The sequence below is a fragment of the Pseudomonadota bacterium genome (assembly GCA_039193195.1).
Lineage (GTDB): Bacteria > Pseudomonadota > Gammaproteobacteria > Steroidobacterales > JBCBZW01 > JBCBZW01.
On record JBCCWS010000001.1, the window covers coordinates 287,515 to 402,857 of the forward strand.

Annotated in this window: 92 protein-coding genes, 2 tRNA genes and 1 pseudogene (2 of these 95 only partly in view); 59 read left to right on the plus strand and 36 right to left on the minus strand. The window is 64.2% G+C overall.

Translation table 11 applies throughout. From position 1 onward, the window contains the following. From rluD to AAGA68_01245, 4 genes are all read left to right on the plus strand, one after another. Positions 1–185, plus strand: partial view of a 23S rRNA pseudouridine(1911/1915/1917) synthase RluD gene (rluD, locus tag AAGA68_01230; protein MEM9383656.1) — the 3' end only. 784 nt of this gene lie to the left of the window's left edge; 185 of the gene's 969 nt are visible here — the last part of the coding sequence; the start codon falls outside the window, past its left edge; it ends in the stop codon at positions 183–185. Continuing rightward, entirely contained in the window at positions 182–958 is a 777-nt protein-coding gene (gene pgeF / locus AAGA68_01235) for a peptidoglycan editing factor PgeF (protein ID MEM9383657.1), read from the plus strand. Before rluD ends, pgeF begins: the two co-directional genes overlap by 4 nt. Positions 959–1,103: 145 nt before the next feature. Continuing rightward, positions 1,104–3,695, plus strand: a complete 2,592-nt coding sequence (gene clpB / locus AAGA68_01240; GenBank protein MEM9383658.1) for an ATP-dependent chaperone ClpB — start codon at positions 1,104–1,106, stop codon at positions 3,693–3,695. A 211-nt stretch (positions 3,696–3,906) separates the two neighbouring features. Further along, a complete protein-coding gene (locus tag AAGA68_01245; protein MEM9383659.1) occupies positions 3,907–5,352 on the plus strand; it encodes a protein kinase in 1,446 nt (481 codons plus the stop codon). A 27-nt stretch (positions 5,353–5,379) separates the two neighbouring features. Here AAGA68_01245 and AAGA68_01250 read toward each other — a convergent pair whose 3' ends face one another. Further along, on the minus strand, positions 5,380–6,174 hold the full coding sequence (locus tag AAGA68_01250) for a hydroxyacylglutathione hydrolase (protein ID MEM9383660.1): 795 nt from the start codon (positions 6,172–6,174) through the stop codon (positions 5,380–5,382). A 42-nt stretch (positions 6,175–6,216) separates the two neighbouring features. On the opposite strand from AAGA68_01250, the gene AAGA68_01255 reads away from it, so the two are divergent. The 3 genes from AAGA68_01255 (at position 6,217) to aspS (ending at position 9,250) form a co-directional block, all read left to right on the plus strand. Next, on the plus strand, positions 6,217–6,597 hold the full coding sequence (locus tag AAGA68_01255; protein MEM9383661.1) for a zinc ribbon domain-containing protein: 381 nt from the start codon (positions 6,217–6,219) through the stop codon (positions 6,595–6,597). Between the two features lie 7 nt (positions 6,598–6,604). Beyond that, entirely contained in the window at positions 6,605–7,321 is a 717-nt protein-coding gene (locus tag AAGA68_01260) for a DUF502 domain-containing protein (protein ID MEM9383662.1), read from the plus strand. Between the two features lie 132 nt (positions 7,322–7,453). Continuing rightward, a complete protein-coding gene (aspS, locus tag AAGA68_01265; GenBank protein ID MEM9383663.1) occupies positions 7,454–9,250 on the plus strand; it encodes an aspartate--tRNA ligase in 1,797 nt (598 codons plus the stop codon). 14 nt (positions 9,251–9,264) lie between these two features. Here aspS and ilvN read toward each other — a convergent pair whose 3' ends face one another. Next, on the minus strand, positions 9,265–9,816 hold the full coding sequence (ilvN, locus tag AAGA68_01270; protein ID MEM9383664.1) for an acetolactate synthase small subunit: 552 nt from the start codon (positions 9,814–9,816) through the stop codon (positions 9,265–9,267). A 48-nt stretch (positions 9,817–9,864) separates the two neighbouring features. On the opposite strand from ilvN, the gene ilvB reads away from it, so the two are divergent. The 4 genes from ilvB to AAGA68_01290 all read left to right on the plus strand — a co-directional run bounded on the left by ilvB (position 9,865) and on the right by AAGA68_01290 (position 15,783). Further along, positions 9,865–11,727 carry a biosynthetic-type acetolactate synthase large subunit gene (gene ilvB / locus AAGA68_01275; protein MEM9383665.1) on the plus strand — a complete coding sequence of 621 codons (1,863 nt, stop codon included), beginning with the start codon at positions 9,865–9,867 and terminating at the stop codon, positions 11,725–11,727. A gap of 118 nt (positions 11,728–11,845) precedes the next feature. Beyond that, entirely contained in the window at positions 11,846–12,832 is a 987-nt protein-coding gene (gene ilvC, locus AAGA68_01280; GenBank protein MEM9383666.1) for a ketol-acid reductoisomerase, read from the plus strand. Further along, a complete protein-coding gene (locus AAGA68_01285) occupies positions 12,829–14,052 on the plus strand; it encodes a DegT/DnrJ/EryC1/StrS family aminotransferase (protein ID MEM9383667.1) in 1,224 nt (407 codons plus the stop codon). Before ilvC ends, AAGA68_01285 begins: the two co-directional genes overlap by 4 nt. 66 nt (positions 14,053–14,118) lie before the next feature. Then, a complete protein-coding gene (locus AAGA68_01290) occupies positions 14,119–15,783 on the plus strand; it encodes a SulP family inorganic anion transporter (protein ID MEM9383668.1) in 1,665 nt (554 codons plus the stop codon). A gap of 5 nt (positions 15,784–15,788) precedes the next feature. Here the strand turns inward: AAGA68_01290 and mutS are convergent, their stop codons facing one another. Next, positions 15,789–18,374, minus strand: coding sequence for a DNA mismatch repair protein MutS (gene mutS / locus AAGA68_01295; protein MEM9383669.1), 2,586 nt, complete (start codon positions 18,372–18,374; stop codon positions 15,789–15,791). 100 nt (positions 18,375–18,474) lie between these two features. On the opposite strand from mutS, the gene AAGA68_01300 reads away from it, so the two are divergent. The 10 genes from AAGA68_01300 to AAGA68_01345 all read left to right on the plus strand — a co-directional run bounded on the left by AAGA68_01300 (position 18,475) and on the right by AAGA68_01345 (position 28,237). Beyond that, positions 18,475–19,614, plus strand: coding sequence for a glycosyltransferase (locus tag AAGA68_01300; protein MEM9383670.1), 1,140 nt, complete (start codon positions 18,475–18,477; stop codon positions 19,612–19,614). 98 nt (positions 19,615–19,712) lie between these two features. Next, a complete protein-coding gene (locus AAGA68_01305; GenBank protein MEM9383671.1) occupies positions 19,713–20,189 on the plus strand; it encodes a glycine zipper 2TM domain-containing protein in 477 nt (158 codons plus the stop codon). A 131-nt stretch (positions 20,190–20,320) separates the two neighbouring features. Continuing rightward, a complete protein-coding gene (locus AAGA68_01310) occupies positions 20,321–20,830 on the plus strand; it encodes a nicotinamide-nucleotide amidohydrolase family protein (GenBank protein ID MEM9383672.1) in 510 nt (169 codons plus the stop codon). Between the two features lie 186 nt (positions 20,831–21,016). Continuing rightward, complete coding sequence (recA, locus tag AAGA68_01315; protein MEM9383673.1) at positions 21,017–22,075, plus strand: recombinase RecA; 1,059 nt, start codon at positions 21,017–21,019, stop codon at positions 22,073–22,075. A gap of 28 nt (positions 22,076–22,103) precedes the next feature. Further along, positions 22,104–22,610, plus strand: a complete 507-nt coding sequence (locus AAGA68_01320) for a regulatory protein RecX (protein MEM9383674.1) — start codon at positions 22,104–22,106, stop codon at positions 22,608–22,610. A 221-nt stretch (positions 22,611–22,831) separates the two neighbouring features. Then, on the plus strand, positions 22,832–23,035 hold the full coding sequence (locus tag AAGA68_01325; GenBank protein MEM9383675.1) for a dodecin family protein: 204 nt from the start codon (positions 22,832–22,834) through the stop codon (positions 23,033–23,035). Positions 23,036–23,562: 527 nt separating this feature from the next. Next, positions 23,563–26,178 (plus strand): alanine--tRNA ligase, encoded by a 2,616-nt coding sequence (alaS, locus tag AAGA68_01330; GenBank protein MEM9383676.1) that lies wholly within the window; start codon positions 23,563–23,565, stop codon positions 26,176–26,178. Between the two features lie 6 nt (positions 26,179–26,184). After that, entirely contained in the window at positions 26,185–27,444 is a 1,260-nt protein-coding gene (locus AAGA68_01335; protein MEM9383677.1) for an aspartate kinase, read from the plus strand. A 268-nt stretch (positions 27,445–27,712) separates the two neighbouring features. Then, positions 27,713–27,907: a carbon storage regulator CsrA gene (csrA, locus tag AAGA68_01340; GenBank protein ID MEM9383678.1), complete on the plus strand. Its 195-nt coding sequence runs from the start codon at positions 27,713–27,715 to the stop codon at positions 27,905–27,907. A 238-nt stretch (positions 27,908–28,145) separates the two neighbouring features. Continuing rightward, positions 28,146–28,237, plus strand: a tRNA-Ser gene (locus AAGA68_01345). Between the two features lie 147 nt (positions 28,238–28,384). Here AAGA68_01345 and AAGA68_01350 read toward each other — a convergent pair. From AAGA68_01350 to AAGA68_01370, 5 genes are all read right to left on the minus strand, one after another. Next, on the minus strand, positions 28,385–28,789 hold the full coding sequence (locus AAGA68_01350; GenBank protein ID MEM9383679.1) for a DUF393 domain-containing protein: 405 nt from the start codon (positions 28,787–28,789) through the stop codon (positions 28,385–28,387). Positions 28,790–28,837: 48 nt separating this feature from the next. Further along, positions 28,838–29,734 carry a LysR family transcriptional regulator gene (locus AAGA68_01355; protein ID MEM9383680.1) on the minus strand — a complete coding sequence of 299 codons (897 nt, stop codon included), beginning with the start codon at positions 29,732–29,734 and terminating at the stop codon, positions 28,838–28,840. 171 nt (positions 29,735–29,905) lie between these two features. Then, positions 29,906–32,038, minus strand: a complete 2,133-nt coding sequence (locus tag AAGA68_01360; protein MEM9383681.1) for a PAS domain S-box protein — start codon at positions 32,036–32,038, stop codon at positions 29,906–29,908. 276 nt (positions 32,039–32,314) lie between these two features. Next, the gene (locus tag AAGA68_01365) at positions 32,315–32,914 is read right to left on the minus strand and encodes a proprotein convertase P-domain-containing protein (protein MEM9383682.1); all 600 of its coding nucleotides are present in this window, start codon (positions 32,912–32,914) and stop codon (positions 32,315–32,317) included. A gap of 336 nt (positions 32,915–33,250) precedes the next feature. Further along, positions 33,251–34,540, minus strand: a complete 1,290-nt coding sequence (locus AAGA68_01370; GenBank protein MEM9383683.1) for a hypothetical protein — start codon at positions 34,538–34,540, stop codon at positions 33,251–33,253. Between the two features lie 132 nt (positions 34,541–34,672). On the opposite strand from AAGA68_01370, the gene AAGA68_01375 reads away from it, so the two are divergent. The 5 genes from AAGA68_01375 to AAGA68_01395 all read left to right on the plus strand — a co-directional run bounded on the left by AAGA68_01375 (position 34,673) and on the right by AAGA68_01395 (position 39,524). Continuing rightward, positions 34,673–35,641 carry a cupin domain-containing protein gene (locus tag AAGA68_01375; GenBank protein MEM9383684.1) on the plus strand — a complete coding sequence of 323 codons (969 nt, stop codon included), beginning with the start codon at positions 34,673–34,675 and terminating at the stop codon, positions 35,639–35,641. Between the two features lie 86 nt (positions 35,642–35,727). Then, complete coding sequence (gene kbl / locus AAGA68_01380; GenBank protein ID MEM9383685.1) at positions 35,728–36,930, plus strand: glycine C-acetyltransferase; 1,203 nt, start codon at positions 35,728–35,730, stop codon at positions 36,928–36,930. Further along, the gene (tdh, locus tag AAGA68_01385) at positions 36,930–37,955 is read left to right on the plus strand and encodes an L-threonine 3-dehydrogenase (GenBank protein ID MEM9383686.1); all 1,026 of its coding nucleotides are present in this window, start codon (positions 36,930–36,932) and stop codon (positions 37,953–37,955) included. The genes kbl and tdh overlap by 1 nt, the downstream gene beginning before the upstream one ends. 4 nt (positions 37,956–37,959) lie before the next feature. Beyond that, on the plus strand, positions 37,960–39,378 hold the full coding sequence (gene mltF, locus AAGA68_01390; GenBank protein ID MEM9383687.1) for a membrane-bound lytic murein transglycosylase MltF: 1,419 nt from the start codon (positions 37,960–37,962) through the stop codon (positions 39,376–39,378). A 69-nt stretch (positions 39,379–39,447) separates the two neighbouring features. Further along, positions 39,448–39,524 (plus strand) — tRNA-Arg (locus tag AAGA68_01395). Here AAGA68_01395 and AAGA68_01400 read toward each other — a convergent pair. Together AAGA68_01400 and AAGA68_01405 are read right to left on the minus strand one after the other, a co-directional pair. Then, complete coding sequence (locus AAGA68_01400) at positions 39,487–39,960, minus strand: hypothetical protein (GenBank protein ID MEM9383688.1); 474 nt, start codon at positions 39,958–39,960, stop codon at positions 39,487–39,489. The two genes, AAGA68_01395 and AAGA68_01400, sit on opposite strands and share 38 nt — an antisense overlap. Positions 39,961–40,358: 398 nt before the next feature. Further along, positions 40,359–40,619 carry a hypothetical protein gene (locus AAGA68_01405; GenBank protein ID MEM9383689.1) on the minus strand — a complete coding sequence of 87 codons (261 nt, stop codon included), beginning with the start codon at positions 40,617–40,619 and terminating at the stop codon, positions 40,359–40,361. An 800-nt stretch (positions 40,620–41,419) separates the two neighbouring features. Between AAGA68_01405 and AAGA68_01410 the strand changes: the two genes are divergently transcribed. Further along, positions 41,420–42,040 (plus strand): c-type cytochrome, encoded by a 621-nt coding sequence (locus AAGA68_01410; GenBank protein MEM9383690.1) that lies wholly within the window; start codon positions 41,420–41,422, stop codon positions 42,038–42,040. Positions 42,041–42,134: 94 nt separating this feature from the next. Here AAGA68_01410 and AAGA68_01415 read toward each other — a convergent pair whose 3' ends face one another. From AAGA68_01415 to solA, 4 genes are all read right to left on the minus strand, one after another. Continuing rightward, a complete protein-coding gene (locus AAGA68_01415; protein MEM9383691.1) occupies positions 42,135–43,685 on the minus strand; it encodes a hypothetical protein in 1,551 nt (516 codons plus the stop codon). Then, the gene (locus tag AAGA68_01420) at positions 43,673–44,395 is read right to left on the minus strand and encodes a hypothetical protein (protein ID MEM9383692.1); all 723 of its coding nucleotides are present in this window, start codon (positions 44,393–44,395) and stop codon (positions 43,673–43,675) included. The genes AAGA68_01415 and AAGA68_01420 overlap by 13 nt, the downstream gene beginning before the upstream one ends. Before the next feature lie 107 nt (positions 44,396–44,502). Then, positions 44,503–45,246: a dockerin type I domain-containing protein gene (locus tag AAGA68_01425; protein ID MEM9383693.1), complete on the minus strand. Its 744-nt coding sequence runs from the start codon at positions 45,244–45,246 to the stop codon at positions 44,503–44,505. A gap of 189 nt (positions 45,247–45,435) precedes the next feature. Beyond that, the gene (gene solA, locus AAGA68_01430; protein ID MEM9383694.1) at positions 45,436–46,575 is read right to left on the minus strand and encodes an N-methyl-L-tryptophan oxidase; all 1,140 of its coding nucleotides are present in this window, start codon (positions 46,573–46,575) and stop codon (positions 45,436–45,438) included. Positions 46,576–46,791: 216 nt separating this feature from the next. On the opposite strand from solA, the gene AAGA68_01435 reads away from it, so the two are divergent. Further along, entirely contained in the window at positions 46,792–47,319 is a 528-nt protein-coding gene (locus tag AAGA68_01435; protein ID MEM9383695.1) for an SCO family protein, read from the plus strand. Positions 47,320–47,472: 153 nt separating this feature from the next. Next, positions 47,473–48,978, plus strand: a complete 1,506-nt coding sequence (locus AAGA68_01440; protein ID MEM9383696.1) for a galactose oxidase early set domain-containing protein — start codon at positions 47,473–47,475, stop codon at positions 48,976–48,978. Between the two features lie 51 nt (positions 48,979–49,029). Here the strand turns inward: AAGA68_01440 and AAGA68_01445 are convergent, their stop codons facing one another. From AAGA68_01445 to AAGA68_01460, 4 genes are all read right to left on the minus strand, one after another. Next, the gene (locus AAGA68_01445) at positions 49,030–50,145 is read right to left on the minus strand and encodes a DJ-1/PfpI family protein (GenBank protein MEM9383697.1); all 1,116 of its coding nucleotides are present in this window, start codon (positions 50,143–50,145) and stop codon (positions 49,030–49,032) included. Further along, positions 50,145–52,319 (minus strand): TonB-dependent siderophore receptor, encoded by a 2,175-nt coding sequence (locus AAGA68_01450; GenBank protein MEM9383698.1) that lies wholly within the window; start codon positions 52,317–52,319, stop codon positions 50,145–50,147. The genes AAGA68_01445 and AAGA68_01450 overlap by 1 nt, the downstream gene beginning before the upstream one ends. 98 nt (positions 52,320–52,417) lie before the next feature. After that, the gene (locus tag AAGA68_01455; protein MEM9383699.1) at positions 52,418–52,879 is read right to left on the minus strand and encodes a hypothetical protein; all 462 of its coding nucleotides are present in this window, start codon (positions 52,877–52,879) and stop codon (positions 52,418–52,420) included. Between the two features lie 95 nt (positions 52,880–52,974). After that, positions 52,975–53,865 (minus strand): PHB depolymerase family esterase, encoded by an 891-nt coding sequence (locus AAGA68_01460; GenBank protein ID MEM9383700.1) that lies wholly within the window; start codon positions 53,863–53,865, stop codon positions 52,975–52,977. A 240-nt stretch (positions 53,866–54,105) separates the two neighbouring features. On the opposite strand from AAGA68_01460, the gene AAGA68_01465 reads away from it, so the two are divergent. Both AAGA68_01465 and AAGA68_01470 read left to right on the plus strand, forming a co-directional pair. Then, positions 54,106–54,621 (plus strand): transposase, encoded by a 516-nt coding sequence (locus AAGA68_01465; protein ID MEM9383701.1) that lies wholly within the window; start codon positions 54,106–54,108, stop codon positions 54,619–54,621. A 601-nt stretch (positions 54,622–55,222) separates the two neighbouring features. Then, positions 55,223–55,636: pseudogene (locus AAGA68_01470) on the plus strand (group II intron reverse transcriptase/maturase). A 270-nt stretch (positions 55,637–55,906) separates the two neighbouring features. On the opposite strand, the gene AAGA68_01475 reads toward AAGA68_01470, so the two are convergent. After that, positions 55,907–58,426, minus strand: a complete 2,520-nt coding sequence (locus AAGA68_01475) for a serine/threonine-protein kinase (protein ID MEM9383702.1) — start codon at positions 58,424–58,426, stop codon at positions 55,907–55,909. A 74-nt stretch (positions 58,427–58,500) separates the two neighbouring features. Here AAGA68_01475 and AAGA68_01480 point away from each other — a divergent pair, with 74 nt between their 5' ends. Continuing rightward, positions 58,501–59,064, plus strand: coding sequence for an ECF-type sigma factor (locus tag AAGA68_01480; protein ID MEM9383703.1), 564 nt, complete (start codon positions 58,501–58,503; stop codon positions 59,062–59,064). A gap of 470 nt (positions 59,065–59,534) precedes the next feature. Here AAGA68_01480 and AAGA68_01485 read toward each other — a convergent pair whose 3' ends face one another. Beyond that, positions 59,535–60,785, minus strand: coding sequence for a hypothetical protein (locus tag AAGA68_01485; protein ID MEM9383704.1), 1,251 nt, complete (start codon positions 60,783–60,785; stop codon positions 59,535–59,537). A gap of 386 nt (positions 60,786–61,171) precedes the next feature. Between AAGA68_01485 and AAGA68_01490 the strand changes: the two genes are divergently transcribed. Further along, positions 61,172–61,477 (plus strand): hypothetical protein, encoded by a 306-nt coding sequence (locus tag AAGA68_01490; GenBank protein MEM9383705.1) that lies wholly within the window; start codon positions 61,172–61,174, stop codon positions 61,475–61,477. Positions 61,478–61,507: 30 nt separating this feature from the next. Here AAGA68_01490 and AAGA68_01495 read toward each other — a convergent pair whose 3' ends face one another. Then, on the minus strand, positions 61,508–63,571 hold the full coding sequence (locus AAGA68_01495; GenBank protein MEM9383706.1) for a prolyl oligopeptidase family serine peptidase: 2,064 nt from the start codon (positions 63,569–63,571) through the stop codon (positions 61,508–61,510). A 77-nt stretch (positions 63,572–63,648) separates the two neighbouring features. On the opposite strand from AAGA68_01495, the gene modA reads away from it, so the two are divergent. Then, positions 63,649–64,446, plus strand: coding sequence for a molybdate ABC transporter substrate-binding protein (modA, locus tag AAGA68_01500; protein ID MEM9383707.1), 798 nt, complete (start codon positions 63,649–63,651; stop codon positions 64,444–64,446). On the opposite strand, the gene AAGA68_01505 is transcribed toward modA, so the two are convergent. The 8 genes from AAGA68_01505 to AAGA68_01540 form a co-directional block, all read right to left on the minus strand. Then, complete coding sequence (locus AAGA68_01505; GenBank protein ID MEM9383708.1) at positions 64,436–66,058, minus strand: FAD-dependent oxidoreductase; 1,623 nt, start codon at positions 66,056–66,058, stop codon at positions 64,436–64,438. The genes modA and AAGA68_01505 overlap by 11 nt on opposite strands. Positions 66,059–66,192: 134 nt before the next feature. Further along, positions 66,193–67,227, minus strand: coding sequence for a glycosyltransferase family 9 protein (locus AAGA68_01510; GenBank protein MEM9383709.1), 1,035 nt, complete (start codon positions 67,225–67,227; stop codon positions 66,193–66,195). A gap of 50 nt (positions 67,228–67,277) precedes the next feature. Continuing rightward, positions 67,278–69,989 carry a M14 family zinc carboxypeptidase gene (locus tag AAGA68_01515; GenBank protein ID MEM9383710.1) on the minus strand — a complete coding sequence of 904 codons (2,712 nt, stop codon included), beginning with the start codon at positions 69,987–69,989 and terminating at the stop codon, positions 67,278–67,280. A gap of 151 nt (positions 69,990–70,140) precedes the next feature. Beyond that, positions 70,141–71,349, minus strand: a complete 1,209-nt coding sequence (locus AAGA68_01520; protein ID MEM9383711.1) for a geranylgeranyl diphosphate reductase — start codon at positions 71,347–71,349, stop codon at positions 70,141–70,143. A gap of 27 nt (positions 71,350–71,376) precedes the next feature. Beyond that, on the minus strand, positions 71,377–72,786 hold the full coding sequence (locus AAGA68_01525; GenBank protein MEM9383712.1) for a BCD family MFS transporter: 1,410 nt from the start codon (positions 72,784–72,786) through the stop codon (positions 71,377–71,379). 2 nt (positions 72,787–72,788) lie between these two features. Then, positions 72,789–73,718 (minus strand): chlorophyll synthase ChlG, encoded by a 930-nt coding sequence (chlG, locus tag AAGA68_01530; protein MEM9383713.1) that lies wholly within the window; start codon positions 73,716–73,718, stop codon positions 72,789–72,791. Positions 73,719–73,807: 89 nt separating this feature from the next. Beyond that, entirely contained in the window at positions 73,808–75,256 is a 1,449-nt protein-coding gene (gene ppsR / locus AAGA68_01535) for a transcriptional regulator PpsR (GenBank protein MEM9383714.1), read from the minus strand. A gap of 63 nt (positions 75,257–75,319) precedes the next feature. Beyond that, positions 75,320–76,207 carry a cobalamin B12-binding domain-containing protein gene (locus AAGA68_01540; protein ID MEM9383715.1) on the minus strand — a complete coding sequence of 296 codons (888 nt, stop codon included), beginning with the start codon at positions 76,205–76,207 and terminating at the stop codon, positions 75,320–75,322. Between the two features lie 241 nt (positions 76,208–76,448). On the opposite strand from AAGA68_01540, the gene bchF reads away from it, so the two are divergent. The 9 genes from bchF to AAGA68_01585 are packed head-to-tail and all read left to right on the plus strand — an operon-like array spanning position 76,449 to position 88,699. Next, positions 76,449–76,973, plus strand: a complete 525-nt coding sequence (bchF, locus tag AAGA68_01545) for a 2-vinyl bacteriochlorophyllide hydratase (protein ID MEM9383716.1) — start codon at positions 76,449–76,451, stop codon at positions 76,971–76,973. Between the two features lie 5 nt (positions 76,974–76,978). Continuing rightward, positions 76,979–78,256 (plus strand): ferredoxin:protochlorophyllide reductase (ATP-dependent) subunit N, encoded by a 1,278-nt coding sequence (locus tag AAGA68_01550; protein MEM9383717.1) that lies wholly within the window; start codon positions 76,979–76,981, stop codon positions 78,254–78,256. Between the two features lie 19 nt (positions 78,257–78,275). Next, the gene (gene bchB, locus AAGA68_01555) at positions 78,276–79,880 is read left to right on the plus strand and encodes a ferredoxin:protochlorophyllide reductase (ATP-dependent) subunit B (protein MEM9383718.1); all 1,605 of its coding nucleotides are present in this window, start codon (positions 78,276–78,278) and stop codon (positions 79,878–79,880) included. Further along, complete coding sequence (locus tag AAGA68_01560) at positions 79,855–83,613, plus strand: magnesium chelatase subunit H (GenBank protein MEM9383719.1); 3,759 nt, start codon at positions 79,855–79,857, stop codon at positions 83,611–83,613. Before bchB ends, AAGA68_01560 begins: the two co-directional genes overlap by 26 nt. Beyond that, complete coding sequence (bchL, locus tag AAGA68_01565; protein MEM9383720.1) at positions 83,610–84,515, plus strand: ferredoxin:protochlorophyllide reductase (ATP-dependent) iron-sulfur ATP-binding protein; 906 nt, start codon at positions 83,610–83,612, stop codon at positions 84,513–84,515. The genes AAGA68_01560 and bchL overlap by 4 nt, the downstream gene beginning before the upstream one ends. A gap of 46 nt (positions 84,516–84,561) precedes the next feature. After that, positions 84,562–85,263: a magnesium protoporphyrin IX methyltransferase gene (bchM, locus tag AAGA68_01570; protein MEM9383721.1), complete on the plus strand. Its 702-nt coding sequence runs from the start codon at positions 84,562–84,564 to the stop codon at positions 85,261–85,263. Beyond that, positions 85,260–86,708 carry a BCD family MFS transporter gene (locus AAGA68_01575; GenBank protein MEM9383722.1) on the plus strand — a complete coding sequence of 483 codons (1,449 nt, stop codon included), beginning with the start codon at positions 85,260–85,262 and terminating at the stop codon, positions 86,706–86,708. Before bchM ends, AAGA68_01575 begins: the two co-directional genes overlap by 4 nt. 39 nt (positions 86,709–86,747) lie before the next feature. Then, entirely contained in the window at positions 86,748–87,569 is an 822-nt protein-coding gene (gene puhE, locus AAGA68_01580; protein MEM9383723.1) for a putative photosynthetic complex assembly protein PuhE, read from the plus strand. Next, positions 87,566–88,699, plus strand: a complete 1,134-nt coding sequence (locus tag AAGA68_01585; GenBank protein MEM9383724.1) for a phytoene/squalene synthase family protein — start codon at positions 87,566–87,568, stop codon at positions 88,697–88,699. The genes puhE and AAGA68_01585 overlap by 4 nt, the downstream gene beginning before the upstream one ends. 43 nt (positions 88,700–88,742) lie before the next feature. Here the strand turns inward: AAGA68_01585 and AAGA68_01590 are convergent, their stop codons facing one another. Next, positions 88,743–89,795 (minus strand): carotenoid 1,2-hydratase, encoded by a 1,053-nt coding sequence (locus tag AAGA68_01590; GenBank protein MEM9383725.1) that lies wholly within the window; start codon positions 89,793–89,795, stop codon positions 88,743–88,745. A gap of 80 nt (positions 89,796–89,875) precedes the next feature. On the opposite strand from AAGA68_01590, the gene AAGA68_01595 reads away from it, so the two are divergent. The 10 genes from AAGA68_01595 to puhB all read left to right on the plus strand — a co-directional run bounded on the left by AAGA68_01595 (position 89,876) and on the right by puhB (position 99,375). Beyond that, a complete protein-coding gene (locus AAGA68_01595) occupies positions 89,876–90,742 on the plus strand; it encodes a polyprenyl synthetase family protein (protein MEM9383726.1) in 867 nt (288 codons plus the stop codon). 105 nt (positions 90,743–90,847) lie between these two features. Next, on the plus strand, positions 90,848–91,936 hold the full coding sequence (locus AAGA68_01600; protein ID MEM9383727.1) for a methyltransferase: 1,089 nt from the start codon (positions 90,848–90,850) through the stop codon (positions 91,934–91,936). A 127-nt stretch (positions 91,937–92,063) separates the two neighbouring features. After that, positions 92,064–93,023: a chlorophyll synthesis pathway protein BchC gene (gene bchC, locus AAGA68_01605; GenBank protein MEM9383728.1), complete on the plus strand. Its 960-nt coding sequence runs from the start codon at positions 92,064–92,066 to the stop codon at positions 93,021–93,023. Then, on the plus strand, positions 93,013–94,008 hold the full coding sequence (locus tag AAGA68_01610) for a chlorophyllide a reductase iron protein subunit X (protein MEM9383729.1): 996 nt from the start codon (positions 93,013–93,015) through the stop codon (positions 94,006–94,008). Before bchC ends, AAGA68_01610 begins: the two co-directional genes overlap by 11 nt. 184 nt (positions 94,009–94,192) lie before the next feature. Continuing rightward, positions 94,193–95,629: a chlorophyllide a reductase subunit Y gene (gene bchY, locus AAGA68_01615; protein ID MEM9383730.1), complete on the plus strand. Its 1,437-nt coding sequence runs from the start codon at positions 94,193–94,195 to the stop codon at positions 95,627–95,629. Between the two features lie 2 nt (positions 95,630–95,631). After that, positions 95,632–97,074, plus strand: coding sequence for a chlorophyllide a reductase subunit Z (gene bchZ, locus AAGA68_01620; protein ID MEM9383731.1), 1,443 nt, complete (start codon positions 95,632–95,634; stop codon positions 97,072–97,074). A 189-nt stretch (positions 97,075–97,263) separates the two neighbouring features. Continuing rightward, positions 97,264–97,494, plus strand: coding sequence for a light-harvesting antenna LH1, beta subunit (pufB, locus tag AAGA68_01625; GenBank protein ID MEM9383732.1), 231 nt, complete (start codon positions 97,264–97,266; stop codon positions 97,492–97,494). 11 nt (positions 97,495–97,505) lie between these two features. Continuing rightward, positions 97,506–97,706 carry a light-harvesting antenna LH1, alpha subunit gene (pufA, locus tag AAGA68_01630; protein ID MEM9383733.1) on the plus strand — a complete coding sequence of 67 codons (201 nt, stop codon included), beginning with the start codon at positions 97,506–97,508 and terminating at the stop codon, positions 97,704–97,706. 209 nt (positions 97,707–97,915) lie between these two features. After that, on the plus strand, positions 97,916–98,692 hold the full coding sequence (gene puhA / locus AAGA68_01635; GenBank protein ID MEM9383734.1) for a photosynthetic reaction center subunit H: 777 nt from the start codon (positions 97,916–97,918) through the stop codon (positions 98,690–98,692). Next, positions 98,689–99,375, plus strand: coding sequence for a photosynthetic complex putative assembly protein PuhB (gene puhB, locus AAGA68_01640; GenBank protein MEM9383735.1), 687 nt, complete (start codon positions 98,689–98,691; stop codon positions 99,373–99,375). The genes puhA and puhB overlap by 4 nt, the downstream gene beginning before the upstream one ends. Before the next feature lie 117 nt (positions 99,376–99,492). Here the strand turns inward: puhB and AAGA68_01645 are convergent, their stop codons facing one another. Continuing rightward, positions 99,493–99,945 (minus strand): pseudoazurin, encoded by a 453-nt coding sequence (locus tag AAGA68_01645; protein ID MEM9383736.1) that lies wholly within the window; start codon positions 99,943–99,945, stop codon positions 99,493–99,495. 333 nt (positions 99,946–100,278) lie between these two features. Between AAGA68_01645 and puhC the strand changes: the two genes are divergently transcribed. From puhC to pufM, 3 genes are all read left to right on the plus strand, one after another. Beyond that, positions 100,279–100,803 (plus strand): photosynthetic complex assembly protein PuhC, encoded by a 525-nt coding sequence (gene puhC, locus AAGA68_01650; protein MEM9383737.1) that lies wholly within the window; start codon positions 100,279–100,281, stop codon positions 100,801–100,803. A 355-nt stretch (positions 100,804–101,158) separates the two neighbouring features. Then, a complete protein-coding gene (gene pufL / locus AAGA68_01655; protein ID MEM9383738.1) occupies positions 101,159–101,983 on the plus strand; it encodes a photosynthetic reaction center subunit L in 825 nt (274 codons plus the stop codon). A 12-nt stretch (positions 101,984–101,995) separates the two neighbouring features. Further along, positions 101,996–102,913: a photosynthetic reaction center subunit M gene (pufM, locus tag AAGA68_01660; GenBank protein ID MEM9383739.1), complete on the plus strand. Its 918-nt coding sequence runs from the start codon at positions 101,996–101,998 to the stop codon at positions 102,911–102,913. Positions 102,914–103,001: 88 nt separating this feature from the next. Here pufM and bchO read toward each other — a convergent pair whose 3' ends face one another. From bchO to bchI, 3 genes are read right to left on the minus strand one after another with little or no spacing between them, the layout of a single operon-like run. After that, positions 103,002–103,898: an alpha/beta fold hydrolase BchO gene (bchO, locus tag AAGA68_01665; GenBank protein MEM9383740.1), complete on the minus strand. Its 897-nt coding sequence runs from the start codon at positions 103,896–103,898 to the stop codon at positions 103,002–103,004. A 41-nt stretch (positions 103,899–103,939) separates the two neighbouring features. Continuing rightward, positions 103,940–105,793, minus strand: a complete 1,854-nt coding sequence (locus tag AAGA68_01670; GenBank protein ID MEM9383741.1) for a magnesium chelatase subunit D — start codon at positions 105,791–105,793, stop codon at positions 103,940–103,942. After that, complete coding sequence (bchI, locus tag AAGA68_01675) at positions 105,790–106,827, minus strand: magnesium chelatase ATPase subunit I (GenBank protein ID MEM9383742.1); 1,038 nt, start codon at positions 106,825–106,827, stop codon at positions 105,790–105,792. The genes AAGA68_01670 and bchI overlap by 4 nt, the downstream gene beginning before the upstream one ends. 416 nt (positions 106,828–107,243) lie before the next feature. Between bchI and AAGA68_01680 the strand changes: the two genes are divergently transcribed. Continuing rightward, positions 107,244–109,592, plus strand: coding sequence for a xanthine dehydrogenase family protein molybdopterin-binding subunit (locus AAGA68_01680; protein MEM9383743.1), 2,349 nt, complete (start codon positions 107,244–107,246; stop codon positions 109,590–109,592). Positions 109,593–109,677: 85 nt separating this feature from the next. Then, complete coding sequence (locus tag AAGA68_01685) at positions 109,678–110,922, plus strand: hypothetical protein (GenBank protein ID MEM9383744.1); 1,245 nt, start codon at positions 109,678–109,680, stop codon at positions 110,920–110,922. An 18-nt stretch (positions 110,923–110,940) separates the two neighbouring features. Here AAGA68_01685 and AAGA68_01690 read toward each other — a convergent pair whose 3' ends face one another. Further along, entirely contained in the window at positions 110,941–112,245 is a 1,305-nt protein-coding gene (locus AAGA68_01690) for a dicarboxylate/amino acid:cation symporter (protein ID MEM9383745.1), read from the minus strand. A gap of 89 nt (positions 112,246–112,334) precedes the next feature. Continuing rightward, entirely contained in the window at positions 112,335–112,979 is a 645-nt protein-coding gene (locus tag AAGA68_01695; protein MEM9383746.1) for a YigZ family protein, read from the minus strand. A gap of 49 nt (positions 112,980–113,028) precedes the next feature. Between AAGA68_01695 and AAGA68_01700 the strand changes: the two genes are divergently transcribed. Continuing rightward, positions 113,029–115,343, plus strand: partial view of a glycosyl hydrolase gene (locus AAGA68_01700; protein ID MEM9383747.1) — the 5' portion only. Its footprint extends 898 nt past the window's final position; only the first 2,315 of its 3,213 coding nucleotides appear in the window; its start codon is at positions 113,029–113,031; its stop codon lies off the right edge, out of view.

Sequence of the window (115,343 nt, forward strand, 5' to 3'; positions counted from 1 at the left end):
TGCCTCCTGCTGCTCGCGCCGCCACCGTCGACGCACTTCGGGGATTTCGGCGCCAGGCACTGCACGCGGCGCGCCTCGCGTTCGCCCACCCGACATCGGGCCAACCGCTGTCTTTCGAGAGTCCTGTTCCCGCGGACATGAGCGCCCTCCTCGAGGCCCTGCGCCTGCCTAGAGATGGTGCATGAATGGCGAGGTAACAGGTCCGCTCTTGGTCCCGCACTGGCCCCTGCCCGCCGGCGTGCGTGCAGTGACCACCACGCGCTGTGGCGCCGGTGCCAGCAGCGCTCCTTGGGATCGATTCAACCTAGGTGACTACGTGGGCGATGACGCGGCGTCCGTTGCCGCCAACCGCCGTAAACTAGGCCAGTTGCTCGGTGACGTGCGACCTCGTTGGCTGTCACAGGTTCACGGCTCCACCGTGGTAGATCTCGATGTAACGGTCACTGAAGCACCCGCGCCGGTGGCGGATGCCGCCGTGACCGCTGCACGCGGGCAGGCCTGTGCCCTATTGACCGCCGACTGCCTGCCGGTGCTGCTGTGTGCTTGTTCCGGCGCCGTGGTCGGCGCCGCCCACGCCGGCTGGCGAGGCTTAGCCGGTGGCGTGCTCGAGGCGGCGGTTCACGCCATGGGAACCTCCCCTGCGCACATAACGGCTTGGCTTGGTCCGTGCATTTCGCAACGTGCCTTCGAAGTAGGGCCGGAGGTCCGCGAGGCCTTCCTCGCACAGGACGTCGAGGGGGCCGCTGCCTTCGCATCGGGCCAGGGCGATCGCTGGTTCGCCGACCTTCAGCGCCTGGCGCATCAGCGATTGGTGCGCCTCGGCCTCGCGGCGTCTGCCGTTTACCGAGCCGACGCGTGCACCTACCGTGAGGGTGGGCGCTTCTTCTCCTACCGGCGAGACGGTACCTGCGGGCGCATGGCGACGTTGATCTGGCGCGTGACGGACGCTCGAGGCTGACCGAGTCGGCGCGCCCCGTCTGCGGGTCACGCTCGCGTGCCTTGTGACACTCCGAGCGCCCTTCGGTGCGACTTGAATTGTCGGCGTCGTGCCCCGATACCTTCTGCCATTAGAAAGCCCAGAGGGAGGTGTCTCACACATGCGGATGGACAAGCTCACCGCCCGCTTCCAGGCGGCCCTGGCCGATGCCCAATCGCTTGCCGTTGGCCGCGATCACCAGTTCATCGAACCGATTCACCTGATGGGGGCCCTGCTCGACAGCGAGGGCGGCGCGATCCGCCCGTTGCTCGTCAGCGCTGGTGCGAACGTGGCCATGCTGCGCTCCAAGCTAGGTGAGGCTCTCGATCGCCTGCCTCAAGTGCAAGGCACTGGCGGTGAGGTTCACCTATCGAATGATCTCGCCAAGCTCCTCAACGTCACTGACAAGTTAGCGCAGGAGCGCAAGGACCAGTACCTCTCGAGTGAGCTGTTCGTGCTCGCCGCTAGTGAGGATAAGAGCAAGCTTGGCACGATCTTGCGCGACGCGGGTCTCGTGCGCGGAGCCCTGGAACGCGCCATCGACACGGCCCGTGGCGGGGAGTCGGTGGAGGATCCGAACGCGGAAGATACGCGCCAAGCGCTCAGTCGCTTCACGCAGGATCTCACGGAGCGGGCCGAGCAGGGCAAGTTGGATCCAGTGATCGGTCGCGACGAGGAGATTCGGCGCACGATTCAGGTGCTCCAGCGTCGCACCAAGAACAACCCCGTTCTTATCGGTGAGCCCGGCGTGGGCAAGACCGCCATCGTCGAAGGTCTAGCCCAGCGTATCGTGAACGGCGAAGTCCCTGAGGGTCTGCGCGGAAAGCGGATCCTCGCCTTGGACATGGGGTCGCTGCTCGCTGGCGCGAAGTTCCGCGGCGAGTTCGAAGAGCGTCTCAAGTCGGTACTTAACGAACTCAGTAAGCAAGAGGGGCAGGTCATCCTGTTCATCGACGAGCTGCACACGATGGTCGGTGCCGGCAAGGCCGAGGGCGCCATGGACGCCGGCAATATGCTCAAGCCCGCCCTAGCCCGCGGTGAGCTTCACTGTGTCGGCGCCACGACGCTCGATGAGTATCGCCAGTACGTGGAGAAGGATGCCGCGCTCGAGCGACGCTTTCAAAAGGTCCTCGTGGGTGAGCCGACGGTAGAGGATACGATTGCCATCTTGCGCGGTTTGCAGGAACGCTATGAAGTGCATCACAGCGTTGACATCACCGACCCGGCGGTGGTGGCCGCGGCGACCCTGTCCAACCGCTACATCGCTGATCGCCAGCTCCCCGATAAGGCCATCGACCTGATCGACGAGGCAGCCTCTCGCATCCGCATGGAGATCGATTCCAAGCCCGAATCGCTGGACAAGCTCGAACGGCGCCTCATCCAATGGAAGATCGAGCGCGAGGCGCTGCGTCGGGAGAAGGACGATGCGTCGCGCCGTCGCTTGGACGAACTCGAGGGCAGCATTGCAGAGGGCGAGCGTGAGTACGCCGATCTCGAGGAGGTTTGGCTGGCGGAGAAGGCTGCTGTACAGGGCTCGACCCATCTGAAGGAGGCCTTAGAGCAGGCTCGCCAGGAGCTCGACAACGCCCGTCGTGCCGGCGACCTCACGCGCATGTCGGAGCTGCAGTACGGGCGCATACCAGCTCTCGAGAAGCAGCTTGCCGACGCCGAGAGCACGGAGGCGAGCACCACCCTCTTGCGCAACAAGGTGACCGAGGAGGAGATCGCCGAGGTGGTCTCGCGTTGGACCGGCATTCCCGTCTCGCGCATGCTCGAGAGCGAAAGGGACAAGCTCCTGCGCATGGAGCAGGTCTTGGGTGAGCGTGTGGTTGGCCAGCACGAGGCGGTAGTGGCGGTCAGCAATGCCATCCGTCGCTCACGGGCCGGTCTGTCCGATCCCCGCCGTCCGAATGGCTCGTTCCTGTTTCTTGGGCCGACGGGCGTAGGGAAGACGGAACTGACCAAGGCCCTCGCTAGCTTCCTTTTCGACGCGGAGGAAGCGATGGTGCGCATCGACATGTCCGAGTTCATGGAGAAGCACTCCGTGGCACGACTCATCGGTGCCCCGCCCGGCTACGTAGGCTACGAGGAAGGCGGTTACCTGACCGAAGCGGTACGCCGCCGCCCCTACTCCGTCATCCTGCTCGATGAGGTGGAGAAGGCGCACCCGGACGTATTCAACGTGCTGCTCCAGGTGCTCGACGACGGCCGCCTGACGGATGGCCAGGGCCGCACAGTGGACTTTCGCAACACGGTGATCGTCATGACCTCCAACTTGGGCTCCGAGCTGATCCAAGAGCTGGCTGGCGAAGACAACTATCAGCAGATGAAGAGAGCCGTGATGGGCGTGGTCGGCCAGCACTTCCGCCCCGAGTTCCTGAACCGTGTGGACGACATCGTCGTGTTCCATCCCCTCGGCGTGGAGGAGATCAGGCGCATCGTCTCAATCCAACTGGAGTATCTGCAGGCACGCCTGGCGGAGCGCGATATGACGCTGAGTCTCAGCGATGCGGCGGTGGTGCGCCTGGCCGACGCAGGCTTCGACCCGGTGTATGGCGCACGGCCCCTGAAGCGCGCGATTCAAAGCCAGGTAGAGAATCCCCTGGCCCAAGAGATCCTCTCCGGGCGTTTGGGACCAAATGACCACGTGCATGTGGATGTCCGTGAGGATGCAGAAACTTTGGAGTTTTCGAGGGAGGCTCGGGCGGCAAGCGGCTAAGGACGGGGCATAATCATCGAATCATGTGCACCGGTTCACGCGGGGATCGGTACCATGTCGCTACACTCAGGGGTTGATAGGGTGATCCCCTTACACAGGGTTAGGTGTGGGCGCGCCCGTCAAGGCGTTCGGCCCAGCACCGCCCAACGGTACCTAGCGACCCCCTTCGTACCACTTCCCCCATCGGGAGCGAGCCAGGAGTCCTGCCTGAATGCGCATCCTGCTATTGCAGCGACAGTCGATCACCGAACGCGATGACGATACCAGTCAGGCGGCGATCGATGCGTTCCTGCCCCGTTTACAGGCAAAGGTGCCTGGGCTGGACGTGGCGCAGGCGACGCGGGTGGACGAGGCGATCCTCGCAGCTGTGGAGTCTCGTCACTACGATATCGTGATCGTGGCTCAGGACGGCGCTGGGGTGAGCGCTGATGAGGACTGGGACGCTATTCTCGCCCCGCTGGTGAATCTTCGCGCCACCGCTCCCCGCGTACCTTTGCTCTACCTTGCGTTGGAGGGTAACGAGTGGCTCGCGGCCGCGGCCATCAAGTACGGTGCCAGCGACTACCTGCCGCTCCCGCGTCTTGAGGACCATGTCTTGATCCGCGCGATAAAGGAGTGCTTGGCGGGCGGTCGTCTCCCAACCAAAAGCAAGGCAAAGCGGCGCAGCGCAGAAGAGCGCGAGCAGGCGGCCAAGGGCAACGGTCGGGGCGAGTCGGACTCAGCGACGCGCGATCCGTCCGCGCCCAAGGTGTCGGCGCCAGCGAGCGAGCCGAAACGGTTGAAGTCCGTGAAGGCCTCACCGAGCGAGCGGGATTTCACCCGCGAGGGCTTGGCCAACGCCCCGGACATCCCGGGTTACCGGATTGTGCGCCTGGTCGGCGAGGGGGGGACGGCTACCACCTACCTGGCGCTCGATGAACGACGCCAGCGCCACGTGGTGATCAAGTTCATGCCTTACGTGCAGAAGCTTGGCAACCTCGACAACGTGCGGGTGTTCAAGCGCGAGTACGAAGTCATTGCGAGCCTCAACGATCGGCGCGTGGTTAAGGTGTTCGACAGCGGCGTGCGCGAAGACGGCGCCTACCTTGTGGTCGAGTACTTCGCCGGCGGCGACCTCGGTCGTCGTATGCGCCGTGCCATGAGCACCCACGCCGCGTTGCACTATGCCCGCGGTATCGCTCAGGCCTTGAAGCTAATCCACTCGCACGGTATCTACCATCGTGATTTGAAGCCCGGCAACGTGATGCTGCGTGAGGACGGCTCCGTGGCGTTGATCGATTTTGGGCTGGCGAAGTTGCCCGCGGGCCAGACCCTGGCGCAGGCCGGTCGCGTGCTAGGTACGCCTTCATACCTCAGCCCAGAGCAGGGGACGGGGGCCAAGGTGGACGGTTCCAGCGATATCTACAGCCTGGGCTGTGTACTGTTCGAGATGCTGGCTGGTCGTCGCCCCTACCTCGCGGACTCGGCGGTGCGCGTCATCGACATGCACGTGCGCGCGCCCGTTCCGGACCTGCCCGGCGAAGTGGGATCTTTGCAGGGCCTGATCAATCGGATGATGGCCAAAGACAAGGCCGATCGCTACGCCACCGCCGACGAGGTGATCGAGGCCATCGACGAGCAGCTGCGCGACCTTCCCTTCGAGCCGACGGCCAACTAGTCAGTCGGGCCCAGCCGCGTCGCGCGCCTACCAGTCGTTGCGCAGCTCGCGAAGTCGCAGGAATACCTCGCGTGCGCTCGGGTGTTCATCCAGCTCGGGAAAGCGCTTGCGTAGCTCGGCGATAACCGTTGGCTGTTGAAGGCGGAAGAAAGTGTTGACGCGTCGTTCCTCGCCAACGGTGGTGACGTACGCCTGGGCGGGGTTGTGATTGCCCTGGGCGGCGAGTAAGTCCTGGGCGGCCTGGTTGTCTGGTTCCCGGTCCAGGGTGAAGCGCAGGTTGTGTGCCAAGTAGTCATGTCCCGGGTAGACACGGGTGTGATCGCTGAGCTGCGAGAGCAGTGTGCTGAAGGTGTCGTAGAGTTGGGCTGGGTGCCCGCCGTTGTGGCAGTTGCCGGCGCCAGCGTTGAACAGGGTGTCACCGCTGAACAGGGCTGGCGAGTCTGTGCGCGAGAGCAGGCAGATGTGGCTCATCGTATGCCCGGGCGTGTCCAGGCACTCGAGATCGACGGTGTTGCCGACGCGAATCACCTCGCCGGCGCTCAGCCCTCGGTCGATGCCGCCCGGGATACGATCGGCCGCACCAGCATGGGCGAGCACGCGGGCGCGGGTGGCACTCACCATGGCCTTGTTTCCGCCGACATGGTCCCCATGTTCGTGGGTATTCAGGATCTGCGTGATCTCGAAGCCGTTGGCGCGCGCGACCTCCAGGCACTGGCGATAGTCTAGGGGATCGATGGCGAGCGCTTGGCCGGTCTCTTCGCAGGCCACCAAATAGTTGAAATTGCGATAGGCGTTCGCTGTCCAGATCTGTCGTACGATCATGATTGATGCCCGCGGGCCCGAGACGATTGCTAGAGGACTACCATGCCCATCTACGAGTACCAATGCGAGTCGTGCGGTCATCGCCAAGACGCGCTTCAGCGCATGTCTGACGATCCGCTCGTAGATTGCGCCGCCTGCGGCCAGCCAGCCTTGAAGAAGCTCATGTCTGCCCCGCGCTTTCGCCTTAAGGGCAGCGGCTGGTACGAGACGGACTTCAAATCGCAGAACAAGCGCAATCTCGCAGACGGCGCCGACGGTGGCGGGGAGACAAAGCCCACCGGCGATTCACCCAAGGGAGGTGAAGGCGCCAAAGCGGACAGCACGAAGAGCGCGGCCAGCAGCAATAGCGGCGATGCCGCCAGCAAGAAATCCTCCTCCGTGAAGAACGATGCCTCGCCGAAAAAATCCTCAGCAGCGAACTGAGTCCAGCATGAAGCGTCTTCGACGCTATCTGGTGGCAGGCCTGCTCGTCTGGGTGCCCGCCGCCGTGACCGTGTTCGTGCTGCGTGCCTTGGTGAACCTGGCCGACCGCACGCTCCTGCTGCTCCCGGCGCACGCCCGTCCCGAGGTATGGCTCGGCTTCAGTATTCCCGGCCTCGGAATCATCCTGACCCTGATCGTGCTGCTGGGAACCGGTATGTTTGCAGCCAACTTCGTCGGCCGTGCCATGGTCGATTTTTGGGAGTCCCTGCTCGGCCGCATCCCGCTCATCCGCACCCTGTACTCGGGCGTCAAGCAGGTTGCGGAGCAACTGCTGGACGAAGGCGGCAAGCCCTTCAAGCAGGTGGTGCTCGTGGAGTACCCGCGGCGCGGTGCCTGGAGCCTTGGCTTCCTCACGTCCGAGCGCCAGGGCGAGGTGCAGGTGCGTTCAGAGGAGCCGGAGCTGATTAGCGTGTTCGTTCCCACCACCCCCAACCCCACCTCTGGCTTTCTGATCCTGGCCCCGAGGGCCGATATTCGCCTCCTCGACATGAAGGTGGATGACGCGATGAAGATGGTGATCTCCATGGGCTCGGTGATTCCGCCGTACCCGCAGGAGGGCGCAGAGACCGAATCGCGGCCGGTGACCGTGGAGGGCGCGGCGGGCCTGGACCCGGCCAGCTTGCCTGGGACCGCCGATCTTGCACCGCGGCAGTCCAACTCTTAACATCGCCGGTCCTTCCGGATCGGCAGGCTACTCGACCTGAAACGTCGGCGGGCGCTGCCTGAGGCGACCGATCCTGATAGTCACCCGCTGCGGGCCCAGCCCCGCGGCAAGCCAAGCGGATATCTGTAAGCCATGCGTACGCACTATTGCGGCCTCGTTGACCAAACCTTCATCGGCCAAGAGATCGAGGTGGCCGGCTGGGTCCACCGACGCCGTGACCACGGTGGGGTGATCTTCATCGACTTGCGTGACGTCCAGGGCATTCTGCAAGTGGTGGTCGATCCGGACACGGAGGAGGCCTTCGCATCGGCTGAGCGCGTGCGTTCCGAGTACGTCTTACGCATTCGGGGCCGCCTACGCGCACGGCCTGAGGGCGGCGAGAACCCGAGCATGCGAAGCGGTGCAGTGGAGCTCCTCGCCAAGGAGCTGGAAGTGCTGAACACGGCGCAAACGCCGCCCTTCCAACACGATGAAACCGTCAGCGAAGAGCTGCGCTTGCGCTACCGCTACCTCGATCTGCGCCGCGAGGAGATGCTCGAGCGACTCAAGCTACGCCACCGCGTGACGCAGAGCCTACGCGCCCACCTCGACTCGCAGGGCTTCATCGACGTGGAAACCCCCGTGCTGACGCGCGCGACACCCGAGGGCGCCCGCGACTACTTGGTGCCCAGTCGCACCCATGGGGGCAAGTTTTTCGCGTTGCCTCAGTCACCGCAGCTCTTCAAGCAGCTGCTGATGATGAGCGGTTTCGATCGCTACTATCAGATCGTGAAGTGCTTCCGTGATGAAGACCTGCGCGCCGACCGCCAGCCCGAGTTCACCCAACTGGATATCGAGACCTCCTTCATGGATCAAGGTGAGATCACCTCGTTGATGGAGCAAATGATCCGCGAGCTGTTTCGTGAGGTCATGGACCTTGAGCTCCCGGCACCGTTCCCGCGCATGAGCTACGCCGAGGCGATGGAGCGCTTCGGGAGTGACAAGCCCGATTTGCGCATCCCCTTGGAGCTGATCGAGTTGGGCGATGTCATGGCCAGCGTCGACTTCAAGGTCTTCTCCGGTCCGGCCAAGGATCCCAAGGGACGGGTGGCGGCTCTGCGCGTGCCCGGCGGCGCCAAGATCAGCCGGAAGGACATCGACGGCTACACGGAGTTCGTCGGGCGCTACGGCGCGCGCGGCCTGGCGTACATCAAGGTTAACGATGTGGCCAAGGGGCGCGCGGGCCTGCAGTCGCCGATCCTCAAGTTCCTCGACGACGAAGCAGTGGCCAGGATTGTCGAGCGCACGGCCTGCGTTGACGGCGACATCGTATTCTTCGGCGCTGACAAGGCCGCCGTGGTGAGCGATGCCATGGGCGCCCTGCGCGCCAAGATCGGCCGCGATCTCGACATGCTCGAGGGCGACTGGGCCCCCCTGTGGGTGGTCGACTTCCCGATGTTCGAGCACGATGACAAGGAGAATCGCTGGGTCGCTCTGCACCATCCATTCACCGCGCCCGCTACCAGCGACGCGCAGGCTCTGGCGGCAGATCCCGGTGGCGCGAACTCGATGGCCTACGACATGGTGCTCAACGGCTACGAGATAGGCGGCGGCTCGGTGCGCATTCACCGCGAAGACATTCAGCAGGTGGTGTTCCGCACCCTGGGCATCGAGGACGACGAGGCCCGGGAGAAGTTCGGCTTCCTTCTAGATGCGCTCAAGTACGGGTGCCCGCCCCACGGCGGGATCGCCTTCGGCTTGGACCGCATCGTGATGCTGTTGGCGGGCACGGACAACATTCGCGACGTGATCGCTTTCCCCAAGACCCAAACCGCACACGACCCGTTGACGGACGCGCCCGGTATGGTTTCCGACCGCCAGCTGCGCGAACTGTCGATTCGCGTGCGCACGCCCCAGGGCCAAGCGGCCGCCGACGGCAGCGCGAGCTAGGGCCAAGCAACTCCTCACTCGGACGTCAGTCCGTAGGGCGCCCAGGGCGTTCGCGGTTCGCCCACGGAGGCCGCTACGGGGCCGCTGCGGGCGAGCGTAAGGACCTCGCCGTGACGTGCCGCGACCTCGATAAAGCGGTCGACGTCGGCGCCCGAGGCGCTGTACTCCAGGGTGAAGGTCTCGGGTCGCTCGTCCAGCACGCGCCCCCCACGATGATTCACCAACTCCTCGAGCGTCTCGTGTCGCTCCGAAGACACGCGCATCTTCAGCAGCAGCAGTTCGCGTTCGAAGTGAGGTCCATCGGTCAGATCCACCAGATCGACGACATCGACCAGCTTGAGCAGCTGGCTGCAGATCTGAGCGATCACCGCGTCGGGTCCCTTGGTCACCAAGGAGATTCGTGAGACGCGCTGATCTGCCGTGGGCGCCACGTTTAGGGTCTCGATATTGTAGCCGCGGGTGGAGAACAATCCGGCTACGCGGGTCAGGGCGCCGGCCTCGTTCTGCAGGATGATGGAGATGATGTGGCGCATATGGCCGAAGCCCTTGATTTCCGATTGCTGCAAAGCGTTAATCTGAAAGATACCGTTTCTAAAACCGCAGTGGCTACCCCGATGCTGGAACACAGTGCTGACGTTAGCGCCGAGCAGTCCGCCCACCCGCGTGCGGGCGAGACGCTCACCGGTGCCGAGATCATTGTCGAGGTGTTAGCGCAGGAGCGGGTACGGCACGTCTTTGGCTACAGCGGCGGGGCGATCTTGCCCACCTTCGACGCGGTCTTTCGCTACAACGCCAACCGCCAACCGTCGAAAAACGGTATCGAGGATGTCATCGAGATGGTGGTGCCAGCGAACGAGCAGGGCGCCGCGTTCATGGCCTCCGGCTATGCGCGCGCCAGTGGCGAGGTCGGGGTTGTCATGGTCACCTCCGGACCTGGCGCCACCAACACGGTCACCTCCGTGCGCGACTGCATGGCAGACTCCACGCCGATCGTAGTGCTCTGCGGCCAGGTGCCGACCACGGCGATCGGCACCGATGCGTTCCAGGAAGCGCCCGTCAGCAGCATCATGGGTGCGGCCTGCAAGCACGTTTTCCTGGTGACCGAAGCGGACCGCCTAGAAGCCACCCTGCGCACAGCCTTCGAGCTGGCTCGCAGCGGCCGCCCAGGGCCCGTAGTGGTGGACATTCCGAAGAACGTGCAAACCGCGGAGCTGACCTTCGCCGGCGTAGGCACCTTGCCCATCCCCGGCTACCGCCAGCGAATGGCCCGCATGGAGCGCAACGTGCTGCGCCCGGAGCAGATCGAGCGATTCTTCAACATGCTTCGCGAATGCGAGGCGCCCCTACTCTACGTAGGCGGCGGCGTGATTAACGGGGAGGCAAGTGAGGCCGTGAGTGCCCTTGCGCGCGAGTGTGGTATCCCGGTGGTCACCACGCTAATGGGTATCGGCGCCTTCGATACCACTGACGATCTCTCCCTGCACATGCTCGGCATGCACGGCACGGCCTTTGCTAACTACGCCGTGGAGGACTGCGACTTCCTCATCGCGGTCGGCTCGCGCTTCGACGATCGGGTGGCTGGCGTGCCCTCGCAGTTCGCCCCCAAGACCCGCCACATCGCTCATTTCGATATCGACGTGTCTGAGATCAACAAGGTTAAGGCGGTCGATTGGCATCATGTGGGTGTGCTGCGCGACGCCCTGCGCGCGCTGGTTGCCCACGCACGTGCCACGGGCTTCCGCAAGTCCTTCGCGCGCTGGCACGAACACGTGCACGCGTTGAAGACGCGCCACGCGATGAACTACGATCGCGACGCGAAGCTGATCCAGCCATACCACGTGATCGAGGAGATCAATCGCCACACAAAGGGAAGGGCGATCATCGCGACCGGCGTTGGACAACACCAGATGTGGGCAGCCCAGTACTTTGACTTTTGCGAACCTCGCCTTTGGCTCACCTCGGGGAGTATGGGCACCATGGGCTTCGGCTTGCCTGCGGCGATAGGCGCCCAGTTCGCCGATCCCGAGCGACTAGTCATCGATATCGACGGCGATGCGAGTATCCGCATGAACCTTGGTGACCTGGAGACCGTCACCACCTACGATCTGCCGGTGAAGGTGGTTGTTCTGAACAACTTCGGCGACGGCATGGTCAAGCAGTGGCAGAAGCTGTTCTTCAAGGGGCGCCTTGCGGCAAGTGATAAGTCCCTGCACAAGAAAGACTTCGTGAAGGCTGCCCAGGCCGATGGTTACGGCTACGCCGTGCGCCTTGATCGCAAGGAAGATCTGCCGAGCGTCGTCGCGCAGTTCGTGGCCTACCCGGGCCCCGCGTTCCTTGAGGTGATCATCGATCCGGATGCAGGCGTCTACCCGATGGTCGGGCCCGGCATGAGCTACGCGCAGATGGTCACTGGTGAGCACATCGTGTCCCGTGATCCGGTCGAGCCCGGCGCCGTCGACCCCACAGAGATGTTCTAGTCCACGCTGCCTCGCCGCCAGTGCGCGCCGCGTACGCACCTGCGGACCAGGTCAGCTACCCTAACGACAACACGCCACCCGTACATATCGCGGCGAAGCCTGCCAGGAGAGAAGAAAAGTGCATATCTACACGCAGAAGGACATGAGTTCCGCGCCCCTCGACGGCAAGCGCATCGCGGTACTCGGCTACGGTAGCCAAGGGCGTGCCCACGCGTTGAATCTGCGGGATAGCGGCTATGAGGTGGTGGTGGGCCTGCGTCCCGGCGGCGCCAGCTGGGACAAGGCCGTCGCGGACGGCATGGCCGTCGCTGAGCCTGTCGAAGCCGTCAAGGGAGCCACGCTTGTGGCGATCCTCACGCCGGATACCTCTCAGGCGGGTCTCTACAAGCAGATCGAGACTCATCTGGACGTGGGGGCCACGGTGCTCTTCGCGCACGGGTTCAACATTCACTTTGGCACGATCGAGCCTGGCTCGGGCATAGACATCGTGCTCATCGCGCCGAAGGGCCCCGGCGATCTCGTTCGACGCCAGTATGAGCTCGGCCGCGGTGTGCCTTGCCTGGTCGCCGTACACCAGGACGCGAGTGGCCAAGGTCTGGTGCGGGCGTTGGCCTACGCGCACGGCCTCGGCGGCAGCCGCACCGGTGTGCTGGAGACCACCTTTAAAGAAGAGACGGAAACGGACCTGTTCGGTGAGCAGGCGGTGCTCTGCGGTGGCGTGACCGAACTGGTGCTAAAGGGCTTCGAGACCCTAACAGAGGCCGGCTACAAGCCCGAGGTGGCCTACTTTGAGGTCATGCACGAGCTGAAGCTGATCGTCGATCTGCTGCATGAGGGTGGACTGAAAAAGATGCACCAGTTCATCTCCGAGACCGCCAAGTGGGGGGATCTCATCTCCGGTCCGCGGGTCGTCGACGGGCACGCCAAGGATGCGATGAAGGCGGTGCTGAATGACATTCAGGACGGCACCTTCGCCCGCGAGTGGATCGCTGAGAACGACAAGGGCAAGCCGCGTTACGAGGCTTTGCTGAAGGATGATCTCGAGCACCCGATCGAAGAGGTTGGCGCCAAGTTGCGCGGCTACATGCCCTGGCTGGAGGAGTGAGCAGGAACGCTGGTGCGGGTGATTCCGCGATCAGCGCCGTACCGCTGCTGGACCTCAAGGCCCAGTACGAAACGATCCGTGACGAGGTCGAATTGGCCCTGCGCGAGGTCTGCGACAGCCAGTACTTCGTCTTGGGACCGAAGGTAGCGGCCTTCGAGGAGGAGGTTGCTGCCTACTGTCGGGTTCCCCATGCCATCGGCATGTCCTCGGGGACGGACGCGCTGCTGGCCGCCCTCATGGCCTTCGGCATCGGCCCAGGCGATGAGGTGATCACCTCGCCGTACTCCTTCTTCTCCACGGCGGGCACGATTGCCCGCCTTGGGGCGCGTCCGGTGTTCTGTGACATCGACGCGAACACCTACAACCTCGATCCCACCGCCGTCGAGCGGTTCCTGCGCGAGCGGTGCGAGCACTGCCGCGATGGCAGGCTCCTGCACCGCCCGACGGGCGGGCGCGTGCGCGCGATAGTGCCCGTGCACCTGTTCGGTCAGCTGGTCGATATGGACGCGATGCTGGCCCTGGCTGGGGAATTTGGGCTCCACCTGATCGAGGATGCGGCGCAGGCCATCGGGGCTGAGGATGAGCGCGGCAGGCGTGCCGGCAGCCGTGGCGATATCGGCTGTTTTTCCTTCTTTCCCAGCAAAAATCTCGGTGCCTTCGGAGATGGCGGGCTGTGTGTGGCGCGTGACCCAGAGGTGGCCGAACGCCTGCGCGTGCTGCGCGTGCACGGTGGCGAACAGCGCTACTACCACAGCATCGTTGGAGGCAACTTCCGCCTGGACGCGTTGCAGGCGGCGATTCTTTCGGTAAAGCTGCGGTACTTGGATACCTGGACATCGGGTCGGCAGGCCAACGCCGAGTACTACGATGGGGAGATTGCGCAAGCGGTCGGGGAGGCGCTGGTCCTTCCCGTGCGAACGCCCGGCTACCGCCATGTCTTCAACCAATACGTGGTGCGTTTGGCGGCCGGCGCAGACGATGCTTCGCAGCGCGAGTCCTTCAAGGCGAGCCTGCGGGAACGAGGTATTGGTTGCGAGGTCTACTATCCTGTTGCGCTGCACTTGCAACAGTGCTTCGCACCGCTCGGGTATCGTCGAGGCGACTTGCCGGCTGCTGAGCAGGCGGCCGATCGCACGCTGGCCATCCCGGTTTACTCCGAGTTGACCGATGCCCAGCAGGACTACGTGGTGAGCGGTATCGCCAGGTACTTCGACGCTTGAGCCAGCGTCGAGCGCCGGGCGCGGCCGCACCGAGTGCTGAACGCTTTGTATAGAACGGAATTCACTATGGGCTTTTTCTCGACCCCGGATCTGAAGGGTGATATCTACGGTGGGGTCACGGCGGGCGTCGTCGCCCTGCCCCTAGCACTAGCCTTAGGCGTGGCCTCCGGCGCCGAGGGTGGCGCCATCGCCGGCATGTACGGCGCCATTGCGGTCGGCTTCTTCGCTTCTATGCTGGGTGGCACGCCCTCCCAGATCTCGGGGCCCACGGGGCCGATGATCGTCGTGGTCGCCGGCCTAGTGGAGTCCCTCGCCCGTGACGGGCACCCGCCTGAGCTTGTCTTCACCGCCGTCATTATGGCGGGGGTCCTGCAAATAGTGTTCGGTGCCCTACGCTTGGGGCAGTACATTCGCCTGGTGCCATACCCGGTGGTGTCCGGTTTTATGAGCGGTATCGGCGCCATCATCATCATCCTGCAGATTGGCCGCCTGCTAGGGCACGAGCCGCCGAAGGGAACGGTCGAGTCACTGCGCTTCCTTCCGGAAGCGCTAGCTAACGCTAATCCTAGTGCCGTGTTGATCGGTGCGATCGCCCTCGCCGTCGTGTACGGCTGGCCCCAGCGTCTGGGTAAGTATTTGCCCGGGCCGCTAGCCGCGCTAATCGTCGCCACGATCGCAAGCCTATTCATCGAGGTTCCCGTGCTTGCGAACGTCCCGACCGGGTTGCCGGAGCTTCACCTGCCGGCTCTGGATCTGATGAGCGCCGAGGGGCGTGGCGTGGTGCTGGTGGTGGTGGAGGCGGCCATCATCTTGGCGGCTTTGGGCGCGATCGACAGCCTGCTCACCTCCCTGGTTGCGGACAACATGACGCGTACGCGCCATGATTCGAACCGCGAACTCTTCGGTCAGGGCGTGGGTAACATCGTGGCTGGATTCCTCGGCGGTATCGCAGGTGCTGGCGCCACGATGCGCACTGTGGTCAACATCCGCGCCGGCGGCAACACCAAGATCTCGGGCATGATTCACTCCGTAATCTTGCTCATCGTCGTCTTGGGGGCGGGGCCGATTGCAGCGGCCATTCCCCATGCGGCCCTGGCCGGCATTCTGGTGAAGGTCGGCGTTGATATCATCGATTGGAGCTACCTGCGCAAGGCGCACCGCGGCCCGCGCTGGGATCTGGTGCTGATGGCCTTGGTGCTCGCCCTGACGGTCTTCGCCGATCTGATAACGGCGGTCGCGGTGGGCGTCTTCCTGGCGGCCCTAGCCTTCGTTCGTCAGGTGGCGCAGCAGCAGCTGGAGATGCTGCAAGGTATCCCGGATCGGATCGAAGATCCCCAGGAGGCTGCGCTGTTCGAGCAGGCTCTCGGTCGGGTGACCGTGTTCGACTTTTCCGGTCCGCTTAGCTTTGGCGCGGCAGCTGATGTTGGCCACCAAGTGCGCATGAAGTCCAAGGACAATACCGACGCCATCATCCTAGACTTCTCGCGCGTGCCGTTTATCGACGTCTCCGCCGCCCGGGCCGTCGAGACGATCGCGTGTGATGGCAAGCGCATGGGCAAGCTCGTGTACGTGAGCGGGGCGAACGACGCTGTACGTGCCACGCTGACGGGCCTGGATGCGGATCACTGTCTGCAGGTGGATGCCTACCATCCTAAGCGTATCGATGCCCTGCGCTTGGCTGTGAAGAACATCAAGCAAGTGGAGGCGGGCGCAGCGCCGCAGCTCGCCTAAGGGAGCTAGTCGTCCAGCAGCTCTCGAAGGGCGTACAGCGCTTCGAGAGCCTGGCGCGGCGAGAGCGCATCTGGGTCTAGGGCTTGCACTTTCGCTCTCAAGCGGTCTTCTTTCGGGCGAGCTTCATCCGCGGTCTTCGCCGGCGGTGCGGTCGGGGCAAACAGGGGCAGCGAGGCCTGTTGCCCATCGCCTCCATGGCGGGCGTAGTCTTGTTCCAGCTCCGCCAGATAGGTCCGCGCATCGTCGATCACGGGCCGCGGCACGCCCGCCAGGCGAGCGACCGCTAAGCCGTAGCTCTGGTTCGCCGGTCCGTCCTTGACGGCGTGCAGAAAAACCAACTGCTCGCCGTGCTCAGTGGCGTCCAGGTGTACGTTGGCGCATCCCTCCACCTCGCGTTCCAGGGAGGTGAGTTCGAAGTAGTGGGTGGCGAATAGGGTGAAGGCCCCTACCTGTCTGGCGATGTAGCGCGCGGCGGCCCACGCCAAGGAGAGGCCGTCGAAGGTGCTTGTCCCGCGTCCCACCTCGTCCATCAGCACCACGCTGCGTTGCGTAGCGTTATTGAGAATGTTCGCCGTCTCGTTCATCTCAACCATGAAGGTGGAGTTGCCGCCGGCGAGGTCGTCGGAGGCGCCGATGCGGGTGAAGATTCGGTCGACGGGGCCGACGGTGGCAGCGCGAGCGGGGATGAAGCTGCCGGCGTGGGCAAGGACCAGGATCAGAGCGGTCTGTCGCATGTAGGTAGACTTGCCGCCCATGTTCGGTCCGGTGATCACCAGCAAGCGGCGTTGCGGATCAAGGCGCAGGTCATTGCCGATGAAGGGCGCGTCTAGGGTCTGTTCGACGACCGGGTGACGACCGTCCTCGATTGCCAGTACGGGCTCGTCGCTGAGCGTCGGGCGTACGAGGCCCAGGGCCTCGGCCCGTTCGGCAAGGTTGGCGTACACATCCAGCGCAGCTAGGGCCTCAGCGAAGGCTTGCAGCGGTGCGACAACGTTGCCGAGCTCCGCTAAGAGCTCCTCGTAGAGTTGCTTCTCCAGGGCTAGGGACTTGTCGCGGGCGCTGAGTACTTCGTCCTCGTGGCGCTTCAGCTCCTCGGTGATGAAGCGCTCTGCGCCCTTGAGGGTCTGGCGACGCGTGTACTCTGGCGGCGCCTCGCCCGATTGGCCGCGCGAAAGCTCGATGTAGTACCCGTGCACGCGGTTGTAGCCTACCTTCAGGGTGGACAGCCCCGTGCGCTCGCGTTCGCGCTGCTCGAGTTCGACCAGGAAGGCATCCGCGTTTTGCGAAAGACCCCTCAGACGGTCCAGCGTTTCGTTGTAGCCTGGTGCGATCACTCCGCCGTCACGGATCAGCGGCGGGGGTGCCTCCAGCACCGCGCGGGTCAGCAGGGCGGCTGCGGCCTCGTGGCCGAGCAGCGCGTCTGCCAGCTCGCGCAGCACTGGCGAGGTCAGCTCGGTCAGCAGCGCGGCGATCGCCGGTGCGGCGGTCAGCGCATCGCGCAGCTGGGCGAGGTCGCGCGGGCGGGCGGAGGCGAGGGCGACCCGCGAGACGATTCGCTCCAGGTCGCCCAGCTCGTTGAGGGCATCGTGCGCGGCGCTAGCGAGGCGCGATTGATCGAGCTGCTCCACCGCGTCGTAGCGGGCGCTGAGCAGCGCATGGTCCCGCCGTGGCCTGGTAAGCAGGCGACGCAAGCGGCGACTGCCCATGGGCGTGGCCGTACGGTCCATGACGCCGAGGAGGGTAAACTCGTCGCGTCCAGCAAGGCTGCGGTCGAGCTCTAGATTGCGCCGCGTGATGGCATCGAGCACCAGCGCCTCATCGCGTCGCTCCGTGCGCAGGGTGGTGAGGTGTGGCAGGGCGCTGCGCTGGGTGTCGCGCACGTACTGCAGGAGGGCACCTGCGGCGCCGACGGCAAGCGGCAGGCCGCCACAGCCGTAGCCGGACAGATCGCGTGAGCCGAGCTGTTGGCACAGCAGGCGTTGCGCGGCCTCATGCTCGAAGTGCCAGGGCGGGCGCTCTCGCGTGGCGCGTCCTTGGGTCAAGCGCTCGGGCAAGGTGAGTCCCTCGTACAGCAGGACCTCCGCCGGTTGTAGGCGTTCCAACTCAGCCGCCAGCGCGGCCAGGCCCTCCACCTCCATGACGCTGAACCGGCCGCTCGCCAGATCCAACCACGCAATGCCGATTTTCGTCTGCTCGTCTGGCATGGCAGCGTGGGTCGCAACGCATAGCAGTAAGGTGTCGCGGTGGCTCTCGAGCAGAGACTCGTCCGTGAGCGTGCCTGGCGTGACGATCCGCGTGACGCGTCGCTCGACGGGGCCCTTGCTCGTGGCCGGGTCACCGACCTGTTCGCAGATGGCCACGGTCTCGCCTAAGCGCACGAGCTTGGCGAGGTAGCTGTCGGCCGCGTGGTAGGGCACGCCGGCCATGGGGATCGGGTGACCGGCAGACTTGCCGCGAGTGGTGAGCGTTATGTCGATGAGGCGGGCGGCTTTGCGAGCATCGTCGTAGAACAGCTCGTAGAAATCGCCCATGCGGTAGAAAAGTAAAACATCTGCATGCTCCGCTTTTAGGGTCAGATACTGCCGCATCATCGGCGTATGATCCTGTAAGCTGGCGGGCGTTGACGAAGAGGGCGCGGTCATTCGAGTCGGAACCAACACGGCGAAACCCACATCGTACACGAGGCGTGCCGTGTCCCAGCGCAAGGAGATCATCCGTCCCCTGCGCGTCGTGCACGTCGAGGCGGGGCGTCATGTGTTCGGCGGCGCCCAGCAGGTGCTCTATCTCCTCGAGACATTGCCTCGGCTCGCCATTCAGAGCGTGCTGGTGTGTGCTACGGGTAGTGAGGTATCAGTCGCCGCTCGCTCCCGTGGGTTGTCCGTGGTGGGCATGAAGATGGGCGGCGATCTGGACGCTGCCCTCGCCCTGCGTTTGGCGGGTCACCTGCGACGGGAGGGCGCTGATCTCGTTCACCTGCACTCGCGCCGCGGCGCAGACACTTGGGGCCTGCTTGGGGCAAAGCTTGCGGGAGTGCCGGCAGTACTATCGCGCCGCGTCGACAACCCGCCCGGGCGCGTTCTCGGCACGCTCCTGAAGGGTGCCTATCGGCGCGTTGTCTGTATCTCCGACGGCATCGCCGATGTGCTGCGTGAGTCGGGCGTAGGCGACGAGCGCCTTACCGTAATCCCCAGCGCCGTTCACGCTGAGCGCTTTGCCACGCCGTGTAGCGACGATGAGCTGCGTCACCGCCTCGGCCTGCCGCGCGACGCATTGGTGGCGGGAGTCGTGGCCCAGCTCATAGCGCGCAAGGGGCACCGCTACGCCTTCGAGGCCTTAGCGCAGCTGCGTCGCTCGCAGCCTCGCCTGCATCTGGTGTGCTTCGGTCGTGGCGATCAACGCCCGTCCCTCGAGGCTCTCGCGCACAAGCTCGGCTTGGCTGATTTCATTCACTTTGCCGGCTTTCGCGACGACATGTCCAGTCTACTCGGCGCCCTCGATATGCTAGTGCATCCCGCCCTAGCGGAAGGATTAGGTGTTGCCTTGTTGGAGGGCGCCGCGGCCGGCTGTCCACTGGTGGCCTCGCAGGTGGGTGGTATTCCGGAGATCGTGCGCCACGGGGTCACCGGGCGCCTGGTGCCACCGGGCGATTCGCCCGCCCTTGCGGCGGCGATGGCGGCCACGCTTAACGAACGTGCTAACGCTCGGCGTATGGTGAGTGCCGCTCGCCGCCTGGTCGCTGAAAATCACTCCGTGATCGCGATGAGTAAGGCTAATGCGCGCGTTTACCAGGAAGTGCTGACCAGTGCTCTGAGTGCTGAAAAGGGCCGTTGACAAGCTGTTGCTGAGCGGCGACATTGCTCGCCTGCGTCAACACAAGGCTCACCTGCGCGTTGTACTCCTAACGGTACGTTTTACATCTGGAGTTAACGATGAATAGGTCTATGCTCGGCGGTCTGTTGCTAGGGATTGCGGTCGCGACAACCGGCGCTGTGGTGGCGGGGTTTGCCCTGGATGGGGCGCCCCCAGCGCAAGAGGATGCGCCCGAGGTAGCCGCTGCGCCGTCCAACTCGCTGGTAGCCCCAGCCGCCCCAGTGTCTGAGGTGGCGCCGGCCGAGCCCATCGTGGTGGCCGAGGCTGCGCCAGCGCCCAAGGTAGTGTGTCGCGACGTCGAGGTGGTCGACGACGGCAACGTCAAGGACGATAAGAAAATCGCAGGTACGGCCATCGGTGCCGTCGTCGGTGGCGTCGTCGGTAACGCGATGGGCAAGGACGACGGCAAGATCGGGACCGTGGTCGGCGCTGCCGCTGGCGCCGTGGCCGGCCGGGTGGCGCAGGATCAGTACCAGGACGGCAAGAAGGTGACTCGCTACGAAACCGTGTGTGAGGAGGTGCCCGCTGGCGAGTAAAGCCCGTTCTACCCAGTGATTTCGTTAACATGGTCGAGCGGGCAGTCTGAGTGCTCGAGGCTGCCCGCTCTTCCTTTTGAGTCTCAGTTTTCGCTGGCACGGGCGCCGGCGACCAGTGCTACCATCGAGCGATGGACGCCCCGACCGACGCTGCGCTTTACCAACTCGCCGAACAGCTTGGGAGCTGTCTGCTCGCTGTAGGCCTTCGGGTGGTCACCGCGGAGTCCTGCACCGGTGGGTGGATCGCCAAGGCGCTCACGGATGTGGCCGGCAGTTCTGCCTGGTTCGAGACCGGCTTCGTCACCTATGCCAACGCCAGTAAGCAGCAGCTTGTCGGCGTTCCATCACACATTTTGTCGGAGTACGGCGCCGTGAGTGCGCAGACCGTCGCCGCGATGGCGAGCGGCGCGCTGCGGGCGTGGCCTGGAGCGACCCTCTCGGTCGCCGTGAGTGGTGTCGCGGGGCCCGACGGAGGAAGTGAGGCGAAGCCTGTCGGGGCCGTGTGGTTCGGATTCGGCGATTCGCGGCGCGGTGCCGGCGCCATGGTGCAGACCGAGAGCTGCCAGTTCCAGGGTGACCGGCGGGCCGTGCGGGCCCACACGGTGGCCTACGCGCTGCAGGGGCTGCAGGCCCGAATCTAGGCTCAAGTCTCCCATTTCCAGCCTCGACGGGGAAACATCCACCGCCCCATATCCTTCGCAGCCATCTACTGTATATACTCACAGGTATCGTGCCTATGTGCAGAGGATTGCTCAAATTTTGATCAACCGCGTGCGGCTCGCCAGGCGCAGCCGGCACGTCGCGCGGTCCCACCCGGAGGGCGGAAGATGGAACAGAACAGGGAAAAGGCGCTGGCGGCGGCGCTCTCACAAATCGAGAAGCAGTTCGGCAAGGGATCGGTCATGCGCATGGGCGATGGCGCCGATGCCGCGCGGGACATCAAAGCCGTCTCCACGGGCTCCCTCGGCCTAGATGTCGCCCTGGGCATCGGCGGCTTGCCTTACGGCCGAATCGTCGAGATCTACGGTCCAGAGTCCTCCGGTAAGACCACGCTTACGCTGCAGGTGGTGGCCGAGGCCCAGAAGCAGGGCGGGACCTGCGCCTTCGTCGATGCTGAGCACGCGTTAGATCCCAGCTACGCCGAGAAGCTCGGCGTCAACGTCGATGACCTCCTGGTCTCCCAGCCGGACACGGGCGAACAAGCCCTGGAGATCACCGACATGCTCGTGCGCTCCGGCGCCGTCGACGTGGTCATCGTAGACTCCGTCGCCGCGCTCACGCCGAAGGCGGAGATCGAGGGCGAGATGGGTGACTCCCACGTAGGCCTGCAAGCGCGCCTGATGTCGCAGGCCCTGCGCAAGCTCACCGGCAACATCAAGCGCTCCAACACGCTCGTCATATTCATCAACCAGATTCGCATGAAGATCGGCGTGATGTTCGGCAGCCCGGAGACGACCACTGGCGGCAATGCCCTGAAGTTCTACTCCTCCGTGCGTTTGGATATCCGTCGCATCGGCGCGGTCAAGAAGGCCGATGAAGTCACGGGCAACCTCACCCGCGTGAAGGTGGTGAAGAACAAGGTCTCACCTCCGTTCAAGCAGGCCGAGTTCGAAATCCTCTACGGCCAGGGCATCTCCCGAGAGGGCGAGCTGATCGACATGGGCGTCGCCCACGACCTCGTGAACAAGGCGGGCGCCTGGTACAGCTACCAGGGCGATCGTATCGGCCAGGGCAAGGACAACGCCCGCAACTACTTGATCGAGCATCCGGACACCGCTGCAGAGATCGATGCTGCCTTGCGCGAGCGCCTGCTGCCGAAGGCCGGTGCCGGTGCTGAGGCAAACGGTAGTGATGAGGAAGGTGCGGCCGAAGAGCTGCTGAACTAGCCCCTCCTATCGCATCGGACTTGCCCGGATGCGCGCCCAAGCGGATTCGCTGAGTGACGCGGATGCGATTACGCTGCGGCGGCGAGCGATGGATTTGCTCGCCCGCCGCGAGCACGCCCGCGAGGTGCTCTACCGCAAACTCGTCGCGCGCGGCGCATCGCCGGAAGACGTCGCGGCGGTACTAGAAGCGCTCGAACGCGACGGTCTCCTGAGCGAAACGCGCTTCGTGGAGGCATTCGTTCGCCAGCAGCTGAGCCGTGGCAAGGGCCCCGTCGCCATTGAGCACGGGCTGCGCGAGCGAGGCATCGGGGCAAGCGACGCGGCGCTTGCCGTAGAAGCCCTTGAGGTCGATTGGGTGGTCGAGGCGCGGGCGGCACGAGTTCGTCGTTTCGGTGCTGAGCTGCCGGTGGGAGAGGCCGCAAGGGCGAAGCAGGCGAGGTTCCTTCAATCCCGAGGGTTTAGCGGATCGCAAACACTCCAAGCCTTGGAGTGCAATGGCGCCGTCGACTCACGCCCCGTCGGCAGGACCCGCTAGTCGGGCCCGGCCGCCTCTGCTTCGCTGTCGGGGCTAGTGCCCTACGCCCCAGGGTTCTCTCTGTGCTCACTTTCGGCCGCATGAATGCGGATGCTGGCGGTGTCGCGATTGTTCACACTTGCTTGAGCAATGGTGATCGTGTCAACGAGCGTAACGTCCCTTGGAGTGGTCTCACCTCGATGACACGATGGCAACGCTAAATCAACAACAGGGAGTTACTCATGAGCGTTGCACGTGTTACGGAAATCATCGCCTCATCACCGAAGTCCTTCGACGACGCCGTCGACCTGGGGGTAGCCCGCGCGACCAAGACGCTGCACAACGTGCAGTCCGCCTGGGTGCAAGATCAGAAGGTGCTGGTGGCGAACGGTAAGGTATCTGAGTACCGGGTTGCCCTGAAGGTGACCTTTATCCTCAACGACTGATTTGACTCTGGTGCTCGCTGGCAGCCTGACGCCAGGAGCTCGGCACCGTCGCACGACTGCGCGACGGTACCGAGCTGGCCTGCGGTAGCTCGAGCGTGCTGTAACCTGCGCTCCCGGTGCTGTGGACGTCGAGTTCTTTTCCCTCGAGCTCGGGTGGATGTTGGCAGACGCCCCGCTACTCGTACTCGCCCGGCACCTGCCTTCGTGCCACCAGGCAATTGCGCCGCAGACTTGAGTGCGATGTGGCGACCTACATGCCTGCTAACAGCGCGGCGGGCGTGGGCGCGATTCCAAATGCCAACGTGCAAACGCTGGGTATGCCCTATGCGACCCTAAGCGATTGTTCGCACCGGGAGATCCTAGCCTAGATGGTGCTTTCGGGGCGGCGGCGACGTTGTAGGGCCTCGGCGCGATCGGTGTCCCGGCGCGTTGCTCAGGCTCCGGCAGGAATCGGAATTGCTGCGATGCGTGCATGAGCCTCCCGCGGGCCGTACACTAACGGGTCGCAGATCCGATGGGAGTGGAGCATGAAAAGTGCCGAGCTGCGGCGCCGATTCCTCGATTACTTTGCCCGCAACAATCACCAGGTGGTGGCCTCGAGCTCGCTGATTCCGGCGAACGACCCAACGCTATTGTTCACTAACGCGGGCATGGTGCAGTTCAAGGACGTGTTTCTGGGTGAGGACAAGCGCTCCTACCGTCGGGCGACAAGCTCGCAGCGCTGTGTGCGCGCGGGCGGCAAGCACAACGACCTGGAGAACGTGGGCTACACGGCGCGCCATCACACGTTCTTCGAAATGCTCGGCAACTTCAGCTTCGGTGACTACTTCAAGCGCGAGGCGATCGAGTTCGCGTGGCAAATGGTCACGGAGGAGTTTGGTCTCCCCGACGACCGCCTGTGGGTGACGGTCTTCCACGATGATGACGAGGCCGCCGACATCTGGACTCAGCACATTGGCGTTCCGGCAGATCGCCTCTCGCGCCTCGGCGAGAAGGACAACTTTTGGTCCATGGGCGATACGGGTCCCTGCGGCCCCTGCAGCGAGATCTTCTACGATCACGGTCCGGACATCCCGGGCGGGCCCCCGGGCAGCAAGGACGACGACCTCGATCGCTACATCGAGATCTGGAACCTCGTATTCATGCAATTCGATCGCGACGCATCGGGCAAGATGACGCCATTGCCGAAGCCTTCCGTCGACACGGGCATGGGCCTTGAGCGCATGGCGGCCGTACTGCAGGGCGTGCACAACAACTACGAGATCGATATGTTCCGGGCACTGGTGGAAGCGGCGGCCAACGCCACCCACACCCAGGACCTAGACGCCAGCTCCCTGCGCGTGATCGCCGATCACATTCGCGCCTGCTCCTTCCTCATCACCGACGGCGTGTTGCCGTCGAATGAGGGGCGGGGCTACGTGCTGCGACGGATCATCCGCCGCGCCTGCCGCCACGGCTACAAGCTCGGTCGCCAAGAGCCCTTCTTCAACACGCTGGTCGCTCCCCTCGACACGCAGATGGGGGAGGCCTTCCCGGAGCTGCGCGAGGCCAGTGCGCATGTGCAAAGGGTGCTGCGCCAGGAGGAGGAACGTTTCGCCGAAACCCTCTCCCATGGCATGAAGATCTTCGAAGAGGGGATAGCGGGTGTTAGCGGCATGGTGGTGCCCGGCGAGCTCGCCTTCCGCCTCTACGACACCTACGGTTTCCCGCCGGACCTTACCGCTGACATCGCCCGTGAGCGTGGTCTCGCTGTGGATACGCAGGGCTTCAATGCGGCGATGCAGGCTCAGCGAGAGCAGGCTAAGAAGACCAGTCGCTTCGGTGCGGCTGTGGCGACGCTTGCCCTCGACGAGCAGACCCGCTTCACGGGATACGAGCACCTCGAGGGAACTGCCAAGGTCACGCGCCTGCTCCAGGGGGAACACGAGGTGGAGTCCCTGGCGCCTGGCGCCGAGGGTGTCGTGGTGCTAGAGGAGACCCCCTTTTACGCTGAGTCCGGTGGTCAGGTGGGGGACAAGGGGCAGCTAGTCGCTGAGGACGGTAGCCTGACCTTCACGGTGAATGATACGCGCAAGTTCGGCAAAGCCCACGGCCATCTCGGCACGGTGGCCGCCGGGGTGACGGTGCATGTGGGCGACACGCTCAGGGCGTCGGTAGACGGCAAGCTGCGCGAGGCCACCGTGCGCAACCACAGCGCCACTCACCTGCTGCACGCCGCCCTGCGTCAGGTGCTGGGCAGTCACGTCCAGCAAAAGGGCTCGTTAGTGGCGCCCGACCGCCTGCGCTTCGATTTCTCACACTATGAGGCGGTGAGCGCCGATCGGCTGCGTGAGATTGAACTACTGGTGAACGAACAGATCCGCCTCAACGTGGGGGCGCAGATCAGCGAGATGCCCTACGACGATGCGATCGCGGCAGGAGCACTGGCGTTCTTTGACGATAAGTACGACGAGAATGTCCGCGTGCTGCGCCTTGGACGGTTTTCCACCGAGCTCTGCGGTGGCACGCATGTGGATCGCGCCGGCGATATCGGCGCCTTCAAGATCCTGTCGGAGTCAGGCATCGCCTCCGGGGTGCGTCGCGTCGAGGCTGCCACCGGTGCGGGAGCCGTGCAGTGGATGCAGCAAGCGGACGCCACCCTGGCGCACGCGGCGGACCTCTTGCGCACGGGGCGAGAGGATCTGGGCGAGAAGGTTGGCCAACTCCTCGAGCGCAACCGCAGCCTCGAGAAGGAGTTGGAGCGCCTGAAGGCAAAGTTGGCAGGCTCCGCCGGCGATGCGCTTACGGCGCAGGCCGAGGACGTGGAGGGACTCAAGGTACTCGCCGCCCGCCTGGAGGGCGCCGACGTCAAGACCCTGCGGGATACGGTTGATCAGCTAAAGAATAAATTGGGTGAAGCGGCGGTGGTGCTCGCGAGCGTAGAGGGGGAGAAGGTGCGTTTGATCGCGGGAGTATCCAAGTCGCAAAGCAAACGCATCAAGGCCGGTGACCTGGTCAACCAAGTAGCGGCCCAGGTGGGCGGTAAGGGCGGTGGTCGGCCGGATATGGCGCAGGCTGGCGGCGATCAGCCCGAAAAGCTCGATGCGGCGCTGGCGAGTGTCGGCGACTGGGTTCGCTCCCACCTCACCTCTGCAGGCGGCTAGGCAGCGATGAGCGAGCAGTCGCCAATGCGAGGATGCCGCCGCATTCTGCAGAAGTTCGGGGGCACCTCGCTAGGCTCTCTCGAGCTGATTCGCGCTGCCGCCCAGCGGGTTGCGGCGGCGCATCGGACGGGTGATCAGGTGGCCGTCGTGTGCTCGGCCATGGGCGGAGAGACAGATCGCCTGTTGGGGATGGCCCGGGCCATGGCGGCGCAGGCCGACCGCGCCGAAGTGGACGTGTTGCTCGCTTCAGGTGAACAAGTGTCTATTGCCCTGATGGCGATCGCCCTGCGCGAACTCGGGCTAGAGGCCCGCTCATGGCTGGGCTTTCAGGTGCCTGTGATCACGGAAGCGACAGCTGGGAAGGCGCGCATTCGACAGATCGAGACCGGAGGTTTGATCGAGGACCTGCAGCGGCGCGTCATTCCCGTGGTGGCGGGCTTCCAAGGTGTCGACGAGCATGGGCGCGTGACCACGCTTGGGCGAGGAGGGTCCGACACCTCAGCCGTGGCGCTCGCGGTCGCCTTGGATGCGGACGAGTGTCAGATTTTGTCGGACGTTGATGGCGTCTACACTACGGACCCACGCGCGGTGGACGATGCGCAACTAATCCGCCGTCTTAGCTTCGAAGAGATGCTCGAGCTCGCCGGACAGGGCTCGAAGGTGCTGCAAACGCGTTCAGTGGAGTTCGCCAGCAAGCACGGTATGGCCGTGCGGGTGATGCACAGCACGGGGAACGATTCCGGCACCTTAATCGCCGAGGAAGAAGATGGCGCGTTGGAAGCGCCACTGGTCAGCGGTATCGCGTTTTCACGCGATGAAGCCGAGATAACTGTGACGCGGGTCCCGAATCTTCCCGGAACTGCCTACAAAATACTCTCACCAGTGTCCGAAGCGAACATCGAAGTGGACATGATCGTGATGGCTTCCCACCCCGACGGCGGTGTGGATGTGACCTTCACGGTGCACCGCAACGAGTTCGTCCAGGCGATTAAGTGCGTCGAGAGCGCACTGGTCGAACTGCCAGGATCGGAAGTGCGTGGCAACAGCAACGTCGTGAAGATCGCAGCTGTCGGAATCGGCATGCGATCACATGCCGGGATCGCGTCGCGCATGTTCGAGGCCCTCGCCGCGGAGCGCATCAACGTGCGGATGGTGAGCACCTCGGAGATCAAGATGGCCGTGCTGGTGGATGAGGAGTATCTCGAACTCGGCGTTAAGGCCCTGCATCGCGCCTTCCGACTTCACGAGCCCCCCGCCACCGACTAGGCACGCTAGCCGAAGAGCCGGCTCTCGCCATCTTGCATAAGGTTTGAGTGTCGATGGTTGCCCGATTGGCCTCGGGCCCCGCCATGGAAGCGGGATGAGCGTACGGAATGCGAGAGAGCATCGGTTGCAGCCCGTTAGGGTATTGACCCGATTGTGGCTCTCTTGGGTCTCAGCTCTCATGGCTATCGAGGATGATGACGTTAGACAACGACAACGAGCCATGCGGGGACGACGAGCGCAAGCAGTCAGTCATGGAGGCGAGTGAGAGATGCTGATTCTGACGAGAAAGAGTGGAGAGAGTGTGGTGATCGGTGACGACATCACGGTGACGGTCCTGAGCGTAAAGGGCAACTCCGTACGCATCGGCGTGGCGGCACCCAAAGAGGTGGCTGTCCATCGCGAAGAGATCTACGACCGAATCAAGGCGGAAGAAGCCGTCGGCGATTCGCGAGTCGCCGTCTAGGCGCCTCGACCGACCCCGTGGAGGACGTGCCCGACCTCCGGCTGGAGGCGGGCTAGCGTCCCGGGCGCTGCCGGCGCCCATTTGCGCGTGCTCCCGCCCCTGGGGCCTGCGGCGCGCCCACCGACTCACACCGCCAAGTTCGGGTTCCGCGACCAGCCCGATGGGTTGTGGACAGGCGCGGTGGCAACTATTATTCACCGTCCTGTCGCGCGCGTCCTGCGCGTTGGCTTGCTGCTGCGGAGAGATGGCTGAGTGGCTGAAGGCGCTCCCCTGCTAAGGGAGTAAGGGGATTAAACCCCTTCGAGGGTTCGAATCCCTCTCTCTCCGCCACCTCACGGCCCCTGCGCAAAGCGCTTTCTAAGTAATGCCGGCTCACCTAGGCGCTGTCACGCGCGGCGCCGTCGAGCGAGGCGCCACGAATTGCGCCGACGCGGCTGCCTTTCGCCTGCTGGATTGAGAGGATCGGCTGGGCGCCGCCTAGCGCTCCCGGCGCACGGCCCGCGCGACGAGTCGCTGGAGCCCGGGACGCACGCGTAGGAAAGCGCGATAGAGCCGTTCCAACAACCAGAGCACGGGAGTGACACGTGCGAGCACTCCGAGCGGTCGCAGCAGCGGAATGGCCCGCCACATCGCGGCGAAGGCGGCGGCGCCGCTGACCAGGTCGCCGTCGTACTCCTGGGCGTGAAAGCGCGCGAGCAGCGTGTCCGGATTGAGTGGACAGCTGTCGGCCTCATTGCGCACGTCGACGAAGGCGATTCGTCCGCGCTTATCGAGGCGCCGTATAAGGGCGATTTCGCGGACGCACAAGGGGCAGTCGCTATCGAACCAGACGGTCACGGCAGGTGCCGTGGCGCGGGTTTTGCTGTGGGCGTAATTGCTCATGCTCCGATATTCGTTCGCTCGTCGAGGGCAGGTTTCGCAAGGCTCGCCTCATACATCCCCCAGCCAGTCACGATCTTGCTGCCACCGCTCGTACACGAAGTCCAGCACGCGACGCACGCGTGCATTGTCGCGCAGGTCGCGGTGGGTGAGGAGCCATAGGTCCAAGGGGATGTCGAAGTGCGGGCGCAGGATGCGCTGGAGGGTTGGGGCGCCATGTCGCATGTAGGTCAACAGGGGGACGATACCGAGACCGGCTTCGGCGGCCGCGAGCTGTACCTCCACGTTGTCGCTGGTAATCCTTGCACGCGCGCCCTTTGACATGCGTCGCAGCTCGCGCACCTGCACCAGCTCGTCGATCAGGCGGGCAGACTCGATCATCACGTGGCCGGTGAGCTCATTCGGTGATGTCGGCTCGCCTCGGTCTGCCAGGTAGCTGGGACTGGCGTAGAGCCCGCAGTGCACCTGCCCCAGGCGTCTGCCAACGAGTTGATCCGAACCGGGGTCACCAAAACGTAGCGCCACGTCGGCCTCGCGGCGCAGAAGATCCGAGTGATCGATTCCCACGCAAAGATCGATGTCCAGATCCGGCTCCTGCTCGAGCAGAGGGGCCAAGCGGGCGGCGAGCCAGAGCCGTGCGAGGCCCGTGGTTGCGGCGACCTGTACCTTGCCGCTGATGCGCGTGTCCGTGCCGGCCACTCGCCTTTCGACTGCGTTAACGCCGCGGTCCAGCTCTTCGACGAGTGTGAGGATCTGTTGGCCGGCAGGGGTGAGGGTATGGCCCTCTGCGCCGCGATCGATGAGAGTGGCGCTGAGCCGGCGCTCTAACTCCTTTAGTCGTCGACTAACGGTGGGTTGGCTAACCTCGAGGGCGGCCGCCGCGTCGCTCAAGGAGCGCTCGCGGGCCACAGCGAGGAAGATGCGTAGGTCGTCCCAGTTGCGCAGCATGCGGCTCGTGTCCCTCGTGCGGCCGGTTGGGCGCGCGCCACTCGTGCGGCGTGCATCCGCCAACGGTAGCATCGTAGGCGCTGGACGAGGGCTGTGGGACGGCGGCCGGTGGGGAGGGGCGGACCCGCTCCATCGGCGGCGCGGGCCGGAAGGTCGGTGGGATTTGGCGTGCTAGCTGGCCATGCGATCGTGCGCGTGCTGACTGCCCAGGTCGACCACGCCGCCATGACCCTCTCCCTGCAGCTCAAAGTGCTGCACGAGCTCGGACAAGCGTCGGGCGCTGTCGCTCATAGAGCGACTGCAGTTGGCGGCGGCGTTGGCCAGGCCGGAAGTCTCCTGCGTGCTCTTGTCCATGTGCACCAGAGCCCCGCTCACCAGGTTGATGCCCTCGGCCTGCTCGGCGCAGGCGCTGGCGATTTGCGTCACGTACGTGTTCACGCCGTCGACGGACTTCACGATCTCCTGCAGGCGCTCGCCGGCCTGGCCGACGAGGCTGGCACCGGTGTTCACGCGCTCGGTGCTATCTTGGATCAGCACCTTGATTTCCTTCGCCGCGTCGGCACTGCGTTGAGCCAGGGCGCGTACTTCCTGCGCCACCACCGCGAAGCCGCGGCCGTGCTCGCCAGCGCGGGCTGCCTCGATGGAGGCATTCAGGGCCAGGAGGTTGGTCTGGAAGGCGATCTCGTTGATCACGTTGGTGATGTCGCCGATGCGTTCGCTGGATTCGCGGATCGAGTGGGTGGCCTCGATCGCGGAGCCGACCACGGTGTTGCCTTCGGTGGCCACCTTCACGGCGCCTTCGGTCAGGCTCTCCACTTCGCGGGCATTGGTGGCGTTGGAGGCGACGGACTGGGTCATCTCCTCCATGCTGGCTGAGGTCTCCTCGAGGGCGGAGGCCTGAGATTCCGTGCGCTCGTTGAGCTGGTGGTTGCTGTTCAGCACTTCTTGGGCGCCAGATTCGATCGACACGGCGGCGCTGCGGATCTCGGTGACGATCTCGCTCAGGGAATTGGCGCAGTCGTTGATCGCGGTCGTTAGGCTCTCGAAGTCCTCGCCGTACTCGCCGGTCATGCGCGTGCGCAGGTCGCCGCGTGCGATCGCCTGCAGCAGCTCACTCGCATCGGTGACCACCCCGTCGATGAGGCGACGACGCTCGCGCTCGGCCTCACCGCGAAGGCGCACCTCTTCGTTGATGTCGCGCACGAAGGCGGTGTAGCTGATCTCATCGCCCACCTTGACCTTGGATAGCGAGAGGAAGCCCCAGCCGACCGAGCCGTCCTTGCGGTGGACTTCCACCTCGCGACCGGTGCCGACGATCTTGTTCACACCGGTGGTGCGGTTGGCGTTTACGAAATTGTCGTGCTGCGACTGGTGGATGGAGGGCACGAGCATACGCACGTTCTTGCCTATCACCTCATTGGCGCTGTAGCCCCAAAGGGTCTCGGCAGCGGGGTTGAAGAAGGTGACGTTGTTGTCGCCGTCGATCGTGACTACCGCGTCGAGCGCCTGTGTGAGCGTCTGGGTGATCATCTCGCGGCTGCGCTTCTCAGCGGTCACGTCCTTGACGAAGGCCGTGTAGTTGATCTCGCCGTCGAACTCGAGCTTTGAAAGCGTTAGCAGGCCCCAGAGCAAAGAGCCATCCTTGCGATGGACCTCGACCTCGCGGCCCGTGCCGACGATCTTGTTGACGCCGGTCGTTCGGTTCGCGTTCACGAAGTTGTCGTGCTGCGCTTGGTGCACTTGCGGTACCAGCATGCGCACGTTCTTGCCCATCACTTCATCCGCATCGTAGCCCCAAAGGGTCTCCGCGGCAGGGTTGAAGAAGGTGACGTTGTTATCGGAGTCGATAGTGACCACAGCGTCCAACGCTTGGTCGAGCGTTTGGCGGATCATCTCGCGGCGGCGCCGGTCGGCGGTTACGTCCTTTACGAAGGCAGTGTAGTGCGTATCACCGTTGGCATTCTTGACGCGTGAGAGCGACAGCAGGCCCCACGCGACGGTGCCATCCTTGCGATGGACTTCCACCTCGCGGCTCGTCCCCACGATCTTGTCCACGCCGGTGGTCCGGTTGGCGTTGACCATGTCGTCGTGCTGGCCACGGATGATCTCTGGCACCAGTATCTTGACGTTCTGGCCGATCACCTCATCGGCGTCATAGCCCCAAAGCCGCTCGGCCGCCGGGTTAAAAAATGTGACCTGGTTTGCTTGGTCTATCGTGACGACCGCGTCGATTGCCTGGTGTAGCACTTCGTTCAGTGCAGACGGCTCAGTGCCAGTCTCCGGGGTGTTGTCTTGAGTGCTCATGGCTGCGCTGCAGTCTCCCATCGCGAGTGGTGTAGGGCGCTGGGTCAACGCCGCTTGGAACGACGTTGAGTCTGCAATCGATCAATAGCGCGCAACGCGTACACAGCGCACGATTTTCGCGCCTGTACGGACATGGGTACGTTGGAAGTGTGAGCCGATCCGCGCCGAGGGCACCTCGCCGGCTACCCGGGTCATGGTTGCTTTTGGGGCGCGCAACGAAAGAGGGGCGGCAGCGTGGTGCTGCCGCCCCTCTTAGGCGTAGACGAAGTCGAGCGCTTACTGCGCCAACTGCTTGGCAGCCACCTCAGCCTGCCCGGGTCGGTTGTTGAGGGCGATTGCGAAGCCGTTGATCGTGCCCGTATCTGCACCCGCGTTGTCGGTCACGGTGAGGGTCCATTCGCCGTCGGCCACTTCGCCGACGAAGGCTGCCAAGGACTGCTCGGGTGCGAAGGCGCGCGGGCACTCGCCGTTGCCGAGGAAGTCGCTTGAGTCACACGGATCGGCACCAGCTTCCTCCACGGGCGTCTGGAAGCGGTCGTCTAAGATCACACCTGCCTCGGAACTGAGGTTGGTGCTGTCGCCCACACCGCCGTCGACGCCGCCCGGACGGTCCATCAGCACCACGCTCGTCCCGGAGGGCGAGGTGAGGGTCCAGATGTGGTCGCCCACCCAGGTGTGATCGATGCTGACGGCGACCGCGATGGTCTCCACCGTCATCCCACCGCTGGCCACAACGGTAACCGACGCGCCGACCGGATCATCGTCCGGGATATCCAGGTTGAGGCCCGGACCGGCTAGCAAGATGTCAGCGTGCGCGGCACCCGCGAGCAGCAGCGTGGGTACGGAGGTAATGGCGAGACGTTTGATGAACTTCACGTTGAGTTTCCCCTAATTCCATAAGTAAATCCCTAGACGGATACGGCGTCGCATCGCCTCGTCATGAGGCGGCGATCCCTGAGCCGCGACTCGAATGTAGGGGAAGTCCGTCAGCCCCGCAAGACATAAAATATTTTGCACTGCAGTTGATCGTACCGATCAGTTCCCTTAGGTAGAGCGGTCGTTGCGCCGCAGCATTCTTGCCATCGATTTACATGCGCTCGCGGCAGTGAGAGGTGGTGCGCCGCCGCAGCGGTTCGCACGTTATGGTTATGTAGAAGACCCGACGGCCTTGTAGGCGCATCGGGTCTTGCGTGCTCAGGCGTTTTCGAGGTCTCAGAAGGCGACGATGCCCTGCGTGTTGACCTCGGGCAGGTTGTCCACTTCCTGAATCAGTGTGAGGCCCGTGCCCTCGACCGAGTACACGCCGATCACGCCGCTCAGGCCGTAGAGCTGGTACACGTAGCGGCCATCAGTGCTGGAGTCGAGATCGATCCAGCCGTCCGTCGTGCCGAAGGGATCGTCGTTCTCTGCCGGCGTGCCCCGCGCCTCCACTACGTTGATGAGGCTGATCTCACCGTTGTCGAAGGAGTAGGAGGACAGGCTAGCGGGCAGGGCGTTGGAGACCCAGAAGGCGTTGCCGTCGGCGGAGAACTCGATCCAGCAGGTGGTGAGCTCGCCGTCGAAGAAGTCGTTACCTGCGATGACATCTAAGGACACGGGCGCGAAGCTCCCGTTCTCGTTCAGGCGCCAGGTGGACACGGAGCCGGATTGCAGATTGGGGAAGGCAGGAGGGTTGCCTTGGGCGTCGAACTCGCGCGCTTCGGTCACCACCACGTACTGGCCGCCATCGTCACTCACGATATCGAAGCCAATAGCGCTTGGCAGGTTACGGCCCTCACGGTTGTTCGGGAGCGTCGAGGTGGCGCGGCCCGTCGGGATCGGGATCAGGCGGCCATTGCGCTGCACGCGGTAGCTTACGATCTCATCGATGCTGCCACTCGCCAGGGCGTTGGAGCCGGCGTTGATGGAACTCACCACCAGGAACTCGCCATCCGGTGAGAAGCGTACGGCGGAAGGTCGGTTCTCGAGCAGTCGTGCGGAGCCAGGCACTCGCACGAGGTTGCCGCGCCGGGTCAGTGCGAAGCCGAGCAAGCCACCTTCCTGGTCGGGTTCCCCGTCGAACACGCCGTCCGCATCAATGATCGACACGTACACGAGGCCATCGCTGTAGGCGATGCTGTTGATGCCTACGCCGAATACGGGCACCTCGTCTGTCACTGTGAGCGAGAAGTCCTCTTCCACCTTGAAGACCGTAAGCGTTTGGCTGCCCGCGTTCGCCGCGAGCAGGAACTCGTTGTCGTCGGTGAGCAGCAAGGCGTAAGCGGAGATCAGCGGGTCCAGGCCTTCGCCGCCGTCGAACGCTGCCCCTTGACCACCTGTCGCGAACTCGCCGATCGCTGTGATCGCGCCGTCCTCTGCTCGGCCGTAGGCCACCACGGAATTCGTATCGAAGTCGTTGGTCATGGCGTACACCGCGCCGACGAAGTCTTGCGCGTTGGCTATGGCAGGCAGGGCGAGGCAGGTCGCGGCGGCTAGGGGGGCCAGGGTTCTAACGATTTTCATACGGTGATCTCCTTGTGAGATTCGATGGGTAGGGTCGATCCGTTGATGGCGCGTTTGCACGGGTCTTGCCCTGGCCTCATGGCTCAGGGCGCCGGGTGGCGAGCCGTGGGGAGATCATCGCTGGAGTAACTGATGCAGGCATTAGCTGAACGTCTCACAGAACAGGCCGATCGTCTCAACTCGCCTGCCACCTTCGATGTGCTTGGCGATGTGCTGTCGGGTCTTCGTGCGCGAGGGAGCGTGTTCTTTCGCTCGCAGCTTGCAGCGCCATGGGGCGTGTCCGTGGCGCACTCGACGACTCCCCTGCTGCATCTCGTGCGCAGCGGTGACTGCCACGTAGGTCGTAGTGATCGCGTGGACCCCCTGCGGCTCAGGGCGGACGAGGTGGTGGCGTTCCCTCGCGGTGGCGCTCACTGGATTGCGGATCAGCCAGGGCGCCCCCTGCTGCCCAGCCAGGAGGTGGTCGATGCCTGCGCGCTCGGCGCACCGAAGTTCCAACGTGGCGAGCAAACCCATGAGCTCATCTGTGCCAGCGTGCACTTCGATGGGGATGTGCAGCACCCGCTGCTCGACTCCTTACCGTCGATGCTCTACGTGGGCGTAGGCGATAAGCGATGTTCGTCGTTAGCGATGCTCGCATCGCTCATCGAACAGGAGCTCGACGGCAGCGGTCGCGTGGCGAACGTCACCGTCGATCGCCTCGTCGAGCTCGTCTTCCATCAGCTACTCAAGGAGCACCTTCGTCGATCGCCGGTGGTGAACGGGTTCTTCCACGCCTTGCGAGAGCCGCGTCTGGCCCGGGCCTTGGGCCTGATGCACCGGCACCTAGCGGCGCCCTGGTCGCTTGAGAGTCTGGCCCAGCGGGCAGGTGCATCGCGGGCGACGCTCGCTCGACACTTCAAGCAGATAATGGGCTTGGCGCCGATGGACTACCTCACCCTGTGGCGTCTCGAGCGCTCGCGGGAGCTGCTCGCGAATTCGCGCTACTCCCTCGACAGGGTGGCCGAGGAGGTGGGTTATGGCTCCTCCCAGTCCTTCGCTCGGGCCTTCCGCCGGCGCTATGGCCATCCTCCTGGAGAACTGCGTCGCACGGCGAGCTGATCCCTGCCGCCATGAGAGAGCGAGCGGCCCCAGCGGCGCTATAATGCGCGCCCACACTCAGTGTCATGCAATGAGGGGGTGCTGCCGTGTCAGCCGCTTTTCTGCAATCGCTCGGCGAGCAAACTGAAGCGCTCAAAGGCGAGGGACTGTTCAAGGCCGAGCGCCTGATCGATGGTCCCCAACAGGCCGATATCGACGTACGCGACGGGGGTGGTGCGCCCGCCCACGTGATCAACCTCTGCGCCAACAACTACCTGGGTCTCGCCAATCACCCCGAGGTGATTGCGGCGGCGCATCGCGCACTTGATGAATACGGCTTCGGCATGGCCTCCGTGCGCTTCATCTGCGGCACGCAGACCATTCACAAGGAGCTGGAAGCCCGCATCAGCGCCTTTCTGGGCACCGAAGAGACGATCCTCTACCCTTCCTGCTTCGACGCAAACGGCGGCCTGTTCGAGACCATCCTCGGCCCCAGCGACGCGGTGATCAGCGATCAGCTCAATCACGCCAGCATCATCGACGGCATTCGCCTCTCTAAGGCCCACCGGCTGCGCTACAAGCACGACGATATGGCCGACCTCGCCGCGCAGCTCGCCGATGCCTCCGATGCGAACAGCCGCTTGATCGTGACCGATGGAGTGTTCTCCATGGATGGCACCATCGCCAACCTTGGTGCCATCTGTGACCTGGCCGAGCAGCACGACGCCATGGTGATGATCGACGATTGCCACGCCACCGGGTTCCTCGGGGCGAGCGGCCGCGGTACCCATGAGTATCGCGATGTGATGGGACGCATCGACATCATCACGGGCACCTTAGGCAAGGCGCTCGGCGGCGCGTCCGGCGGCTTCACCTCAGGCCGCAAGGAAGTGATCGGTTGGTTGCGCCAGCGCTCGCGGCCCTACCTCTTCTCCAACTCCGTGGCGCCGCCGATCGTCGCCGCCTCCATCGCAGTGCTCGATCTCCTTGAGCGCGACAACGGATTGCGTGAGGCGCTGGCGAGCAATGCCGAGTACTTCCGCAGCCGCATGACCGAGCGCGGCTTCACCCTAAAGCCCGGCGAGCACCCGATCATCCCGGTCATGCTGGGCGATGCGAAGCTCGCGAGCGATATGGCCGATCGGCTCCTCACCAAAGGCGTTTACGTGATTGGCTTCTCCTTCCCCGTGGTGCCCAGGGGCGAAGCGCGCATTCGCACGCAGATGTCGGCGGGGCTCACGCGCGAGCATCTGGATACCGCCGTCGAGGCCTTCACGGAGGTGGGCCGCGACCTCGGGGTCATCATCTAATGAAAGCCTTGGTTAAGGCGAAGGCGGAGCGCGGGATCTGGCTCGAAGACATCGCCCGCCCGCCTGTGGGCCACAACGACGTGCTCATTCGCATCAAGCGGACGGCGATCTGCGGCACGGACATCCACATCTTCCAGTGGGACGACTGGGCGCGCCAGACCATTCCCGTACCCCTGGCCGTGGGCCATGAGTTCTGCGGTGAGATCGTGGACATGGGCAGCGAAGTGCGTGGCTTCGAGGTGGGCGATCGCGTCTCCGCCGAGGGGCACATCACCTGTGGCGTGTGCCGCAACTGCCGCGCGGGACGTCGCCATCTGTGCATCAATACGGAGGGCGTGGGGGTGAACCGTGCGGGCGCCTTCGCCGAGTATCTGGCCGTGCCGGCCTTCAACGTGTTCAAGCTGCCCGAGGCGATCACCGACGACCTGGCCGCGATCCTCGATCCCCTCGGCAACGCCACCCACACGGCGCTCTCCTTCGATCTGGTGGGCGAAGACGTGCTCATTACCGGTGCTGGGCCCATCGGAATAATGGCCGTGGCCATCGCCCGCTACGCGGGCGCCCGACACGTAGTCATCACGGACGTCAATGCCTATCGCCTGGATCTCGCCCGCAAGCTCGGGGCTACGATTGCCGTGGATGCGCGGCACACGTCCCTGGACGATGTGATGGGCGAGCTCGGCATGACCGAAGGCTTCGACGTGGGTATGGAGATGTCCGGCAATGCTCAGGCCCTGCGCGATCTGCTGCGCGTCATGCACCACGGCGGCAGCGTTGCCTTACTTGGAATTCCGCCTGACGACACAGCCATCGACTGGAACCAAGTGATCTTCAAAGGCCTGGTGCTAAAGGGTATCTACGGCCGAGAGATGTTTGAAACCTGGTACAAAATGTCGAGCATGCTGCAGAGCGGCCTCGACGTATCGCCGATCATCACCCACCACTTCCCTGTAGACGACTACAAGGAGGCCTTCGCCCTGATGGAGTCGGGGCAGTCTGGGAAAGTGATCCTGGACTGGGTGTAAGCACATGTGCCCGGCGAAGATCGCCCTCGCCGTGCTTGCTGCTTGGGTACTGCTCGGCGTTGCTGGATGCGGAGACAGCGCGCAAGATCAGGAGGTGTCGGCTGCGGCACCCGTTGGTCGCTCCCTTGAGGCGATCCAAGCCAGCGGTGAGCTGCGCGTGGTCACGCGCAATGCGCCCACAACCTACTACCTCGATCGTGATGAACGGCCCACGGGACCCGACTACGAGCTCGCCGCTGCCTTCGCCGAGCACCTGGGCGTTGAGCTTGAGCTGCTCATCCGCAACACGCCCGCAGCGGTGCTGGAGGCCCTAAGTGCAGGCGAGGCTGATCTGGCGGCAGCTGGCCTAACGCAAACCTCGGCGCGGGCGCAGCAGTTTCGTGCCGGGCCCACCTATCAGGAAATTTCGCAGCAGGTCGTATGCCACCGCGATCGACCTCGCGTAAACAGGGTTGCCGATTTGGAGGGGGTCGAGCTCGTTGTCTCCGCCGGATCCGCCTATGCCGACACACTGCGAGCGTTGGCTGCCGAGTACCCGGCCTTGGTCTACCGAGAGGAGGCGCGAGGCACCGAGCAGCTACTGGCGGCCGTTGCCGAGCAGCGGATTGAGTGCACGGTGGCAGACTCTCACATCGCCGCCATCAACCGTCGCTACCATCCCACCTTGCGCCGCCAATTCAAGCTCACGACTGACGACGCACTCGTCTGGTGGCTCAACCCGAGCAACGAGTTCGATCTGCTTCCCGCCCTGGGCGCCTGGTTCGCCGATCCTGCGACAGGCGACCTTCTTAAGGCGGTGCTCGAGCGCCACTACGCCTACGCCGAGCTGTTCGACTTCGTGGAGTTGCGCGCCTACCAGCGCCGCCTCGAGCGGCGCTACCCCAAGTATGCGGAGTTGTTCTCGCTGGCCGGCGAGAAATACGAGCTGGCGCCGACCCTGCTCGCGGCGCAGGCCTATCAGGAGTCACACTGGGATCCCAATGCGAAGAGCCCAACGGGCGTGCGTGGGTTGATGATGATGACGCTTCCCACCGCCAAGGCCATGGGCGTGTCCGATAGGTTGGATCCAGCGCAGAGCATCGAGGGCGGCGCCAAGTACCTGGCCCGTATGCGAGATCGCTTCCGGCAGGACATCCCCGAACCGGACCGGACCTACCTGGCGCTGGCCGCTTACAACGTAGGCCGCGCCCACATGCACGACGCCCAGTCCCTCACCCGGGAGCGCGGCGGCGATCCCGGCCGTTGGGCCGATGTGCGTGAGGTATTGCCCTTGCTGGCGGACCAAAGCGTCTACCCCTCGCTCAAGTACGGCTACGCCCGCGGCACCGAGCCCGTTCGCTACGTCCAGCGCATCCGCAACTACGAGGACATCCTCCGCGCGTCCCTTGGCAGTGCGGCCGAGATAGCGCCGTCGAGCCCTTGATTTGGTGGGGCGAGGTCGGCACAATTCGCAGTCCTTTCGAGGCGGGCGTTCGCCCGCTCGGTCGGCAGCGCGCCCGTAGCTCAGTTGGATAGAGTACCTGGCTACGAACTAGGGGGTCGGAGGTTCGAATCCTTCCGGGCGCGCCATCTTCAGATTCCCACCCGTCAGCTCCTCCAAAACCCTGAAGGGTAAGGCGGTTTCGGGGGTTCGAAGTCCTCGGCTACGGTCAAATACTAATTTCTCGATAAACGCGAGCTTTAGCACGGTTTGTCTCGCCTCCAAGCTGTTGGAACTCCAGAGTTTTAGGGGGTTTGCGAGGAACGCCAAAGGAGTTCGAAGTGCCTCGTCAAAACCCGTACGTGGCTTGCCGATTTTCTCGATCTTCTCCTCCAGCGCGATCCGCTCCTCTTGTAATTTGCGGACCTTGCCTTCGTAGGCTTTAGCGACTGAGTCGACCTGCGTATCGGCGATGCGGTCCAGGAGTGCTTCAACCTTCCTGTCCACTCCCGCAAGCTGTTTCCGTAGGGCTGCCCCCCTTTCCTGAGCGCTCGCCAACCGCGAGTCCCAGATCTCACGGAACATCACTCGCGCCACGGCGAAAAGCTGTTCTGAGGGCTGCATTCGTTTCAGCAGTTCAATGAACTGCCCTTCAAGTTCTGCGCGTTTGATGGACTTCCGGCAGCTCTTGCAGCCTGCAGCCTACCTTTTGGTATAGGTAGTAGGCGACCTGGGATGCTCCAAACAACGTCCGGACTAACGATGTAGCGCAACGTCAGGGCTTCAATCCAGACTGTGTGGATCGTGTTGATTCTGTTGTTAGCGTTTGTCCGGTGCCGGGTAGTTGAATAGCAGCCCAAGAAAGCTCTGCTCTCCAGTCAGTCGTTCCGGAGGTCTAGTACGCCGGACCTGCGAACCTCCGGTCAGCAGGCGGGGTCTGACCGCCAGTGGCGGTCAGACCCTTCTCGTTGCCAGGAGGCACCTTAGCTCGCCTCGGCCAGCGTTTGCCACGTTGCAACAGTGGCCTTGATCTCGTCCGTGACCGTGTACTGCTCGCCGTCCCATTCGACCCATCCTTCGGCGCGCAGGGACGACCACAGCACGTGAAGCGTTCGAAGCGGAATCTCGAGCAGTTCAGAAAGATGTGCGCTGGTCCCTTTCTCGCCGAGCGCGAGCGCGGTGATCACGGCGCGCTTTTGCGGTGATGGCCATTTATAGGCGTTGATCGCCTTGATCGTCTTCATGAGCTTTGACTTCTTCATCCTATCCCCCGGTTGGCTAGTCACGACCTATCGATCGCTTGAGGCTTTACGAAATGTTGCAGCGGCTTTTCAATGGCTAGTCGCGGCAATCAGCACTAAGGATACCTCATTCTCAGTTAGCTGTACGTGAGGATGCATAAAGACTGGTTTCCGGCAAGAAAAAACTCGTGCCCGCGTTAACTTTTCGTAAGGTCTCGTGGTTCTGCACGCCCTTACCTTCTCGCCTCAGCAGTCTCTTGCCCAAGAGTCCTGTGCTTACGCTTGGCGTTGCGGCTGTGGCTCATCGCGTAGTCTGGCGCGAGTCGTCGACAAGAGAACGCGTTCACTCGCCCCGCCACCGTAGCGGTTCGCTTGCTGCGGAGGGTATTCCAAGCTCCGGCCAGCGCAAGGGGGCTCGCGCCACGATTAGGTTCAAGGCGGGTGCGCCCTGGCCTCGATCCGGAAGTCTCAGGAGACCGCGCTCCAGCAAGGCTCCGCGCTCAGCGAATGAATAAGATAGGCATTGAACGCTGGACGCTTTTGGATGCAGCTGCGCGCAACCCCTACTGCTAATAGTGATGAGAATGGGAACGATACTTATGCGCTCACATCCTGACCCGATTGTTGTGTGTTGGCTTGAGAACACGCTTTGATTGCAATCGATCGCCGCGTGATATGGGGTATATCTACCGATCTTGTACCTAAGTAAGACTCTCTCGTTTTGATGCTGACATCCAAGGCTGGCATGGGGGCCAGCGATGTTGGGATCGATAGAAGTCTGTTGGCCCGCAGAGGATGGATTTATGAAGAGACTGATCATCGCCGTGGTATTGGCCTCGCTCAACGTGGTCGCCCACGCGGGCGACGTTGAGGCTGGGAAAAAGGCCTACTGGACGTGTGCTGCCTGTCACGGCGCTGAAGGGCAGGGCAGCGCTAGGTTGAACGCGCCAAGCCTGGCCGGACAGCACGGCTGGTACCTGGAGAGGCACTTAAACAGCTTTCGGGCCGGTACACGGGGATATGAGAAAGGTGACTTGTTTGGCCGTCAGATGTACTCCATGTCGCTGACACTGGTCGAAGATGGCGGAGTGGAAGACGTCGTCGCCTACATCAACACACTGCCCGCTTCCAAGCCCGAGACCACGCTTTCCGGTGATGCGACCAAGGGGGAAACCTTGTACGCCGTGTGCTCCGCATGCCATGGCGCCAACGGTGAGGGCAACGACGCGCTCAATGCGCCCAAGTTGGCCGGTCAACATGATTGGTATCTGGCGAGGCAGCTCCAGTACTTTAAGAATGGCGCAAGAGGCGCCAATCCCGATGATCAGTACGGTGCCTCCATGATCGGTATGGCCGCGACGCTTGCCGATGAGCAGGCGATCAAGGATGTAGTGGCCTACATCAGCTCACTCTCCGCCGACTGAGCGAGCGTTGCTTACTTACTGAGAGTGGCTCGCGTCTCGGCGCGGGCTGCCTTTCGCGGCATGTCGCAGGCGTCGCACTTGGTAGGCACGCCGCCTACTCCTCTATGTGTTCATTCCGGTTGCGGCCCTCGCTGCTCCGGGTGAAATGGCCGCCTTGCATCAAGAGCAGCGGCAGCGCCACCAACAGCACTGCATAGACGGTGCCCCCAAGCAGGAGCGAAGCGGTTGACGGAATCCACGCGGTGGGTACGTTAGCGGTCGCCAAGGCCAATAACACCGACAGCCCAGTCACCGTTGCCGTCCGCACCCAGCGAATGTCGTGCAGAATCGGCGACAGGAGTGCCCAGCGCCGATCGGCCCGCAGGAGGTAGCTCACCGCTGCCACCAAGATCCCGACCGATGCGCAAATGGCGAATGCGCGAATATCGCCCTCAAACCACCACAGTGCGGCGGCACCGGGGACGAGTGTCAGCAACAGGCGCGCTAGTGTCGCCACTGCCGTGAAGCTTGCGTCACCCACCGCTTGTAGGGCCCAGAAATAGGGGACGGACCAGGACGAGAGTGCTAGGGCGGCGAGGAAGATCTGGCACGCGTGCACGGCGGCCAGTGGCACTGTACCGAGCCAAAGCTCAAGTGCTGCTTGCGCGTTGATCGCCGCAAACAGGCACGCGGGCACGGTGATCAGGGCTTGGACTAAGACGCTATCGCGAACAATCGCTAAGGTGGCCTCACGATTTCCATCATGGTGGAGGCGCGAGATGCCGGGCAGCAACACGCGCAGCACCTCCGACACGATGGATCGCAGTAGCGATGCGGGTCGCCAGCTCACGGTAAACGCGCCGAGCGCCGGCGTACCCGCCACGACGCCCACCAAGCCGCGGGTGAGTGGTTCCAGCAGAGCCTGCAGGAACTTGGTCGCCCCAAAGCCTTTGGTGAGCGCAACGACCTCTCGGAAGCTGGGGGAGGGTATGTGGCGTGCGGCACGGATCTTCGCGCCGTCGACGGCGACGAGCAGTCCAACGATGAGCGAGACCTCTGCCAGTGCCCCAGCCAGCAGCGCCGCGCCCATGCTGAACTTGTTGTCCCACACCGTGACGCTCAACAGCACGACGACGAGCGTCGACTGCGTCAGCACGCGTAGGATCGTAGCCACGTTGCGCCAGTACTGCTCATGCTGCCCCAAGCGCACCGTCACCGCCCACCCGCTCATCACCTGCAACGCGCCAGCGAGAAGAGCGCAGGCCCACCCACCGACCACCTTCGCCGGAAGCTCGGTGAGCCACGCAATCGTGAGGCCTAACGGGAGCATCGCGAGCAATGCGAGCGTGCTTCGTGTGAGCAGCCAACGGTGGGTCGGCCAACTCCGCGTGACGCCACGAATCGACACCTCGCGGGTGAGCGCCAGCGACAGGCCACCATCTGCGACTAGCATGAACACTACCAGCGCGTTCAGCAGCGACCAGGTACCCACCAGGGCGAACCCGCCCAAGCGCTGCAGCCACCCGATCAGCGCTAGATTGGCGACGGCGTTGGTGATGAAGGCGAAGGCGATGAACGGTGATGAGCGAAGGGCGTTGCGTCGCACGGTTGCTTCGCTGATCTCCGTCGGCTCCCCGGTGCTCGCCCTAGGCACTACGTCGTCCACAAACCCTGTGGATCCTCTACTGACCCACCGATGAACGCGTCTGGCAGTCGATCGATGATGCGATCGAGAGGGGCGTAGACGCTATTGGCGGCGTCGAGGGTGTCCGCGCCAGCGTCGTTGCGCTCCCGTTGGCGGCGTGGCGGCAAGCTCACCGGCACGCCACAAAACTCTCGTAGGTGGGCGATATGATCCCAAAGCGTTTCGTAGCGCAGACACAGTACTGGAACGTCGGTGTAGCTGGCCCAGCGCCGGAGTTGTTCCTCAAAGCGTAGGACGTCGCGCGTCAGCAGCTCTTCGTAGGGACCGTCGGCATGCAGGTGCGCGAAGTGCTCGCCGATCCAGGTGGGGCCGTAGCGATCGAAGCAGGTGCGCACGGAGAGCGCCGCATCTTGCGCTGAGCCGAAGATGAACATGGCACGGACCGCTCGCGCTTGAGCCGCTAATGCTTCGGGGAAATCATGGGTCTTGTAGACGACGCCGCGGTACAGGGTGGCTCCGTCGAGATCCCAGACGTAGTCCTTCGCCAGGCGCCTGCTTGGGCCGGCGAGCGGACCGAAACGCCGCTCTGCCATGGCATCGACGAGCGCCTCGTGCAGGAGCGTGCTACCGGAGCGCCCCAAACTTGCGACGACCAGGGCTGGGAGCGTCGGCTGGCTCAGCCGTTGCGCGAGGTGCTTAATGGCGGTGGATGTCTTTCGTCGCGTTGGCACAGCGTCTCGAGGGGGGCGCCCACGCGGCGCCGTGCGCCATAGGGCTTTTTTGGTGAGCGTCGGAGTGTGCCACAGGCGGCCCGAAGTGCGCTGTGAAGGGTGACGCGCTAGCGCGCCCCAGGGCCTGGCGGGCCGGACAGAAAGGCGCGCATGATCTGCAGATCGCCAGCGCCCACCACCCCATCACCATCGAAATCCGCGTCCGCATCATCCGTGCCCCAACGTTCGCGTAGCCTGCGCAGGTCGAGGATGTTCACCCGCAGATCACCGTTGAGATCAGGATCGCACACGTTACCGAAACCATCGCCGTTGCTGTCTCGCTGGTCGGCGTTGCCCACCTGCGAGCAGTTATCGACGGCATCATCGATCCGGTCGCGATCCGAATCCAGAATGCGCGCGGTGTAGAAGCCGCGCCCGTCGGTGCCGAGGTACAGGCGATCCGCATCGTGGGGATCGAAGGCGATGGCGGAGGCGCGCAGGAGCGGCAAGTTGGCGTTGATCGCGCGCCAGGAGCTGCCGCCGTCACGGCTGAAGAAGGGACCGCTAGCGCGCGAGGCGTCGCGAAACGGAGGATCCGCCGTACTGATGGCGAGCACCTCGGGGTCCGCCGGGCTTACGCTTACGGCCACGGTGTATTCGGCGCGCAGCTTCTCCCCGCCCTCGAGAACATCGGGGTCGAGCACGGCTTGCCAACCCTCCGCCTCGCGGTAGCGCCAAAGGCCCCGTCCAGGGTCACCGGTACCGTCATCGGCGGTGAACCACAAGGTGGCATCGGATGCCATCGCCAGGCGCCCCGCCTTGCCTGGGCCACCGATCGACGTGTGGGTCAGGCCGTCATCGCTCGCGAGCACGGCGTCGTCGCCCGAGACGAAGACGCGAGCATCATCCGGCCTGGCGGCGAACCAGCCCTGTCCCAGACCCGATCAGCAGTTGCCAGTAGCGAGACCAGGCTTGGCCTATGTCTGTCGCCTAAGGGTGACGAACGCAGACTGCATCGACAGAAGGGCGCTTTGAGGAGTGACGCCGTCGGTGTGGGGCGCTCACGCGACCGTGGAAAGGCGAAATCCACCGATGTCGCTGGTCACGGTTTCCTCGAGCAGGGTTTGCGCGACCGCCTCGCCGATCGCGGGAGCAAACTTGAAGCCGTGGCCGGAGAACCCGCTGCAAACGTAGACTCGCCTCGACCCAGGCGCCCAGTCCAGCAGGAAGTCCTCCGAGGCCGTGCACGTGTACAGGCAGCTGCGCGAGTGCAGGCGGCGCCCTAGTCCCGGAAGATGCTGGCGGGCGAATGCCGCCGTCGAGGCCACCTCGCCATCCCCTACCACGGTTTGTCGATCGTCCGCATGGCGAAGTGGGTCGCGAGCGAAGTGATCGCCGAGCTTGACGCCCAAACCGTCGATACGCGGGAAGCCGTAGAAAAACGTGTTGGTCCGAGCGTCGTTCACGCCGAAGGGACGAAACCCAGTCTCGCCGAAGCGCTTCGGGTCGCCGTCGAACCAATGCATGAGCTGTCGGTGCGGTTGCACAAGTTCACCGACGGCGGGCAGTAGATCCCCCACCCAGGCGCCTGCACAGACGACGGCGTGGGTCGCCCGAATCTCCTCCCGTGTCTGCAACGAGATAGCGACGTCCTCACCGCATTCTTGGCAGCTGACCACGTTGGCAATACGAGACGTTAGCGTCGAGGTCGCCGCGCCGAGCTCGAGCATCGCGCGTACCGCCGGTTCTGCGTATAGATAGCCCCCTTCATCCTCGATGAGCATCGTCCAGTCGGGCGAGACCTGCAGTTCGGGCATGCACTCGGATCGCGCTGCCCGATCGATCTCGCGCACTCGTACCTCGTGCGCGCTTGCGGCTGTGCGAACGCCCGCGATCAGCGGGCTGTCCTCCTGTCCCACGTACACAACGCCAGACTGGCGAAACAGCACTTGCCCTGCCTGATCTTCCACCTCTCGCCAGAGGCGGATCGCCCGCCGTACGAGAGGCACGTATCGTGCGCCCTCGGCGTAGGCGACGCGAAGCAGCCGGGTCTGGCCGTGCGAGCTACCGAGGTTGTGGGGAGCGGGGTGGCGATCGAGGAGTACGGTGCGTCGCCCACGCCGTGCGCATTGCCAAGCGACGGCGGCACCGATGACGCCACTGCCGATGACGGCGATATCGTAGTGGTCGGGGCTGGACATCAAACAGGATAAAAAGCTGACGGAGTACAAGGCTCTGTCCTACGCGCCTCGGGGGGCCATCGCAAGCCCTGCGCAATCGGGGTGCGGGCGTGTATCGCTTTCATCGGCGGGCGTGGCACGATGCAGTGGGTGCGGCGCTGCACGGTTGGCTCGCCCTGAGCGCCTGGCTAAGCTGACCTCTTGAAGCGACGCCAGGCCCGAGGCACCCGCTTGAGCATGACGCGAATATGCACCGGATTCTCCCCCTCGGCGCGGCAAGCACGATTGATGATCGTCTTGCTGAGCGTGTTGTGCGGCGGCGTCGCCCAGGTCAACGCGTACGACTGGTCTGCGCCGTTGGAGTCCTCCACGGGCGCCTCCCTCAGTTTCGACGACTTCGCCGGGCGCACCACGCTTCTCAGCTTCTTCTTCACCCGTTGCCAAGGCGCCTGTCCCCAGCAGGCACGCCTGCTGGCGCGCGTCCAACGGGAGCTGACCGATGAGGTGAAGATGCGCACCGCCATCCTGTCGATCTCCCTCGATCCCAAGCACGACACGCCCGCCGCCATGCGTACTTTCGCCGAGGCTCATGGGGCCGACACCCGCCACTGGACCTTCGCGCGTATCACGGGCCCAGACACGTTGCAGCGCCTGCTCGACCAGGTGAGTGTGAAGGTCGGCGCGTCGGATGTGCGTGGGCAGATCGATCATCGAATGACTCTGCTGCTGGTAGGCCCGACGGCCTGGTGGCCCAGCGCTACGTAGCGGACCGCTTTGACGTATCGCGAGTCGCCCGCGAGCTCGCTGCGATCGTGCGGTTACAGGAGATGGGCCAGCTTGCTACGCACCGCAATGCGCTTACCGACCTGCAAGCCGAGCTCCCCAGCCCCCTATCCACATCGCATGAGAACACCAACGATGAATAAGCGAACGGCTGTATTAACGCTCTCCCTGGTCTCGACCTTACTGAGTGCTTCGGCAAACGCTAACGATATAAGCGGGCGATGGGGCGAGCTGATCGATTGGAACCTCGTGCCCATTCACGCCGTGCTCACGCCCCAAGGGAAGGTGATGACCTTCGGCACCACCAGCGGTGGTCAGCAGAGCGGCTATCTGGAGTACAGCGTGTGGGACCCAGCCCTGGGCACTGGGCCCGAGGCCTTCAAGCTGCTGCCTAACGAGACGCAAACGGATATCTTCTGCGCTGCCCAAGTGGTGCTCCCGGGCACGGGTGAGGTGCTCACGGCGGGCGGCGATCAACCCGGCGACGGCGACAACATCCGCAACGCCAAGACCACCCTCTTCGACGACGCCACCGAGCAGCTGCGCGACGCCGACGCGCGCATGACCTACCCGCGCTGGTACCCCACCACGATCAGCTTGCCGAACGGGCGGGTGCTGGTGATGGGCGGCAATGACGAAGGCGTCACCGGCGCACCGATGCTGACCCCGGAAGTCTTCACGCCTGGCGAAGGATGGCGCAGCCTCCTCGGCGCCACCAGCGACTACGCTTGGGGCGGCCTGCGCTGGTTCTACCCACGCAGCTGGGTGATGCCGAATGGCTTGGTGTTCGGCCACTCCGGCTTTTTCATGCACCTGCTCGACTACCGCGGCGACGGCACCCTGATCGAAGCCGGCGCGTTTCTTACGGACAACGGTACCCTGACGTCTACCTCCGCGATGTACAGTCCTGGGCGCATCCTCGTGGCAGGCGGCGGCAGCGGCGATAGCGGTACCAACAGCGCTTCGGTGATCGAGGTGAGCGGCACTGAGGTGAGCTATCGCGCAACGTCGTCGATGCGCTTCAAGCGCCAGTGGGCGAACGCCACGATCCTGCCTGACGGCAGCGTGCTGGTCACGGGCGGTGCCGACGAGGACAACGCGCTCGGTGGCGACGGCGCCGCGCTCGCGCCCGAACGTTGGGATCCGCTGACGGAGCAATGGCAGACACTCGCGGCAGAGCACTTGCCGCGCTTGTATCACTCCACGTCGCTGCTGATGCCGGACGGTCGCGTGCTCACGGCGGGGGGCGGGGTGCCAGGCCCCCTGGTCAACCTCAACGGACAGCTGTTCAGCCCGCCGTACCTCTTCGACGCCGAGCAACCCGCGCCCCGGCCGCGCTACACGCTCGCCGCCTCGCAGGTGGCCTACGGTGAGGTGCTCAGCTTAGCCGTGGACTCGCCCCAGGAGATCGCGCGGGTCACGATGGTGAAGACCGGGGCGGTCACGCACTCCTTCAATAACGATCAGCGCTTCGCCGAGCTGCAGTTTCGCCAGACTGGCGAGCAGGTGCGGGCGCTACTGCCGCGGCGAGCGGGCCTGCTCCCGGCGGGCTACTACATGCTGTTCTTGATCGATGTGGCCGGCACGCCGTCGCGCGCGGAGATCGTCCACGTCGTGCCGACGGCGCCCCAGGGGAGCTGACAGGGTCCGGGTGAGCTGCCGCCTAGGGCGAGCGGCTCACCCGGCACGCGCCTACGGCGCCTTGGCCCGTGCCTCGAGCATCTCGATGTAAGGCATCGCGGCGTTTAGGTACTTCACGAAGGGATCCCGCTGCGGGTCCTCATTCCACTCGTACTCGGTGGATGCCGCGATCATGCGCGCCGCGTCCAGGCCGAAGAAGCGCGAGACCACGGCCAAGCTCATGTCCATGCCGGCGGAGACGCCGGAGGAGGTGAAGAACCGTCCGGATTCGACCCAGCGGGCTTCGCGCACCCAGTCTGCCTCGCCCTGCTGTGTCAAGTAGTCGAAGAACACCTTGTTGCCCGTGGCCTGCTCGTCCTTGAGCAGTCCCGCTTTGGCGAGCAAAGCAGAGCCGGTGCAGACGGAGGTGGTGACGGTCGCCTTCTGCCCGCGCTCGCGGATGAAGTCGATGATGGCGGGGTTGTCCACCTCTGCCAGCGTGCCGAGGCCGCCGGGCACCATGAGCACGTCGAGCGCTGGCGCGTCTTCGAAGGTGTATTGAGGCACGAGGTGAGGGGACATCGCGGCGGGGTAGCTGGTGGTGCTGAGGGCAACGGGCGCCTTGCTCTGGGCGATGAAATGCACGCGTATAAGGTCCAGGCCTGCATTCATCCACATCTCGACGGGGCCGAACACATCCAGCGGTTCCGTGCCGTTGTAGAGCACCACGCCGATGTCGAGGGGCGGCTCCCACCGATCCTCGACGAAGCCCGCGGGGCGCTGCACCTGGAAGCTCACCGCACCCGAGGCGGCGCCGTCATCGTGGGACCAGCGAAGATGGTACTCGCCGTCGGGCATATCGCCCTCGACCATCCCCATCAGGTCGTCCTCCCCCATCGCATGGACGCCCACGATTTTCAGGGCCGTGCCCCCGGGGCCTTCGAGGGTGAGGATCGTATCGTCGCTGCCTACGGTTTCTGAAAACCACAGGTGGATGCCGCGAGGCGGTCGCTCAAGCACGGTCCCGGCCTCGGGGTAGCTGCGTAGCATGCTGGTGCTGGCGGTCTGCGCAGCGGGCGTATGGTCCGTGTCATGGTGCGCGTGAGCGGTAGCTGCGGCGGTCAAGGCAAGGGTCAAGGCTAGGCAGGCGGCGGCGTGCGCGTTCGAGAGTCTTGCATAGCGTGGCATTAGAAGCTCACTCCCAAGTTGATGAAGGCCGACCGTTCCTGGCCAAGCCGGGCGACAGGTTGCAGCAGGTACTGGTAAGGCTTGAAGTACTCGCGGTCGAACAGGTTGATCACGTTGGCACTCAAGGTGATGTTGTCGGTGATCGCGTAGTCGGCCTGCATGTCGAGCACCGTGTACTCGTCGGAGAAGAAGTCATTGGCATCGGTCAGAGGTGCCTCGTCGGCGTAGGTCACGCCGAGGCCCACGCCGAGGCCGCGCAAGGCCCCCTGCGTCACGCGGTAGCGGGCGGCGAGACGGGCGCTGGTGTGGGGCACGCGCGAGAGCTCGTTGCCCTCGGCGAAGATGGTGCCGAAGGAGACGATATCCGTTTGGTTGCGTGCGTCGATGTAGGCGCCGCTCGCCAGGATGGACAGCTGTGGGATGGGCTCGTACACCAGGTCGAACTCCACGCCTTCGCTGCGCTGGGCGCCCTCTTGGGTCGAGCCAAAGAAGGGATCGGTGAGGTCTGTGATCGGGATGTTCTCGCGATCCAGGATGAAGGCAGCGATCGTGCCCGATAGCTTCTCGAAGGCGAACTTCACGCCCATCTCGTACGACTCTGAGGTCTCGGGCACGGGCGGCGCGGCGTTCACGCCGGCGAAGAAGGGCACGATCCGTGACCCGGTAGCGAAGCCCGCAAAGAGCGATACCGCCTCCGTGGCCTTGAAGGTGATGCCCACGCGCGGGTCGACCTCCGTGTAGGTCTCATCCACGCCTGAGCCGCCGACCAGCTCTTCCAAGCCGTAGCGTGACACGCGGGCACTCGCGAGCAGGCGCCAGCGCTCGCCGATCAGCAGTTGGTCCTGCAGGTAAAAGGCCTGGGTGCGGTACTCGTTCTCGTTGAAGGCGTTCAGCTCGGGGATGGCGCCGAAGTCGAGGGTGTTCACGCCCGAGGCGTAGTCGAGCACGCCGATGGGCGTGAAGTCGAAGCCACTGCCAGCGGCGTAGTCGGTGGCGTCCACCGTGATGCCGACGAGCACGTTGTGCTCGACGCCGCCCGTGCGTGTGCGCCAGGCCAGCGATACATCGCCGGTCCACTCCGTGGTATCCACGGGCAGCTGGCCGCGAATGATCGGCACGGCTGTGCCCTCGATAGGGAAGAAGCCGAGGAACGGGAAGGACGAGAACTCGTCGAATTCGTTCTCGAAGCGGCGCACCTGCGCCTGCACGGACAGCGAGGAGGAAAAGCTGTGATCGACGGACAGGTGCACAGAGCTGTTCGTGATCTCCGTCGGCGGGCCGTTGATGGCGCCACTGAACTGGCGCGGATCCACGCCCGGCAGGTCGATCACCTCGGCCGGTAGACCCGTGTACTCGATCTGTTCGATGCGGTTGTACACGCCGCGCACGAGCACGGTCGTGTCCTCGCCGGGCGCCCAGCGCAGGGAAGGGTTCAAGGTAAGGCGCTCGATTTCGACCGCATCGATCATGTCGTCGGACTGGAAGTACTCGCCGGCGAAGCGCACGCCCACGCTGTCACTGAGCGGCTGGTTGAGGTCTGCTGCCGCGGCAAGCGTGTCGAAGCTACCGCCACGTAGGCTGAGGTCGCGAAACGCCTCGTCACGCGGTGTCTTGGTCACTAGGTTGATCAGGCCGCCGGTCGGCGCGCCAACGCCGCCCCCGAACAGGGTCGAGGTAGGGCCTTTCGCCACCTCGACGCGCTCGACGATGGCGAGGCTCGAGGGGTCGATCACGGCCGTGTCGCCGTAGCCGATCAGGCCGTCGAGATAGATCTCCGCTTCGAGCCCGCGAATGAACGGGTTGACCAGCACGGTCTCCTGCTCGTTGTTGGGAATCACGCCGGAGACGTTGACCAGGGCTTCAGTCAGGGTAGTGAGTCGCTGCTCGTCGAGCAGCGTGCGGTTTAGCACCTGCACGGACTGCGGCCAGTCTATCAGCGGTACGTCGCTGCGCAGGACGCTGGCGCCGTCGCTCTGGTAGGTGTCGTCGGCATCGCCGATCACGAGCACCTCTTCGAGCTGCCAACTAGCGTCGTCGGTGGGCTGAGTGTGGCCGGTGTGGGGCAGCAGAACGCTGGTGGTGACCAGCGCTGCTGCGAGGAGGCAGATCGGGCGGAGTGCGCGGGCGATCGTCGTCGATCCCTCGCCCATCCCGCGTAAGGGTAAGGCATTCATTGGAAAGCTCCAGAGACGGCGCTCCGCTCTTGGCTGAGCGCCAAACACGTCACGACCGCAGCTAGCCGATGGCGATAGGCTAATGCAGAGATTAGGTTCTAGCTAGGGAGGTAGCGATGACGTGGGGGTGCGCGGGCGAGGTAGGTCGTGCGCGGGCGCGTGGGCACGATCGACTTGCCCGGCAGAGCCGCCAGCTCGGCGGGTGGGGTGAGCGCCGGTGGTGGTGCGGACTGCGGCGCACCGTGGGCGTCGGCGCTGAGGATGCCGAAGTCGCAGTGCGTGGCCCCGGAAGGGGGCGTGTCCGCCTCCTCGGCGGCAGGCTGGGCGTGACCGTGGTGATGCTGATGCTGGTGGGCGCCTTGAAACGACTCGGTGCTTCCCGCTGCCTCGAAGAGCGCGGTCATGACCTCGGCGGACACCCCGTTCGGACACCACTGCAGATACCAGCCATCGCTGGCGATGCTCGCGGGCATGTAGCCCGCCGGGATCGCGACGCGCAGCAGGAGCGCGCCCACCATGAGCAGGCGCAGCGCGCGGGAATGTCGTATCCGGCCGTTCACGGCGCGTAGTCTACGCGGGCTATCCGTTGAGGCAACGCGCCGGTGGCGAGCCATCGCTTGGCGCGCAAACTAGTTGTTGCTCACCTCGAGCGCCGCTAGCGCTTCTCGTATGTAAACAGGAAGTCGACCATCGCGGGCAGGAACTCGCTCGTGAAGGCGGGCACGTGGCTACCCACGGCCAGGGTCCAGAGCGCGGCGGCACCCCCCGCATCGCAGTTTGGATACGCCTGCAGCGTGGTCTCGGCGCCCGCGCGGGCGGTGAAGTCGCGCTGTTCCTGCGCCGTCTCCGGTTGCAGCTCACAGCCGTTGAGCACGGCCCAACTGTAGGCGGTGAAGCGTGCGCTCGGGTAGCAGCCTAGGCCCACCAGGCAGCCGCTGTTGTACAAGATAGTGAGGTCAGCGGTACCGTGGATCTGTAGGGTGGCGACGGGCTCGGTGGGCGTGCAGTTTGCCCCGGGGTCGGCCCAGGTGGCGCCAGCGATGCCCGCAATCGCCGCGATGCGATCCGCGTGGTCACAGGCCATGCGGTGGGACATGAACCCACCGTTGGAGTGGCCGGTGACGTAGATGCGCCCCTCGTCGATCGCGTAGCGTTGGGTGAGCGAGTCGATCACGTGCCGCAGATACGCGCTGTCGTTGCTCTGGCCGAAGTACTGGCAGCACGCCGGCGTCGCGTTCCAAAAGCGGTTGCCGTAGATATCGACGCGCCCGTTGGGTTTGACGAGGATGAACCCACGCCGGTCGGCTTCTTCCGTAAAGCCGAGGTAGATGTCCGTGAGCAGGCCGCTGGAGCCGTAGCCGTGCAGCATCATCACGAGCGGCAGAGCCTCGCCGGACTCGATCTGCGGTGGCAGGTGTACGGCTTCCGGCCCGCGGCCGAAGTCGATGAAGATGTCCTGCTGGGCGAGCGCCGCTGGGGTGCCGAGTACCAGACCGATCGCCAGCGCGGCGATTACGCGAATGCTGTGCTTCTTGTTCGTGAACATAAGCGTTCCCTCGCAGTGTCAGAGCGCCAATGATCGCACATGCCGCGCGCTAGCCTGGGCACGGGTTCTTGCGGGTGCGCTGCGCGGCATGCCACGCCGAGCGGCGGATGGAAGAGATGTTGCTGGAGGTACCGATCCGCCAGTGGGTGCTGAGCGTGCTATTCCCGTTGAGATTTCTCTTTGCGCCAGAGCCCGAAGCGATGGGTTTGTGCTGTGGCTGGTGGTGCGGGCGATCGAGTCGTGACTTATCGGGCGCATCGGCCACCGGCGGGCGAACGCCCGAGGCGGTGCGGTAACTCTGGTGCAGCGCTTCGCCGGTGCCCTAGCCTCAATATCCACTTCCACCTAATCGTTCTGGATGGCGTCTACGTCGCCGGCCGCCAGGGTGGTTCGCGCTTCGTATCGGTGTCGGCGCCGACTTCGGCAGAGCTGCAGCAGCTACTCGCACGCATCGTCGAACGCGCTGGACGGCACTTGGAGCGCCGTGGGCTGCTGGAGCGAGCGGAGGATCAGGCGTGGCTGAGTGAAAGCGGCGATGCGCGTCCGTTGGATCGGCTGCTGGGCGCATCGATCACGTACCGCATCGCGGCGGGTTCGCAGGGGGGTGAGAAGGCATTCATGCTGCGCACCCTGCCGGCGGTTGAGGAGGAGTGGGCGGCGAGCGAGCGAGTGGCGCGGGTGAGCGGGTTCTCGCGCCACGCAGGGGGAGCGGCGCGCGCGGATCAGCGGCGGAAGGTGGAGCGGCTGGGCCGGTAAATTGCGCGGCCAGCGTTGACGCAGCCACGGCTGTCGCTGACGGAGTGCGGTGAGGGTCGGTACACGCTGAAGAGGCCCTATCGTGGTGTGCCACGAACGCTTGCCTTCTGGCAGGCGGTGCTGTGGCGAAGATGGGGGGAGTCGCCTTTCAGGAGGAGGCACCAAACCACCCACGGCTGCTGCGTCCAAAAGGCGTGGTGGTGAGCGCGTGGGAAACGATGCAGCGTGACTGCATCAGGTGCGTGCCGAGGAGATGAGCGCTAGCGAACCGCTGATGACGTATCGAAAGGCTCCAGACGTTGTCGAAAACAGGGGCGCGCGATACCCCTGGGAGCAGTCTGCGGGACACCTGATTACTGCGCAGACGGCAACCGGTATGTAGGCGGCATGACCTCGCCACAGGCTTCGCTTCGGAACATGGGAACCTACATCGTGATGCGAAGGGAAACTCACAAGTGGCAGCCACCACAAGGGGGAACACCGATGCGCGATGCAGGGGCGGAGTGGCTCGTAGTAGTGCTGAAGCGCCTGCAACGGGCGTGCAGCGAAGGGGCCACGTAGTCCTGTAGATGGACTTGACCAACCTCTGTGGAGGGATGAGTTGACGATATCGACAAAGCCGTTTGCGATCACCAAGCGCGCGGTCTACGACGCATGGAAGCGCGTGAAGGCGAACCGTGGCGCGGCGGGGATAGACACGCAGAGCATTGCCGGGTTCGAAGCGAACCTATCACGCAATCTCTACCGGGTCTGGAACCGCATGGCCTCGGGGAGCTACTTTCCGCCACCGGTCATGGAAGTGGATCTTCCGAAGCGAAGCGGCGGCGTACGCCAGCTCGGGATCCCGACGGTGACCGACCCTGTGGCGCAGACAGTGGTGAAGATGTACCTGGAGCCCGTCCTCGAGCCGCGCTTCGACGCTGATTCCTACGGCTAACGGCCGGGGCGATCGGCAAAGGATGCGGTACGGGTGACGCGGCAACGGTGCCGGAGATACGACTGGGTGCTCGAGTACTGGCTGATTGAAAGATCGTACCGAGCAGACGCTGCTCTACCAGGTCGTGTCGCAGCAACCGGATCTACGGTTCGCTCCGAATCGCTCGAGAGCTGGTGGATCGAGGCGTGCCGTGCAGTGAGAACCATGTAGCGGATCTGCTGCGTAGAAGCGGGCTTCGGGCGCGCCGCCTTCGACTTAGATGTGGATCACCCTGCACGAGTAGAGCAACGATGATAAGGCTACACTACAGATGGCCCGCCGAAGCACCAAGCATGCGTGGCTTCCCGATCACTCGCCCTCGGCGGCCTCCCGCTTCGCCAGCGCGACCAACTCGCGCAGCTCCCCGATCACCTCCGCCGAGGGATCCAGAAACTCCAGGGCGTTCTCCAGCGCCGACTCGAAGTAGCGCGCAGCTTCCCTAGGTCGGCCGAGCGCGAGTTCCACGTCGCCGAGGTTACCTAGCGTATCGATCAAGCTTTGATGTTGCTGTCCGAAAAGCTCCTGGCGAATCTCGAGCGCTTCCTGTAGATAGGTCACCGCCTCATCGTAACGTCCCATCACTCGCGCCAGGTTGCCCATGTTGTTCAGACTAAGCGCCGTCTCCGCATGCACGTCACCGTAGGCGCTGCGTCGCAGCCCAAGGGCACGCTGATTCACGGCCTGGGCTTCCTCGAGCTTTCCTTGGCGGTGTAGGGCGGTGGCGAGGTTGCCCAAGAGGTTTGAAAGTACGACGTTGTCTGGGCCAAAGGCCTTCTCCCCGATCGCCAACGCGCGACGGTTGATGAGTTCTGCCTGCTCGAAATCCTCAACGCGCCGTAGGGCACCCGCGAGGCTCGCCTGAAACGTCAGCGCCAGCGAGGGTGAGTCTGCGTCCAAATAGGCTTCAGCCATCTCCACGGCCTCAGTCTGCAGACCTACCGCATCCTCATACCGCCCTTGGTCCTCGCGCAGGATGCCGAGGTTACGCAATGCGAACGCGCGCTCCAGGCTTCCTTCATCGTTGATGCTCGCCTCGATAAGGAGGGCTTCCTGCAAGAATGACTCGGCTTGTTCGTGGTGACCTCGATCGATCATCATGCGCCCCAGTCGGCGCCGCACGGTGGATCGTACGAGGGCCTTGGGGTCCGCACCGTCGACGATCCGCTGCGCTTCCCTCAGCAGGGTTTCGGCATCGTCCAGCTTTCCCTGTCGCCATCGGTTCATGGCCAGCGCCAGGGCGCTCTGTGCCACTGCGGGATCATCGGGACCAAGCGCCTGCACGCGCACGTCCTTGGCACGCACCAGGAGGGGGTCCGCACTCGACATGTTGTAAAGACTCGCGTGGACGCTTCCCAGCGTCGCTAGCAGTTCCGCGTGCACCAACGGTTGAGATGCCAGTGCATCCACTCGCTCCACGCCCCGCGCGAGCAACTCGGATGCGGTTGGGTCTTCGCCACGCGCCTCAAACGGATTGCTTGCCTTAAAGAGATCAACGAGGAATCCCGTCACCTGGCTCGCCTTGGTCGCCTCCAGGCGCGCCCGCTCGGATTCCGCCAGGGCGCGGTCGCGCTCATCGCTCAGAAGCGCCTGGCTATGCACAAGTGCACCGATGAAGGCAGCAATCAGCCCCCCAACGACGACGCCACTCGAGACGCCGAACGGATGGCGCCCCGCAAACTTGCGCAGGCGATAGGCAGGGCCCGCTCGACGAGCGAGTACGGTCATGCCTTGGCGATAGCGCTGAACATCCTCCGCCAGCTCGAACACGGACCGATAGCGCTCCTGTGGCGACTTGCCCATCGCCTTGAGCACGATCGTATCCAGATCTTGGGGGATCTTGAGCACCGTGGCATCGCCCTGCTCAGCTGCCACCGCCGAGGGCAGCGGCGGCGGGTCCACGCAGATAGCGCGCTCAATCTCGCTTGGCCGATGGACCGCGAAACGATAGGGCGCGCGATCGGTGAGTAGCTCAAAGAGCAGCACACCAAGGCCATACACATCCGTTGCCGTGGTGATGGGTTCGCCGAGCAGTTGTTCGGGCGCGGCGTACTGCGGTGTCATCGGGCGCACCCCCGTGAGCGTGAGGGCCCCTTCGGCCGGCTCATCGAGAAGCTTGGCGATGCCGAAGTCCAGGAGCTTGATCTGCGCCTGGCCCTCGTCGTCGACGAACACCAGCACATTGCTTGGCTTCACGTCTCGATGCACCACCAGACGCTGGTGGGCGTGCTGTACCGCCTCGCACACTTGCGCGAACAGCGCGAGGCGAGCGTCGAGGCCTAACCGTTTGCTTCGGCAGTAGTCCGAGATCGGTGAGCCGTCCACGTACTCGAGGACGAGGTAGGGCCACCCCGCCGACGACAAGCCGCCGTCGATCACCCGCGCGATGTGAGGATGATCAAGCGCTGCGAGGATCTGGCGTTCTGCCAGGAACCGCGCCTCGCGATCCTGACGATCGCCTCCGGGGTGACGCAGGAGCTTGAGCGCCGCGCGCTGATCGAACTGACCGTCCGCGCGTTGCACGAGGTACACGACGCTCATGCCGCCGTGACCCAGCTCGCGCAGTACGCGCCAGGCGCCGATCGACCTGCCAGCACCTGCCAGAGCATCCGCGTCGCTTAGCGCCTGCGGCGCTAGGTCCGGGGCAGCGAAATCCAGCGCTTGCCCCTCGAGGAACCCACTCGCCTGGCCCGCTTGCAGCATCGCGATCACGTCCGTGCGCACGGCGACGTCGGGACAGTTCGCTTCCAGCCAGGCCTCCTGCTGCTCCTCGTCGATGGTCAGCACGGCGTCGAGGATCGGTTCGAGCTGCTCCCAGCGTTCGGGTGTCATAAGGCAGGGCGATCGTTTCGGCTATCTAGCGGGCACGATATCATTTGGCGCGAGATCACTTCGAGTGAAACCCCATGGATGTGGAAGTCACGCAGCTCCTGAACGCGGCCAAACTTGGCGATGAGCACGCCCGCGAAGCGATGCTCGAGGCCTTGTACCCTCAGCTTAGGACCTTGGCACAGCAGCAGCTCAACCGCGTGGGCCGAGGAGGATTGCAAACCACGGAGATCGTGCACGAGGCTTACCTCAAGCTCTTCGACCCCGGCGTGACCTCGGCGCAGGACCGCGCCCACTTCTACGCCTTGTGCTCGCGCGCCATGCGCCAGGTGTTGATCGATCACTTTCGTGAAGGCGCCACGGAGAAGCGGGGCGGCGGGCAGCGGCCGATTACCTTCGATGAGGACACGGTTCCAACACAGGGCCGGGGGGAGGTGTTGCTGGAGCTCGACGAAGCCTTGCAACGCCTCGCCGCCCAGCGCCCTCGCCTGGCGCGTATCGTGGAGATGCGCTTCTTCGGTGGCATGACGCAGGTGGAAGTGGCTGAGGTGCTTGGGCTCACGGAACGCACCGTTCGTGTTGAGTGGGTGAAGGCGAAAGCTTGGTTGGCGGATGACATGGGTGTGTCTGGGCAGGGCTAGGCGCTTTCGGGAAGCTGGATCACGTGAGTTTCCGGTGAGGCCAAGGGCTACGGGAGTCCGGTGACGCCGATGGTCCGCCGAGGGTGCTGACGACACCCGACCCCGGTGAGCGATAGCGCTAGCATCGACTGAGACTGCGCCGCGCGTACTTCTCGAAGTGAAGTGCTCACCAGTCGTCTGGGTGCAGCGCACTGCCTGCCTGCACGAGTACCTTGCTCGCGGGCGACTACCAACAATGCGAGTTGTACGATTTCCCCGCGCACAATACTTATAGTCCTAGTGACAGAGCATCATCGCCGGCGCAAACGTTGTTTGAACCGCCTAGCACTACGGCAAGCCGATTTTGCCAAGTGGTGCAGCACGGGAGACGCCGCAGGAGCCTTATCGGCGAGGCGACACCAAGCGACGAGAAGGCGACATGCGCTAAGCCTCCCTGTAGCTGTGGCCACAGGGAGCTTAGGTCGAATTCTCTAGTACGGCCCCATCTGGTTTCGACGCGCAAACTCTTCAAGCGACGTGGTGGCGAGCTCTGCCTGTAACTCCAGGAACTCATCCGCGATGGGTTCAATGAGCAAGCCGCCGCGGTGCTGCAGAAGGATTTCACGAGCTTCTGGCCGCCCCGTCAGTGCGATCGCGCGGAAGACGCCCGTTCGTAGTTTCTTTGCGGTAGAAGCATCAGCCCAAAACGAGCCGTCGAGAGCAGTCAGCAAGGCGTCCATCGGCTCCGTCCTTGCAGGGAAACGCTTCGCCAAGCGAGACATGCCTTCAATCGCCAGAATGCGCCCAAGGTGACCCGCCGGGCCCGGGTTTGCGCGATCGTGACGCTCCAGGAATCGAAGTAAATCCGGGGTACTGGACGCAGGACCAACGAACCCAAGCACGAGAGTCGCTAGTGGCCAGTGCTCCGCATCGTCGGGATCCTCGAGCATACGCACGAGCCGCTCACCTGCGTCCGTTCCCTGGTGGCGGAACACCGCGTGAGGATACCGCTGTTTCCCAAACCGGGTGCGAACTAGTTCCTCCACGGGCATCACAGAGGCCTGCACCCGATCGTCATTCAGCGTAGAGGCTGAAGGTGTGGTGACCGCCGTGGGCGCTGCGGGGGCCATTGAAGCAGCAGTCTCTAGCGCCTGGGGTGTTGCTTCGGGGCGCTCGGGGGCGGGTGAAGCGCCATAGTCGGGATTGTATTTGGACGTGAACGCCAAACACTCCGTGGAGGTGATTTCTTTGCCGCCCTGAAAGCCCATGATTCGAGATGCCGCCGTGTCTGACCCGTCGTAGTCAAGCCCAACGGTTCTTCCGAAGAAGTGGGCCCACGCCAATGAGTCTTCGAGGTCGTGCCAATAGGCCGTGTCGTCACGCACCAGGAACTTACCGTCATACAGGTCAGTGAAGTCAGAGTCTATTACGCACCCGGGCCAGCCGCCGTAGATGTTTTCGAAGCCAGCACAGGTAAAAATCGCACGCACTAACTTGATATCCCCAGGACTCGCAAACGCCTGGTCCTGGTCATACTGAGAGGAAATCAGGGCAGGAATATCGGCGTACTCGACATTGCCCGACCGTACGTAGTACGCAGACTCGTAGTCCGGCCCAAAGTCGGTGGCGCAAGCAAAGTCCGTCTCGCTATCGGCCGTAGCAATCGCCTGGCTCATTTCCCAAAAAATGCTGTCGACCTCGGCGTTGCCGAAGGTATCTTCAAACTCGAGGGGAGTAGTCACGGTGAGCTCTGTCACGCATCCACTGGCGAGCGCCGCGCACAGAGTGGCGACGGCGGGGAGTGCGTATCTGCGGCGGCAGTCACAGTCGCTGATGGAAGGGAGTTGGGGCGTCTCGATCATCTCGTCTCTCCAGTCGTGGGTGGTCGTGCCTACCCCCTAAACGAGATCCGGCTGAAAAACCGGAAGCAGCGCTTTCGCACTGCCGCGCTGGGGACTTTGTGCCCGCCGAGACTGCCGGCACTTGGTTACGGCGCCGCGAACGGTGCTCCCGCGCATCGACTGTCCCTAGGGCTTACCCTCCCCCTGGGCTTGCAAATCAAGCGACGTCATCGAGGCAAGGTGCGAAGACTTGGCTTCCAGGAACCACTCACAACAGGAGAGCCGTGATGAACCTGGTGCGTCCTCGAGCGATCGCCAGCCCGTCTGCTCTTGCGTCCACCCACGTCGTGTTGTGCGGCGCCGCGATCACGCGAATGCTGTTCTTGTGGTTCATGAACATCAGCGTTCCCCCGCAGTGTCAGGACGCCATCGGTCTGAACAAGCTGAGTGCCGGGGCGCCACCGGGGGTGGCCGGTCGACCCTCGACGCCGTCCGCACCGCGGCGCTCCCCTTACGGCTGCTACCAGGCCATGCCGTGGAAGGCGCGCTGTGGCACGATGCGCGCACCCATGCCTAGGTGGACCGAGTGTTGATCGAGTCGTTGGGAGGACATCGCGCGTCCCTCAGTCTTCGATGGCAAGGCCCGTGTGGCGAGCGGTGAAGGCGTACACGTCTGCCAGCTCCTCGATCTGCATCCACATGGGTTTGCCGGCGCCGTGACCGGCGCGGGTTTCGATGCGAATGAGCGTGGGCGCTTTGCCGCCCTGGGCCGCCTGCAGGCGTGCAGCGAACTTGAAGGAATGCCCGGGCACGACGCGGTCGTCCGTATCGGCCGTGGTGACCAGCGTCGCGGGGTATGCGGTGCCGTCGACGAGGTTGTGATACGGAGAGTAGTCGCGCAGGTACTCGAACATCTCCTTTGAGTCGCTCGCTGATCCGTAGTCGTCCGTCCAGTAGCGGCCGGCGGTGAAGGCGTCGAAGCGCAGCATGTCCATGACACCCACCGCGGGCAGGGCCACGGCGAAGAGCTCTGGCTGCTGGGTCATGACTGCCCCCACCAGCAGGCCTCCATTGGAGCCGCCCTGCACGGCCAGGCGATCAGCGCGCGTGTAGCCCTTGGCGATGAGATGCTCGGCCGCGCACAGGCAGTCGTCGAAGACGTTCTGCTTGTTGAACTGCTTGCCGCCCTCGTGCCATTCGCGTCCGTACTCGCCGCCGCCGCGTAGGTTGGCCACGACGTAGATGCCGCCCAGTTCCAGCCACGCGAGGCGGCTGATGCTGAAGTTAGGTTGCAGGGGGATGTTGAAGCCCCCGTACCCGTAAAGGATCGCGGCGTGGTCGCCGTCGAGGGCGATGTCGCGGCGGTGGGTGATGAACATCGGCACTTCCGTGCCGTCCTTCGATGTGAAGAACACCTGTTCGGTGAGATAGGCATCCGGGTCGCTGTCGACGTCGGGGCGAAAGTGCAGGGTGCTCTCGCCGGTGACCAGGTCGTAGCGGTAGACCGACGGCGGTACCGCGAAGCTCGAGAAGCCGAACCACGTGCTCGTGTCGCCGCGCTTGCCTTCGAAGCCGTGCGCCGTGCCTACGCCCGGCAGGTCCACGCTGCGTACGTGGCGTCCGTCGGCAGCGTAGATCTCCACCTGGGACTTCACGTCGCGCATGTAGCAACACACGAGGTGGTTGCCCACGGCCGTCACCTGCTCGAGCACGGCGTCGGACTCGGGCACGATCTCGCGCCAATGCTCGGGCGCGGGATTGTCGATGTCCATGGCGATCACCCGTCCGCGCGGGGCGTCGCGATTGGTGCGCAGGTAGAGGATGGGGCCGTCGCTGTCGATATAGCCGAAGCTGTGCTCGAAGGCATCGACGAGGGCCACGGGCGCGGCGTAGCGCTGCTGCAGGTCTTTCGCGTAGAGGCGGTAGCGATCGTCCGTGCCCACGCTAATGTAGATGAGCAGATAGCGGCCATCTTCGGTGATCTCCGTGGCGTAGTTCCAGTCTGCATGCTCGGGCCGCCAGTACACCTCCACGTCGTCCTGCTGGGTCTGCCCCAGGCGGTGGTACATGATGCGGTTGTTGAGGTTGAGGCTGGTGAACTCATCGCCCTCGCGAGGATCGTCGTACTTGCTGTAGAAAAATCCCTCGCTGCTCTTCTCCCAGCTGATGCCGGTGAACTTCAGGTGCTGTAGTTCGTCGGGCAGGTCCTGGTTCGTGTCGAGATCACGTATGCGCCAGGTGCGCCAATCGCTGCCGCCCTGCTGGACGGCGTAGGCAGCGTAGCGACCGTCGGCGCTCACGCTGACGCCGCCGAGCGCGTCGGTGCCGTCCTCACTCCACTCGTTAGGATCGAAGAGCGTCGACCAGGGTCCGTCTATGCTCGGGGCCATGTAGAGCACGGCGTGGTTCTGCAGGCCGTCGTTTCGGTATTGGAACCAGCGCTTGCCCACGCGGTGCGGGACGCTGCGACGTTCGAAGTTCCACAGGACGGTCAGGCGATTCGCGAGAGCGTCGCGCCCCGGGAGCTTGGCAAGGTGCTTGGTGGTGACGGCGTTTTGTGCCTCCACCCATTCGCGAACGTCGGGTGCGTGTCGCACGTCCTGCTCGAGCCAGCGGTAGGGGTCGGCGACGGCTCGGCCAAAGTACTCGTCGACGTGATCGACGGTCTTGCTCTTGGGGTACTTCAACGGGGGCTCCGCTGCGGGCGTGGGGGATCCCGTATTCTATCGCCTCAGGTATGGGCGAACGGCGGAGGCGACAGCCCTTGCGAGGAGTATGGTATCGGCGCTTGCGCGCCGCGTCCTATCGGGCCCTTGGCTCATGGCTGCTCCTGGCGGCCGCACTGCCGGCGAGTGCGGAGCCCGCGACCGTACGGGTGGCGGTGGCGGCGAACTTCCGCGCAGTACTTGAGTCCCTCGCCCGCGATTACGAGGCAGTGAATGAGCGCGTGCGCATCGACCTGATCAGCGGTTCAACGGGCAAGCTCTACGCCCAGATCGTCGCTGGCGCTCCCTTCGATCTCTTCTTAGCCGCGGATCAAGCACGCCCTGAACGCTTGCTCGCCACAGGACGCGCGGTGGCGGGTACGCGCCACACCTATGCCATTGGTCGCCTGGTCCTGTGGGATCCGCGCCGCGCCGATGGCGTCGGACCCGATCGCTTGCAGGCAGGCGATTTCCGACGGTTGGCCCTCGCGAAGCCAGCGCTGGCACCCTACGGAGCCGCCGCGCAGGCGGTGCTGCGTGATTTGGGTTTGGAAGATTCGCTGCGCGACCGCCTGGTGTTCGGGGAGAACGTTGCCCAGACCTTCGCCTTTGTGCGCTCGGGGAATGCGGGGTTGGGTTTCGTTGCCCTATCGCAGCTGCGTGCGCTACCGCCGTCGGTGATCGGATCTTACTGGGAGCCGGACCTCAACGATAGGTTCGCGATTCGCCAGGACATGGTGCTCCTGCAGCGAGCAGAGGGGCGCAAAGTGCCTAGTGAGTTCTACTCGTTTTTGCGCAGCAACCGAGCGCGGGCGGTCATCGAATCGGCCGGCTATCGCGTGTCACCTAATCGCTGAGATAAGCGAATACTTCGGAAATGACCACGGAGCCCTCGCCTACGGCGGAGGCGACGCGTTTGACAGAGCCCGAGCGCACGTCACCGACGGCGAAAACCCCGGGCACTGAGGTCGCAAAGCTGCTGTTGGCGCCAGCGGCCGTCCCCGTGAGCACGAAGCCCTTCTTATCCAGAGCGACGGAGTCGGAGAGCCAGGTAGTGTTCGGCGCGGCACCCACCATGATGAACAGGCCGCAGGCGGGAATCTGGTGACTCTCGCCCGACTCCCGTCGCGTCACGGTGACCGCTTCGAGTGATTCCTCGCCGTGTAGTGCGCTCACTTGAGTGCCGAAGTGGATGGTGATCGCAGGGTCCTCCTCAAGACGGGAGAGTAGGTAGTCAGACATGGAGGCCGCTAGGCTATCGCTGCGTACGAGTACATGGACGTGGGTGGCGTAGCGCGAAAGGAACATGGCTGCTTGCCCCGCAGAGTTACCGCCGCCGATCACCACTGCGTCCGAAGCGCGGCAGAAGCGCGCCTCGAGATCGGTGGCGGCGTAGTACACGCCCGCACCTTCGAGGTCGCTCAGGCGCTCGAGGGGCAGCTTGCGGTACTGCACGCCGGTTGCGACCACCACCGCACGCGCGCACACATCCGCGCCGTCTGCGAGCTGCACTCGGAAGCTGCCGTCCGCCTGGCGCAGCAGGGCGCTGGCGCGCCTGGGCATGGCGAAGCGGGTGCCGAACTTCATGGCTTGCACCTCTCCTCGCCAGCACAGGTCTGCACCGGAAATGCCCGTGGGGAAACCCATGTAGTTCTCAATGCGCGAGGAGGTGCCCGCCTGGCCCCCGACCGTCAGGTCCTCTAGTACTAAGGCCGTGAGTCCCTCTGCCCCGGCGTACACGCCCGCTGCCACTCCCCCCGGTCCGCCGCCCACGATCAGCACGTCGAACTGACGGGCTTCGCCCACGGCCATATCGAGACCGAAAAGGGCAGCGATTTTCGCCGGCGTCGGGTCCTCGATCACCTGCTGCTTGCCAAAGATTACGCAGGGTTCGCTGTGGCAAAGGCCTTGGCTGCAGGCGCTCATCTCCTCGCTCGCCGCCGGTGAGTCCAGGCTCAGCGATCGCACGGGGATACGATTGCGCAGTGCGAAGGCCCCGATCTCACGAATCGCCTTACTAGCCTCGGCCCCGATCAGCACCAGGCCCGCGTCATTGCTCTCGAGCAGGCGCCGATGGCGGGCGGCGAACACGTTGACGATGATGTCGCTCATCTCCGGGATCTGGCTCATGAGCGAGAGCATCGCTTCGCGCGGAACTTCCAGAAGCTTGCTCGGTTCGACGGTCCGCGATCCAAGCATGGCGCTGCCGCCGTGGAGGAACGAGATCTCACCGGCGAACTGGGTGGGGCCTAGGGTAGATTCGGCGTAACGCTCCCCGGTGATCGCATCGACGGCTTCCACCCGGCCCTCGATCACGTAGCGGAAGGTGTCGGCCGGTTCGCCGAAGCGGCTCAAGGTGGTGCCGGCCGCATAGTCGCGGACGACGCCGAGCTCGCGCATGCGTGCTACATGCGACTCGTGTAGCGGCGTGCGAATCATGGTCTTGAGGTCGGCGGCGAGGCTCTCCATGGCGGATCTCCTGACGGGGTTTTGCTCGCGAGTATACGGGGCGAACGCAGTCGTTCCTCCATCGTTGGGAAGTGCACGACCGACGTTTCTTGAGAATACGCGGGGGCCGCCCGCGGGTGTCCCCAGCGGCTGCTCTAGGGTGATGATTCCATCAGACCAAGCGCCGCATCGAGGACGCGAGTGGGGGTATGGTGGCGCATGCAGGTGAAGGCGCCATTGCAGCTAGGATGGCGACGACAGGGTGAGCATTCCAAGCGATCGTAGAGCACAGCGCCTGGCGCGGGATCTGTTCGTACGTATGGGCAGGTGGAGCCGAATAGTGCGAGCGTCGGGCGCCCTAGGGCGATACTCATATGCGTTAGGCCTGTGTCGACGCCGATGTTCAATGCGCCGCGGGCGAGCAGCGCGATCTTCTCGCCAAGGTGGCTGTTAGGGCCTGCCACCACCGTGACCTCCACCGGTGCGGCGGCCGATATTCGCTGCGCTTGTTCGAGGTCACTGGGGCCGCCAAGGAGCCAGATCGGCTGACCCGTGTGGCCGTGCAAGGTGCCGGCGAGCTCAGCCCAATGGTCGTCGAACCAGTGCTTCTGAGGTCGTGTCGTAAATGGCAGCAGGAACACCGGCCGCGCGTGGCCTACGCGGGTGGCCGCCGCCTGCGCATCCGTTGCCCTCGCGGCGAGGGACATGGGGAAGTCCATTGTCTCTAGCCCGAGCTGGTGGGCGAGGTGGCGGTACTCGCGTGAGGGACGATCGGGCTGTTCGTCCATCCGCGCCGAGACACTTTGCGTATACAGCAGTCGCGCCCCCTCGCGGGGGCGCAGTCCCACCCTTTGATGGGCACCGCAAAGTGCGGTCCAGAGGGCGCTCTTCAGCAAGCCCTGGGCGTCGATGGCCAAGGTGTACTGACGCGACCGCAAGGTCCTTGCGAAGCGCCAGCCCTCTCTAAGCGCTGCCAGTGCGGGACCATCGCGAATGCCCTTTGGAAGGACGAGCACATCGTCGATGAGCGGGTGCTCGTCGAGCAGCTCCAGGCCGACAGGCGTCGTCAGCCAGGTAATGTGCGCGTCCGGCCAACGCTTGCGCAGGGCGGGGAGTAGCGCCGTGGTAAAGGCGATGTCACCGATCGCGCTCAGGCGGATGAGGAGAATTCGAGGTGGGCGTGCCTGCACGGTGTTCTGGCGGGACGCGCTGGCGTGTCCCGCCTAACGTTTCTGCGGGCTCAGTCGCCCGTCGCGCCGCTCGCGAGCTCCCCGGCCGGGCCTGGGGGCTGACCGAAGCTATCGCGGAGGATGAAGAAGTCGGCGATATCGACGATGCCGCTGCCGTCAAAGTCCGCATCCTCATCGCTACTATTGAAGCGGGGCCGGAAGATCTGAAAGTCCTGGAAGTTGACGATGCCGTTATTGTTCAGATCCGCATCGCACACATTGCCGAAGCCGTCGCCATCGGTGTCTCGCTGATCCGCATTGGCCACTAAGGTGCAGTTGTCTTGCGCATCTGGGATCCCGTCGCTGTCCGTGTCTTCTGCGTCACAGCCGGCGCCGGCGGCGCGCAGGAGTACGTCGTCGACGTGCCAGCCGTCGGCGCTTACGAAGCCGTCCGAGTCGATGCGGAAGCGGAACTGGGCTTGACTGGCCCCGGCCAGCTGCGGCAGATCAAGCTGCTGTTGGGAGAAGCTGTTGGCAATGCCGTCGAAGCTTGCCAGCGTACTCCAGCTGCTGCCGTCGGTGCTCACTTCCACGTAGCAGAAATCATAGGTGGCTTCCGTGTCGCATACCTGGCTCCAGCTAAGGCGCACATCATCGAAAGCGCTCAAGTCGAATACGGGGGAGGTGAGCGAATCGCTCAGGTTGGAGTTGTAATCGCCACCGGGGCTGTCTGACCATGCGTTAGCGGGGCTATTGGACAGCTCTGTGCTGATGGCCCAGCGCCCCTCAGGCTCCCAGCCCAGGTTGCCGCTCTCTACATCGTCCGCGAAGACCGTGCAGAAGGGTTCCAGGACAAAGTCCAGCTGCTGCATCTGTCCGGCAGCTAAGCTCAAGTCTACCGGCGGCGGGTTAGCGTAGTCCTCGCTGAGCGCCGCCACGGACACGGTGTAGTCGCCGGCGGGCAGGGGTAGCTCGTAGTTGCCGCTCAGCGTGTCCGTCCTGAACGTCTCGGTACTGATCGTTGCATCCAGCGGCAGGCCCGTATCGGCGGCGGTGACGCTGCCTGCCAGGCGGGCAGCGTTGGCCGGATCGAGCACGTAGAAGAAGGCTGCGGTGACCACGCCTCGGTTGCCAGCGGCGTCCTCACCTTCTACGTAGAGGATGTGGCGGCCGTCGTTCAGCGCGCCCGTGGGGATCAGGCCGTTCACGTCCTCGGCAACTTCGTCGAAGCTGCCGTCCGCCGCGCCTAGTGCTATCGGCGAGGCGCCAGCCTCCCACGGGGCCACGTCCACGTAGGCGCGGGCGGCCACGATGGCCTGGGTGGGCTCACGACCGTTGCTATTGTTGTAGCGGCCATCGCTCACGGTCGCCGACACGGTCACAGGCTCTCCCGGCTCAACCACCGCTTGCGCCACGCTCACCTCGATTACCTCGGGGCCGGCCGGCAGCAGGTACGGGGCGCGTGCGCTCTTGGCGGCGTAGAGCAATGACTGCAAATTGTCCGGCAGAATCGTGTTCTCGAACACGCCGCACTCTTGGAAGAACTCGGTACCGAGTTCGTACACGTAGGCAGCAAGGCCGAGTTCGCCGTAGGCGAAGTCGATCGTCGTGCCATCGGTGATGTACAGGCCAGTGGCCTGATCAGGTTCGTAGCCATTGAAGAATGCAAGCTTACGCCCGAGGGTGGTGAGAGCCGGGCCGTTCGGCGCATCCGCAGTTCCCCAGCCCCAGGGCCAAAGCACGAGCTCGCTGAAGCTGTGGATGTCGAGGAACACGCCGCTAGCGTCGGCTGGGGCCGCATCGCCGATATCATCGCCGCGCTGGTCCGGGAAGATGGTGCGCAGGTAGTTCTGGATGTTCTGGGTCTCGGGCTCCGAGCTTGGCGAAGGGCCACGGTAGGTCTCGTTGCACTGGTTGCCGCTAGAGCCGCCGCAGCAACCCCACAGAAACTCGAAGTTACGGTTCAGATCTGCGCCCCGGGCCGTCGACGTGGGGCTGCAGTAGTTCTGATTGGTGTTCTTGCGCCAGACCAGGCCGGTCTCTGCTTGCTTGCGCCCGTCTGGGTTGGCTTGGAGGACGAGGTGGATCTCGTGGGCGTCGAGAAGCCAGGTGGCATCCGCGTCTACGCCGTAGTTGTCGATCAGGTATTCGGCGAAGCGCGTGTTCAGTTCCGCAGTGGCGTACTCACGCGCGTGGATTGCGCTCATCGCGAACAGCTTAGGTTTGGGGCCAGGAATGTTCTCGTTGGTGAGGCGCAGCACGCTCACCTCAAAGCCGCCCTGACCGGTTTCTCGTTCCCAGCTCTCGCCAATCGGAGTCCACTCGGCAAGGTCCGGGAAGTTCTCGGCGATCGATGCCGCGCTGGCCAGCGTCTCCTCCACCGTTCGGTAGCAAACGAAGCCGGGGATGTTTCCTTGAGGTGCGGGGGTAAGCGCGAGGCGTCTTTGCTGACTGCGCAGGCGGGCCGTTGCGCGTTCATCGAGTTCCACTCGAAAGCCCAGCTTGTTGAGGCGTTCCAGTCCCTCGGCATCGACGCCGATGGTGAGATAGCCCTTCTCGTGTACCACGCGCCACGGCACGTAGTCGGCCGCGAGCGCCTCCACTTGTGTACGGTCTTCAAAGTAGGCGGTGACGACGATGGGATCGTCGCCGTCGACGGCGAGCGTATGAGAGGTGGCGACCAGCGGTGCGAGCAGAGTGAGCGCGGCGAGCAGTAGGCGATAGCGCATGGGAAAACCCCCAGAGTCTTGTGCGTAACCCGAGCCCTTACGTTGAGGGCTCATTTCTTTGGATAGTACGCGATCCTGAGGGGCTATGCGTGATCGTTACGTGGTGGTGGGATTGCCGCAGCGCGGCGTCGAAAACGGGCCGTAACGGCGCTCCAAATGAGGGCGGTCCACACGGGGTTGGTCCTGTGCGAACCGCCTGTCAACGCTAGGCTTTGGCGACCCCGAGCAGATGCGCAAGGTCCTTGAAGAAGATTCGCGCGTGTGCCGCGTGGTCGGGTTTGCCGAGTTCCTTGTTCATGTAGGCATCCCAGGTGAGGCGCTGCACATCACGGTCTTCGCAGATTTTGACGAAGCGCTCGCGGCGCTTGTCGTTGCGGTACCAGAAGTGCTGCATCATGCCGAGGATCCAGAACACCTGGCCATGAGATTTCATGAAGCGTCGGCGAGCCGTGCGCAGTAGGCGAGCGTCTCCGTTAGCTAGCGCGAGTTCCACGGCTTCGGCAACCACTTGGCCACCCAGCATGGCGTAGTAGATGCCCTCGCCGGAGGCGGGGGCCACCAGGCCCGCGGCGTCGCCCGCGAGAATGATGTCATTGCCGTTATCCCATCGCTTGAGCGGCTTCATGGGGATGGGCGCACCCTCGCGCCGGACCGTAGGAGCGTCGCTTAGGCCGGCGCGACTGCGCAGCTCGCCCACGGCGTGGCGCAGGGAGTGCTGGCCCTTCATCGCCGTGCCTGTGCCAACGCTCGTGGTATGGCCGTGGGGGAAGACCCAGCCGTAGAAGTCCGGCGACACATCGCCTTGGTAATACACATCGCAGCGGGCAGCGTCGAAGTGCGCTGTCGTCTCAGCGGGCTCTGGGGACTCGATGATCTCGTGGTAGGCGTAAACGAAGGGTATCTTGCCGGCCCCGGGTACGCCCTGGCGGCCCACTTCCGAGCGGGCGCCGTCCGCGCCGATGAGCATGCGTGTTTTCACCGTGCCCACGTCGCCGGCACCACCGTGGCGTGCCTTGTAGTGGATCTGCAGGGTGCCGTCGCTGTCGCGGTCGAAGTGTTCGAAGGCACCGGTGCGTCGCTCGGCGCCGCTCTCCTTGGCGCGCTCGCGTAGCCATTCATCGAATTCGTCGCGGTCCACCATGCCCACGTAACCGTCGCCGATCGGCATGTCGACGAGGTTGTTCGATGGCGAGACCATGCGGGCGGACTGCACCTTGGCTTTGAGGATGTGATCAGGGATCGCGAAGTCGCGGATCAGGCGCGGCGGGATAGCACCGCCGCAGGGCTTGATCCGGCCCGCCTTGTCGAGAAGCAGTACGGAGCGACCGTTTCTGGCGAGCACGTCAGCGGCGGTGGCACCGGCGGGTCCACCCCCCACTACCACTGCGTCATAGATGTCCATCGAGCGGCTCATACCTGAGAATCTCCTTCGCCGTCGGAATCAAATTACGTGCCGGTCGGACGGCGCGCTGAGAGAGGGGTGGCCGCCACCACCGCTGCTTGGGGTCGCGGAGGGCATAGAGCCCGTAGATGCGGGGCGTGCTTGCGGCGCAGTAGCGTTCGATTCGCCGATCCGTGCGGCCAGGGCTGCAGCGGCTAAGAAGATGACCGCTTGGGCAGCAAACACGCTGGCGAATGCGCCGAGGGGCGATCCAAACACGCCGCGCACCACATCCACTGCGACCGTGCCGAGGAACATCCCCACACCCATGGCGATGGCCTGGGAGGCGCCCCACAGGCCCATACGCACGCCCACGCGCCGGGCACGCCCAGCGCTGGCCAGCTGCATCATCGAGGTGATCGCCGCGACCGCGTACACGCCGTTGGCCAGTCCTAGGGCGAAGACATTGGCTTCAAGTGGCCATTCAGAGCCGACGGAGCCCCCGATGGAGAGCAGGGCCAGGGCTAGCGCCGACGCAAGGCAACCGCCCACGGTCCACGCCCGTACGGACCCAAGGCGGCCGCGTAGCGCCGAGCTGCAGACGATGCCGATGAGTAGCATGCCGAGGAGCACGCCCTTGTTTTGGGTGCTCGTGAGGAGCGTAGACTCGCCGGCAGTCATGCCGAAGACGACGCCCGCGAAGGGCTCGAGGATCAGGTCCTGAGCACCGTAGGCGAACATCGAGACAAACACGAAGATCGTGAACAGGCGCGCCTGGGGCTCAGCCCAGATTTGGCGCAGTGCGCGGCCGAAGGCCGGCGCTTCCCGCTGCTCGTCTTCCCCCATTGCTTCCGTGGGTGTCGCTGATGGGCCTTCCAGGCGAAACATTGCGATTAAGGTCGTAAGCATGGCGCCCGCGCCGATCCACGCAGTGACCTCAATCAGGCGTGGCAAGGAGAAGGGGTCCAGCAGCCGGCCCGCCACGGCGGTGGACACGATAAAGCCCGCGATCATCATGGTCCAGATAATGGTAGCTGCTGCTGAGCGCCGCCCCTCGGGCACGCGTTTGGCCATCAACACGAGCAGGACCGTGCCACAGGCCCCCACACCGAGGCCGATCGTCACGAAGGCGACGGCGGCCAGGGCGAAACCCGCGAGCAGATGGGTGCTGGCCAGCGCCGTGCCCACCGCTGCGAGCACGCCACCGCAGGCGAGTACGGCCATACCGCCGAGTATCCAGGGCGTATGTCGACGGCCGAGGTCGGCGCCGTAGCCCATGCGCGGTCGCACCATCTGCACGGCGTAGTGGATGACGATGAGGACCCCCGCCAGCATCGCGGGCAGGCCGAGCTCGACCTGCATGACGCGATTGATCACCGAGGTGGCCAGGACGAAGATGGCGCCGAGCGAGGCCTGCACCAGGCCTAAACGGAAGATGCCAAACCAACCGAGATGAGCAGCTCCTTGCACGGCTAGCCTCCTGCGAGTGCACGTAGGGCGAAGGCGCTTACCAGCATGCCGAGCACGTACAGGGTGATGCCGGTGGCGTTGTACCAGGGGGCCAGCTCGCGCGGTTGGCGCAAGAGCTTGGCCATCAGGGCCAACTGCGCGAGCAGTAGGCCGAGAACGATCAGGGCGTGAATGGGCTGTCCCCAGAACCAGAGCAGGGGAATCACCACCAACTGCGGCAGTACCATCACCACGCAAGCAAGGCTCGCCGCGCGCTCGACGCCGAGTTGCACCGGTAGGGACCGCAAGCCCATCTGCGTGTCCCCATCCACGGACTTGAAATCGTTGAGGGTCATGATGCCGTGGGCGCCAAAGCTGTAGAGCAGGGCCAAGGTGACGATGCGCCCATCGGGAGGCGCAGCGGCCATCACGGCCGCACCGGTGAACCAGGGCAATCCCTCGTAGCATAGGGCGACCGCAGAGTTGCCCCACCAGCCGTTCTGCTTCAAGCGCAGGGGCGGGGCACTGTAGATCCAAGCCAGCACAAGACCGAACACGGCGGCGCCGAAGCCCCAAGGTCCGAGGGCGGTGGCCAGGGCGAGGGAAGCGCCCGTCCATGCGATGGCGATGTAGAGCCCCCAGCGGCCGGGGATGCGGCCCGAGGGAATCGGACGCTCGGGCTGGTTGATCGCGTCGACGTGGCGATCGAACCAGTCGTTCACGGCCTGGCTGGTGGCGCAGACCATAGGACCGGCGAGCAGTACGCCAGCGGCGATGATCAGTAGGCGGCCATCAGCGGGGAGACCTGTGGAGACGATGCCACAGGTGAAGGCCCACATCGGCGGGAACCAGGTGATGGGCTTGAACAGCTCCACCACAGCGCTGAACTGGGGCAGTGGCGTCCCGGCTGCCGCAGCGGCACCCGTGGAGGTTTGGGGAGCGTTGGTAGCCATGGCGCCAAGGTAGTCGCGTCAGGCCTTAGTGTCAATTAAAGCTTACAGCTGGATCGCTGCAAGTGTAGCTGCTGGTTGACGATACCGCTCTAAGTGTCTCTCGCCGGCTGCGGGCTTTCGCCGTCCGAATCGCTGGCGAGATCGCCTAGGCCGTAGCGCCTAAGCTTTACGTACAAGCTCTGTCGGCTCAGGCCGAGCATCTCGGCGGCCGAGGCGCGGTTGTCCTCGGTCAGCTCGAGCGCCGCTTCGATGCAGAGCCGTTCGATCACGTCCGTCGTCTCGCGAACGAGCTCCTTCAGCGGCACGCGCCCCACCAGCTCGGTCAACTGCTCAACGGAGCGCGGCAGCTCGCGACCGTCGCCGTTGCTTGCCTGCGCGCGCACCGTATGGCGGATAGTAAAGCCGTAGGTGGCAGCTGCTTCCCCGTTGGAGACCATGACCGCCGATAGCTCAACTGTGACGGGCGGGCCGATCTCCGGGCGTAGATTGGTCTCATAGTGGCGCACGCTGCCATGCTGGCGCAGGTGCGAGAGCAATACGTTGGTGTCCACCCCGGGGCGGCCCAACCACGTCTCCAGCGGCTTGCCGTTGGCCTGGTCGACCGATGCCAACTGAGCAAGGTCGGCAAAGGCCGGATTGGCCGCTTGGATGTGCGTGTCGTGGTCGGTGACGACGAAGGCCTCTGGCGCGCGGTCGATCAGGCTCAGGAAGTGCGATGTTCCGTCGCCGCTGGCGCCGCCCTCGCGACGTTCGGGAAGGGTGACGCGCACCAAAAAACAGGGATTGGCGTCCTGGCGGAACATGGAGGCGCCGACCAACAGGCTGGGATCGCCGTCGGCCCCGTTGACCGTGACTTCGCTCGCGCGTCCTGCGCCGCGGATTGTGGACAACATGGTGCCGATCGCCTGCGCTGCACTCGCTTCGAAACAGTCCAGCAAGCGCCGACCGACGATTCCGCGGCCCGCCTCCCCGAGCAACTCTCTGGTGGCTGGATTCGCCTCGAGGACCTTCTCCGTATTGGCGTCAACGATCAGTACCGCCTCGGCGGTGGTCTGGAATAGGAGCCGGTAGCGTGTCTCCGCCATGCGGATGCGAGAGTAATCCCGCTCCAGGGTTTGCTGTGCTTCGACCAAGCGCTGTTGCAGCTTCGAGATCGCACCCAGGTTGCGGCCGATCAACATGATTTGACCGCCAGCGCCTAAACGCTGCGCAGCGTAGTTTACCGGTACGTCCGCGCTATCTCGGCTGCGGGCCACGTGATTGAGCTGGCGCCAGGCGCTCGGCGCGTCGGTAGGTGCCTGGGCGAGCAGCTCGGGCACCTTGGGTCTCGTATCAGCGGAAACCGTGTCCTCCAGGCGCTTGCCTATCCAGCCCTCAACGCCCAATTCCTCCAGGTCGGTATCGCTGACGGCGAGGTCTTCGACGACGCCGTTGGGGCCGAGCACGATGGCCAAGTCCGCTGCCGTGGCAAGCAGATTGGCCGTTGCATCGACATGCACGGCGGCGAGGAATTCCTGTGGAGTCCTGAATGACTTCACGCGTGATGCCGTCCCTAAGTCCCAGTGCGAACCAGCAAAAAGGTGTGCATCTTAATGGAAGCGTCAGACGCGGCAATCGGCGGCGAGCAGTCCAAGCAGTTGCTCGGCGCGTGCTGGCGCCTCACGCGCCTGCTCGGCGCCCGCATCAGCGCCTACCCGAGCGACGAGCTCTGGCCGATGTGTGAATGCTGGGCCGCCGGCCATGATGCCAATGGCGCGATTAGCTGACATGCGCCTGATTGCGCGAATGGTGGCTGCGAGGGAGTCGAGCTGACGGGTCGAGCCAGCCGATAGGCCGACCACGGCGAACCAATCGTTTGCGACAGTGCTGGCGAGTTCATCCAAATCAGCCCCCGGCAGGGTTGCCACTTCCCAACCTGCACGGCGAAAGTACTCACACACCATCAGCGTGCCGAACAGATGCTGCTCGCCCGGGCAAGGAGCGAGCAGAATGCTGCGTCGAGGATGGGAGCATCGGGTGGCGCCGAGAAAGTCGTAGCTCAGCTCTCGCAGCAGCTGCTGCAGGCGGCCCACCGCAACGGTAACGTCGGCGAAGCTGGCGCCGTCCCGCTCCCAACGTTCGCCGAGCTCGTGGGCGGCGCCCGCCAGCAGCTGGCTGTAGATCTGTTCGACGGGGACGTCCTGCGCCAGATGGGCATCGATTAGTGGCTCTACCGCCTCGTCCCGCAGCAGGGCGTCGACCAGGACGTCTACGGAGGCGGCCGAGACGTGCGCCCCCGTGGGCTCGGGCGGCGCCTGGTTGACTAACTGTTGTTCAGGTTTCGAGAGCAGCAAGCGCGGGATCACCTCGCTCTCGATCGTTGCGATGAGCCCACCTAAGGTGCGGCCGTGCGGTGATTCCTTCCCGGTGCAATCGAAACGGGAAGCGCTGGCCGCTCGACTGTCGTCGTGCTGCGTAGCGTCACCCTCCCGTTGCGAACAGCCAGGCATGTTTCACCTCGTCCTACCACCGAAATACGCCTGCCCGTCAGGAAGGTGGATGTGAGTGGACTCGGCCGCGTCACGATCGCGGCTTCTGCGCGTCCCGTGCGACGACCACCTTGAGCGATCGTACTAAGCGCTTCCTGTCCTACAATTGTCAAGCTGATGGTACGAAACTTTGTGTCTACCTGAGTTGACACTTGGCGGGTCCGAGGACTAGATTGGCCGTGCCTATTGTGTGGAGAGGCCGATGCAGCGAAGCCTGCCGACAACACCCGCGCAGCCGGCGCTGTACACCGCAGAGCAGCGAAGGCGTCGTGATGCATCGCCGTGGACGATGGTGCAAGCCATCTTGGCGCCCCTTCAGTTCCTCGTGTTTCTGGTCAGCTTGGTGCTCGTGATCCGCTATCTCGTCGGGGCGCAGGGCTTCGCGCTCGCCACGGCGTCGGTAGTGATCAAGACCTTGGTGCTCTACACCATCATGGTGACCGGTGCGCTGTGGGAGCGAGATGTGTTCGGTCAATACCTCTTCGCCGGACCTTTCTTTTGGGAAGACGTCATCAGCATGCTGGTGATCGGCACGCACACGGCGTACCTCATCGCTGTGTTCACTGGTGCGCTGGGGCCCGTAGGGCAGATGTTGCTGGCGCTGATCGCCTACGCCACCTACGTGGTGAACGCAGTCCAGTTCGTGCTGAAGCTGCGCCAGGCACGCTTGGCGCCGGCGCCGGGCGCAGTCCCCGCTGCCGCCCTCGCTTACGGAGCCGGCAAGTGAGCGAAGTGCAGGAACACGTCCTGCAGCAGGATCTTGCGTGCGACGATCTCCCAGTGCTGCGTGAGCGCGGCCAGCGCGAGGTGTTTTGCGGTCTTACGGGCATCATCTGGCTGCACCGAAAAATCCAGGACGCCTTCTTTCTGGTGGTTGGGTCCCGTACGTGTGCGCACCTCATCCAGTCGGCGGCAGGAGTGATGATCTTTGCGGAGCCTCGCTTCGGCACGGCCATCCTTCAGGACCGTGACCTTGCTGGTATGGCCGACTGCAACGATGAGCTCGACCGCATCGCTGGCGAGCTGTTGGCGCGTCGCCCGGACATACGCACATTGTTTCTTGTCGGTTCTTGCCCGTCCGAGGTTATCAAGCTTGATCTGGCTAAGGCTGCGGAACGCCTAACGGCGGCGCACGCAGGTCGGGTGCGGGTGCTGAGCTACTCGGGCAGCGGGATCGAGACGACCTTCACGCAGGGCGAAGACCAGTGCTTGAAAGCGCTCGTGGAGCATCTGCCAGAGGAGCCCGCGGCCGCTCACTCGCTGCTGGTGGTCGGCAGTCTGCCAGACATCGTGGAAGATCAGTTCCAACGTCAGTTCGACGCCATGGACGTTGGGCCTGTGCGCTTTTTGCCGGCGCGGCAATCATCCCAGATGCCCCCGATCGCTCCTGGCACGCCCTTTCTCCTGGCGCAGCCCTTCCTGGGAGAAACGGCCCGGGCCCTCGAGGCGCGCGGCGCCCGCCACCTCCCAGCGCCCTATCCCTTCGGAGTGGAGGGAACGCTCGCCTGGCTGCGTGCGGCTGCTCAGGTGTTCGGTTGCACGGAGGAACGATTGGCGCAGGTCACCGAGGCCCCCGTACGCCGTGCCCGTCAGGCCTTGGCCCGCTACCGCAGCACCCTCGAGGGTCAGCGCGTGAGCTTCCTGCCAGATTCCCAGCTCGAGATTCCCCTCGCCAGGTTTTTGCACCGCGAGTGTGGGATGGCGCTCGGGGAAGTGGGAGTGCCGTTTCTCGACCGGCGCCTGCTCGCTGGCGAACTCCCCCAGCTTCCGCGCGACGTGCGGCTGGTCGAGGGGCAGCACGTAGATGAGCAGCTGGATCGCGTGCGCGCCGATCGTCCCGACCTGACCGTATGTGGCCTTGGTCTCGCCAATCCCTTGGAGGCCGAGGGGCTACGCACGAAGTGGTCTATCGAGCTCGTTTTCTCGCCGGTTCACGGCTTCGATCAGGCAGCTGACCTGGCGGAGTTGTTCGCACGGCCTTTGTTGCGAAAGGAGCGCCTGGCGGTCTGAGAACCGACGGCGTCGAGCCATGGAACTGACGGTTTGGACATACGAAGGCCCGCCGCATGTTGGGGCCATGCGCATCGCAACGTCGATGCAAGATCTGCACTACGTGCTGCACGCACCTCAGGGCGACACCTACGCGGATCTGCTGTTTACGATGATCGAGCGCCGCGATACCCGACCGCCAGTCACCTACACCACCTTCCAAGCGCGCGATCTCGGCGGCGACACGGCCGGGCTGTTCCTACGTACGCTTGAGGAAGCTAACGAGCGCTATAAGCCGCAGGCGATGCTCGTGGGCGAGTCCTGCACCGCGGAGTTGATTCAGGATCAGCCGGGTGCCCTTGCCGAGGGGGCGCCGCTCAATGTGCCGTTGGTGCCCCTTGAGTTGCCGGCCTACTCGCGCAAGGAGAATTGGGGCGCTGCCGAAACCTTCTACAAGCTGGCGCGCACGATGCTGGTGGATCAGATTCCCGCTCGCGGCGCCACTGCGGAGCGAGCGGCACGACCTGAGCAACAGCGCCCCTCGGTGAATCTGCTTGGGCCCACCTCCCTGGGCTTCCGCTGCCGTGACGACGTGGTCGAAGTGAAGCGCTTGTTGGCGAGCGCGGGCGTAGACGTCAACGTGGTGGCGCCTATGGGGGCAAGTCCTGCCGATCTCGCTCGACTGCCCGACGCGGACGCCAACGTGAGTCTCTACCCGGAGGTCTCCGGCACGCTGGTGAAGTGGCTAGAGCGTACTTTCGGGCAGCCCGCCGTGCACACGGTGCCAATCGGGGTGGGTGCGACGCGCGACTTCCTCACCGAGCTCGGCGAAGTGTTGGGTGTTGATGTGAGCGAGGCGCTGGCGCGCGATCCTTCTCGGCTACCCTGGTACTCGCGTAGCGTCGATTCCACTTATCTCACGGGTAAGCGCGTGTTTATCTTTGGCGACGCGACGCACGTGGCCGCCGCGGCACGTATCGCTAAAGAAGAGCTGGCCTTTGAAGTGGTCGGTATTGGCACCTACAGCCGTGAGCAAGCGCGCCTGGTGCGTGCCGCAGCCAAGCCCCTCGGTTTGGAGCCTCTGATCACCGATGACTATCTGGAGGTTGAGCGGCACGTTAGCGAGCTGCAACCGGAACTGATGCTCGGTACGCAGATGGAGCGGCATATGGCCAAGCGGTTAGGGATCGGGTGCGCCGTCATATCCGCTCCGGTTCACGTGCAGGACTTTCCCGCCAGGTACTCACCACAGATGGGATGGGAGGGGGCCAACGTCATCTTCGACAGCTGGGTGCATCCCTTAGTGATGGGGCTGGAGGAGCACCTGCTGACTATGTTCCGAGAAGACTTCGAATTCCACGACGGCGCGGTCGCCTCGCACCTCGGGAGCGGGCATCGACCGGATGCAGTGGCCGAGCGGTCTGCGCTAGGCCTTGCCCAGGCTGGCGAAGGCGAGGCCGGGCTGGAAGAAGCACCGGAAAGCGCCCTGGGTTGGGCGCACGACGCGGAGCGTGAACTGAAGAAGATCCCCTTCTTCGTGCGCGGCAAGGCGAGGCGCAATACGGAGCGTTTCGCGCGCGAGCACGGCGTAGCCACGATCACTGTTGAGACGCTCTACGATGCCAAAGCGCACTTCGGCCGCTAAATCAAAGGCAGCTGCCAAGGGGCAGGAGCCACTGCGCTTTGTGATCGTGACCCTAGATAGTCATTTGGGGGGGGCGGTTGAGCACGCGCGTGAGTGCTTTGCGCAGGAGGGGCTAAACGTCAGCGTGCGGATGCACTGCGCGGCGGAGTGGGGCGATGATCCTGAGGCCCTCGCAAGCTGCCACGAGGACATCGCCAGCGCCGATATTCTGGTCGTCAACATGCTGTTCCTGGAAGAGCACATCCAGGCGGTACTGCCGCAGCTGAAAGCTCGCCGCGATGATTGTGCGGCCCTGGTTTGTGCGATGGCGGCAGGGGAGGTAACCAAGCTCACCCGGATGGGCCGGTTCACCATGGACGGCTCGCCCAAGGGCCCTATGGCGTTGCTGAAGAAGCTCAAGCCGAAGAAAACGGCTAACCAGTCGTCTGCAGGTGCATCGCAGATGAGCATGTTGCGCCGCTTGCCTGCGATTCTGCGCTTCATCCCGGGCACGGCCCAAGACGTTCGCGCCTATTTCCTCACGCTGCAGTACTGGTTGGCAGGGTCCAACGACAACGTCGTCGAGATGGTGCGTTTTCTCGTGGGGCGTTACGCCGATGGTGCCCATCGCAAGCTGCGCGGCAAGGTCAAGTCCGAAGCGCCGATGCACTACCCTGATGTGGGCGTCTATCACCCGCGGATGAGCGGGCGCATGGGCGGTGATCGAGCCGCCCTGCCGTCTCCCGACGAGGCGACGGGCACGGTCGGATTACTGGTGTTGCGATCGTACGTGCTGGCCGGTAACGCAGATCACTACGACGGCGTGATCGAGGCCTTGGAAGCGAAAGGCTTGCGCGTCGTGCCCGCCTTCGCGAGCGGTTTAGACGCGCGCCCCGCGATGGAGCAGTTCTTTTTTGACCGACAGGGCAACGCCACGGTGGATACCGTCGTGTCCCTTACGGGCTTTTCGTTGGTCGGCGGGCCAGCCTACAACGATGCGGACGCAGCGGCTCAGATCCTCGGCCGTCTCGACGTGCCGTACATCGCGTGTCACCCCGTAGAGTTTCAAACCCTCGAGCAATGGGAGTCGTCGTCGCGCGGTCTGCAGCCCGTCGAGGCCACGATGATGGTGGCCATTCCGGAGCTTGATGGCGCCACTGCACCTATGCTGTTCGGTGGGCGCCGCGATCTTGAGGGCGGGCGAGATCGGGCGATGTCGGTCCACCCGGAGCGGGCTGCGCGCTTGGCCGACCGTGTGGCTAGCATGGTGATGCTTCGCCGTACGGAGCGGGCGCAGCGGCGGGTGGCGATCGTTCTGTTCAACTTCCCGCCCAACGGCGGCAGCGTAGGCACTGCCGCCTACCTCTCCGTGTTCGAGTCGCTCCACGCCACCCTTGTCCGATTGCAACGAGCAGGGTACGAGGTGGAGGTGCCGGCCAGTGTGGACGCCTTACGCGATGCGGTGATCGAAGGTAACCGTGGCCGCTTTGGTACGGATGCCAACGTGCTCGATCACGTCAGTGTGGACGATCACGTGCGCCGCGAACCCTGGCTCGATGAGATCGAAGGGCAGTGGGGATCGGCACCTGGCAAGCACCAGACCGACGGTCGCTCACTGTTCGTGTTGGGTGCCCGCTTTGGCAACGTGATCGTGGGCGTCCAGCCGGCCTTCGGTTACGAAGGCGATCCCATGCGGTTGCTGTTCGAGGGGGGCTTCGCGCCAACGCACGCCTTCGCTGCCTTCTACCGCTATCTGCGTGAGGACTTCGCCGCTCATGCGTGCCTGCACTTCGGTACTCATGGGGCGCTGGAGTTCATGCCGGGCAAGCAGACCGGCATGTCAGACCAGTGCTGGCCAGAGCGCTTGCTCGGCGAGCTGCCGAACTTCTATCTATACGCAGCCAACAACCCATCGGAAGGCACCATCGCCAAGCGTCGCGCCGCTGCCACCTTGGTCAGCTACATGACGCCGCCGGTGCAGCACGCCGGTCTTTATCAGGGCTTGCTCGATCTGCGTGAGTCGGTGGACACATGGCGGTCGTTGGCGCCGGATGAACGCGCCGGGCGAGACGACCTTCCCACGCTCATCCAAACCCAAGCGGCTGCGCTTGACCTCGCTGAGGAAGCACCTCTCTGGCAGACGCCTGCGGAGCAGATCGACGCGTTGGCCGGTCGCATGCTCGAGCTCGAGTACACGCTCATTCCTCACGGTATGCACGTTGTCGGGGCAGAGCCGAGCGTAGGCGAGCGAGTGGACTGGCTCGGCGCAGTGGCGGACGCCTCCCACGGCTTCACGCCGCCCGTAGAGGCGCTCGAAGCCTTGGCGACGGGGGCGGATGCCGAGGACGCGATGGCCTTCGATGAGGACGCGCAAGGTCTTGCGGAGCCCGCTCGTGCGCAGCGCGTCGCGGCCTACGATCACCTGGCCAAGATCAACGGTCAGCTGAGCGGTGACCCAGAGCTCGACGCGATCGTGCACGCCCTTGACGGCGGTTTTGTGGCGCCCGCCCCGGGCGGCGATCTCATCCGCACGCCAGACATACTGCCCACCGGGCGCAACTTACACGGCTTCGATCCCTTCCGTATCCCGAGCGCCTTCGCCGTGCGCGATGGCGCCGGTCAGGCTGAACAGCTGCTGGCCCGCCATCAGCAGGAGACGGGCGCGTTACCCACGTCGATCGCGATCGTTTTGTGGGGTACGGACAACATTAAGAACGAAGGTGGGCCACTCGCCCAGGCCTTGGCCTTGATGGGCGCCACACCACGCTTCGACAGCTACGGACGCCTATGCGGGGCTGCTCTGATCCCCCTGGAAGAGCTGGGTCGACCGCGAATCGACGTGGTGATGACGCTCTCCGGCATCTTCCGGGATCTGCTGCCACTGCAAACGAGTATGTTAGCTGAAGCGGCTTACCTCGCTGCTAGCGCAGAGGATGAACCGCTGGACGTCAATTTCGTGCGTGCCAACGCCTTGGCTTGGCAGCGCGAGCACGGCGGTGACCTGGAGACCGCGGCCCTGCGCGTCTTCTCCAATGCGGACGGCGCCTATGGCTCCAACGTCAACCAGATGATCGACTCGAGCTGTTGGGATGAGGAGGACGAACTGGCCGATGCCTACGCGCAGCGCAAGTGCTTCGCCTACGGCGTCACCGGCAAGCCGATGAAGCAGTCTAGGCTGCTTGCGGGCGTGCTCAGCAAGGTGGAGCTCGCGTATCAGAACCTAGAGTCCGTCGAGCTGGGCGTGACCACCGTGGATCACTACTTCGACACGCTTGGAGGCATCGGTCGCGCCGTGCTTCGCGAGCGTGGCGACGAAGTGCCCGTTTACATCGGTGATCAGACCTGCGGCAAGTCTGTCGTGCGCACCTTGAACGAGCAGGTGGCGCTCGAGGCGCGTACGCGCATGCTCAATCCGAAGTGGTACGAGGGCATGCTGAAGCACGGCTACGAGGGCGTACGCCAGATCGAAGCCTCAATCACCAACACACTGGGGTGGTCTGCGACGACGGGGCAGGTCGCCCCGTGGGTCTACGACCGCCTCTCGGAGACTTTTGTGCTCGATGACGAGATGCGCAAGCGCCTCGCCGAGCTCAATCCCGCCGCCTCCTTGAAGGTGGCGAATCGCCTGTTAGAGGCGCACGAACGCGACTACTGGTCGCCCGATGAACAGACGCTGGAGGCGCTGCGGCGCGCCGGCGAGGAACTCGAGGATCGCCTCGAGGGTGTCACGTCCGAAGGGGTAGCAGCCGCATGAGTCTTGAGAGTATTCCGGTCAAAGTCGAAACGCGACGACCGCCAGACGGTGAGGGCAGCGTTCAGGTCCAGCAGGACCCGAGCATGCGCATCGGTGCAGCCAAGGTCTTTGCCGTGTACGGCAAAGGTGGCATCGGCAAGAGCACCACCTCGTCGAACCTATCAGTGGCGTTCTCGAAGCTTGGCAAGCGCGTGGTGCAGATTGGGTGTGATCCAAAGCACGATTCCACCTTTACGCTCACCAAGAGTCTAGTGCCGACCGTAATCGACGTTCTTGAGTCCGTCGACTTCCACCCGGAAGAGCTCGAACTCGATGACTTCGTCTACGAGGGCTACAACGGGGTGATGTGCGTGGAGGCCGGCGGGCCGCCTGCCGGTACGGGTTGCGGTGGCTACGTGGTGGGTCAGACGGTCAAGTTGCTGAAAGAGCACCACCTGCTTGAAGACACGGACGTGGTGATCTTCGATGTGCTCGGAGATGTGGTGTGCGGTGGCTTCGCGGCGCCGCTGCAGCATGCGGATCGCGCCCTGATCGTCACTGCCAACGACTTCGACTCCATCTTCGCAATGAATCGTATCGTCGCCGCCATCCAGGCGAAGTCAAAGAACTACAAGGTGCGCGTGGGCGGGGTAATCGCCAACCGCAGTGCCGCTACGGACGAGATCGACCGCTTCAACGAGGCAGTCGGTTTGGAGCGCGTCGCCCACTTTCCTGATCTCGACGTGATTCGCCGCAGTCGCCTGAAGAAGTCGACCCTCTTCGAGCTTGAGCCAACGGCGGAGCTGGAAGCGGTACAGACCGAATACCTTCGTTTGGCGCAGAACCTCTGGGATGGGTTAGACCCAGTGTCGGCGGTGCCGATGAAGGATCGCGACTTGTTCGATTTCCTAGGCTTCGATTAGCGGCGGCAGCGCCACCGTGGGCGCAGGGCTACGAGAGGACATACAGATGGCTGGCTTAACCACTTACCAGGAAAGACGCGGGGAACTCGAAGAGTACTTCGACCGTACGGCCGCTGACGCCTGGGCCAAGCTCACCTCAGATGCGCCCGTGTCCGGCATCCGAGCCACCGTGCGCGCCGGCCGTGATGCCATGCGTGAGCAGCTCATGGCGTGGTTGCCTCTGCAGCTCGGTGGCGCCCGTATCTTGGATGCAGGCTGCGGTACCGGCGCCCTGTCAGTGGCTGCCGCTGCGCGAGGCGGCGACGTCACCGCCATCGACCTGTCCCCAACCCTGGTCCAGCTGGCCGACGATCGCCGACCTAGCGATTTGCCCGGTCGTATCGAGTTCCGCACCGGCGACATGCTCGACGCCGGGCTGGGCGAGTTCGATCACGTCGTGTGCATGGACTCGCTCATTCACTACCGGGCGCCCGACATCGTGAGCGCCCTCGAACAGCTCGCGCCGCGCACCCGACGATCCATGGTGATCACCTTCGCACCGAAGACCCTCGCTCTGACGCTCATGCACACGGTTGGTCGGCTGTTTCCCCGCGGCGACCGCGCCCCCGCGATCGAGCCCGTGAGCGAGACCCACTTGCGCCGACTGATCGGGCGTAGCCAAGTGCTCGGCGACTGGCAAGTGGCCGATACGCGGCGCATTAGCAGTGGATTCTATACATCTCAGGCGATGGAGTTACGTCGGTCATGAGGCAGCACGAAGCGAGATTCGGTCGCGGGTTCCAGATCGGACCAGGCTTACTGCCGTTCGCTGACGCCGCGTCGGACGAACTGCCCCTCGGGCGCTTACTGCGCCTGTCACTGTTCCAGGTTACGGCAGGCCTCGCTTTCGTCCTGCTCAATGGCACGCTCAACCGTGTCATGATCGTCGAGCTGGGCGTGCCCACCTGGCTCGTGTCCTTGATGATCTCGATCCCCCTAGTGTTCGCGCCGCTGCGCGCCTTGATCGGTTTCCGCTCCGATCACCACCGGTCCGTGCTTGGTTGGCGCCGCGTGCCCTACATCTGGATGGGCACCCTGCTTCAGTTCGGCGGCCTCGCCATCATGCCCTTCGCACTGATCCTGCTCTCTGGCGATAGCACGGGACCGGCGGTGGTAGGGCAGGTCGGTGCGGCCTTGGCGTTCCTGCTGGTCGGGGCAGGGTTGCACACGGCGCAAACAGCCGGACTCGCCCTCGCCAATGATCTCGCCCCTGAGGAGTCGCGCCCGCGCGTGGTGGCACTGCTCTACGTGATGCTCTTGGTGGGCATGGTGGGAAGTTCCTTGGCCTTCGGGGCACTCCTCACGGACTTCAACCAAGTCAAGCTCATTCGGGTGATTCAAGGCGCCGCCGTGCTCTCGCTCGTGCTCAACACGCTGGCGCTGTGGAAGCAGGAGGCCCGCGACCCCGCGCGGGCGCGAGAGCGTTGTGCGCCGCGGCCTGGGTTCATGAAGGCTTGGCGCAGCTTCGTAGCCAACAAGCGCTCGGCACAACTGTTGCTCGTGGTCGGTCTTGGGACCGTCGGTTTCAGCATGCAGGACATCCTGCTCGAACCCTACGGCGCTCAGATTCTCGGGCTGAGCGTCGCGCAGACAACGAGCCTAACGGCGATCCTCGCCTGCGGCACCTTGGCCGCGCTCGGGTGGGCGGCGCGTGAGATGGGCCGCGGAGCAGACCCCTGTCGCCTGGCCGCCACCGGCACCTTGGTGGGCGTGGTTGGCTTCTCCGCAGTGATCTTCGCAGAACCGTTTCAGCTGCCGATTCTGTTTCGCGCGGGCACTGCGATGATCGGCTTTGGCGGTGGGCTTTTCGGTGTAGGCACCCTGGTGGCTGCGATGGGCCTTGCGCGCGACGGCGCAAGCGGTCTTGCGCTCGGTGCGTGGGGCGCAGTGCAGGCGACGGCGGCCGGGCTGGGCGTGGCGTTCGGTGGCGGGTTACGCGATGTGATCGGCGGTCTGGCGGTGAATGGTGCTCTCGGGCCTTCGCTCGCGATGGAGGCGACCGGCTATAGCGTTGTCTACCACGTCGAAATTGCGTTGCTGTTCCTGACCATGGCGGCTGTCGGGCCACTCGTGCGTGGTACGCGCTCAAAAGAGACCTCCGGCGCTGAGGCAGACAGTGGCGCGAAGTTTGGCCTGGCTGAGTTTCCCAGCTAGGGAAGGCCAAGTTGATCACTAGGGTTCGGGACAGCAGGGATGGCTGAGCTGCTACTTCCACCGCTCTTTGCGCTGCTGCTTTGGTGGACCAGTACCGGCGTGCTGCTATTGCTCGTGCGTGCGCCGAGACGGACCTATGTGTGGAGCATGGGCGCCATGGGCGTGCTGCTGGTGGCAGCGCTGTATGGGGCACAGTGGGTGAGTCATTACGCGCGCAGCCCCGGTGATGCGTACTTGGCGATCGTGTTCGGCGTGAGCGTTTGGGCATGGCATGAGCTCAGCTACCTCATGGGGTTCCTCACCGGGCCCAGGAAGACAGCCTGCCCCCCGGGTGCGGCACCGCTCAAGCGCTTTCGTCTAGCCATCGGAACCACCCTCTACCACGAGCTCGCGGTCATCGCGTGCGGCCTGTCTCTCGTGCTTCTGACGTGGGGGCAACCGAATCGGGTTGCGCTCTGGGTGTACCTAGTCCTGTGGGTGATGCGTTGGAGCGCCAAGTTGAACATGTTCCTCGGCGTGCGCAACTTCAATGAAGAGTGGTTTCCGGAGCACCTCCATTTTCTCGTGAGCTATCTGCAGCGCCGGCGCTTCAACTGGTTGTTCCCCTGGTCGGTGACCATCTCCTCCGTCATCGCCGGGATGATTCTCGTGCGCGCGGTCGGCGCGGAGGATGTGTTTACGCGTAGCGCGTCGGCGCTCGTCTTTGCCATGTTGCTGCTCGCGATCGTCGAGCACTGGATGCTGATGCTGCCGCTGCGCAGCGCCGTGCTCTGGAAGTGGTTTACGGAGTCCGAAGTTGACCGTCGCGCGCGCCGCGCAGCCGGTGTGCCGTTAGCGGTAGGTAGTGGGAGTAAGCCGTGACCATCTCAGATCTGACGATTCTGCCGCCGGATAGGGACAGCGCCATTGCGAGCACGGAGGATCTGCGCGCCTGCCGCGAGCTATTGCGGGGTGGGTCGCGGTCGTTTTACGCGGCTAGCTTCCTGCTCCCCTCGTCCATTGCCAAGCCCGCGTGTTCCCTGTACGCCTTCTGTCGCGTCGCTGACGATGCGGTGGACATCGGTGATTCGGCAGCTGGCCTGGTGGAGATTACGCAGCGGTTGCAACGCATCTACGCCGGTGATCCAGCAGATCACGCCGCGGATCGTGCCTTCGCTGACGTGGCGCGTTCCAAGCAGATTCCAATGGCGTTGCCGGCCGCCTTACTCGAAGGGTTCGCTTGGGATGTGCAGGGGCGCGAATACGATGACCTGTCGGATCTAATGGGCTATGCGGCGAGAGTTGCAGGCGCCGTGGGGGCGATGATGACGCTCGTAATGGGGCGTCGCGAGGCGGCCGTCCTGGCGCGCGCATGCGACCTTGGCGCCGCCATGCAACTGACCAACATCTGCCGCGATGTGGGTGAAGATGCCCGCAACGGGCGCCTCTACCTGCCGCGGCGATGGATGGTGGAGGCCGGCGTAGACCCCGAGCAGTTCCTTGCCGATCCGGTGTACTCGCCGGCGCTGGGGGAGGTGGTATCGCGCTTGCTGCGCTCGGCCGAGCGCCTCTACCGGCGGGCTTGCACCGGAGTTGGGAAGTTGCCGCTGTTTTGCCAGCCGGGGATTCATGCGGCACGGCTGATCTACGCGGAAATCGGCCGTCAGCTCGAGCGCGACGGCCTCGACTCCGTGGGTCATCGTGCAGTGGTTTCTTGGCAGCGCAAGCTCGCGTTGGTCGAGCGGGCCTTGGCGGCGACCGTACACCCCGCGCCGACGCGCCTGAATGCCCCCGCACTCAACGAGACGCACTTCCTCGTCGCCGCGGTACACCCCAGTCAAGAGGACGTGGCGCCGCGTACGACCTATGGGCAGCTATTGGCGGATATCGATGCCGATACTCGGGGGTTCGCCTGGATGATCGAGCTGTTTGCTCGACTTGAGCGGCGCGAGCGCGGTCTCCCGCCAACACCGGCGAGCGATCCCGCGTTCTCAGTGCAACCGCCTACCTAGGAGATCTGCTTAGCCAAAGTGCTCGTGGAGCGGGCTTGGCGAGCTACCTGCGTCGTGGATTTCGGAACGGGATCAGGGTCTGCACCCAGCGCGCGCTAAAGCGATCCAAATCCAGGCTTTCGTGGACGGCATCGACGCGCTGCCCGTACAGGGCGGTGTCCAATACGGAGCGTGTGTAGAAGGGAGTGTCCTCAAGTGTCTCGCGCAGTTGCGGCCGGGTTCCCGTATCTGCGCGCGTCGAGCGCTGAACACCCCATACACCTCGGTTCGCCTCGGCAATGGGTAGCACGGGAAGCGGGCGCATTTCGCCGCTCCCAAGCACCTTTGCAGCGAGCACCGGCTGGCTTCCGTCACGCCGATCCACGTTGTACTGCACGACTGCTTCGTTATCGCCGGTGACCGCGCGGCACCAGTCCCAGCGACGGAAGTGCCTTTCGAGCGGTGCGTCGCCGAAGTTCGAATCGAGATAACCGGTGCCGACCCATCGCACGCGCGGTTCGTTGATGCGCACGACGACATCGCAGTACGGGGCGATTGGCCACCAGCAGTGGTTGCCTGCGGCACTGAGTTCAATCAGCGTATCGGTGACCGTGCGCGGCGTAACGAGGACTTCACCGCGCACCGTTCGACCGAGCGGTGCGGTGCGCTCGTCGATGCGAACGCGCAGGCGATCGCCATCCCAGTCGAGGTCGCTCTTCGCGAAGCGTAGTCGAGAAGAGGATCGCTCGATCGCTTGGCTGGCGCGTTCGGTGAGGGCCCAGCGTGGCGCGGGCGGGCCGTACAACGCGACGTTCAGGGCGGCGTGGTTGAGTGGATTCGTGGGGCCCCGACGGCGAGCCGCGGCGTAGTAGGGGGAGAAGACGCTGCCGAGCATCGCGATCAGGGTAAGCCCCGAGCGGCCGTCCTCGCTCAAGGCATCGACGTACCACCAGCGATAGCCGTCGCTTTGCAGCGGCGCATCAAAACAGTGCCATTCGGCCTTGGTGTGGGCTCTCGCGTCATGCCAGGCGAAGGCGTCCGCCGGGCGCGAGCGGTCTGCCGGGACGTTGCCGACGCGCGTAAGAGGTAGCGGTGCCGTTGACGTGAGTTTAGCCATGTGTCTATCTTACGTGACATTGGGTGGTGACATTTAAAGATTACACTCGCGTCCAAGCGAACGGCCGCCAGGAGGCCCCTATGCACGCCATGTCACGGATCGAGCAGTCACTAACGGCTGCCATCGTCAGCGCCGATGCATCGGGCTGCCCGCCACGCCTTGCAGAGGCGCTGCGATACGCGGTCTTCCCCGGCGGCTCACGCCTACGACCTCGCCTCTGCTTGGCAGTGGCCTCGGCGTGCGGCGACGGCTGCCCGCCTGCCGCCAACGCGGCTGCCGCAGCGGTGGAGCTGCTGCATTGCGCGTCGCTCGTACACGATGATCTGCCGTGCTTCGACAATGCGGACACTCGCCGCGGCAAGGCGTCGCTACACCGCGCTTTCAGCGAGAGTCTGGCAGTGCTCACGGGTGATGCGCTGATCGTACTGTCGTTCGATACGCTGGCAAGCGGCTTCGTTGAGCAGCCCGCGCATCTGGCGCCGGTGGTCTCCGAGGTGGCACGTCTAGTGGGTGCGCCGGGTGGAATCGTGGCGGGGCAGGCCTGGGAGTGCGAGCCGCAAGTCTCGCTCGCCGACTATCAGCGCGCCAAGACAGGGGCGCTGTTCGCCGCGGCGACGGTGGCGGGCGCAGCTGCCGCCGGCATGGAATCCGAGCCGTGGCGGGAGCTCGGTGAGAAGCTCGGCGAGTCCTACCAGGTCGTGGACGACATTCGCGATGTCATCGGCCGTCAGGAAGAGCTCGGCAAGCCCACCAATCAAGACGAGATCAACGGCCGCCCGAGCGCCGTGCAGGAGATGGGCTTGCAGGGGGCGATCGCCCACCTTGAGGCCTTGGTCCAGGGAGCGGCGAAGGCGGTACCGCCTTGCCCAGGTGCCGCCACCCTGCGAACCCTGATCGTGATGGAGTCGCAGCGCTTGTTGTCCAAGCTAGGTCGCAAGGCGGCCTGAGCTCGCGCCGCTATCGTGCTCTCTTCGGATCAGCAGCCGCTGCCTGCGGCAGAGCCGCCAGCGCCGCCCAGCGGGGGGCCTTTCGCTGGCGCGCGCAGTTGGTGGTTGCGCAAGCGCGCCGAGCTGCTCGCCAATCCTCGATTCCATCGTTTGGCCACCCGTCTGCCCTTCGCGCGGCCGGTGGCCCGCCGGCAAGCGCGTTCCTTGTTCGACCTGTGCGCGGGATTTGTCTACACGCAGGTGCTGCGGTCCTTCGTCGAACTCGAGTTACCTCGTTTGTTGAGCCAGGGGCCACGCACGGTGAGCAGCCTGGCGCCCCAGCTGGGTTTGTCGCTGGATGCTACCCAACGGCTGATGGTGGCCGCGGCGTCTCTGCGCCTGGTGAGTTTCCTCGACAAGCGCGAGGAACGCGTGGTGCTCGGAGAGCTCGGCGCATCGCTGCTCGCCAACCCGGGCGTGGTCGCTATGATCCACCATCACGCGGTGTTGTACGACGATCTCTCCGACCCGGTGTCCCTGCTTCGCGGTCAACAGGAATCCACTGCGTTGCGCCGCTACTGGGACTATGGGGCGGCAGCTTCTGACCCGGCGGCAGCGCCGGCAGCCGGCTACTCAGCGTTGATGGAGGCGTCGCAGCAGCTGATCGCCGACGAGGTGCTGGATGCCTATCGCTTCGGCCAACATCGTCATGTGCTCGATATCGGTGGTGGCACCGGTGCCTTCCTGCGAGCGGTGGGAAAGCGGCATCCGCATCTGGCGTTGAGCTTGTTCGACCTGCCGGCGGTGGCCCAGGAGGCGGCCGCAGCCAATCGCCAGGCTGGCATGGCCGAGCGGATCCGCGTAGTGCCCGGCAGCTTCATCACCGATTCCTTACCCACTGGCGCGGACCTCATCACCCTGGTTCGCATCGTTCACGATCACGATGATGCTGTGGTGCGTCAGCTGCTCGCTGCGGTCCACGCTTCCCTCGCCCCGGGGGGCACCTTGGTGTTAGCCGAGCCGATGGCGCAAACCGCGGGCGCTGAGCCCATGGGGGGCGCCTACTTTGGCTTCTACCTACTTGCCATGGGGCAGGGGCGCCCTCGCTCCGCGCGCGAACTGACCGAGATGCTGCACATCGCTGGTTTCCGCCAGGTGCGTCCGGCGGCGACGGCGATCCCGCTGCTCACCCGCGTGTTGGTGGCAAAGGCGTGACGCTTGGTCCGTCAGGCAAACTTGACAACATTTGATGTAAGCATAGACTGACAGTTGCTCTGCAAAGCCGCGGTTTCCTGGTGATTTTGCCGAGCTCATAGGGATTTGGCCGGGGGGCTCTTCATCAATGGATGCAACCGCTGTCGTACTCGAAGAGCCGCAGCACCTACGCTTACGCGAGGTGGCGCTCGCTCCGCCGAGCGATGCAGACGTGGTCGTCGACATCAGCTTCAGCGGCATCAGTAGCGGCACCGAGCGCTTGCTGTGGACCGGCGAGATGCCACCCTTTCCAGGCATGGGATACCCGCTTGTGCCTGGCTACGAGTCTGTTGGCGTGATCCGTGCTGCCGGCCCCGACTCGGGCCGTCGCGCCGGTGAGGTCGTGTTCGTGCCGGGGGCTAGGTGCTTCCAGGGCGTCAACGGCTTATTCGGCGGGGCAGCCTCTTCGCTTGTCGTCTCCGGCGCGCGAGTGGTCACGCTGCCGCCCTCGATGGGCGAGCAAGGTGTGTTGCTCGCCCTCGCTGCCACCGCCTACCACGCCCTGAGAGATCGCGACGGGCAAGTCTGCCCTGTCGATCTGGTCGTCGGCCACGGTGTGCTCGGGCGCTTAATCACCCGCGTTGCCATCGCCCTTGGGTATGACGCACCCATGGTTTGGGAATCCAACGCGAATCGCAAGGCGAGCGCTCCCTACGACTATGCCGTGTGCTGCGCCGATAGCGACTCTCGGCGTGACTATCGCCGGATCTGTGATGCCAGCGGCAAGTCGGACCTACTGGATACGTTGATCTCGCGTCTGGCGCCAGGCGGCGAAGTGGTGCTGGCGGGCTTTTACAGCGAGCCGCTCAGCTTCGTGTTCCCACCCGCGTTCATGCGCGAGGCATGCATCAGTGTCGCCGCCCAGTGGCAACCCGACGACTTGAGTGCGGTGTTGGATCTGATTACTCGCGATGCCCTGTCGCTGGATGGGTTGATCACCCATCGCCTACCGGCAGACCAGGCCCATCGCGCCTATCACACAGCCTTCGGCGATCCCAATTGCCTGAAGATGATATTGGACTGGAGGGCCGAGCCCCATGGCGGATGATGTTCGGGCGGAGATGACCGCCAAGTTGCGTGAGGAAGCTGCCCAAGGCCCCGAGCCCGTGGCCACCGGCGAAGTCACCAAGGAAACCCAGATCATCGCGATCTACGGCAAGGGGGGAATCGGCAAGTCCTTCACCCTCGCCAATCTCTCTTACATGATGGCCCAGCAAGGCAAGAAGGTGCTGCTCATCGGCTGCGATCCGAAGAGCGATACCACGTCCTTGCTGTTCGGCGGCCGTGCCTGCCCCGCGATCATCGAGACGTCCTCGCGGATGAAGCTGGCTGGCGAACAGGTCAGCATCGGCGATGTGTGTTTCAAACGCGACGGTGTCTACGCGATGGAGCTCGGCGGGCCGGAAGTCGGTCGCGGCTGCGGCGGTCGCGGCATCATCCACGGCTTCGAGACGCTCGAGAAGCTCGGCTTCCACGAGTGGGACTTCGACTACGTGCTGCTCGACTTCTTGGGCGACGTGGTTTGCGGCGGCTTCGGCCTGCCGATCGCTCGCGACATGTGCCAGAAGGTCATCGTGGTGGGCTCCAACGATCTGCAGTCCCTGTACGTGGCCAACAACGTGTGTTCCGCCGTCGAGTACTTCCGCAAGCTCGGCGGTAACGTGGGCGTGGCGGGCATGGTCATCAACAAGGATGATGGGACGGGCGAGGCGCAGGCCTTCGCAAGCGCCGTGGACATTCCCGTGCTGTCGGCAATACCAGCGAACGAAGATATTCGTCGCAAGAGCGCCAATTACCAAATCATCGGCGTGCCTGGCAGTGAGTGGGGACCGCTCTTCGAGGGCCTGGCGACCAACGTGGCGGAGGCGCCACCGCGGCACCCGACGCCGCTCAGTCAAGAGCAGTTGCTAGACCTGTTTGACAGCGAGACAACGGGGCGAGACGTCGTTCTGGAGCCGGCGACGGCGAAGGACATGTGCGGCCAGAACGTCGTCGAGAAACCGTCCCTAGAGGTCGTGTACGACGATGTCTGATGGCAACGACAGCCGGCGCGAGGGCGAGGTCGTCTACGATCGCACCGCCGAGGTGGAAGTGACCGAGGCCCCGGCGCCTACGCCAGGTGCGGATGCTGCTCAGGGCAAAGCGTGCGCGACGGCACCCGGCGCTGAGATCGCCGAACTCGCCACCGGAGGTGGCTGCCACGGCGGCGCCAAGCAGATGCAGAAAGCGGCCGAGATGGCCGGCAAGAGCGATCTCCTCGAGCGCTACGCGAAGGACTATCCGAAGGGTCCCCACGATCAGCCACAGAGCATGTGCCCGGCCTTTGGGTCGCTGCGCGTTGGGCTGCGTATGCGCCGGACGGCGACCATCATGTCGGGCTCCGCATGCTGCGTGTACGGACTCTCCTTCACGTCCCACTTCTACGGTGCCAAGCGCACCGTGGGCTACGTGCCGTTTAACAGCGAGACGTTGGTGACTGGGCGGCTCTTCGAGGACATTCGCGATGCGGTCCACGAGATCGCGGACCCGAAGGACTATGACGCGATCGTCGTGACGAACCTGTGCGTACCGACGGCGTCGGGCGTGCCTCTCCAGCTGCTGCCAGACCAGATCAACGGCGTGCGTATCATCGGCATTGACGTGCCGGGCTTCGGCATTCCCACGCACGCCGAAGCGAAGGATGTGTTGGCGGGCGCGATGCTCAAGTACGCCCGCAACGAGGTGAGCGCCGGGCCGGTGGCCGCCCCGCGCGGTGGCGCGAGCCAGCGCCCCACGGTGACGCTGCTGGGCGAGCTGTTCCCGGCGGACCCCATCGGCATCGGCGCGATGCTGGCGCCCATGGGGCTCGCTGCCGGTCCGGTGGTGCCGACCCGCGAATGGCGTGAGCTGTACGAGGCCTTAGGGGGCGCGGCTGTCGCCGCGCTGCATCCCTTCTACACCGCTTCCGTGCGCGAATTCGAAGCCGCGGGCCGACCGATTGTGGGCTCCGCTCCCGTGGGGGTGGATGGCACCGTCGACTGGCTCAGGGCCATCGCCCAGGCGTGCGAAGTCCCCGCCGAGCGACGCGATCAGGCGATCAACGCGGTCGTGCCGGCGATACGTGGCGCCCTGGCAGACGCCCGTATCGAGGGCCGTATCACCCTGTCTGGGTACGAGGGGTCTGAGCTGCTGGTGGCACGCCTGCTCGTAGAGAGCGGCGCTGACGTGCGTTACGTTGGTAGCGCCTGTCCCCGTACGCCCTGGTCTGACCCCGATCGTGAGTGGCTCGAGTCGCGCGGAGTGCTGGTGAACTTCCGGGCGTCCCTCGAACAGGACGTGGCGGCGATGGAGGAGTTCGAACCGGACCTCGCCGTTGGTACTACGCCTGTGGTGCAGAAGGCCAAGGAACGGGCGATTCCGTCCTTGTACTTTACGAACCTCATCTCGGCGCGTCCTCTCATGGGGCCTGCTGGTGCGGGCTCGCTAGCGCAAGTGGTGAACGCAGCTATCAAGCGCAAAGAACGCTTCGCGCAGATGAAGTCCTTCTTCGAAGGCGTAGGCACAGGCTACGCCAGCGGCATCTGGGAGGACGTTCCGCAAGATCGCCCCAACTTCCGCAAGAAGCCAAAGAAGGCTGCGGCCGCACGTACCAACATCGCAGGCGAGGCGCTGTAGTCATGCTCGTACTTGATCACGACCGCGCGGGCGGCTACTGGGGCGCAGTCTACGTCTTCACTGCGGTGAAAGGCCTACAGGTGGTGATCGATGGGCCTGTGGGTTGCGAGAACCTGCCAGTCACCTCCGTGCTCCATTACACAGATGCCTTGCCGCCCCACGAGCTTCCCGTGGTGGTCACTGGCTTGGCTGAGGAGGAGCTCGGCCAGCACGGCACAGAGAACGCGATGCGCCGCGCCAACGAAACCCTGGATCCCGAGCTGCCGAGCGTGGTCGTCACCGGCTCCATCGCCGAGATGATCGGCGGCGGGGTCACCCCGGAAGGCACCAACATCAAGCGCTTTTTGCCACGCACGATCGATGAGGATCAGTGGCAAAGCGGCAACCGTGCGATGAACTGGCTGTGGAAGGAGTACGGGCTGCGCCGTGGCGGCGTGATGCCCAAGCGCTCCAAGCGCGAGCCGGATGCCAAGCCCCGGGTGAACATCATCGGTCCGTCATACGGGTACTTCAACACCTGGTCAGATCTCGCTGAGATCAGGCGCCTGGTAGAAGGTATAGGTGCGGAGATCAACATGGTCTTCCCGCTCTCGACGCATTTGGCGGACATTCCCAAGCTGGTCGATGGTGATGTCAACATCTGCATGTACCGAGAGTTCGGGCGGCTGCTTTGCGAGGCGTTGGATCGTCCGTACCTGCAAGCTCCAATCGGCCTGCAGAGTACGACCGCTTTCCTGCGCGCACTAGGCGAGGAGTTGGATCTCGACCCCGAACCCTTCATCGAGCGCGAGAAGCACACCACCATCAAGCCGCTCTGGGACCTATGGCGCTCGGTCACCCAGGATTTCTTCGCGACGGCCAACTTTGGCGTCGTGGCGAATGAGACCTACGCCCGTGGCCTTCGCAACTTCTTAGAGAATGACCTCGGCATGCCGTGTAACTTTGCCTTCTCGCGCAGCGCTGGCGTGAAGCCGGACAACGCAGAGGTGCGCAAAGCCGTTGCACAGAACAAGCCGCTCATTCTGTTCGGCAGCTTCAATGAACGAATGTATCTCGCCGAGGCCGGTGGCGGCGCTCAGTTTATCCAGGCCTCCTACCCGGGAACGGCGGTGCGCCGCCACACGGGCACGCCGTTCATGGGCTACTCGGGTGCGACCTATCTGATGCAAGAGGTATGCAACGCGCTGTTCGACGCGCTGTTCCACATCCTTCCCCTAGGTAAGAGCCTGGACGATGTGGAAGCCACGCCATCGCGCCTGGAGCGCGAGCTCCCCTGGGCGAGCGACGCGCAGAAAGCGTTGGATGAAGCGCTCGCGAGCGAGCCCGTATTGACCCGTATCTCAGCGGCTAAGCGCTTGCGCGACGCGGCAGAGGCGCGCGCCCGCACTGATGGTGCTGACGCGGTAGATACGACGCACTTGGAGGCCGTTCGCGAGCTCGTCTAGGCGGCGAGCTTTACTTGGTTTCCATAGCTGTTAGGGCGTCTGCTGCTGTTGGGCGCTAAAGACTTCGAGAGGCGACATCGTCGTCGAATCGGGGGCGATGTGAATGCTCAATGAGATTCACATCGTGCTGGGTAGCCTCGCCTTGCGCGAGGTAAGTCGGACCGTAAGGTCATAGTGGAGGTCTAAAATATGAGTGACAGGAACACGCTCACTGGGCTTACAGCCGAGGAAGCGCAAGAGTTCCATCGCCTATTTCAGGCGAGCTTCTTGGCGTTTACCGCGGTGGCGGTGATCGCGCATTTCCTTGTCTGGGTGTGGCGTCCTTGGTTCCCGGGTGTTGATGGGTATCAGGATTCTGCTGCTAGCAATGTTTCGGAGGTCCACGCGATCGTCGAAACCAACCGCGATCTTCTCGCTTAGGGGGCCGGAAAATGTGGCGTATATGGCTTCTTTTCGATCCGCGCCGGACGTTGGTCGCGATGGCAACTTTCCTGTTCGTTTTGGCGGCGCTGATTCACTTCATCGTGCTCAGTACCAGTCGCTTCAACTGGCTGGATGGGCCGACGGCAGCAGACCTGACGTCGCCGGCGGCAATCACGCTGCTCGACGAGCGCGAGTCACGCTTGAGCTAGCGCAAGAGTGGATACTGGTCGGTGGACGAGCATTGGCTCGTCCAGGCCGTCCGCCGACCAGTCTCGCAACCGCGCACCAGAGAGATAGAACCTATCGGGAGGTTTTGCAGGGGCCTCCCCGGACGTTGAGGTGACGTTGCCCCTAGGCCAACGGCGCCGGTGACCTGCAGCTTGAAAGGTAGTCCGATTGCATTGGCGAGGGTGTGACTATGGGTGAGATCACAAGCTACATCGACGTAGCGCAGGTTGCCTTGTATCTGTTTTGGGCCTTCTTTGCTTCGCTGGTGATTTACCTGCAAAGGGAGAGCAAGCGCGAGGGTTTTCCGCAGGAAGAAGACGGTCTGTTACCAAATGCAGTCGATCGTGAATCCGTAGGATTCCCCCCAATGCCAGCTTCCAAGGAGTACCACTTGGAGGACGGTACGATCGTTACCACACCGGCCCAAACTGGTGACCAAAGGGAACTGGCGCTCTCTCCATTACATGCGTGGCCTGGTACACCCTTTGAGCCTACCGGCAATCCGATGGTGGACGGTGTTGGTCCTGCGTCCTGGGCGGAGCGCGATGACGTGCCGGACATGACGCATGAGGGCCGTCCTAAAGTCATGCCAATGCGTAATGCAGAGACTTTCGAGATTGCGAAAGGAGATCCGGATCCTCGGGGCATGGCCGTCCTCGGAGCGGACGATGTGAGCGCCGGGGAGGTGGCAGATCTTTGGGTGGACACAGAAGAGGTGTTGATTCGCTACCTCGAAGTCGAGTTGTCCGGCTCCGATCGCAAGGTGTTGCTGCCCATGACATTCTCTCGCGTGGATCCGAAAGCGAAGCAGATTCTGGTGAGCTCGATTACCAGTGAGCAGTTTGCGGACGTGCCGACTTCGGCGAATCCGGAGATCGTTACGCGCCTTGAGGAAGACAAGATTGTTGGCTACTACGGTGGCGGAAAGCTGTACGCGAAGCCCTCTCGCCGGGATCCGCTGCTATGAGCGCCGACGAGTGGAGTGATGGCGCCTGGGAAGACCAAGAGGGAATTCCGTTCGAGCTCCCCCAGGGGGAGCGACTGCTTTGGCAGGGGCGGCCTATCAAGGATCGCTTGGCCCGTGAGCTGTTCCATGTTCGGGCGATCGCGCTGGTGGCCCTAGCGTGTATGGCTTGGAAGGTGATTTCGGGGCTCAACCAGGGCCTTGCGGTTAGCGATTTGCTGCAAAGCGTGAGTGCTATTTTGCTAGGCGCGGTGTTGCTTCTCGGGACGCTCTATGGCTACGCCGTGCTGATGGCCCGCTCAACCATTTTCAGTATCACGGATAAGCGGGTCATCATTCGGGATGGCGTATTCGTCCGAAAGTACTGGAACGTACCGTTCGGCCAGATTCGCAACGTCTCCTACCGTAGTTACGCAAGCGGCCCCTCAGGTGAGATTTGCTTGGAGGTGGAGTCTGGTGGTGAGATGGGATATCTGATGCTTTGGCCTTACGCTCGGCCTTGGCGCATCTCCAGCCCACAGCCGTTGCTACGTGCACTGGAGGACGGCGAGGCCGTTGCGCGATTGCTCGGGCAGGCCTTACAGCGCTCCCTAGCGCCGAGCGGTCATCGGCAGCTTCGCTCACCGCCGCAAGCCCGGCAAAGTGCCAAGGCCGCTTCACGTGAAGTCGTGCCTGCGCCCAGCTAGCAGCTAGGTGCGGGCTGTTTCTGCGACTGGCGCTATCTTGCTAGAGAAAAGGCCCGCGTAACGCAACGGCATCACGCGGGCCTTCGATACGCTTGGGAAGCTAGCGCAGATGCGGGGCTAATTGCTGACCTGAGCAAGGTAGTTGTCCAGCCGGCCCTTGATCAGCGGCGAAGTGCTGGATAGTGCGGAAGACTTCTCCTTGATCTCATCGATGTTGGTCGGTTCGCCTGCCACAAGCACGCCTACCATTCCGGCGACGGAGTGAGGCTGGCACTTGTAGACGTAGACACCTTCCTTATCGATCGTGACGGAGACTTCTTTGTTTGCTCCGCCCTTCCAGCTCACAGATCCTTCAGGTTTCAGATCGTCGATGGACTCGGAGTTGTGAGCGGCCATATCGGTCGCGACGAACTTCACTGTGTCGCCGACTGCAACCTGGAGTACGCCCGGTACGAACACCATCGGACCATCGGCGCCGACATTCTTCATTTCTACCGTATGCTCCGCCGCGTGCACGGCTGCGGTTGCCAGTAAGGACGTCCCCAGGACTGACAGTAGTAGGTTCTTCATTCAGGATTTTCCTCAGTCAAAAGGCGCTCGATTGTAAGCGAGTCACGCGCTCGGTAGTAGCGCCGAATTCAAACACTCGTGGCATAGGACTCCCGATGGCGAGAAAGTTTTCGATGGAATCTGTTGTTAACGATCTCGTGCGTCTAATTTTTGGATGACGCGATCTTAGTTTCAAGAATTCCAGCGACGACTCCTCCGAACTTACCTGCTGCCTCCTGCTATGTAAATTATTTCATTAGGTGTCAGTGCAGATTGACACTTAGGGATCAGCTTGGCTACCCTTTTGCTCGCGAGGGCTGGCAATCCTTCGCGTTATGCCTGAGGAGGAGCAACATGAATCCGCCGTCTCGCAGACAACCGTTTCAATGGCTTGTGTTGTTGGTCGTACTGGCTCTGGGCGTTTCAATTTGGAGCAGCAAAGATAGCGAGTCGACTTACGCAGGAATGCTGGAGGATGCGGCCCCCGCCCTTCAGGAACGCCATGTTGTCTTCATCGATGAGGCTGATGGCACGCTTCTGGTGGTCGATGTAGACACCGATCGTACGATTCGACGCGTTCCGAGCGAGGAGGAGGCGTTCATGCGCGCCCTGGTCCGCGCTGTGGAGAGAGATCGCTACGCCCACAGCGTTGAGGCAGGCTTGCCCATCACCATATCGGCCAGAGAGGACGGTGATCTTCTACTCATCGATGAGACGACAGGTCTGCTCTACCACCTGCGTGCCTTCGGGCCTACCAACCTGGCTGCATTCGCGCGCTTGCTCGAAGAGGCCGAATCAACCGACAGGGATCCGGTCGCCTCGAGCTGGCCGAATTCCGTCGCTCTAGTCCCGTCGGCTAGCCCTGCCCGCCCCCGCTAGGCCGCGACAGTCACTACGCCGCGCCTGCGCTGTTCGCCGCGTGATTCGTCGTTCCTAAGCCGGGCATCCCCGAACCCCTCGAACAGCGCGAAAAGGCGGCAAAAGCTGTCGCGGGGAACTGTCTATTCTGGTTGACATTAACCCCTGTAAGAATAGACTGACATTGGTCTCGGGATTCGACGCACGCAGGGAAGTAGCGCTCCTTACGCCGTCCGCTGTCCGAGGGCCACGTGCTGATAATGCCGCGGCCGGAGCCACCAGGCACTGTGGAGTCCGATGGGCTCAGCGCTGACTCGATAGCGCCCTCACGCTGCGCTGTGCTTGCTCTGGAACCGCCCTACCAGAGGACAGAGCAATGGCAATGCTCAACTTCGAGAAAAAGTACCGAGTGAGGGGAGGAACCCTCATCGGTGGGGATCTGTTCGACTTCTGGGTGGGGCCGTTTTACGTCGGCTTCTTCGGGGTCACCACGATCTTCTTCGCTGCGTTAGGCACCCTGTTGATCATCTTCGGGGCAGGCCAGGGTCCGACCTGGAACATCTGGAAGATCAATATCGCGCCGCCGGACATCAGCTACGGCCTGGCCCTAGCACCCATGATGGAAGGGGGCTTGTGGCAGATCATCACCGTATGCGCAATCGGCGCCTTTGGCTCCTGGGCGCTGCGCGAAGTAGAGATATCTCGCAAACTTGGCATGGGGCTACACGTTCCCTTCGCATTCAGCATGGCGGTCTTCGCTTTCCTCACCTTGGAGGTGTTTAGGCCTCTCGCCCTAGGAGCCTGGGGGCACGCCTTCCCTTACGGAATCATCCGGCACCTCGATTGGGTGTCGAACATCGGCTATCAGTATGTGAATTTCCACTACAACCCGGCCCACATGATAGCGATCACCTTCTTCTTCACTACCAACTTCGCGCTAGCGCTACACGGAGGGTTGATTCTCTCGGCGACGAATCCGGGTAAGGGGAAGACAGTGAAAACGCCGGAACACGAAGATACCTATTTCCGAGACACCATCGGCTACTCGATCGGGACTCTCGGTATTCACCGCCTGGGGATGATGCTGGCGCTGCTGGCTGTCTTCTGGAGCGCCGTGTGTATCTTCATCAGCGGCACCCTGTGGACTGATCCGTGGCCGGATTGGTGGGAGTGGTGGCGCGAACTGCCGTGGTGGAGCTGAGAGGACTGAGAGATGAGTGAATACCAGTACATCTTCACGCGCGTGCAAGTGCGGGCCGCTCCTTCGCCCGGCATCCCTACGGAGAGCAGCGAGTCCGAGCGCACGAAAGGGGCGTTCTTCAACTGGCTAGCGGGCGCGATCGGCAACGCTCAGATCGGCCCCATCTATCTGGGTTGGTTTGGTGTTACATCCCTGATCTGCGGATTTGCCGCCTTCGAGATCATCGGCCTGAATATGTGGGCCTCCGTGAATTGGGATCCGTTGGAGTTCGGTCGGCAGATCTTCTGGCTATCGCTCGATCCGCCGTCACCGGAGTACGGGCTGTCCTTTCCTCCCCTCGATGAGGGAGGTTGGTGGCTGATTGCCGGATTCCTACTGACTACTTCGATCATTTTGTGGTGGGTGCGCATGTACCGGCGTGCCATCGACTTGGGGCTTGGAACACACGTGCCGTGGGCCTTTGCGTCTGCGATCTGGCTTTACCTAGTGCTCGGTTTCATCCGCCCATTGCTCATTGGCAGTTGGAGTGAGGCCGTACCCTTTGGCATCTTCCCCCACCTCGATTGGACCAACCTGTTTTCCCTGCGCTACGGGAACCTGTTCTACAACCCATTTCACATGCTCTCCATCGCATTCCTGTACGGCTCAGCCCTGCTGTTTGCGATGCACGGTGCGACGATCCTTGCGGTTGGGAGGTACGGCGGCGATCGGGAGATCGAGCAGATTACCGATCGCGGCACGGCGTCGGAGCGTGCAGCCCTGTTTTGGCGTTGGACCATGGGGTGGAACGCCACCATGGAGTCCGTTCACCGTTGGGCGTGGTGGTTCGCGATGCTGACCACCCTAACTGGCGGGATCGGTATCTTGCTTACGGGGACCGCCGTCAACAACTGGTATCTGTGGGGCATTAAGCACGGATTCGGCCCGTAGCGACAAGACGTGGGTGCGCAAGGAGGGCTCGCAATAGCGGGCCCTTTTTTTTGCTTGACCTGTCGTGGTCGCTCTCGATGCTCCGGCGCTACCACCCGTTCTGGGACAGGACCTCCAAGATGCGATCGGGCGCCTCCTCGTGAGCGAGGTGTCCGACGCCGGTCAGCGTGGTGGCGATAGCGTCCGGGATCAGTGCGGCAGCGGCGTACGCGTGGCGCGCAGGGATCGTGCCGTCTAGCTCTGCGGCGACCAGCGTCGCTGGCGTGCGCAGCCTGCACAGATCACGAGCCAATGAGTGAAGGTCCCAAGCAGCCATCATGTCTAAGGCAGAGCGTACGTGTTCGGCGTTACCCGCCAAAGTGCGGTAATGGTCAACGCCCTTCGCGTCCAATGACGATCCTGTTTGCCGCAGAAGTTGTCGAATGACGCTACGATCGCTGCGCACACGCAGCGCGAACACGGGGGCTACGATAGCGACGCGGGCCAATCCTCTAGCGATTGGTTTTAGTAGGTGACCCGCTACGCCAGGAAAGGGCATGACGGCGCTGCAAAGCCCCAGCAGCCGGATATCATTACCCGAGAGCTGGCCGTCTAGGCACGCCCTGATGAGCAACGCAGCGCCGGCCGAGTGTCCAACCAGCAGCAGGGGCCTGCGCGCGTGGAGAAGATCCAAGCGACGCATAAGCTCACCGAGAGCTCGGGCCATCGTGGGCAGGCTCATAGCGTCTGCGCCGCAGCTTGGCGGTGAGCTGAAGCCGTGCCCGGGCAAATCCGGTGCAACTACCGTGAAGCGTTCGCAGAGCGGGTCGATCAAGTGGCGCCATGAGTGAGCGCTCGACCCCGTGCCATGCACCAGAAGTGCCACTCGCTCGGCATCACCCCCGACCTGCGCATGCCACCGCATTCCACCTGCATGTACAAATCGACTCTTGTCAGCATGGGGCCACTGGTGGCGGTGCTCTTCCCAGCGTAGCCGGTCACCCATTGGGGCCTCGCCGCAGCCCTCTCCATCGGCGTTCGCTAGCCCTAAGCACTCTTCGGTGCGCCGGCACGTTGTATCGCCTGCGACAGCTGTGCGGCGCTTGCGCTCGGCAGCAGGAGGTATCTCGCGTTCAGTGCGTCGGCTACGCGCCCAGCCTGCGCTTGCGCCTTGCGCGACACATCAATCAGCACGGTCGGTACCCCTTCTTGGGCAAGGGAGCGCGCTGAGGCTAGCGCGTCTTCCATCGCCCGCTCGCGGCCGCCGGTGCCGTCGCGTGCCACGTTGGCGCGTCCATCGGTGAGCAAGACGACGAACGCGGTTTCACCAGCCCGTTTGATCTGTTCGACGAGGGAGTGAGTGGCATCAATGCCGGCGGCGAGCGGAGTACCCCCTCCGCCTGGGAGGCCGGCGAGTTCGCGCTTCGCGCGCACCAGGGAGCGAGTGGGGGGCAAGAGCACGCTCGCGTCACGGCCTCGGAAGGCAACCAAGGCGACTTGATCACGGCGGACGTAGCATTCGGCGAGCAGCAGCTCGACAGCACCTTTGGCCTCGGCCAGGCGGTGTAAGGCGGCGGAGCCCGAGGCGTCGACCACAAAAACCGTGGTCGTTGGCGAATGCTGTCGCAGGCGAAGGACGCGTAGGTCTTCGCCGTGCACGCGCAGCGGTGGCGCACTGCCGGTCTCCCCTCCTGCGGCCACGGGCGGTGGGCGGCGTCGGAGGCGTTGCCAGGGGGCTGCGGCCCGGAGCGTGTCGAGTACGGCGAGGCGCGCGCCGTCTGCGGGTGAACCGGGAATGCTGCCTATCGGCCGCCCACGCCGGATCGACTTCACAACGGCGCCGGCCTTGCCTCCTGCGCCACGGCTAGGAGTACCACTAACCTGATCGGTGATTGCGCGAAGCACATCCTGGGGAATGGCCGCCGCCGCGGCCTCTAGAACCTGTTCTTCGAGAGTCCCCTCTTGGTGAGCTGTCTGATCCTCGCTCTCGCCGCCCTCGTCGTCCTCCGATGGTGGTGGCGCAGGCTCGGGCTCCTGCGGTAGGTCTTCCGCTCGGGACTCGCTCTGCTCGGGAGTTGTAGGCTCCTCCTTCGGAGGGGCGTCTTCTACGGGCACCGGTGCTCGCGTGGCGCGCGGCGCCAGCACCAAGCGGGCTGCAAGGCTTACGTCCTCATCATTGACGCTATCCCGTTGATCCAGAGCCGCCGCCGCCCGCGCTGTGCGTAGTGCGAACAGGGATGGTCGGAGCGACCATACGCCGAGCGCGACACCTGCGCTCGCCAGCGCCTCGTAGCGCGCCGGATCCACCTCGACGCACGGAGCCAGTTCTCGGGCAGCGGCGATGCGCGACGGTTCGAACCAACCCTCGCTCACATCGCGCCAGGAAATGGCGTGCAGATCTACCGTGAAGGCGAGTCGATCGCCCAGAGCGGGAAGTAGCGATTCACCCGCTTGTGTATCGCCCTCGTCCAAGGCGATGGTGGCGAATCGGGCCGGTAGGCGATCGCGGAAACCCTCGCGCTCCAGGGCGATCTCCCCGCGGTCTATGCAGGCGCAGATGCGCGCCGCTACACCCGGTTCGAGGCGTTCCGCCATGAGCAGTTCGATAACGCCGCCGTCGGCCTGCGCTAGCAGCCCGCGCTGGGCGACCGCCTTGCCCGTGCGTAGGGTCGCCGTGAGATCTAGTCCGCCGAGGAGACGGTCGTCGCGGATGTTGGTGGGTATACGCTGCCAAGGCATTTGCGGCAGCAGCTGATGCAAGGTGTTGAGCCAGGTGTCACGGACGTGCCCGGGTAGGGCGCGCAGGCGCACCCCACCAAGTCCAAATGGGTCGACGCATAGGAGGGCGGCCACGCCCATGGCGTTAGCCCAGCGTTCAACCCCGTCTTCGCCCTCGCTCACGACCCGAAGACGGTCTCGAGCATGCGTTGCACGCGGACGCTGGAGCCGGCGTCGTCGAGGGGGTCACGACGCAGGCGGTGGCGTAGGGCGGAAGGGGCGATGGCGATGAGGTGCCTATCGCTCACCTGCGCGTCCCCGTGAAGGGCCGCGAAGGCGCGGGAGGCTCGCATCATCGTAAGCTCGCCGCGCAAGCCATCCGTGCCTAGGCGAACGCATAGGTCTGAGATGCGCTCCAGCGTTTCGTCACTAACAGTTGTGTCGTCTAGGCGCTCGCGGGCCTTCTTGATGGCGCTGCGGATCTTACCGTCCTGACGCTTCCACTGTTCCCGGAACCCGGTCGGATCTGCCTCGAAAGCATCGCGTCGACGAATCACCGATACCCTAGCCTTCACATCTTCAGGCGTGCGCACCTCAACGGACAGGCCGAAGCGATCCAGCAGCTGCGGGCGCAGTTCGCCCTCCTCAGGGTTGCCGCTGCCAACCAGCACCAAGCGCGCCGGGTGGCGGATGCTCAGTCCCTCGCGCTCGACGACGTTCTCACCCGATGCGGCAACGTCGAGCAATAGATCGACTAGGTGATCCTCCAGCAGGTTGACCTCATCGATGTACAGGAACCCGCGGTTTGCTCGCGCGAGCAAGCCAGGTTCGAAGGCCTTCTCTCCGTGGGCTAGGGCGCGCTCGAGATCCAAGGCACCCACCACGCGGTCCTCCGTGGCGCCGAGAGGCAGGTCGACCACGGGTACGGCCACGAGGCGCGATTTCAAGTCTTCCAGCGGTTTCGGCGTGCCGATGCCACAGTGCTCGCACAGGCCGCAGGGGCGCTCCGGCGCCGCACCGTAGGGACAGCCCTTGACCGCGCGCATCTTCGGCAAGAGATCGGCGAGGGCACGGATGGCAGTGGACTTGCCGGTGCCGCGATCTCCGAAGGCGAGGACACCGCCGACGGAGGGGTCGATCGCTGCGATCTGCAGGGCGAGCTTGAGTTCGTCCTGGCCGACGATCGCCGAGAACGGGTAGACCTTAGCGTGGTTCAAATGCGCTGCTCGCAAGGCTGATCAGCTGGGGGAACGCAAGCGGATCGCGAGGGGCGATCGTCGACCTGAGCGCGCTAACCCCGACCGCCTGCTGGCGGCCGATGGTCGTGCTGCGAGCGGGCGGCGTCGTGGCGACGGGAGTGCGGTCGAGAGGATGTCTGGGGGCGTTTACCGCGACCGAGACGCGCACGTTGAGCGATCCTTGCAGCTTTCTTTTAGGTTCCGCCAGAATTCTAGCATCGTCGATCAACGAGCGTCGATGAGGGCGCGAATGCAAGATCCTCAGAAGCTCATCATTCGCGCAGGTGGGCGCGGCGCGGCGCTACACTGTTTTGCGGTGTATCGCCTCCCTTTGGGGCAGTGAGCTTAGCGCACACCGCCCAATCGCACTGCGCCTTCCTCGGGGAAAAGAACCGATGTCCACTGCCGTCCCTCATCCTCGCGCCCTGCGGCGCACTGAGGACTTGCGACTACTGACCGGTACGGGGCGCTACACCGAGGACGTGCGGGCCGAGCAGCCGGAGCGGCATCTGGTGTTCCTTCGCTCCTCCGTGGCGCACGGCGTCATTCGCCAGTTGGATGTGGAGCAGGCGCGTCGCTCACCCGGAGTGAGGGCGATCCTCACGATCGACGACTTGGATCGAGCGGGTGTTTGCGACCCTCGCCCCGCGGGCTTCAATCCTGAGGGTGGCGAGGGGGCTGAGGTGTCCTTGCCGCAACCCGCTTTGGCGCGCGGCTACGTGCGCTTCGTCGGCGAGGCGGTGGCTGCGGTGGTCGCTGACAGCGTTAGTGCTGCCCTAGACGCGATCGACCTGATGGACCTCGATATCGAGGAGTCGCCCGCCGCCGGTCACCTTCGCGCTGCCCTCGCGGAGGGAGCGGCGCAGATCTGGCCCGAGCGGGCACCTGGCAACGTGCTCGGGGTGCGCACCCGTGGCCAACGCGAGGGCACCGCGCAGGCCATGGCCAACGCGGCCCATCGCGTGGAAATCGATGTGGTGAACAACCGTGTGGCGCCAGTCACGCTGGAGCCAAGGGGGTGCCTGGCCATTCCTGAGGGGGAGGGCGAGCAGCGCACACTTACGATGCGGATGGGCAGCCAGGGAGTGCACGCCATCCAGCGGGAGTTGAGCGTCGCCTTGGGCGTGGACAAGGCTCGCCTTCGCGTTATCACCGAAGAGGTGGGTGGCGGTTTTGGCATGCGCCTCTTTCTGCAGAGCGAGCCCGTGGTGGTCGCCTTCGCGGCGATGGCGCTGGGCGAGCCAGTGCGCTGGCAGGCCACGCGCAGTGAGGGGTTCTTGTCGGACCTGGGCGGTCGTGATCACATCAGCCACGCCTCCTTGGGCTTGGATCAAGATTTGCGCTTCGTCGCGCTGCAGGTGCGCACCTACTCGAATGTGGGCGCCTACACCTCTCAGCTTGGCGCAGGCGTTGCGTTCTTCGGCAGCTCGATGCTGACCGGTGCCTACGACATCCCAACCGCGTGGGCACAGACCCATGTAGTGGTCACCAACTCCGCACCGCTTGATGCGTACCGAGGGGCCGGTCGCCCGGAGGCGAGCTACCTGATCGAGCGCTTGGTCGACAAGGCAGCAGCTGAGCTCGGCGTGGCGCCACGCGCCCTGCGGCTGCGTAACTTCGTACGGGCCGAGCAGTTTCCCTATGTATCTGCCCTGGGTCAGACCTACGACAGTGGCGATTACCATCGCTTGCTCGATAGCGCTTGGCACCGCCTAGAGGGCGAGCGCTTCGAGCATCGCCGACAGCTGTCGGAGGCGCGAGGCCTATGCCGTGGCTTAGGTTTGGCGTATTACGTGGAGGTCTGTGCGGCCTACGGAAAGGACCGGCCAGCGGTCGCGTTTCGCGAGGACGGAGTGATCGAGGCGCGGGTAGGTACTCAGTCCACGGGGCAGGGTCACGAGACGATCTTCACTCAGATGATCAGTGAGTTCTTCGCCGTGCCGGTCACGCGAGTGCGCGTTGTTCAGGGGGACACGGCGCAGGTGGCAAGCGGCAACGGCACGGGCGGAAGCCGCACCTTGGCACTTGGAGGGTCGGCACTTGCGCTGACTTTGGACGCGATGGCTGAGGCCGGTGCGCACGTCGCTGCGCAACTGCTCGAGGTGAGCGTGGCAGACCTCGTCTTCGAGGATGGTCGCTTCGCCGTCACGGGCACAGACCATTGCGTGTCGCTAGATGAGGTGGTGACCGCTAGCTTCGACTCGTCGCAGCGACCGGACGAAGTGCAAGCGGGCTTGGCGAGCAGCGAGGCCTTCGCGCCACAGGGCGGTACTTACCCCAACGGCGCCCACCTGTGTGAGGTGGAGGTAGATCCCCAGACCGGTGCTGTTCAGATAGTGCGTTACGTCGTGCAGGACGATATGGGTCGCGTGGGCAACGCGCTGTTGCTCGAGGGGCAGATCGTGGGCGGTGCCATTCAGGGCCTCAGCCAAGCCTTGCTCGAGAGCGTGGTGTACGAAGACGATACGGCCCAGCTGCTGACCGGTACCTTCATGGACTACGGCGTGCTGCGCGCCTCACGCTCGCCTCGCCTCGACCTTCAATTCGATGGCGTGCCTAGCCCGCGCAATCCCCTTGGTGTGAAGGGGGCTGGTGAGGCTGGCACGATCGGTGCCCCTGCGGCGCTGGTCAACGCAGTGCTCGATGCGTTGCGGCCCTTGGGAGTCAATTGCCTGGACATGCCCCTCACCCCACATCGCGTCTGGCAGGCGATCCATGGGGCGTCAATATCCGCCGACCTGTGAGCTGGGAGACGTTTTTTTTGAATCGTGTCCGCTATGACCGGCGAACTGTTTGCCGACCCTTCATAGAGCCACGAGGGCGCACCCCATGCCCACCCATCTTCGACCGGCTGATAGACCTGCGAAGCCGATCCCTACTCGGATCGATGTGCCGACGCGCCGCTTTGCCTACGTGTTGCACCGTGCCGATGCGATGCTCATGAACCCTGCTCTCGCTAGCCATCCGCAGCGCGTTGCGGTAGCTGGCGACATTCCGGCAGGAGTGGAGTTGCTGTTGAGAGACGTTCGGGTCGCCACTGCTGATGGGGCTCAAACCGTTGGTGATGTCATCATGGCTGGCCGCGCCGACGCGGCGCTCCCCGATCCGGTCGATCTGGCGGAATTGCGCGAGGCGATCGCCCTCGGGCGTGAACGCGGTGCGCAATACCTCGGCCTGTCCGCGGTAGCGGCCGACGCTTCGCGGGATGGGCAGGATTTGCACTGCGCCGATCAACGGACTTGCACCGGGGGCGCCCTCACCGCAGGTGCCACCCACTACGCGTTAGATCAGGCCATGGCTCGTCTCGCACGCCCCTACCCCCGTTCGACCTTGGCGGTTCTCGGCGCCACCACCACGGTCGGTCGAACGGTGGCGGCCCTACTCGGAGAGCGCGTCGAGCGCTTGGTGTTGATCGGCGACGCGCACTACGGTGAGGTGATCGGCCGTCAGTCCCTACTTAGCGCAGCCGCTCGTGTGTGTCGGCACCTGGCCCTCGGTGCCGGCGAGGGTCCCCTCGCGCGGCGCCTGCAAGAGCTGGCGATGCGTCAGACCCTCCTCGACAACAGCCGGGAGCTGGCCGAATGCGCGATCCGCGAAGGCCTGCTCGTGGTGACGGCGGACCGTCGCCACCTGCGTCTTGCCGATATTGCGGTGATCAGCGGAGGCGTGCGCAGCTTGAACAGCGAGTGCCTGCCCCAGGCGGGGTTGATCTGCGATCTACGTCGTCCGCGTGCGATCAGCCGACGCTTGGCATGGGATCGGCCAGACCTGCTGGTCATCGATCCGGTTAGCTTTGACCTAGACGGTGCCGAGGGGCCGAAGGGGTTGTTCGGTACCCGCGGCCTGCCCGCATCGTTGGTGGAGACACTGGTGGCTTCGCTAGGTGCGTCCCTGCCCCCGGGGTACCGCGCTGCCGCTGTACACGAGCCCTGGCACGCCAGCTGTCTGCTCATGGCGGAGGCCGGTCGCCTAGGATTCCGCCCCAGTCCTGTGTGCAGCTTCCAGACGCGCGTCGAAGAGGCCCGATGGGCCGGGCTCGCCAAGCTTCGCTCGCTGCCCCGGCGCCTTAGCTGACGGCTCTTGGGATCGCCCTCAAACGACGGCGACGGCGCGGAATGACTCCTCGTCCAGTTCCCCTTCTGACTTAGCCACGGTAACCGCCACCGCCGCGTCGCCGGTGATGTTTACCACCGTTCGCGCCATGTCCAAGATCCTGTCAAAGGGCAGGATGAAGCCAACGATCAATGCCGTCTGCGCGTCCGTCACGCCGAAGGTCGAGAGCACCGTGGCCGCCAGAAATAGCGAGGCTGAGGGCACTCCGGCCGTGCCGATGGAAACCAGAGTGACCGTCAAGGCAATCAATAGGTAGTCTGTGAAGGCGAGGTCGATGCCGAATACCTGAGCCGCGAAGGTCGCGATAATCCCCTGGTACAAGGCGGTGCCGTCCATATTGATGGTGGAGCCGAGTGGCAGTATGGACGAGGCAACCGTGTTCTTCACGCCGAGGTTGCGCTCCACGCAGTTGATGGTGATCGGCAGAGTGGCGGAGCTCGAGGAGGTAGAGTAGGCCACGGCCTGTGCATCCAGCATGCCGCGGAAGAATCGCACGAGAGGCAGCCCAAGGATGCCGCGGATTAGCCCCCCATACACGAGCAGCATGTGCACCACGCAGGCGCCGTAGACCACTAGGGTCAGCACTAGCAGCTGGCGGAGGGCGTCGATGCCGAGCGTGCCCGCCACCCAGGCCACCAGGGCAAACACGCCGAAGGGCGCGAATTCCATGACGATCGTCGCCACCTTCAGGACAGTCTCGGCGGCCGCCTCGATCACATCGCCAAGGGGCTTCGCCTTCTCCCCGGTCAGCACGATGGCCACGCCCAGGATCAGCGAGAAGAAAATGATGGATAGGACATCGCCGTTGGCCAGCGCGGCGACCGGGTTACGCGGCACGATGTTGATCAAGCGTTCGCCGATCGGTGCCGCTTCCGCGAGGGTCTTGGGCACGGCACCGGAGATGTCGACACCGGCGCCGGGTTCGAAGATTACCCCGAAGGTCAGGCCGACGATGATGGCGCCGAGGGTCGTGAGCATGTAGAGCCCGATCGCTTTGGCGCCGATGCCACCCAAGCGCTTCGGGTCTCCCATGGAGATCACCCCTGCCACGATGGTGGTGAAGATGAGTGGCACCACGATCATGCGAATCAGGTTGACGAAGATGTCGCCAATCCACTTGCTCGCGATCGCCAGGTCACCAAACGCGAAGCCGACCACTACGCCGCCGACGAGGGCGATCATGACTCGCTGCCACAGTAGGGTCTTGCCGCCCCGCGCGAGCCAGTAGAGACCGGCGAAGGCGCTCGCGAGAATGACCCAATAAAGGGTGACCTGGACGGACATGGCAGCTCCTTCAGTTCCGTTAGAACCCGCTCCCTACGGCGGCAGCGCTGGGCGCAGTGTAATAGGCGCGAGCGTTGGAGGACACGCGCCTAGGCGCCGTAGCGCTCGCGTAGGGCCTCGATGTGTGGGCGAGGGCCAGCGATGCGAAGGTGCACGCCGTCGCTGGCGAAATGGCGCTCGAGGATGCGTACGCCCTCGGCACCGTTTACCTCGCGCTCGAGGGTGGCCGAGGTGTCGAAGGGTGCCCGCAAGGTGGCCTGCACCTCGGGCAACCAGGGCGTGGGTGTCGCGTTGTTCAGGGCCTCGCCCACGGCGCCAGCATAGGCGCGAGCCAGCCCTCCCGTGCCGAGCTTGATGCCGCCGAAGTAGCGCACCACTAGGGCTCCCACCTGCACCCACTCTCTGCCGCGCAACACTTGCAGTATCGGCCTGCCGGCCGTGCCGGTTGGCTCGCCATCGTCTTTGGCGAGTTCCTGTAGCTGGCCCATCTCGTTCACGTGCCGCCACGCTATCACCTGATGGTTGGCCTTTGCATGGGCTACGCGGGAAGCCGATAGAAGCTCATCGAACTGCTCAATCGGGGCGACGGTGGCGATAAAGCGAGAGCCTTTGGCCTCGAGTAGCCCCTCGCAGGGTGTGCGCAGGGTGATCATGGCGGCATCTTCGTTCAGCGGGTGCGTACTTGCCAGCCCAGGTGGACCGTTCGCGGACTTGAACTCGATGCTGCTTTGCACGCATTGTCGACGGGAGCACCGGTGCAGACCTGAGGGAGAGGAGATCAACGTGTTCGATCGGCGGGAAACTCAAACGGCTGGGTTCGATAGGGGGGGCTGGGGATGGCGCCTCGCGCTGTGGGTCGCCGTGGGCCTGGTCGGCTCGTCACACGCCCAAGCTCAGCCGGCGGCCGCCGCCGTTGATCCGGCGCGCCTTGAGGGCATCGAGTGGCGCGCCATCGGCCCTTGGCGCGGGGGGAGGGTGACGGCCGTGGCGGGGGTGCCGGGGCGCACGCGGGAGTACTTCATGGGCGCTGCTGGAGGCGGTGTCTGGCACACGGACAGCGCCGGTATCGCCTGGCGCAACGTCTCCGATGAGGATTTCGGCGTGGGCACTATCGGCGCCATCGCCGTGGCGCCTTCGGATCGCAACGTGGTTTACGTGGGTACGGGTGAGGCGCCGATTCGCGGTGTGACCACCTCCCATGGGGATGGGCTCTACCGCTCCACCGACGGCGGACGCAGCTGGTCGCACGTTGGCTTGGCAGCGACTCGCCAGATTGCCGACATCGTGGTGCACCCGAGCGATCCCGATGTGCTCTACGTGGCAGCGCAGGGTAACCCCTGGGGCGCCAGTGCGCAGCGTGGCGTGTACCGCAGCCGTGATGGTGGCGACACTTGGGAGCAGGTGCTTTCGGTGAACCCTGACACGGGCGCGACGGACCTCTCGATGGATCCGCAGAACCCACGAGTGCTGTTCGCTGCTATGTGGCACCACCGTCGCAACCCGTGGTACGTGCGTTCCGGTGGCGACGGGGGCGGCATCTACCGCAGCACCGATGGGGGTGATACTTGGACGCGCCTAGAGGGCGGACTGCCGGGTCTTATCGGCAAGGTGGGTGTAGCGGTATCACCAGCGAATTCACGACGCGTGTACGCCATCGTGGAGGCCGAGGAAGGAGGTCTCTACCGCTCGGACGACGGCGGCGATCAGTGGACCCGGCTAAACGGCGAGCGCCTGATCCAGGCGCGCGCCTGGTACTACAATCACATCGCCGCCGACCCGCAAGATGAGAACACGGTCTACGTGCTGAACGTGCGCATGTTCAAGTCGATCGACGGCGGGCACACCTTCTCCGGACTCAGCGGCCCCCACGGCGACCACCACGATTTGTGGATCAACCCCGACGATCCGCGCAACATGATCAATGCCAACGATGGCGGCGCAACGGTGACCTTCGACGCAGGCAGCACCTGGTCTACGCTCAACAATCAGCCAACGGCTCAGTTCTACCGCGTCTCCACCGACGATCGCTTTCCCTTCTGGATCTACGGTGGCCAGCAGGACAACACGACCGTCGCCATCGCGAGCCAGACCCTGGACGGCGGTATTGGTGCTGAGGACTTCCACCCCGTTGGGGGCGGGGAGAGCGCTCACGTGGCCTTCAACCCGGCCGACCCACGCCATGTCTACGCCACCACGATCAACGCCACGCTCACCGAGTACGACATGGCGACGCGCAGCCTGCGACCGATCAAGCCCTACCCAGAGTATGTGTTCGGTCGCGATGTACGTGAGCACCGCTACCGCACCAACTGGAACGCGCCCGTCGCTGTCTCGCCCCACGACCCGCACGTGCTCTACTACGGGACCCACAAGCTCTTGCGCAGCGCTGATCGTGGCGTGAGTTGGGAGGAGATCAGTCCTGATCTTACTCGGGACGACGAGTCCAAGCAGGGGCGCGGAGGTGGTCCCATCACCAACGAGCAGGCTGGAGCGGAGTTCTACAATACGATTTTCTACGTCCTGGAGTCGGTCCATCGCAAGGGTGAGCTGTGGGTCGGTTCCGACGACGGTCTGGTGCATCGTTCGCGTGACGGCGGAAAGACCTGGCGCAATCTCACGCCATCGGGTGCTCCCGAGGCGCACGTCAATGCCATCGAGATCTCGCCGCATAATGCCGATCGAATCTATTTGGCGATGACGGCTTACAAGCTGGACGATTTCTCTGCGTACATTTACGAGAGCCGAGATGGGGGGGAGCACTGGCGCCGCATCGATGGTGGCCTGCCGCCCGAGACCTTTGTGCGTGTCGTACGCGAGGATCCAAAGCGCGCAGGTCTTCTCTACGCGGGGACCGAGGCTGGAATGTTCTTCAGTCCGGACAGCGGCGCGCACTGGCAGTCACTACGCCTGAACTTGCCGCCCGTACCGATCACGGATTTGAAGATCCGCCACGATCGCTTGGTGGCGGCGACTCAGGGGCGTGGCTTCTGGATCCTCGATGACCTAAGTACCATGCGTGCAACGCTCTTGCCCCTGCGCACGCCGGTGCACGCCTACACGCCCGCCCAGGCCATCATGCTCGCGCGCGGTGGCGGGCG

What these genes read in the sequence shown, in the direction of transcription:
- pgeF (MEM9383657.1), top strand. Translation starts at nt 182, where the DNA reads ATGAATGGCGAGGTAACAGGTCCGCTCTTGGTCCCGCACTGGCCCCTG.
- clpB (MEM9383658.1), top strand. Translation starts at nt 1,104, where the DNA reads ATGGACAAGCTCACCGCCCGCTTCCAGGCGGCCCTGGCCGATGCCCAA.
- AAGA68_01245 (MEM9383659.1), top strand. Translation starts at nt 3,907, where the DNA reads ATGCGCATCCTGCTATTGCAGCGACAGTCGATCACCGAACGCGATGAC.
- AAGA68_01250 (MEM9383660.1), bottom strand. Translation starts at nt 6,174, where the DNA reads ATGATCGTACGACAGATCTGGACAGCGAACGCCTATCGCAATTTCAAC.
- AAGA68_01255 (MEM9383661.1), top strand. Translation starts at nt 6,217, where the DNA reads ATGCCCATCTACGAGTACCAATGCGAGTCGTGCGGTCATCGCCAAGAC.
- AAGA68_01260 (MEM9383662.1), top strand. Translation starts at nt 6,605, where the DNA reads ATGAAGCGTCTTCGACGCTATCTGGTGGCAGGCCTGCTCGTCTGGGTG.
- aspS (MEM9383663.1), top strand. Translation starts at nt 7,454, where the DNA reads ATGCGTACGCACTATTGCGGCCTCGTTGACCAAACCTTCATCGGCCAA.
- ilvB (MEM9383665.1), top strand. Translation starts at nt 9,865, where the DNA reads ATGCTGGAACACAGTGCTGACGTTAGCGCCGAGCAGTCCGCCCACCCG.
- AAGA68_01290 (MEM9383668.1), top strand. Translation starts at nt 14,119, where the DNA reads ATGGGCTTTTTCTCGACCCCGGATCTGAAGGGTGATATCTACGGTGGG.
- mutS (MEM9383669.1), bottom strand. Translation starts at nt 18,374, where the DNA reads ATGATGCGGCAGTATCTGACCCTAAAAGCGGAGCATGCAGATGTTTTA.
- AAGA68_01305 (MEM9383671.1), top strand. Translation starts at nt 19,713, where the DNA reads ATGAATAGGTCTATGCTCGGCGGTCTGTTGCTAGGGATTGCGGTCGCG.
- AAGA68_01310 (MEM9383672.1), top strand. Translation starts at nt 20,321, where the DNA reads ATGGACGCCCCGACCGACGCTGCGCTTTACCAACTCGCCGAACAGCTT.
- recA (MEM9383673.1), top strand. Translation starts at nt 21,017, where the DNA reads ATGGAACAGAACAGGGAAAAGGCGCTGGCGGCGGCGCTCTCACAAATC.
- AAGA68_01320 (MEM9383674.1), top strand. Translation starts at nt 22,104, where the DNA reads ATGCGCGCCCAAGCGGATTCGCTGAGTGACGCGGATGCGATTACGCTG.
- AAGA68_01325 (MEM9383675.1), top strand. Translation starts at nt 22,832, where the DNA reads ATGAGCGTTGCACGTGTTACGGAAATCATCGCCTCATCACCGAAGTCC.
- alaS (MEM9383676.1), top strand. Translation starts at nt 23,563, where the DNA reads ATGAAAAGTGCCGAGCTGCGGCGCCGATTCCTCGATTACTTTGCCCGC.
- AAGA68_01335 (MEM9383677.1), top strand. Translation starts at nt 26,185, where the DNA reads ATGAGCGAGCAGTCGCCAATGCGAGGATGCCGCCGCATTCTGCAGAAG.
- csrA (MEM9383678.1), top strand. Translation starts at nt 27,713, where the DNA reads ATGCTGATTCTGACGAGAAAGAGTGGAGAGAGTGTGGTGATCGGTGAC.
- AAGA68_01350 (MEM9383679.1), bottom strand. Translation starts at nt 28,789, where the DNA reads ATGAGCAATTACGCCCACAGCAAAACCCGCGCCACGGCACCTGCCGTG.
- AAGA68_01355 (MEM9383680.1), bottom strand. Translation starts at nt 29,734, where the DNA reads ATGCTGCGCAACTGGGACGACCTACGCATCTTCCTCGCTGTGGCCCGC.
- AAGA68_01360 (MEM9383681.1), bottom strand. Translation starts at nt 32,038, where the DNA reads ATGAGCACTCAAGACAACACCCCGGAGACTGGCACTGAGCCGTCTGCA.
- AAGA68_01370 (MEM9383683.1), bottom strand. Translation starts at nt 34,540, where the DNA reads ATGAAAATCGTTAGAACCCTGGCCCCCCTAGCCGCCGCGACCTGCCTC.
- AAGA68_01375 (MEM9383684.1), top strand. Translation starts at nt 34,673, where the DNA reads ATGCAGGCATTAGCTGAACGTCTCACAGAACAGGCCGATCGTCTCAAC.
- tdh (MEM9383686.1), top strand. Translation starts at nt 36,930, where the DNA reads ATGAAAGCCTTGGTTAAGGCGAAGGCGGAGCGCGGGATCTGGCTCGAA.
- mltF (MEM9383687.1), top strand. Translation starts at nt 37,960, where the DNA reads ATGTGCCCGGCGAAGATCGCCCTCGCCGTGCTTGCTGCTTGGGTACTG.
- AAGA68_01400 (MEM9383688.1), bottom strand. Translation starts at nt 39,960, where the DNA reads ATGTTCCGTGAGATCTGGGACTCGCGGTTGGCGAGCGCTCAGGAAAGG.
- AAGA68_01405 (MEM9383689.1), bottom strand. Translation starts at nt 40,619, where the DNA reads ATGAAGACGATCAAGGCGATCAACGCCTATAAATGGCCATCACCGCAA.
- AAGA68_01410 (MEM9383690.1), top strand. Translation starts at nt 41,420, where the DNA reads ATGAAGAGACTGATCATCGCCGTGGTATTGGCCTCGCTCAACGTGGTC.
- solA (MEM9383694.1), bottom strand. Translation starts at nt 46,575, where the DNA reads ATGTCCAGCCCCGACCACTACGATATCGCCGTCATCGGCAGTGGCGTC.
- AAGA68_01435 (MEM9383695.1), top strand. Translation starts at nt 46,792, where the DNA reads ATGACGCGAATATGCACCGGATTCTCCCCCTCGGCGCGGCAAGCACGA.
- AAGA68_01440 (MEM9383696.1), top strand. Translation starts at nt 47,473, where the DNA reads ATGAATAAGCGAACGGCTGTATTAACGCTCTCCCTGGTCTCGACCTTA.
- AAGA68_01445 (MEM9383697.1), bottom strand. Translation starts at nt 50,145, where the DNA reads ATGCCACGCTATGCAAGACTCTCGAACGCGCACGCCGCCGCCTGCCTA.
- AAGA68_01450 (MEM9383698.1), bottom strand. Translation starts at nt 52,319, where the DNA reads ATGAATGCCTTACCCTTACGCGGGATGGGCGAGGGATCGACGACGATC.
- AAGA68_01460 (MEM9383700.1), bottom strand. Translation starts at nt 53,865, where the DNA reads ATGTTCACGAACAAGAAGCACAGCATTCGCGTAATCGCCGCGCTGGCG.
- AAGA68_01475 (MEM9383702.1), bottom strand. Translation starts at nt 58,426, where the DNA reads ATGACACCCGAACGCTGGGAGCAGCTCGAACCGATCCTCGACGCCGTG.
- AAGA68_01480 (MEM9383703.1), top strand. Translation starts at nt 58,501, where the DNA reads ATGGATGTGGAAGTCACGCAGCTCCTGAACGCGGCCAAACTTGGCGAT.
- AAGA68_01490 (MEM9383705.1), top strand. Translation starts at nt 61,172, where the DNA reads ATGAACCTGGTGCGTCCTCGAGCGATCGCCAGCCCGTCTGCTCTTGCG.
- AAGA68_01505 (MEM9383708.1), bottom strand. Translation starts at nt 66,058, where the DNA reads ATGGAGAGCCTCGCCGCCGACCTCAAGACCATGATTCGCACGCCGCTA.
- AAGA68_01515 (MEM9383710.1), bottom strand. Translation starts at nt 69,989, where the DNA reads ATGAGCCCTCAACGTAAGGGCTCGGGTTACGCACAAGACTCTGGGGGT.
- AAGA68_01520 (MEM9383711.1), bottom strand. Translation starts at nt 71,349, where the DNA reads ATGAGCCGCTCGATGGACATCTATGACGCAGTGGTAGTGGGGGGTGGA.
- chlG (MEM9383713.1), bottom strand. Translation starts at nt 73,718, where the DNA reads ATGGCTACCAACGCTCCCCAAACCTCCACGGGTGCCGCTGCGGCAGCC.
- AAGA68_01540 (MEM9383715.1), bottom strand. Translation starts at nt 76,207, where the DNA reads ATGCCTGGCTGTTCGCAACGGGAGGGTGACGCTACGCAGCACGACGAC.
- bchF (MEM9383716.1), top strand. Translation starts at nt 76,449, where the DNA reads ATGCAGCGAAGCCTGCCGACAACACCCGCGCAGCCGGCGCTGTACACC.
- bchB (MEM9383718.1), top strand. Translation starts at nt 78,276, where the DNA reads ATGGAACTGACGGTTTGGACATACGAAGGCCCGCCGCATGTTGGGGCC.
- AAGA68_01560 (MEM9383719.1), top strand. Translation starts at nt 79,855, where the DNA reads ATGCCAAAGCGCACTTCGGCCGCTAAATCAAAGGCAGCTGCCAAGGGG.
- bchL (MEM9383720.1), top strand. Translation starts at nt 83,610, where the DNA reads ATGAGTCTTGAGAGTATTCCGGTCAAAGTCGAAACGCGACGACCGCCA.
- bchM (MEM9383721.1), top strand. Translation starts at nt 84,562, where the DNA reads ATGGCTGGCTTAACCACTTACCAGGAAAGACGCGGGGAACTCGAAGAG.
- AAGA68_01575 (MEM9383722.1), top strand. Translation starts at nt 85,260, where the DNA reads ATGAGGCAGCACGAAGCGAGATTCGGTCGCGGGTTCCAGATCGGACCA.
- puhE (MEM9383723.1), top strand. Translation starts at nt 86,748, where the DNA reads ATGGCTGAGCTGCTACTTCCACCGCTCTTTGCGCTGCTGCTTTGGTGG.
- AAGA68_01590 (MEM9383725.1), bottom strand. Translation starts at nt 89,795, where the DNA reads ATGGCTAAACTCACGTCAACGGCACCGCTACCTCTTACGCGCGTCGGC.
- AAGA68_01595 (MEM9383726.1), top strand. Translation starts at nt 89,876, where the DNA reads ATGCACGCCATGTCACGGATCGAGCAGTCACTAACGGCTGCCATCGTC.
- bchC (MEM9383728.1), top strand. Translation starts at nt 92,064, where the DNA reads ATGGATGCAACCGCTGTCGTACTCGAAGAGCCGCAGCACCTACGCTTA.
- AAGA68_01610 (MEM9383729.1), top strand. Translation starts at nt 93,013, where the DNA reads ATGGCGGATGATGTTCGGGCGGAGATGACCGCCAAGTTGCGTGAGGAA.
- bchY (MEM9383730.1), top strand. Translation starts at nt 94,193, where the DNA reads ATGCAGAAAGCGGCCGAGATGGCCGGCAAGAGCGATCTCCTCGAGCGC.
- bchZ (MEM9383731.1), top strand. Translation starts at nt 95,632, where the DNA reads ATGCTCGTACTTGATCACGACCGCGCGGGCGGCTACTGGGGCGCAGTC.
- pufB (MEM9383732.1), top strand. Translation starts at nt 97,264, where the DNA reads ATGAGTGACAGGAACACGCTCACTGGGCTTACAGCCGAGGAAGCGCAA.
- pufA (MEM9383733.1), top strand. Translation starts at nt 97,506, where the DNA reads ATGTGGCGTATATGGCTTCTTTTCGATCCGCGCCGGACGTTGGTCGCG.
- puhA (MEM9383734.1), top strand. Translation starts at nt 97,916, where the DNA reads ATGGGTGAGATCACAAGCTACATCGACGTAGCGCAGGTTGCCTTGTAT.
- puhB (MEM9383735.1), top strand. Translation starts at nt 98,689, where the DNA reads ATGAGCGCCGACGAGTGGAGTGATGGCGCCTGGGAAGACCAAGAGGGA.
- AAGA68_01645 (MEM9383736.1), bottom strand. Translation starts at nt 99,945, where the DNA reads ATGAAGAACCTACTACTGTCAGTCCTGGGGACGTCCTTACTGGCAACC.
- puhC (MEM9383737.1), top strand. Translation starts at nt 100,279, where the DNA reads ATGAATCCGCCGTCTCGCAGACAACCGTTTCAATGGCTTGTGTTGTTG.
- pufL (MEM9383738.1), top strand. Translation starts at nt 101,159, where the DNA reads ATGGCAATGCTCAACTTCGAGAAAAAGTACCGAGTGAGGGGAGGAACC.
- pufM (MEM9383739.1), top strand. Translation starts at nt 101,996, where the DNA reads ATGAGTGAATACCAGTACATCTTCACGCGCGTGCAAGTGCGGGCCGCT.
- bchO (MEM9383740.1), bottom strand. Translation starts at nt 103,898, where the DNA reads ATGGGTGACCGGCTACGCTGGGAAGAGCACCGCCACCAGTGGCCCCAT.
- AAGA68_01680 (MEM9383743.1), top strand. Translation starts at nt 107,244, where the DNA reads ATGTCCACTGCCGTCCCTCATCCTCGCGCCCTGCGGCGCACTGAGGAC.
- AAGA68_01685 (MEM9383744.1), top strand. Translation starts at nt 109,678, where the DNA reads ATGCCCACCCATCTTCGACCGGCTGATAGACCTGCGAAGCCGATCCCT.
- AAGA68_01690 (MEM9383745.1), bottom strand. Translation starts at nt 112,245, where the DNA reads ATGTCCGTCCAGGTCACCCTTTATTGGGTCATTCTCGCGAGCGCCTTC.